The 115,343-nt window shown below is 62.9% G+C and carries 102 protein-coding genes, 1 tRNA gene and 2 pseudogenes; 47 read left to right on the top strand and 58 right to left on the bottom strand.

Translation table 11 applies throughout. From position 1 onward, the window contains the following. Window positions 1-78: 78 nt before the first annotated feature. From GSQ83_RS24830 to GSQ83_RS24820, 3 genes are all read left to right on the top strand, one after another. Window positions 79-2,049, top strand: a complete 1,971-nt coding sequence (locus tag GSQ83_RS24830; protein WP_158805532.1) for a primary-amine oxidase — start codon at window positions 79-81, stop codon at window positions 2,047-2,049. A 101-nt stretch (window positions 2,050-2,150) separates the two neighbouring features. Further along, window positions 2,151-2,402 carry a CBU_0592 family membrane protein gene (locus tag GSQ83_RS24825; RefSeq protein ID WP_158805531.1) on the top strand — a complete coding sequence of 84 codons (252 nt, stop codon included), beginning with the start codon at window positions 2,151-2,153 and terminating at the stop codon, window positions 2,400-2,402. A 409-nt stretch (window positions 2,403-2,811) separates the two neighbouring features. Further along, window positions 2,812-3,930 carry a matrixin family metalloprotease gene (locus GSQ83_RS24820; protein ID WP_158805530.1) on the top strand — a complete coding sequence of 373 codons (1,119 nt, stop codon included), beginning with the start codon at window positions 2,812-2,814 and terminating at the stop codon, window positions 3,928-3,930. Here GSQ83_RS24820 and glcF read toward each other — a convergent pair. From glcF to GSQ83_RS24800, 4 genes are all read right to left on the bottom strand, one after another. Then, window positions 3,903-5,252, bottom strand: a complete 1,350-nt coding sequence (gene glcF / locus GSQ83_RS24815) for a glycolate oxidase subunit GlcF (RefSeq protein ID WP_158805529.1) — start codon at window positions 5,250-5,252, stop codon at window positions 3,903-3,905. The two genes, GSQ83_RS24820 and glcF, sit on opposite strands and share 28 nt — an antisense overlap. 80 nt (window positions 5,253-5,332) lie before the next feature. Continuing rightward, entirely contained in the window at window positions 5,333-6,541 is a 1,209-nt protein-coding gene (glcE, locus tag GSQ83_RS24810) for a glycolate oxidase subunit GlcE (protein ID WP_254065889.1), read from the bottom strand. Further along, entirely contained in the window at window positions 6,538-7,959 is a 1,422-nt protein-coding gene (locus tag GSQ83_RS24805) for an FAD-linked oxidase C-terminal domain-containing protein (protein ID WP_158805528.1), read from the bottom strand. The genes glcE and GSQ83_RS24805 overlap by 4 nt, the downstream gene beginning before the upstream one ends. A 51-nt stretch (window positions 7,960-8,010) precedes the next feature. Continuing rightward, window positions 8,011-9,039, bottom strand: coding sequence for a hypothetical protein (locus tag GSQ83_RS24800; protein WP_158805527.1), 1,029 nt, complete (start codon window positions 9,037-9,039; stop codon window positions 8,011-8,013). A gap of 128 nt (window positions 9,040-9,167) precedes the next feature. Between GSQ83_RS24800 and GSQ83_RS24795 the strand changes: the two genes are divergently transcribed. Beyond that, the gene (locus GSQ83_RS24795; RefSeq protein ID WP_254065888.1) at window positions 9,168-10,361 is read left to right on the top strand and encodes a DNA topoisomerase IB; all 1,194 of its coding nucleotides are present in this window, start codon (window positions 9,168-9,170) and stop codon (window positions 10,359-10,361) included. Between the two features lie 10 nt (window positions 10,362-10,371). On the opposite strand, the gene GSQ83_RS24790 is transcribed toward GSQ83_RS24795, so the two are convergent. Next, window positions 10,372-10,551, bottom strand: a complete 180-nt coding sequence (locus tag GSQ83_RS24790) for a DUF3309 domain-containing protein (RefSeq protein WP_158805525.1) — start codon at window positions 10,549-10,551, stop codon at window positions 10,372-10,374. 107 nt (window positions 10,552-10,658) lie between these two features. Continuing rightward, on the bottom strand, window positions 10,659-11,369 hold the full coding sequence (locus tag GSQ83_RS24785; protein WP_158805524.1) for a class I SAM-dependent methyltransferase: 711 nt from the start codon (window positions 11,367-11,369) through the stop codon (window positions 10,659-10,661). Window positions 11,370-11,432: 63 nt separating this feature from the next. On the opposite strand from GSQ83_RS24785, the gene gloB reads away from it, so the two are divergent. From gloB to GSQ83_RS24755, 6 genes are all read left to right on the top strand, one after another. Further along, a complete protein-coding gene (gene gloB, locus GSQ83_RS24780) occupies window positions 11,433-12,173 on the top strand; it encodes a hydroxyacylglutathione hydrolase (RefSeq protein ID WP_371418073.1) in 741 nt (246 codons plus the stop codon). 44 nt (window positions 12,174-12,217) lie between these two features. Beyond that, complete coding sequence (locus GSQ83_RS24775) at window positions 12,218-12,817, top strand: glutathione S-transferase N-terminal domain-containing protein (RefSeq protein WP_158805523.1); 600 nt, start codon at window positions 12,218-12,220, stop codon at window positions 12,815-12,817. A gap of 372 nt (window positions 12,818-13,189) precedes the next feature. Next, the gene (locus GSQ83_RS24770) at window positions 13,190-13,639 is read left to right on the top strand and encodes a cupin domain-containing protein (protein ID WP_371418072.1); all 450 of its coding nucleotides are present in this window, start codon (window positions 13,190-13,192) and stop codon (window positions 13,637-13,639) included. Window positions 13,640-13,712: 73 nt separating this feature from the next. After that, the gene (locus GSQ83_RS24765) at window positions 13,713-14,897 is read left to right on the top strand and encodes a glycosyltransferase (protein WP_371418071.1); all 1,185 of its coding nucleotides are present in this window, start codon (window positions 13,713-13,715) and stop codon (window positions 14,895-14,897) included. A gap of 25 nt (window positions 14,898-14,922) precedes the next feature. Continuing rightward, on the top strand, window positions 14,923-16,398 hold the full coding sequence (locus GSQ83_RS24760) for a glycosyltransferase family 39 protein (RefSeq protein WP_158805522.1): 1,476 nt from the start codon (window positions 14,923-14,925) through the stop codon (window positions 16,396-16,398). A gap of 2 nt (window positions 16,399-16,400) precedes the next feature. Then, window positions 16,401-17,381, top strand: a complete 981-nt coding sequence (locus GSQ83_RS24755) for a threonine/serine dehydratase (RefSeq protein ID WP_158805677.1) — start codon at window positions 16,401-16,403, stop codon at window positions 17,379-17,381. Window positions 17,382-17,555: 174 nt separating this feature from the next. Here the strand turns inward: GSQ83_RS24755 and GSQ83_RS24750 are convergent, their stop codons facing one another. Both GSQ83_RS24750 and GSQ83_RS24745 read right to left on the bottom strand, forming a co-directional pair. Then, window positions 17,556-20,759 carry an efflux RND transporter permease subunit gene (locus GSQ83_RS24750; protein WP_158805521.1) on the bottom strand — a complete coding sequence of 1,068 codons (3,204 nt, stop codon included), beginning with the start codon at window positions 20,757-20,759 and terminating at the stop codon, window positions 17,556-17,558. Next, window positions 20,760-21,938 carry an efflux RND transporter periplasmic adaptor subunit gene (locus GSQ83_RS24745; RefSeq protein ID WP_158805520.1) on the bottom strand — a complete coding sequence of 393 codons (1,179 nt, stop codon included), beginning with the start codon at window positions 21,936-21,938 and terminating at the stop codon, window positions 20,760-20,762. A gap of 173 nt (window positions 21,939-22,111) precedes the next feature. On the opposite strand from GSQ83_RS24745, the gene trpS reads away from it, so the two are divergent. From trpS to GSQ83_RS24710, 6 genes and pseudogenes are all read left to right on the top strand, one after another. Continuing rightward, window positions 22,112-23,119 (top strand): tryptophan--tRNA ligase, encoded by a 1,008-nt coding sequence (gene trpS / locus GSQ83_RS24740; protein ID WP_158805519.1) that lies wholly within the window; start codon window positions 22,112-22,114, stop codon window positions 23,117-23,119. Window positions 23,120-23,236: 117 nt separating this feature from the next. Further along, window positions 23,237-23,854 carry an imidazoleglycerol-phosphate dehydratase HisB gene (hisB, locus tag GSQ83_RS24735; protein ID WP_158805676.1) on the top strand — a complete coding sequence of 206 codons (618 nt, stop codon included), beginning with the start codon at window positions 23,237-23,239 and terminating at the stop codon, window positions 23,852-23,854. Further along, window positions 23,851-24,486, top strand: a complete 636-nt coding sequence (hisH, locus tag GSQ83_RS24730; protein WP_158805518.1) for an imidazole glycerol phosphate synthase subunit HisH — start codon at window positions 23,851-23,853, stop codon at window positions 24,484-24,486. The genes hisB and hisH overlap by 4 nt, the downstream gene beginning before the upstream one ends. A 65-nt stretch (window positions 24,487-24,551) precedes the next feature. Further along, a pseudogene (gene hisA / locus GSQ83_RS31500) lies at window positions 24,552-25,857 on the top strand (1-(5-phosphoribosyl)-5-[(5-phosphoribosylamino)methylideneamino]imidazole-4-carboxamide isomerase). Between the two features lie 9 nt (window positions 25,858-25,866). Beyond that, window positions 25,867-27,189 (top strand): MATE family efflux transporter, encoded by a 1,323-nt coding sequence (locus tag GSQ83_RS24715; RefSeq protein ID WP_216850559.1) that lies wholly within the window; start codon window positions 25,867-25,869, stop codon window positions 27,187-27,189. 199 nt (window positions 27,190-27,388) lie between these two features. Beyond that, complete coding sequence (locus tag GSQ83_RS24710) at window positions 27,389-28,117, top strand: hypothetical protein (RefSeq protein ID WP_158805515.1); 729 nt, start codon at window positions 27,389-27,391, stop codon at window positions 28,115-28,117. Between the two features lie 83 nt (window positions 28,118-28,200). Here the strand turns inward: GSQ83_RS24710 and GSQ83_RS24705 are convergent, their stop codons facing one another. The 3 genes from GSQ83_RS24705 to GSQ83_RS24695 form a co-directional block, all read right to left on the bottom strand. Continuing rightward, window positions 28,201-29,718 (bottom strand): DNA polymerase Y family protein, encoded by a 1,518-nt coding sequence (locus GSQ83_RS24705; RefSeq protein WP_158805514.1) that lies wholly within the window; start codon window positions 29,716-29,718, stop codon window positions 28,201-28,203. Beyond that, the gene (locus tag GSQ83_RS24700) at window positions 29,636-30,406 is read right to left on the bottom strand and encodes an ImuA family protein (protein WP_158805513.1); all 771 of its coding nucleotides are present in this window, start codon (window positions 30,404-30,406) and stop codon (window positions 29,636-29,638) included. The genes GSQ83_RS24705 and GSQ83_RS24700 overlap by 83 nt, the downstream gene beginning before the upstream one ends. A 69-nt stretch (window positions 30,407-30,475) precedes the next feature. Then, window positions 30,476-31,054 (bottom strand): lipocalin family protein, encoded by a 579-nt coding sequence (locus tag GSQ83_RS24695; protein WP_216850558.1) that lies wholly within the window; start codon window positions 31,052-31,054, stop codon window positions 30,476-30,478. A gap of 53 nt (window positions 31,055-31,107) precedes the next feature. Between GSQ83_RS24695 and GSQ83_RS24690 the strand changes: the two genes are divergently transcribed. Further along, complete coding sequence (locus tag GSQ83_RS24690) at window positions 31,108-31,383, top strand: Lrp/AsnC ligand binding domain-containing protein (protein WP_158805512.1); 276 nt, start codon at window positions 31,108-31,110, stop codon at window positions 31,381-31,383. An 18-nt stretch (window positions 31,384-31,401) separates the two neighbouring features. On the opposite strand, the gene GSQ83_RS24685 is transcribed toward GSQ83_RS24690, so the two are convergent. Beyond that, complete coding sequence (locus GSQ83_RS24685; RefSeq protein WP_158805511.1) at window positions 31,402-31,695, bottom strand: hypothetical protein; 294 nt, start codon at window positions 31,693-31,695, stop codon at window positions 31,402-31,404. 202 nt (window positions 31,696-31,897) lie between these two features. On the opposite strand from GSQ83_RS24685, the gene GSQ83_RS24680 reads away from it, so the two are divergent. From GSQ83_RS24680 to GSQ83_RS24660, 5 genes are all read left to right on the top strand, one after another. Further along, window positions 31,898-32,854, top strand: a complete 957-nt coding sequence (locus tag GSQ83_RS24680; protein ID WP_158805510.1) for a metallophosphoesterase — start codon at window positions 31,898-31,900, stop codon at window positions 32,852-32,854. A 23-nt stretch (window positions 32,855-32,877) separates the two neighbouring features. Then, window positions 32,878-33,201, top strand: a complete 324-nt coding sequence (locus tag GSQ83_RS24675) for a cupredoxin family copper-binding protein (RefSeq protein WP_158805509.1) — start codon at window positions 32,878-32,880, stop codon at window positions 33,199-33,201. 137 nt (window positions 33,202-33,338) lie between these two features. Next, window positions 33,339-33,554 (top strand): hypothetical protein, encoded by a 216-nt coding sequence (locus GSQ83_RS24670; protein ID WP_158805508.1) that lies wholly within the window; start codon window positions 33,339-33,341, stop codon window positions 33,552-33,554. Window positions 33,555-33,954: 400 nt separating this feature from the next. Beyond that, window positions 33,955-34,659 (top strand): sigma-70 family RNA polymerase sigma factor, encoded by a 705-nt coding sequence (locus GSQ83_RS24665; protein ID WP_371418070.1) that lies wholly within the window; start codon window positions 33,955-33,957, stop codon window positions 34,657-34,659. Beyond that, window positions 34,656-35,441 carry an anti-sigma factor gene (locus tag GSQ83_RS24660; protein ID WP_158805506.1) on the top strand — a complete coding sequence of 262 codons (786 nt, stop codon included), beginning with the start codon at window positions 34,656-34,658 and terminating at the stop codon, window positions 35,439-35,441. Before GSQ83_RS24665 ends, GSQ83_RS24660 begins: the two co-directional genes overlap by 4 nt. A 43-nt stretch (window positions 35,442-35,484) precedes the next feature. Here the strand turns inward: GSQ83_RS24660 and GSQ83_RS24655 are convergent, their stop codons facing one another. The 3 genes from GSQ83_RS24655 to GSQ83_RS24645 all read right to left on the bottom strand — a co-directional run bounded on the left by GSQ83_RS24655 (window position 35,485) and on the right by GSQ83_RS24645 (window position 39,607). Next, a complete protein-coding gene (locus GSQ83_RS24655; protein ID WP_158805505.1) occupies window positions 35,485-35,823 on the bottom strand; it encodes a hypothetical protein in 339 nt (112 codons plus the stop codon). A gap of 5 nt (window positions 35,824-35,828) precedes the next feature. Next, window positions 35,829-36,548, bottom strand: coding sequence for a DUF4239 domain-containing protein (locus GSQ83_RS24650; protein ID WP_158805504.1), 720 nt, complete (start codon window positions 36,546-36,548; stop codon window positions 35,829-35,831). Between the two features lie 134 nt (window positions 36,549-36,682). After that, entirely contained in the window at window positions 36,683-39,607 is a 2,925-nt protein-coding gene (locus GSQ83_RS24645) for an S-layer family protein (protein ID WP_158805503.1), read from the bottom strand. A gap of 412 nt (window positions 39,608-40,019) precedes the next feature. Here GSQ83_RS24645 and GSQ83_RS24640 point away from each other — a divergent pair, with 412 nt between their 5' ends. Beyond that, window positions 40,020-40,958 carry a GGDEF domain-containing protein gene (locus tag GSQ83_RS24640; protein WP_158805502.1) on the top strand — a complete coding sequence of 313 codons (939 nt, stop codon included), beginning with the start codon at window positions 40,020-40,022 and terminating at the stop codon, window positions 40,956-40,958. A gap of 36 nt (window positions 40,959-40,994) precedes the next feature. On the opposite strand, the gene GSQ83_RS24635 is transcribed toward GSQ83_RS24640, so the two are convergent. From GSQ83_RS24635 to GSQ83_RS24620, 4 genes are all read right to left on the bottom strand, one after another. Further along, on the bottom strand, window positions 40,995-42,200 hold the full coding sequence (locus GSQ83_RS24635; protein ID WP_158805501.1) for a Xaa-Pro peptidase family protein: 1,206 nt from the start codon (window positions 42,198-42,200) through the stop codon (window positions 40,995-40,997). Between the two features lie 244 nt (window positions 42,201-42,444). After that, window positions 42,445-42,657 carry a hypothetical protein gene (locus tag GSQ83_RS24630; RefSeq protein WP_158805500.1) on the bottom strand — a complete coding sequence of 71 codons (213 nt, stop codon included), beginning with the start codon at window positions 42,655-42,657 and terminating at the stop codon, window positions 42,445-42,447. A 327-nt stretch (window positions 42,658-42,984) separates the two neighbouring features. After that, window positions 42,985-44,100: a calcium:proton antiporter gene (locus tag GSQ83_RS24625; RefSeq protein WP_158805499.1), complete on the bottom strand. Its 1,116-nt coding sequence runs from the start codon at window positions 44,098-44,100 to the stop codon at window positions 42,985-42,987. A gap of 18 nt (window positions 44,101-44,118) precedes the next feature. Beyond that, the gene (locus tag GSQ83_RS24620) at window positions 44,119-45,537 is read right to left on the bottom strand and encodes an APC family permease (RefSeq protein WP_158805498.1); all 1,419 of its coding nucleotides are present in this window, start codon (window positions 45,535-45,537) and stop codon (window positions 44,119-44,121) included. Window positions 45,538-45,754: 217 nt separating this feature from the next. On the opposite strand from GSQ83_RS24620, the gene GSQ83_RS24615 reads away from it, so the two are divergent. Then, complete coding sequence (locus GSQ83_RS24615; protein ID WP_158805497.1) at window positions 45,755-45,928, top strand: hypothetical protein; 174 nt, start codon at window positions 45,755-45,757, stop codon at window positions 45,926-45,928. A gap of 276 nt (window positions 45,929-46,204) precedes the next feature. Here GSQ83_RS24615 and GSQ83_RS24610 read toward each other — a convergent pair. The 3 genes from GSQ83_RS24610 to glmU form a co-directional block, all read right to left on the bottom strand. Further along, window positions 46,205-46,281 (bottom strand) — tRNA-Pro (locus tag GSQ83_RS24610). Window positions 46,282-46,367: 86 nt separating this feature from the next. After that, window positions 46,368-48,197 (bottom strand): glutamine--fructose-6-phosphate transaminase (isomerizing), encoded by a 1,830-nt coding sequence (gene glmS / locus GSQ83_RS24605; RefSeq protein WP_158805496.1) that lies wholly within the window; start codon window positions 48,195-48,197, stop codon window positions 46,368-46,370. Beyond that, window positions 48,197-49,537: a bifunctional UDP-N-acetylglucosamine diphosphorylase/glucosamine-1-phosphate N-acetyltransferase GlmU gene (glmU, locus tag GSQ83_RS24600; protein WP_158805495.1), complete on the bottom strand. Its 1,341-nt coding sequence runs from the start codon at window positions 49,535-49,537 to the stop codon at window positions 48,197-48,199. The genes glmS and glmU overlap by 1 nt, the downstream gene beginning before the upstream one ends. A gap of 75 nt (window positions 49,538-49,612) precedes the next feature. Between glmU and GSQ83_RS24595 the strand changes: the two genes are divergently transcribed. From GSQ83_RS24595 to GSQ83_RS24560, 8 genes are all read left to right on the top strand, one after another. After that, window positions 49,613-50,275 (top strand): HAD-IA family hydrolase, encoded by a 663-nt coding sequence (locus GSQ83_RS24595; RefSeq protein WP_158805494.1) that lies wholly within the window; start codon window positions 49,613-49,615, stop codon window positions 50,273-50,275. 71 nt (window positions 50,276-50,346) lie between these two features. Then, entirely contained in the window at window positions 50,347-51,732 is a 1,386-nt protein-coding gene (gene cysS, locus GSQ83_RS24590) for a cysteine--tRNA ligase (protein WP_158805493.1), read from the top strand. After that, the gene (locus GSQ83_RS24585; RefSeq protein WP_158805492.1) at window positions 51,729-52,526 is read left to right on the top strand and encodes an RNA methyltransferase; all 798 of its coding nucleotides are present in this window, start codon (window positions 51,729-51,731) and stop codon (window positions 52,524-52,526) included. The genes cysS and GSQ83_RS24585 overlap by 4 nt, the downstream gene beginning before the upstream one ends. Window positions 52,527-52,793: 267 nt before the next feature. Then, entirely contained in the window at window positions 52,794-53,762 is a 969-nt protein-coding gene (locus tag GSQ83_RS24580; RefSeq protein ID WP_216850557.1) for a Hint domain-containing protein, read from the top strand. Window positions 53,763-54,021: 259 nt separating this feature from the next. Beyond that, window positions 54,022-55,089, top strand: coding sequence for a type III polyketide synthase (locus GSQ83_RS24575; protein WP_158805491.1), 1,068 nt, complete (start codon window positions 54,022-54,024; stop codon window positions 55,087-55,089). 39 nt (window positions 55,090-55,128) lie between these two features. Continuing rightward, window positions 55,129-56,241, top strand: coding sequence for an NAD(P)/FAD-dependent oxidoreductase (locus GSQ83_RS24570; protein ID WP_158805490.1), 1,113 nt, complete (start codon window positions 55,129-55,131; stop codon window positions 56,239-56,241). A gap of 87 nt (window positions 56,242-56,328) precedes the next feature. Next, window positions 56,329-60,063 (top strand): PAS domain-containing protein, encoded by a 3,735-nt coding sequence (locus GSQ83_RS24565; RefSeq protein ID WP_216850556.1) that lies wholly within the window; start codon window positions 56,329-56,331, stop codon window positions 60,061-60,063. After that, complete coding sequence (locus GSQ83_RS24560; protein WP_254065885.1) at window positions 60,060-60,653, top strand: DUF1349 domain-containing protein; 594 nt, start codon at window positions 60,060-60,062, stop codon at window positions 60,651-60,653. The genes GSQ83_RS24565 and GSQ83_RS24560 overlap by 4 nt, the downstream gene beginning before the upstream one ends. On the opposite strand, the gene GSQ83_RS24555 is transcribed toward GSQ83_RS24560, so the two are convergent. From GSQ83_RS24555 to GSQ83_RS24525, 7 genes are all read right to left on the bottom strand, one after another. Beyond that, window positions 60,650-61,993: an NtaA/DmoA family FMN-dependent monooxygenase gene (locus tag GSQ83_RS24555; RefSeq protein ID WP_216850555.1), complete on the bottom strand. Its 1,344-nt coding sequence runs from the start codon at window positions 61,991-61,993 to the stop codon at window positions 60,650-60,652. The genes GSQ83_RS24560 and GSQ83_RS24555 overlap by 4 nt on opposite strands. A 4-nt stretch (window positions 61,994-61,997) precedes the next feature. Further along, entirely contained in the window at window positions 61,998-63,011 is a 1,014-nt protein-coding gene (locus GSQ83_RS24550; protein ID WP_158805489.1) for a 4-hydroxyproline epimerase, read from the bottom strand. Further along, window positions 63,011-66,694 carry a trifunctional transcriptional regulator/proline dehydrogenase/L-glutamate gamma-semialdehyde dehydrogenase gene (gene putA / locus GSQ83_RS24545; protein WP_158805488.1) on the bottom strand — a complete coding sequence of 1,228 codons (3,684 nt, stop codon included), beginning with the start codon at window positions 66,692-66,694 and terminating at the stop codon, window positions 63,011-63,013. The genes GSQ83_RS24550 and putA overlap by 1 nt, the downstream gene beginning before the upstream one ends. Before the next feature lie 12 nt (window positions 66,695-66,706). Then, window positions 66,707-67,036 (bottom strand): cupin domain-containing protein, encoded by a 330-nt coding sequence (locus GSQ83_RS24540; RefSeq protein WP_254065884.1) that lies wholly within the window; start codon window positions 67,034-67,036, stop codon window positions 66,707-66,709. 159 nt (window positions 67,037-67,195) lie between these two features. Continuing rightward, window positions 67,196-67,981, bottom strand: a complete 786-nt coding sequence (locus GSQ83_RS24535) for a sugar phosphate isomerase/epimerase (RefSeq protein WP_216850554.1) — start codon at window positions 67,979-67,981, stop codon at window positions 67,196-67,198. Window positions 67,982-68,073: 92 nt separating this feature from the next. Continuing rightward, entirely contained in the window at window positions 68,074-69,021 is a 948-nt protein-coding gene (locus GSQ83_RS24530; protein ID WP_158805487.1) for a fatty acid desaturase, read from the bottom strand. An 83-nt stretch (window positions 69,022-69,104) separates the two neighbouring features. Continuing rightward, window positions 69,105-70,100, bottom strand: a complete 996-nt coding sequence (locus tag GSQ83_RS24525) for a LysR family transcriptional regulator (RefSeq protein ID WP_254065883.1) — start codon at window positions 70,098-70,100, stop codon at window positions 69,105-69,107. 417 nt (window positions 70,101-70,517) lie between these two features. On the opposite strand from GSQ83_RS24525, the gene GSQ83_RS24520 reads away from it, so the two are divergent. Next, complete coding sequence (locus GSQ83_RS24520) at window positions 70,518-71,735, top strand: glycosyl hydrolase (protein WP_158805486.1); 1,218 nt, start codon at window positions 70,518-70,520, stop codon at window positions 71,733-71,735. 45 nt (window positions 71,736-71,780) lie between these two features. Here GSQ83_RS24520 and GSQ83_RS24515 read toward each other — a convergent pair whose 3' ends face one another. Further along, window positions 71,781-72,422 carry a hypothetical protein gene (locus GSQ83_RS24515; protein ID WP_158805485.1) on the bottom strand — a complete coding sequence of 214 codons (642 nt, stop codon included), beginning with the start codon at window positions 72,420-72,422 and terminating at the stop codon, window positions 71,781-71,783. Window positions 72,423-72,736: 314 nt separating this feature from the next. Here GSQ83_RS24515 and GSQ83_RS24510 point away from each other — a divergent pair, with 314 nt between their 5' ends. Together GSQ83_RS24510 and GSQ83_RS24505 are read left to right on the top strand one after the other, a co-directional pair. After that, entirely contained in the window at window positions 72,737-73,912 is a 1,176-nt protein-coding gene (locus tag GSQ83_RS24510; RefSeq protein ID WP_158805484.1) for an acyl-CoA dehydrogenase family protein, read from the top strand. A 47-nt stretch (window positions 73,913-73,959) separates the two neighbouring features. Continuing rightward, window positions 73,960-75,336: an MmgE/PrpD family protein gene (locus GSQ83_RS24505; protein WP_158805483.1), complete on the top strand. Its 1,377-nt coding sequence runs from the start codon at window positions 73,960-73,962 to the stop codon at window positions 75,334-75,336. A gap of 14 nt (window positions 75,337-75,350) precedes the next feature. Here the strand turns inward: GSQ83_RS24505 and GSQ83_RS24500 are convergent, their stop codons facing one another. Further along, on the bottom strand, window positions 75,351-76,220 hold the full coding sequence (locus tag GSQ83_RS24500) for a MaoC family dehydratase N-terminal domain-containing protein (protein WP_158805482.1): 870 nt from the start codon (window positions 76,218-76,220) through the stop codon (window positions 75,351-75,353). Window positions 76,221-76,345: 125 nt separating this feature from the next. Here GSQ83_RS24500 and GSQ83_RS24495 point away from each other — a divergent pair, with 125 nt between their 5' ends. Next, entirely contained in the window at window positions 76,346-77,410 is a 1,065-nt protein-coding gene (locus GSQ83_RS24495) for an SDR family oxidoreductase (RefSeq protein WP_158805481.1), read from the top strand. A 47-nt stretch (window positions 77,411-77,457) separates the two neighbouring features. Here the strand turns inward: GSQ83_RS24495 and GSQ83_RS24490 are convergent, their stop codons facing one another. Genes GSQ83_RS24490 through GSQ83_RS24460 form a run of 7 tightly spaced genes read right to left on the bottom strand, consistent with a single transcriptional unit; the run spans window position 77,458 to window position 85,032 of the window. Next, window positions 77,458-78,243 (bottom strand): SDR family NAD(P)-dependent oxidoreductase, encoded by a 786-nt coding sequence (locus tag GSQ83_RS24490; RefSeq protein WP_158805480.1) that lies wholly within the window; start codon window positions 78,241-78,243, stop codon window positions 77,458-77,460. 26 nt (window positions 78,244-78,269) lie between these two features. Next, window positions 78,270-79,253 (bottom strand): zinc-binding dehydrogenase, encoded by a 984-nt coding sequence (locus GSQ83_RS24485; RefSeq protein ID WP_254065882.1) that lies wholly within the window; start codon window positions 79,251-79,253, stop codon window positions 78,270-78,272. Next, on the bottom strand, window positions 79,250-80,296 hold the full coding sequence (locus tag GSQ83_RS24480; protein ID WP_158805479.1) for a Gfo/Idh/MocA family protein: 1,047 nt from the start codon (window positions 80,294-80,296) through the stop codon (window positions 79,250-79,252). The genes GSQ83_RS24485 and GSQ83_RS24480 overlap by 4 nt, the downstream gene beginning before the upstream one ends. A 49-nt stretch (window positions 80,297-80,345) precedes the next feature. Next, window positions 80,346-82,118 carry an extracellular solute-binding protein gene (locus GSQ83_RS24475; RefSeq protein WP_158805478.1) on the bottom strand — a complete coding sequence of 591 codons (1,773 nt, stop codon included), beginning with the start codon at window positions 82,116-82,118 and terminating at the stop codon, window positions 80,346-80,348. A gap of 6 nt (window positions 82,119-82,124) precedes the next feature. Beyond that, window positions 82,125-83,051, bottom strand: a complete 927-nt coding sequence (locus GSQ83_RS24470; RefSeq protein WP_158805477.1) for an NAD(P)-dependent oxidoreductase — start codon at window positions 83,049-83,051, stop codon at window positions 82,125-82,127. Beyond that, window positions 83,048-83,974 carry an intradiol ring-cleavage dioxygenase gene (locus GSQ83_RS24465; protein WP_158805476.1) on the bottom strand — a complete coding sequence of 309 codons (927 nt, stop codon included), beginning with the start codon at window positions 83,972-83,974 and terminating at the stop codon, window positions 83,048-83,050. Before GSQ83_RS24465 ends, GSQ83_RS24470 begins: the two co-directional genes overlap by 4 nt. After that, window positions 83,971-85,032 (bottom strand): maleylacetate reductase, encoded by a 1,062-nt coding sequence (locus GSQ83_RS24460; protein WP_254065881.1) that lies wholly within the window; start codon window positions 85,030-85,032, stop codon window positions 83,971-83,973. Before GSQ83_RS24460 ends, GSQ83_RS24465 begins: the two co-directional genes overlap by 4 nt. 234 nt (window positions 85,033-85,266) lie before the next feature. Here GSQ83_RS24460 and GSQ83_RS24455 point away from each other — a divergent pair, with 234 nt between their 5' ends. The 7 genes from GSQ83_RS24455 (at window position 85,267) to GSQ83_RS24425 (ending at window position 92,132) form a co-directional block, all read left to right on the top strand. Then, the gene (locus tag GSQ83_RS24455) at window positions 85,267-86,406 is read left to right on the top strand and encodes an ABC transporter substrate-binding protein (RefSeq protein WP_158805474.1); all 1,140 of its coding nucleotides are present in this window, start codon (window positions 85,267-85,269) and stop codon (window positions 86,404-86,406) included. A 17-nt stretch (window positions 86,407-86,423) separates the two neighbouring features. Then, window positions 86,424-87,926 carry a sugar ABC transporter ATP-binding protein gene (locus GSQ83_RS24450; protein ID WP_158805473.1) on the top strand — a complete coding sequence of 501 codons (1,503 nt, stop codon included), beginning with the start codon at window positions 86,424-86,426 and terminating at the stop codon, window positions 87,924-87,926. 10 nt (window positions 87,927-87,936) lie between these two features. After that, window positions 87,937-88,905 carry an ABC transporter permease gene (locus GSQ83_RS24445; RefSeq protein WP_216850553.1) on the top strand — a complete coding sequence of 323 codons (969 nt, stop codon included), beginning with the start codon at window positions 87,937-87,939 and terminating at the stop codon, window positions 88,903-88,905. Continuing rightward, entirely contained in the window at window positions 88,905-89,882 is a 978-nt protein-coding gene (locus tag GSQ83_RS24440) for an ABC transporter permease (protein WP_158805472.1), read from the top strand. Before GSQ83_RS24445 ends, GSQ83_RS24440 begins: the two co-directional genes overlap by 1 nt. A gap of 61 nt (window positions 89,883-89,943) precedes the next feature. Continuing rightward, window positions 89,944-90,708 (top strand): SDR family NAD(P)-dependent oxidoreductase, encoded by a 765-nt coding sequence (locus tag GSQ83_RS24435; protein ID WP_158805471.1) that lies wholly within the window; start codon window positions 89,944-89,946, stop codon window positions 90,706-90,708. A 23-nt stretch (window positions 90,709-90,731) separates the two neighbouring features. Next, window positions 90,732-91,019, top strand: coding sequence for a YciI family protein (locus GSQ83_RS24430; RefSeq protein ID WP_158805470.1), 288 nt, complete (start codon window positions 90,732-90,734; stop codon window positions 91,017-91,019). A gap of 48 nt (window positions 91,020-91,067) precedes the next feature. Next, window positions 91,068-92,132, top strand: coding sequence for a zinc-binding dehydrogenase (locus GSQ83_RS24425; protein WP_158805469.1), 1,065 nt, complete (start codon window positions 91,068-91,070; stop codon window positions 92,130-92,132). Between the two features lie 21 nt (window positions 92,133-92,153). Here GSQ83_RS24425 and GSQ83_RS24420 read toward each other — a convergent pair whose 3' ends face one another. From GSQ83_RS24420 to GSQ83_RS24360, 13 genes are all read right to left on the bottom strand, one after another. Then, the gene (locus GSQ83_RS24420) at window positions 92,154-93,089 is read right to left on the bottom strand and encodes an acyltransferase domain-containing protein (protein WP_158805468.1); all 936 of its coding nucleotides are present in this window, start codon (window positions 93,087-93,089) and stop codon (window positions 92,154-92,156) included. After that, window positions 93,089-93,937 carry a triphosphoribosyl-dephospho-CoA synthase MdcB gene (mdcB, locus tag GSQ83_RS24415; RefSeq protein ID WP_158805467.1) on the bottom strand — a complete coding sequence of 283 codons (849 nt, stop codon included), beginning with the start codon at window positions 93,935-93,937 and terminating at the stop codon, window positions 93,089-93,091. Before mdcB ends, GSQ83_RS24420 begins: the two co-directional genes overlap by 1 nt. Continuing rightward, window positions 93,934-94,578, bottom strand: a complete 645-nt coding sequence (gene mdcG, locus GSQ83_RS24410) for a malonate decarboxylase holo-[acyl-carrier-protein] synthase (protein WP_158805466.1) — start codon at window positions 94,576-94,578, stop codon at window positions 93,934-93,936. The genes mdcB and mdcG overlap by 4 nt, the downstream gene beginning before the upstream one ends. Before the next feature lie 3 nt (window positions 94,579-94,581). After that, window positions 94,582-96,213 (bottom strand): biotin-independent malonate decarboxylase subunit beta, encoded by a 1,632-nt coding sequence (locus tag GSQ83_RS24405; protein WP_158805465.1) that lies wholly within the window; start codon window positions 96,211-96,213, stop codon window positions 94,582-94,584. Beyond that, a complete protein-coding gene (gene mdcC / locus GSQ83_RS24400) occupies window positions 96,210-96,521 on the bottom strand; it encodes a malonate decarboxylase acyl carrier protein (RefSeq protein WP_158805464.1) in 312 nt (103 codons plus the stop codon). The genes GSQ83_RS24405 and mdcC overlap by 4 nt, the downstream gene beginning before the upstream one ends. Window positions 96,522-96,527: 6 nt before the next feature. After that, window positions 96,528-98,183, bottom strand: a complete 1,656-nt coding sequence (gene mdcA / locus GSQ83_RS24395; protein WP_158805463.1) for a malonate decarboxylase subunit alpha — start codon at window positions 98,181-98,183, stop codon at window positions 96,528-96,530. Beyond that, window positions 98,180-98,482: a YciI family protein gene (locus tag GSQ83_RS24390; RefSeq protein ID WP_158805462.1), complete on the bottom strand. Its 303-nt coding sequence runs from the start codon at window positions 98,480-98,482 to the stop codon at window positions 98,180-98,182. The genes mdcA and GSQ83_RS24390 overlap by 4 nt, the downstream gene beginning before the upstream one ends. A gap of 25 nt (window positions 98,483-98,507) precedes the next feature. After that, entirely contained in the window at window positions 98,508-99,275 is a 768-nt protein-coding gene (locus GSQ83_RS24385; RefSeq protein WP_158805461.1) for an SDR family NAD(P)-dependent oxidoreductase, read from the bottom strand. Window positions 99,276-99,317: 42 nt separating this feature from the next. Continuing rightward, complete coding sequence (locus GSQ83_RS24380) at window positions 99,318-100,292, bottom strand: ABC transporter permease (protein WP_158805460.1); 975 nt, start codon at window positions 100,290-100,292, stop codon at window positions 99,318-99,320. A gap of 18 nt (window positions 100,293-100,310) precedes the next feature. Then, window positions 100,311-101,834: a sugar ABC transporter ATP-binding protein gene (locus GSQ83_RS24375; protein WP_158805459.1), complete on the bottom strand. Its 1,524-nt coding sequence runs from the start codon at window positions 101,832-101,834 to the stop codon at window positions 100,311-100,313. Next, the gene (locus GSQ83_RS24370) at window positions 101,831-102,856 is read right to left on the bottom strand and encodes an ABC transporter permease (protein WP_158805458.1); all 1,026 of its coding nucleotides are present in this window, start codon (window positions 102,854-102,856) and stop codon (window positions 101,831-101,833) included. Before GSQ83_RS24370 ends, GSQ83_RS24375 begins: the two co-directional genes overlap by 4 nt. Before the next feature lie 33 nt (window positions 102,857-102,889). Further along, window positions 102,890-104,008 carry a sugar ABC transporter substrate-binding protein gene (locus tag GSQ83_RS24365; protein ID WP_216850552.1) on the bottom strand — a complete coding sequence of 373 codons (1,119 nt, stop codon included), beginning with the start codon at window positions 104,006-104,008 and terminating at the stop codon, window positions 102,890-102,892. Window positions 104,009-104,080: 72 nt separating this feature from the next. Continuing rightward, on the bottom strand, window positions 104,081-104,860 hold the full coding sequence (locus GSQ83_RS24360) for an SDR family NAD(P)-dependent oxidoreductase (RefSeq protein WP_158805457.1): 780 nt from the start codon (window positions 104,858-104,860) through the stop codon (window positions 104,081-104,083). A 253-nt stretch (window positions 104,861-105,113) separates the two neighbouring features. Here GSQ83_RS24360 and GSQ83_RS24355 point away from each other — a divergent pair, with 253 nt between their 5' ends. Next, window positions 105,114-106,007: a fumarylacetoacetate hydrolase family protein gene (locus tag GSQ83_RS24355; protein ID WP_158805456.1), complete on the top strand. Its 894-nt coding sequence runs from the start codon at window positions 105,114-105,116 to the stop codon at window positions 106,005-106,007. Window positions 106,008-106,021: 14 nt separating this feature from the next. Further along, the gene (locus GSQ83_RS24350; protein ID WP_216850551.1) at window positions 106,022-106,882 is read left to right on the top strand and encodes a dioxygenase; all 861 of its coding nucleotides are present in this window, start codon (window positions 106,022-106,024) and stop codon (window positions 106,880-106,882) included. A gap of 6 nt (window positions 106,883-106,888) precedes the next feature. On the opposite strand, the gene GSQ83_RS24345 is transcribed toward GSQ83_RS24350, so the two are convergent. From GSQ83_RS24345 to GSQ83_RS24325, 5 genes are all read right to left on the bottom strand, one after another. Next, window positions 106,889-107,599 (bottom strand): GntR family transcriptional regulator, encoded by a 711-nt coding sequence (locus tag GSQ83_RS24345; RefSeq protein WP_254065880.1) that lies wholly within the window; start codon window positions 107,597-107,599, stop codon window positions 106,889-106,891. A gap of 99 nt (window positions 107,600-107,698) precedes the next feature. Beyond that, on the bottom strand, window positions 107,699-107,995 hold the full coding sequence (locus GSQ83_RS24340) for a putative quinol monooxygenase (RefSeq protein ID WP_158805454.1): 297 nt from the start codon (window positions 107,993-107,995) through the stop codon (window positions 107,699-107,701). Window positions 107,996-108,105: 110 nt separating this feature from the next. After that, the gene (locus tag GSQ83_RS24335) at window positions 108,106-108,837 is read right to left on the bottom strand and encodes a DUF4239 domain-containing protein (protein ID WP_158805453.1); all 732 of its coding nucleotides are present in this window, start codon (window positions 108,835-108,837) and stop codon (window positions 108,106-108,108) included. 281 nt (window positions 108,838-109,118) lie between these two features. Further along, the gene (locus tag GSQ83_RS24330) at window positions 109,119-109,547 is read right to left on the bottom strand and encodes a GFA family protein (protein WP_158805452.1); all 429 of its coding nucleotides are present in this window, start codon (window positions 109,545-109,547) and stop codon (window positions 109,119-109,121) included. A 123-nt stretch (window positions 109,548-109,670) separates the two neighbouring features. Continuing rightward, window positions 109,671-110,276, bottom strand: a complete 606-nt coding sequence (locus tag GSQ83_RS24325; RefSeq protein WP_158805451.1) for a LysE family translocator — start codon at window positions 110,274-110,276, stop codon at window positions 109,671-109,673. 266 nt (window positions 110,277-110,542) lie between these two features. On the opposite strand from GSQ83_RS24325, the gene GSQ83_RS24320 reads away from it, so the two are divergent. Both GSQ83_RS24320 and GSQ83_RS24315 read left to right on the top strand, forming a co-directional pair. Then, a complete protein-coding gene (locus tag GSQ83_RS24320) occupies window positions 110,543-111,127 on the top strand; it encodes a peroxiredoxin (protein ID WP_158805450.1) in 585 nt (194 codons plus the stop codon). A gap of 524 nt (window positions 111,128-111,651) precedes the next feature. Next, the gene (locus GSQ83_RS24315; protein WP_158805449.1) at window positions 111,652-112,917 is read left to right on the top strand and encodes a hypothetical protein; all 1,266 of its coding nucleotides are present in this window, start codon (window positions 111,652-111,654) and stop codon (window positions 112,915-112,917) included. Window positions 112,918-113,517: 600 nt separating this feature from the next. Here the strand turns inward: GSQ83_RS24315 and istB are convergent. Further along, window positions 113,518-114,390 carry an IS21-like element helper ATPase IstB gene (gene istB, locus GSQ83_RS24310; protein WP_158805448.1) on the bottom strand — a complete coding sequence of 291 codons (873 nt, stop codon included), beginning with the start codon at window positions 114,388-114,390 and terminating at the stop codon, window positions 113,518-113,520. After that, window positions 114,387-115,343: pseudogene (locus GSQ83_RS24305) on the bottom strand (Mu transposase domain-containing protein); the annotation flags it as partial. The pseudogene GSQ83_RS24305 and the gene istB, both read right to left, overlap by 4 nt.

The raw sequence follows: 115,343 nt of genomic DNA, 5'->3' as shown, positions 1-115,343 counted from the left end.
TATTTAACGTTTGTTGACATACTCACAGACCTGCTAAAGTTGCGGTACGAGCAGGGTGATGCGGGCAAGGACATTCCTATGAACGATATCGATCAGACGGCATATCCCGAGGCTGGCTTCGCGGCGCCGCCGCCGCCTGCCTACCTGCAGGCCCTGGCGCCTTTGACAGCCGCGGAAATCGTCGCCGTGGTGGCCGTGGTCAAGGCCGATGCCGAACTTGGCGAAGGCGCGCTCTTCGAGACGATCGAGCTTCGCGAGCCGACACCCGAGATTTTCCGCGACCACATCGCCGGCAAAGCGATGGAACGCGTGGCCCGCGTTGGCGTCTCCCATCGTGACCGGCCGGGCGTTTGGAAGCTGACTGTCTCCCTCGCCGAGAAGCGCATTCTGACCAAGCAGAACTTTCCCGAAGCGCGGCCGATGGTGCAGGTCGAGCAGCTCATGTCGGTCGAGCGCGTGGTGAAGGCCGATGCGCGTTTCATCGAGGCCTGCCGCAAGCGCGGCATCACCGATATGACCGGCGTTTGCGTCGATGCCTGGACCGGCGGCAATTTCGGTTACAAGGAGGAAGAGGGTCGGCTCATCAGCCACACCTTCTCCTGGCTGCGTCTACGGGCCTTCGAGAATTTCTACGCGCATCCGATCGAGGGGTTGAACGCCGTCGTCGATATCAAGACGGGCGAGGTGTTGCGGGTGGATGACCATCCCGGCGCGCCGCCGATCCCCATGCAGGAGCTGAATTACGATCCCGAGTTCCTGCCCGCCGCTCGCGCGCCGCTGAAGCCGCTGAATGTGGTGCAGCCGGAGGGCGTGAGCTTCACGATGGACGGCCACGCGATCGCTTGGGACAAATGGACGCTGGCGATCGGCTTCAATCCACGCGACGGGCTTATCCTGCATGACATCCGCTGGGACGGACGTCCCATCGTGCGGCGCGCGGCACTCGCTGAATTGGTGGTGCCCTATGGCTCGCCGGAGCGTGGACATTACCGGCAAAACATTTTCGACATCGGCGAATATGGTTTCGGCAAATTTACCAATTCGCTGCGGCTGGGATGCGATTGTCTGGGCACGATCCACTACCTCGACGCGCATCTCAATGCGCTGGATGGCTCGCCCTTCACGATCGAGAAGGCGATCTGCATTCACGAGGAAGACGCCGGTGTTCTTTGGAAGCACTGGGATTTCCGTGCTGACCGCACCATTCTGCGGCGGGGCCGGAAATTGGTAATTTCCTGCATCTGCACAGTCGGGAACTATGAATACGCGCAGTATTGGAATTTCACTCAGGCCGGTGACATCGATTTCGAGATGAAAGCGACCGGCATCGTCAATACGAATGCCTGTGAGCCGGGACAGCCAGGCAAATATGCGTCGGAACTGGCACCAGGTTTGGTGGCCCCGATCCATCAGCATATTTTCTGCGCGCGGCTCGACATGGCCGTTGATGGCCCGAAGAATAGCGTGGTCGAGACCAATACCCATGCTGAGCCGGTGAGTCCGACAAATCCGCACGGCAACGCTTTCTATGGCGAGGAGACCGTGCTGAAGACGGAACTTGCCGCGGCACGGCGGGCAAATCTGGAAACGCATCGTTCCTGGAAGGTCATAAACCCCGAGAAGCTCAACCATGTCGGCAGGCCCGTCGCCTACAAGCTTCATACGCCGGATTGCGTGACGCCCTTCCTGGCGGAGGATGGGCCTTCAGGCATCCGCTCGAGCTTCACACGCAATCATCTTTGGGTGACGCCATTCCAGGAAGAGGAGCGCTATCCCGCCGGCGAGTTCGTCTGCAATTCGGATGGCCATGACAGTCTGGCGGAACTGGTGAAGCAGGACCGGCCGATCGAGAACACAGATATTGTGCTGTGGCATACCTTCGGATTGCACCATATCGTGCGGCCGGAGGATTTTCCTGTGCAGCCCAGCATCTCCTGCGGGTTTACCCTGTCGCCGGCTGGATTCTTCAGCATGAACCCGAGCAACGATGTGCCTGAGAGCGTGAACAAGGCCAGCACGCTGGCGGGCAAAGGCGATTGCTGCGGGTAGGTTGTCTATGGGAGTGCAGTTTGCGCCGCACTCCACAGAGATAGCGCTCGAAAATTGGGACCGCGATTCCTTCAACTGTTCGTCGTCGCGGTAAGGCTGTGATGTGGCCCGAGATCCTGACAGGAGCGGGCGCCTTTGGGGCCGCGCTGATTATCGGCGCCTTCTTCTCGACGCAGCAAAAGTGGGTGGACGCTACCGGGCGGCTTTATCTCACTGTCAACTTGTTCGGCGCGCTGTTGATCCTCGCATCGCTCGTCGCGGCGTGGAATTTGCCCTCGGCGATTATCGAGGGGTTCTGGGCGGCGATCAGTCTCTACGGCCTGCTGCGAAGCGTGAGTCGGAAATCCAACTGAGCCGTTGCTGAGGCGGCGCAAGTATTAAGTTGCTCTATATCAGTAGTCCTGAATAATCGTTTGGATGAGCGATAGCCCACGACCGAGCGCAACCGCGCGTCTCGCAGCCGCGGGCTCCGGCTACTTGTCCCCTCACCCACCTATCGAGAAATTGTAGGCTGTGGAAAACTTCAGCTGAGATCAGCGCTTCCGCAAGAAGCGCCTGTAGAGGCGTTCGGAATCGCCTGGTAGCAGAGATCCTCTCAAAAAGTTGATTACCTCAATTAGTTAATATTCAGTTACGAGAATCTTAAGGGCAGATTGACGGCGCGGATTTCGCGCTAGCTGATGCCTTGAAGTCACCCGGAAGTATTCTCGGAACCCGAATAAGAAAGGCGCGCGGCTGCGCAAGTAGTCTGCGCGACATAATTTGACATCACTCATTGATACTTCGTACGAGGGTGGCATTCAGCCGTCCTCGACGGTGAGCTGGAGTTTTGCCAATGCCGTAAGCGGCAGCGGTTTCAGCGATGCCATAACCGACCCGACCCAACAGGCACTAGTCGCCGCGGCTTTCGTGACCTGGAGTGCCGCGAGCGGCATTAATTTTGTAGAGGATGCGCCTGGGAGCACGAGCGATATCAGCATCGGGTTCGCGCAAAATCTAGCGTCGCGGGCGCTCGGCCTCACCTGCCTCAGCACCGATGACAGCGGTGCCATTACCTCCGGCACCACGGTCCATCTGCAAGATCCGGCGTACACGTCGCTCTATACAGGCTCGAACGGGCTCACCTATGAAGCCGCGGGCACGGATGACGACCTCAATCCGACCTTCGAGCAACTCACGTTGCACGAAATTGGACATACATTGGGGCTCGGCGAGTCGAGCGATGCGTATTCGATTATGAATCCCATTCTGCTGCCGCAGAACACGGTACTCGACGCGACGGACTATGCAAATGTCGAGGCGCTATATCCGGGCAACGTCTTTGCGACGACAGCTCCGGCCGCGGCGCTTGTCGTCATACCGCCAACCCTGACCGCAACGTCGCTGACGGGTGGTTTCACGGATTACACTTCCACCGCGTCCTCCCCGCAATTTCTCTACGGCGGCGACGACGCCCTTTCGGTGCTGGCCAGCGGAGCGAATGCCTCGGTGACGACAGGTTCCGGCAATGACAAGATCGCGGTGTCCTCCGGGAACAATGCGCTCAATGGCGGCAGCGGATCGAATTTGCTTATTGGCGGCACAGGAACCGATAGCTTTTCGTCGATCCTGACCGCGAGCAATGCCTGGACAACGACCGAGAACTTTCACGCCGGGGATTCGATGGTGCTCTGGGGCTTTATGGCCGGCGTGTCGACCGAGGCTTGGGCTGGGGTTTTTGGCAGTCCTGAACTACAGGGACAGACGCTGTCGGTGTCCTCGGGCTTCGGCAATACGGAGAATATCACCTTCGCCGGCGTCGGCTCCGTTGCCAATTTCGCGATGGCGGAGGGCCAGACGGCAGCGGGCGTGCCCTATCTTATTGTCGGCGAACTCGGCTGAGGCGCGGTTGCCGAGACGCTGTCGAGGATGGCGGGGCGCGGACCTCCCGCCATCCAATCCAGGAGTTCGATTGTATGCACCACGGGCAGGCCGCCGTTAGCGAGTTGCGTGATGCAGCCTATGTTGCCGGCGGCGACGAGATCGGGCTTGGTCGCGACCAGCGTCTCCAGCTTGCGAGTGCGCAGGCGGCCGGCGATTTCGGGCTGCACGATATTGTATGTGCCAGCGGAACCGCAGCAGAGATGAGCGTCACGCGGTTCCACGACGCGAAAGCCGGCGGTCTTGAGCAGCGACTTGGGTTCGCTCGTCACGCGCTGGCCGTGTTGCAGGCTGCAGGCTGAGTGGTAGGCAACGCTGAGATCTGGCGTTTCACGCGTCGGACGATAGCCGATGCGCATGAGGTATTCGCTGATATCGAGCGCGAGGGCGGAAACCGTTTCGGCGCGAGTGCGCCAAGGTTCGGCCTCGTTGCGAAACATGAAGCCGTAGTCTTTGACTGTCGTGCCGCAGCCGGAAGTGTTGATGAGGATAGCGTCCAGCCCCTGCCCTTCGAGTTCGGCACTCCATCCCGCGATCGCGGCGCGGGCTGTCGCCATAGCCTGATCGTGGCGGCCCATGTGGTGAGTAAGCGCGCCGCAACAGCCGACGCCCTTCGCGATAACAACCTCGATGCCGAGGCGCGTAAGGAGGCGGATGCTGGCCTCGTTGATGGCGGGCGCCAATACGGTTTGGGCGCAGCCGACGAGCAGCGCCACGCGGCCGCGCCGCTCTCCTTGGGCTCGATGGATTTGCGGAGCCTGGGCCGGGCTCGGCGGTGGGAGACGCGCGGGCGCGAGGGTAAGCATCGCGCGCATGCGCTGGGCGAGCATGCTCTGCCCTGGGATTAGTTGGCCGAGGGGCCGGCCGAGTTGGGCGGCCCCCAGGGCCGTGCGGAACAGGCGTGGGTTGGGCAATATGCGGGAAAGCACGGTCCGCAACAGGCGTTCGTGCCAAGGGCGGGTATAGGTTTCCTCGATGTAGTGCCGGGCGTGATCGACGAGGTGCATGTAGTTCACGCCGGATGGGCAGGTCGTCATGCAGGACAGGCAGGAGAGGCAGCGATCGACATGCCGCACGACTTCCTCTGTCGCGGGACGGCCGGATTCCAGCATGTTCTTGATGAGGTAAATTCGGCCGCGAGGGCTATCCAACTCGTCGCCGAGCAGCACGAAGGTTGGGCAGGTTGCCGTGCACATGCCGCAATGCACGCAGGTTCTCAGTACCTGGTTGGAGGATGCGGTATCGGGGTCGCGCAATTGTTCGGGCGTGAAGCTGGTTTGCATGTCGTTAGTCCAGATCGGCGGGTGATGACATGCGACACGCGCTGTCGCCGTCGAAGCAAGCGGCGTGTCGCAGCATCATGCTAGAGCCACGCATAGAGACGTCCGGGATTGAGGATGCCCTGCGGGTCCATGGCGGATTTCACGCGGCGGGTGATCGCGGCGAGCGCTGGCGCTTCGCTCGGCACCACATCCACGCTCGCGCGTAGGCTGTCGGGAGCCCGCATAAGCGTCCAGACGCCACCAGCGGCGGTAGCGGCGGCGGCTATCGCCTTGTGCGTCGCCTCGGTTGCGGGACCAGCGAGCCAGATCAGGCCGCCGCCCCAGTCGAGGAAGCCGCGCGCGCCCGCTGCTTGCGCCGTCGCCAAAGCCGCGGCGCCACGGGAGGGGCGGACCGAGACCCGCCACAGCGCCTCCTCGTCCGTGTGCCTCAGCACTGTGGCGTCCCGGACCGCGTGCCATGTCTGGCGGCTCGTTTCCGCGTCCAGGATGATCGCCTTACCGAAGCGTGCGAGATCCTGCTGGAGGCGACCGATGCGATAGACGACGGATCTGGCGAAATCCTCGATCCGGATCAGTGCGGCGGAGGCACCGGAGAGTGGCGCGAGACCATCCGTCATGCCAGATGGCAGCCAGGCGGCGGAGGATACGCCATAAGGCGAGCCAAGGGCCGCAGACATCGCGGCCACAGCTTGCTCCGCGCTTAGGCCAACGATGGCGAGCGAGCCCGTGTCCTGGGGCGCTGGTAGAACCTTCAGCGTGATTTCGGTCAGCACGCCGAGTGTTCCGTGGCTGCCGGTCAGGAGCTTGCAGAGATCGAGTCCGGTCACGTTCTTGAGTACGCGGCCACCTGAGCGGATGATCTCGCCTGAACCGTTTACCGCGCGAATGCCGATGACGTGATCGCGCATGGCGCCCCAGGCAACGCGGCGCGGGCCGCTGAGGTTTGTCGCCACCATGCCGCCGATGGTTTGCGGCGCGTCGCTGCCGAGCAGTGCGCCGAGTTCCGGTGGTTCCGCAATGAGGTGCTGGCCGTGTTCGGCGAGTGCCGCTTCGATTTCCGTGATCGGGGTTCCTGCACGGGCGGAGATCACCAGCTCGCGCGGAGCGTAGAGCGTGATGCCCGAGAGGTTGCGGGTGGAGAGCGTACGCGCCGCCTGGACAGGCCGCAGCATTCCGAGTTTCGAGCCGTTTCCCTGGATGAGTAGTGGCTCTCGTCGCGCGGCGGCGTCTGTCACGATGGCGGCGATCTCGGCCTCATCGGCGGGAGAAACGACAGCACTCATCATCATGCGGCCAGCGGGAAGACCTTGGCGGGGTTCAACAGCCAGTCGGGATCGAAAGCGGATTTGATTCGGCGCTGCTGGTCCAACTCGACATCATTGAACTGCACACCCATGAGGTCACGCTTCTCGATTCCCACACCATGCTCGCCGGTCAGACAGCCACCGACCTCGACACAGAGACGGAGGATGTCGGCACCGAATTTCTCGGCGCGCGCGAAACTGTCCGGATCATTGGCGTCGAACATGATGAGGGGATGCAGGTTGCCGTCTCCCGCATGGAAGATATTGGCGACTTTGAGGCCGCAGGCGTCGCTCATCTGCTGCATGCGGTGCAGCACCTCGGCGAGGCGGCTGGTCGGGATTGTGCCGTCCATGCAGAGGTAGTCGGGGCTGATGCGGCCGATGGCACCGAAAGCACCTTTGCGTCCCTTCCAGATCGCGGCGCTTTCTTCCGCCGATGTCGAGACATGCAGGCTGATGGGATCGAACTCGCTGCAGATCGCGCGGATGCGGTCGAGCAGATCGTCTTGTTCCTCGGTGCAGCCTTCGACTTCGATGATGAGCATGGCCTCGGCATCGAGCGGATAGCCGGCATGGGCGAAAGCCTCGCAGGCGTGGATGGCGGGGCGGTCCATGAATTCGAGCGCCACCGGGATGATGCCGGAGCCGATGATGCGATCGACGCAAGCGCCAGCGACTTCGTTGGACCGGAAGGCGGCGAGCATTGCGCGGGCGCCCTCGGCCGCGCGCAGGATCCGCACGGTGACTTCAGTGACCATGGCGAGCTGGCCTTCGCTGCCGGTCAGCAGGCCGAGCCAGTCGTAGCCAGCGGCGTCGAGGTGGTCGCCGCCGATGTCGAGGATTTCGCCTTCGATGGTGACGATCTTGAGGCCGAGGAGATTATTCGCGGTGACACCGTATTTCAGGCAATGCGCCCCGCCGGAATTCATCGCGACATTGCCGCCGATCATGCAGGCAAGCTGGCTGGAGGGGTCAGGCGCGTAGAAGAAGCCGTTATCCTGCATCGCGGCCGTAATGCCGAGATTGGTGACGCCAGCCTGAACAGTGGCGCAGCGGTCGGAATAATCGATGTCGAGGATCCGGTTCATCCGCATCATGCCAATGACCACGGCATCCGCGAGCGGCAGGGCGCCGCCGGAGAGGCTGGTGCCAGCACCGCGCGGAATGACGCGCACGCCGTTGCGATGGCAAAATGCGAGCACGGCGGCGACTTGCTCGGTCGTTTCCGGCAGCACCACGGCCATGGGTGGCTGTTTGTAGGCCGCGAGGCCGTCCGTCTCGTAGGGGCTGAGCCGTAGGGGCTCCGAGATGACGCCATTCTCTGGCAGGAGGGCACGCAGTCCGGCCACGATTTCAGGGGCGCGGTCGAGAACGTCCTGCTTTGGCGCTGGTAGACGGATCATAGCCCGGCCCTCCTCGGCCTCCGCACCAAACTTGCGCTGCGCGGAGGGGCGTTACAAGCGGGAGACGCGCACCGTGCCCGTAACAAGCTCTCGCGCGGCCTGTTCCGGCTGTGCCGCGATGGCTTGGTGGAGGCGGAGGGCGAAGGCGTTTTCCGATGGCTGATCGTCCCCGAAGAGCGTGGGCCCGAAGGCGCCCACGAAGAAGCCGGTCATGACTTGGGCGAGAGCGTCGGCGTCGCCATCGGCGCGCCAGTTGTCCAAAGCGGGATTAGGGGTCGGAGCAATCGTGATTTCCTCGAGCTTCAGGTCGGGGAGCAGGCCACTTCGGAAGGGTGCCTCGAAATCCGCGCGGCTGCGGGGGCGGACGGGGACGGTCATGGCCTGGTAGGCGGCTTTTGGCACGGCTCCATCCGCTACCATCCTTTGCAGCACTTCATTCGCGAAATCGAAGACGCCCTCGATACCGCATTGGCCCCCTTCGTCATTGGCGCCCGAGACGAGAACGAGTTGGCCGCCGGGGGCGAGTTCTTTTGCGCGGTGGGTGAGGAAGCTTTGCCAATCCTCCGCCGCTACGGCCGCGAAGGCGTCCCGCACCTCGGGCGGTCCGCGATCGAACCATAGGTGGTTGGGGGCAATGGCCGGTCTTCGGCTTAGCCAGTGCAGCGCAATCGACGACCAGCCGAAGGTCAGGCTGCCGGCGGGAAGCAAGGGGCCGTAGAACGTGCGGCCGATGGCATAGGCGAAGACATGGGGTTGATCGCGGAGGTAGCTGTCCGGGCTCTCCTGCAAGAGCGTGAAGAGCGAGGCGAAGTCGTTATGCGGTTGATCCGTGTGGATGACCGCGAAGTCCCGATCGGCGCCTCCGCGCGCGATCAGAGCGCTCAGTGCCCGTCCGATCGGCCGCAGGGAGTTGCGCCCCTGAGAGGAGCCGAAGTCGGCCAAAGTAATTGGCCCGGTGGCGGGAATGGCGAGTTCGCGCAGAGCGGTGTCGAGGATGGGATCGCTCGCCTGGGCCGAGCGCGCCTGCAGCTCGGAATGGGCATTGTAGTAGCCGTGGCCCTGCATCACGGATTCGGTCACGCGGGACCTCACGCTGTTGTTTGTGACAGTGGCGCTTGCGCGGCTGGGCCTGACGTCTGAGTTGCAGAACTATGGCAAAGAAAAAGACCGCGGCCCAGGCCCCTGTGCGCGGCTCCCAAGAGCAATCGTTGAAACAGCCGCGCCGAAGCTCGGCGCTTAAGCGTCTCATTGATCTCGATCAAAGTGTCGAGCGGGCGGCCGAGGCCGCGAACCTGCATTATGTCAACGACGGCACGCCCGGCATTAGCCGCACCACCACGGCACGTGGGAACATCTACAAGGGACCGTCCGGCAAGATCGTGCGTGATGCTGCGACACTCGATCGCATTCGCAAGCTGGCGATTCCGCCGGCCTATCGAGATGTCTGGATTTGCAGTGATCCGGACGGGCATCTTCAGGCGGTTGGCAAAGACGCACGTGGGCGGCGGCAATATCGCTATCACCTGCGATGGCGCGAGGTGCGGGACCAGGCGAAATACGGGCATATGATGGTCTTCGGCCAGGTGTTGCCGACCATCCGGGCGCGGGTGCAGAGCGATCTCGCGAGGTCAGGCTTGCCGAGGGAAAAGGTTCTTGCCTCGATCGTGCGGCTTCTGGAGGTCACGCTCATGCGCGTGGGCAATGAGGAATATGCCCAGAGCAATAAAAGCTTCGGGCTGACGACGCTGCGCAACCGGCATGTGAAGGTGCGCGGGCGAAGGCTTGTTCTCGATTTCCGGGGCAAGCACGGCATTACTCACCACATCGATCTGCAGGACGAGCGCCTCGCGCGGATTGTGCGCAAGTGCCAAGACTTGCCTGGGCAGGAGTTGTTCCAGTTCCTCGATGAAAACGGCGCGACGCATGCCGTCGGCTCGTCGGATGTTAACGAGTATCTTCGGGAGATCTCAGGCGAAGGGGTCACGGCAAAGGATTTTCGTACCTGGGCCGCGACTAATCTGGCGGCGCTGGCGCTGCAGGAATTGGCTTCGGCGGCGGAGGGTTTGCCGCCGAAGAAGAGCATGTTGCGGGCTGTGGAAGCGGTGGCGAAGTTGCTGGGCAATACGCCGGCCATTTGTCGGAAATGCTATATCCACCCAGCGATCTTCGACGGCTATCTGGATGGGAGCCTGCTCGGCGCGCTGAAGCAGCGGGCGCGAGAGGAGCTGACCCAGGGAGTTGGCAACTTGACGCCGGAGGAAGCCGCCGTGACGGGATTCCTCGCCCATCGCCTGATGCAGGTTCGTGGCGAACGCGTGCAGGAGATACGGCCGGCAAAGGTTCTGAAGAAGCGGTCGCCTCCGCGAAGAGCGGTGGCGACCGTGGCGGAGGCTAAGGCTTAGGCGATCGCGCTCAGTAGTAGCGGTGGTGGCCGAAGAGCAGGAACAGGATGAGGACGATGATGAGGAACAAGCCCAGGCCGCCGGTGCCGTAGCCGTAATGCGGGCGCTCGCGGTAGTAGCCGCGACGCCAGCCCATGCCGCCACCGCCCAGCACGATGACCAGCAGAATAATGATGATGAGCAGAAGCATCCGAACGTCTCCTCGCCCGGCATGCCCAGAACACGCCGTCCTCAGCCTTATGTCGAGGATTTCTCCAATCTGGCAAGGTGAATAGGTGGGCTGGCGTTCGGCTTGCCTCAGGGCACCTCGGCCAAGACGAAGCGGCGGCTGGCGTTCGGCTTTGTCGGGATCGCCGAATAGACGTCCTTGACTGCTTCTGTGATCGTGACGCCGGCGAATTGCGGGATCAGGCGATGGCCGAGCCCTTCCCATACGCGATTGCTGCGCAGGATGAGGCGCATCGCGGTGGGCGGCAGGAATAGCGCCGTCTCTCGATTCTCCACGCGGAACAGGCTGCCCGCCAGCAGCCGACCGACCTGGCCAGGCGAATAGGGTGTGCCGTGGCCGAAGGGTGTGCTCTCGGCATAGGCCCACATCCCGCGGCGGTTCGGCGCGACCACCATCAGGCGGCCGTCATCCTTCATCACCCGCCAGATCTCCCGCAGGAGGCGTCGGGTGTTCTCCGAAGCTTCAAGTCCATGCACGAGCAGCACGCGGTCGAAGCTCGGGCCAGCGAAGGGCAGCGCCTCCTCCTCCGCCATACAGGAAAGATTAGCGGCCGAGGCCGGCCAACGGGCGGCGCCGAGCTCCGCTGTCGTGACCGCGATGGTGACCTGCGCCGCCTCACGCCAGGCGCGCAGGTAAGGCGGCGCGTAGCCGAGGCCGAGGACCGCCATCCCCTCCATGCGCGGCCAGAGCTGTGCCAGCCTGTCGCGGACCAGCCGCGCCGCCACCGCCCCTTGGGCAGTGGCGTAGAAGTCGGCGGCGGTGTGTACGTCCAGTGCCATGGCTTTCAGCTTAGAGCATGGAGGCCCCAACGGGCCATTCCCGACCGCCGAGGGCGATGCTACATGGGGCGCATGACCCTGTCCGTATTCAGCGTTCCCATGCTTTCCGACAACTACGCCTGGATCCTGCGGGACGACAGCACAGGCAGCGTGGCCTTTGTCGATCCAGCCGATGGCGATGCCGCCATCCGCGCGATCGAGGAAATGGGCGGACGGCTCGACCTCATTCTGCTGACCCACCATCACGACGACCATGTCGCCGGCGTCGGCGCACTGCGGGCGCGCTTCGACTGCCCGGTGATCGGCGGCGCGGCTGACGCCCACCGGCTGCCGCCGCTCGACAGGCAGGTGGCGGAAGGCGACGAGGTTACCCTAGGGACGGCGCGCGGGCGGGTGATCGATACGCGCGGCCATACCTCGGGCCATATCTCCTACTTTTTCCCAGATGGTCCGATCCTGTTCTGCGGCGATACGCTGTTCAGCCTTGGCTGCGGCCGCATGGCGGAAAGCACGCCTGAGCAGTTCTTCACGAGCCTCCGCAAGATCGCCGCCCTGCCGCCGGACACGCTGATCTGCGCCGGGCATGAATACACTCAGTCGAATGCCCGCTTCGCGCTGAATGTCGATCCCGATAACGCGCTGCTGCGCGAGACGGCGGCAGCGGTGGACCGCAAGCGCGCGGCCCATGAGCAGACGCTGCCGGTGCGGCTACGGGACGAGCTGACAGTGAACCCCTTCCTGCTCGCCCGCGACGCGGCGTCCTTTGGACGGCTGCGGGCGGCGAAGGATGTCTTCAAGGGCTGAACGGCCCCCTCCCTCTCTTTGACCGAAGCCGCCGGGGATTCCGCATGAAGCTTTTCTACTCGGCCACGAGCCCTTTCGTTCGCAAGGTGGTGGCTTGTGCGATTACTCGCGGGCTGGATAGCCGGATCGAGCGTATGACGACCGATCCGCATTCCTCGCCGGGCGGGTTGCTCGCGGCTAATCCCCTGTCCAAGGTGCCGTGCCTGCTCACCGAGGATGGGGTCGCGCTGTACGACAGCCCGCTGATCTGCGAGTATCTCGACAGCGTAGGCGACGCGCCGCCGCTTTTCCCGGACCATGGCGCCGCCCGTTGGCAGGCGCTGCGAAACCAGGCGCTGGCCGACGGGATCATGGAGGCCGCGGTGCTGGCGCGCATGGAGTCTGCGCGCCCCGAGGAAGCGGCGCGCACGACCGCTATTGCGCGCCAGAAGGCGGCGGTTCAGCGCGGGATCGAGGCCCTGGAGGGTTCGCCGCCGCCTGTGGGAACGCCCGACATTGGCGGCATCACCGTTGCCTGCGCGCTGGGCTATCTCGACTTTCGGTTCGCGGGCGATAAGTGGCGGGACCATACGCCGCGCCTCGCCCATTGGTTCGAAACCTTCTCGCGGCTGGATGGCATTGCGCAGACGGCGCCGCCGGGATGACTGCTCACGTTGGTGCGCGGGCGGGAGCGGGAAATAAAGCCGGCTAGCCGCTCCGCCGCAGCAAGCTCACAGCATGCTTCCGCAAGAATAGATGGCTGCGGATACGAGTTTTTTACGAACCCTCGATATGTTTAGATCGTCAATCAAGGAACGCTCTCGTGTCGGTTACCATATCTCGATTTCGTTACCCGCTAGAAACTTCTTCTTCCTACGATCCTCTGGGAAACAATCAATTTCTACCCTAACGATGACTCACGGCCATGACAGCGTGCTTTCGAGTATAGCGCGGTTGATTGGATCGACTTGCCGGCCTCGACCGGCTGCGGGTCAGAAGGCGCCGGAGACCACTCCCATGCCCGCTCGCGAGGAGCCGTGATTTTCGGTGTTGCAAACATATCGGCGGAGGAGGTCGTCGCCTCGCTCCAGCTGATCCCCCACCCCGAGGGTGGCTTCTACCGGGAGACTTTCCGGGCGCCGTCGGAAACGGTCGGTGGACGCGGTGCCGTGACGGCCATCTATTTCCTGCTGCCGCGCGGTGTCGTTAGCCATTGGCATAAGGTCGATGCCGTCGAGATCTGGCTCTGGCATGCCGGGGCGCCGCTAATGCTGGAGGGCGCCCCGCTGAGCGGTCCCGTTGCGGCGGTGCGGCTCGGGCCAGGACTCGGGGCCGGCGAGGAGTTGCAGCACAGCATTCCTGCCGATGAATGGCAGCGGGCCTGGAGCCTAGGGGACTGGACGCTCGTGTCCTGCATCGTCGCACCGGCCTTCGATTTTGCGGGTTTCGAGATGGCGCCGCCCGGATGGCATCCCGAAAACGCCTAAATGCTGCCTGAAATCCAGAGGATACCGGCACCCGCCCTCAACGTCCCTGTTGCCGGCAGGAGGGTTCCGCAGGATGAACGACCTCGTCATGGACCGATCGATTTCTGAGCAGGGCGCCGCAGCAGCCTCAGCCCCTTGGGCGAGGCCCGAGGGCATGGCCCCCGCCATCTCGACGGTGGCGGAGTTGTCCATCGTTGTGCCCTGCTTCAAGGAGCGGCCGAACGTGGCGCCGATGGTCGAGAGGGTCGCGGCCGCCCTTCCCGGCGTCGCCTGGGAAATCATCTTCGTCGATGACGACAGCCCCGACGGCACGGCCGCCGCCGCGCGGGCCATTGCGGCGCAGGATCCGCGGGTACGCTGTATCCGCAGGATCGGTCGCCGAGGCCTCTCTTCTGCCGTGGTCGAAGGCGCCCTCTCCTCCTCAGCCGCGTTTGTCGCGGTGATGGATGGCGATTTGCAGCATGATCAGACGGCGCTGCCCACCATGCTGGCGCGGCTGCGGGCCGGCGGCTGCGACATCGCGATCGGCAGCCGTCATGCGCTGGGTGGGTCGAATGACGGCCTGTCCTCCGCCATGCGTCATCGGATCTCAAATGCCGGGATCAGCATCGCGCAGCGGGTGTTGCCGATGCAGGTGAGCGACCCGATGAGCGGCTTCTTCATGATGCCTCGGCCGCTTTTCGAGGAAATCGCGCCCCGCCTCTCCGCCCAGGGCTTCAAGATCCTGCTCGACGTGATTCTCTCCGCACCGCGTCGCCTCCAGCTGCTGGAGATCCCGTGTCAGTTCCACCGGCGGGAGGCTGGCGAGAGCAAGCTCGATACGCTGGTGATGATCCAGTTCGCGGCACTGCTGGTCGATAAGGGGTTGGGCGGCGTGGTGCCGCTGCGGTTCGTCGCGTTCGCGTTGGTGGGGGCGCTGGGCATGGTGGTGAACCTCGCCGTGATGCTTGCGGGACGCGCCAGCGGCCTCGACTTTCTGACGGCGGAGATTATCGCGATCGCGATCGCCATGCTCTTCAACTTCCAGCTCAACAATCGGCTGACCTATCGGACGCACCGGCTGCGCGGGGCACGGCTGTTGCGTGGTCTGGTGCTGTTCATGATTGTTTGTGGCCTTGGCGCGGTGGCGAATATCGGCATCGCAACGGCGCTTTATTCGGATGGGCATCGCGGTATCGCCGCAGCCGCGATTGGCGCCGCGATCGGCGTGGTGTGGAACTATGCGGTGTCCTCGACCCTGGTCTGGCGCACGACCTGAGCCTCGGGCATAGGCTGCGGCCAGCATGACTGGCCGCAGCCGCCCCTCCGACTATTCCCTTTTCCTTCTCGCCATTGGCGGCCTCACGGTGCTGCGGCTCGCAGTGGCGGCGGCGGTACCGGTGTCGCCCGACGAGGCTTATTACTGGATATGGTCGCGCGCGCTGGCGCCGGGGTTTCTCGACCATCCGCCGATGGTGGCGCTGTGGGTGAGGATTGGCACGGCGCTTTGCGGCGACGGGGGTTGCGGCATCCGGCTGCTGGCGCCGCTTTCGGCGGCGGCTGGTTCACTGATGATCCAGGATGCCGCACGGCGTTTGGGTGCGGGCCGAGGCTATGCCTCGGCGGCGCTGCTCAACGGGACGCTGTTGTTCGGCGCGGGTGGCGCCTTGATGACGCCCGATACGCCGCTGCTGTTGTTCTGGATCGCCACGCTTTGGGCGATGGCGCGCATTGTTTCCGGCGATTCGGGCTGGTGGTGGATTGCGGTCGGGGTCGCAGCGGGATTGGCGCTCGTCAGCAAATACACCGCGGCGCTGCTGCTGCCGGGGATTGGGCTTTGGTTGCTGCTGCTTCCGGCGGGACGGCGCTGGCTGCGGGATCCACGGCCCTGGGTTGGGCTGCTGCTGGCGCTGCTGTTGTTCTTGCCGGTCATCCTGTGGAATGCCGACCATCACTGGGCGAGTTTCCTCAAACAGGGAGGCCGCACAGGCTCCTGGCATCCGGCGCGCGCCATGCAGTTCCTTGGCGAGCTGATTGGCGGGCAGCTTGGTTTGGCGACGCCGCTCATCTTCGTGCTGTGCGTGATGGGTCTGTGGACGGCGACGCGCCGCGCCGTTTCGACGCGCGACCCGGCGGCGGGATTGCTCGTGGCGCTGGGCGTGCTGCCCGCCCTCGTCTTCGTGCAGCACGCGCTGGGTGACCGGGTGCAGGGGAATTGGCCGGAGATCGTCTATCCGGCCGCCGTCATCGCCGCGATCGCCGTGCCGCTGACAGCGCGGATCTTGCGGCCGGCGATCGGGCTTGGTTTCGCGTTAACCCTCCTCGTTTACGTGCAAGCGATAGGGAGCCCGCTGCCGCTCGGTGGAGTGAGCGATCCGACGATTCGCGTGCTTGGTGGCTGGGCGCCTTTCGCCGCCACCGTGGAGGATCGCGCAAAAGCGATGAAGGCGAGTTTCGTCGCTGTCGATGAATATGGCCTGGCGGGCGAACTCGCCTTGCGCTTGCCGGCGACATTGCCGCTGGTGGCCGAGGACCCGCGTTGGTTCCTGTTCCGCTTGCCGCGCGCCACCCTTGCGCCTGGGGCACTCGGCTTGCTCGTGCGGACCGATCGCCGCCGCACGGCGCCCGACGCGGCCCCCTGGTCGGCGATCGCGAAGACCGGCGATATCGGACGCGGACGCCATGGCCGGATTGGCGAGAGTTATACCCTCTATGCCATCACCGCGGGTCCGAACGCAGGCCAGTTGCTGACACGTTTGCCCTCAGGAGACGCGCCTTGACGATGATGCCGCCCAGTTATGATGACCTTATGGCCGCCCGCGCGCGGATCGGTGACCGGGTGCGGCATACGCCGCTGCTGCGGAGCGCGGTGCTCGATCGCGCCATCGGCGGCACCGTTCTGCTCAAGCCCGAGGCTTTGCAGCACACCGGCAGTTTCAAGCTGCGCGGAGCCATGAACGCGGTGCTGAGCCTCGCGGAAGCGGGCCATCGCGCGGGGGTTGTCGCCTTTTCCTCGGGCAATCATGCGCAGGCAGTCGCCTATGCGGCGGCGTCGGTGGGGATGCCGGCCACGATTTTCATGCCGGCCGATGCGCCAGCGATCAAAACCGCCGCGACGCGCGGCTGGGGCGCGACCGTCATTCCCTTCGACCGTCTGCGAGACGATCGCGAAGCGCTGGCCCGCGCGGAGGCAGAGCGGATCGGCGCGGCGGTCATCCCGCCCTTTGACCATCCGCATGTCATCGCCGGCCAGGCAACCGCCGCGCTGGAACTCGCCGAGGATGCGGCGGCTGGGGGGCTCGACATCGATGCGCTGCTGGTGCCGGTAAGCGGCGGGGGTCTTATCGCGGGCTGCACACTGGCGCTGGAGCATGATTTCTCGTCGGCTCGTGTCTATGCCCTGGAGCCGGAGGGGCGGGACGATCTGCGCCGTTCGCTGCTGTCGGGCCAGCGGGAGCAGAACGGCGATGGCGGTTCGGTTCTTTGCGATGGGCTGATGTCGGCGTCTCCGGGCGAACTCACCTTCGCGATCAACCGCGAGCGGCTGGCGGGCGGAGTGGTGGTGACCGATGACGCAGTGCTGCGGGCGATGGCTTTCGCGTTCCTGCACCTCAAACTCGTGCTGGAACCGAGTGGCGCGATTGGACTTGCCGCCTTGCTGTCCGGCGCCTTTGACGGACGGGATCGCACGACCGCCGTGGTTCTCAGCGGCGGCAATGTCGATCCGGTGATCTTCGAGCGAGCGCTGGCGACACTGGCCTAAAAAGGCGCCAAGCTAGGCCGCGTGGTGATCCAATTGAACCGCGACCCAAAGATCCGTCATGGCACGCGAAGGCGTGCCATCCACGCCTTGCTCGCTCCACGAAGGCGTGGATTCTCGGCCTTTGCAGAGCATGACGGGGTGAAATAGCACCGTCCGGATCAGAGACATTCTGCTCTAGTGGTGCTCGGGCCCCGGTAGAGGTTCGCTTGGAGGCGGAGCGTGCGGTGCTTCGTGGAATTCCATCGCCTTCATGCGGAAGATATGGACGCGGGCCCATTCGCGCATGGTCTGGAAGACCGTGTAGAGCATCGGGATCACGAAGATGCCCACGAAGCTCGCGGCGATCATGCCGAAGAACACCGGCGTGCCCACCGAGCGGCGGCTGATCTGCGCCGCGCCCGTCGCGATCACCAGCGGCACGAGGCCGAGGATGAAGGCGAAGGATGTCATCATCACCGCGCGGAATCGCAGCTTGGAACCCTCGACCGCCGCCTGACGGATCGGCTTGCCCATCTCGCGCTGCTCTTTGGCGAATTCCACGATTAGAATGCCGTTCTTGGCCGAGAGCGCGATCAGGGTGACGAGGCCGATCTGGGCATAGAGATTGAGAGCCAGACCGGTGACAGTCAGTCCGATGAAGGCGCCGACGGCGGCGACCACCACCGAGATCAGAACGGACATCGGGATGGTCCAGCTCTCATAGAGAGCGACGAGGAACAAATAGGCAAAGAGCACGGCGAGCGCGAGCACGATGCCGGTCTGTCCGCCCGCCTGGATCTCCTGATAGGCGGTGCCTGTCCACTCGTAGCCATAGCCGTTGGGCAGCACCTTGTCGGAAATCTGTTCCATCGCGGCGAGCGCCTGCGAGGAGGATTCGCCGGGTGCCGGCGAGCCGTCGATCGTGACCGAGCGGACGTTGTTGTAGCGCGTGATGACCTGTGGACCCGTGACGATGCTCATCGTCGCGAGGGAACGCAGGGGCACCATGTCGCCCTGGGCATTGCGAATGTAGATCTTCCACAAGGAGGCAAAGGCGTTGCGGTCCTTGCCCTCGCCCTCGACGTTGACCTGCCAGACGCGGCCGAACAGGTTGAAGTTGTTGATGTAGAAGCCGCCCATCGTCGCCTGGAGCGTAGTGAAGATGTCGTTGATATTGACGCCGAGCGCCTGCGCCTTGTCGCGGTCGATGTTGAGATAGACCGAGGGGTTGCTGGCCGAGAAGGTCGAGAAGACACGGCTGAGGCGCGGGTCGGTATTGGCCGCAACGAGCAGGCTGCCGAGGACCGAGGCCATGTCCTGCGGCTCCTGCCCGTTTAGCGCCTGCATCTGGTATTCGAAGCCGCCACCGGTTGAGAGGCCGATGATGGGCGGCAGATTGAACGGGAAGACGTTGGCCCCGAGGATCTGCTGAGACTCACCGAACATGCGGCCGATCAAGGCGTTGACCGTTTGCGCGGGATGGGTGCGATGGGAGAAGCCGGCCAGCCTCGCCACGACGAAGGCCGCGTTAGGCTCCGCCGCGCCGTCCAGGATCGAGTAGCCGACGATCGAGATAACGTGGGCGACGCCGTCTTCGGCCTTGATCATGCCGGCGACGCGATCGACGATCCCCTGTGTGCGGTTGATGGATGCGCCGTCCGGGAGCTGGACAGCCGTGAAGTAGGCGCCCTGATCTTCTTCAGGAAGGAAGCCGCCGGGTGTTCGCGCTGCCAGGAACAGAACCACTGCGGCAGCGATCGCGATGACGGGAACCACGAGCAGGGCGAAGCGCACGAGGCGCGCGACGACATTGCCGTAGCCGTCTCGCACATGGTCGATGCCGCGGCTGAGGCGCGAGAAGGGTCCCTTGCGGGTCTCTCGATTCTTCACCGGTCGCAGGAAGAGCGCGCAGAGGGCGGGCGAAAGCGTCAGCGCATTGGTGGCCGAGATCAACATGGTCACGCTGATGGTGACCGCAAATTGCTTGAAGAGCTGGCCCGACAGGCCGGGGATGAAGCCTACCGGTACGAACACCGACAGCAGCACCAGCGAGATCGCGATGATGGGGCCGAAGATCTGCCGCATCGCGAGCTTGGTGGCATCGGCCGGGGTTAAATCCGGTCTCTCCTCCATGACGCGTTCGACGTTTTCGACCACGACGATCGCGTCATCAACCACCACGCCGATCGCCACGACGAGCGCCAGCATCGAAATCGTATTGGCCGAGAAGCCGAGGGCGAGCAGGATCGCGAAGGCGCCGATGAGGCTTACAGGCACCGCGACAGCGGGAATGATGGTCGCCCGGATATTGCCGCCGAGGAATAGGAAGACGACGAGCACGACGAGGGCAAAGGCTTCCAGGATGGTCTTGACCACCTCGTGGATGGTGTCGTTCACGAAGTCGCTGGTGTCGTAGATGACCTGGGCTTTGAGGTCCGGCGGGAACCGCTTAGACAGATCGGCGATGACATCGCGCACCCGCTGCGAGGTCGCGACCGCATTGGCGCCCGGTTCCAGGTAGATACCGATGCCCAGCGCCGGCGCGCCGTCGAGCTGCGCCTGGGTGTCCTGGCTCTGCGCGCCGAGTTCTATTCGCGCGACATCCTTGATGCGCAGGATCGAGCCGTCCTGGTTGGCACGCAGTACGATATTGCCGAACTGTGTCGGCGTGACGAGGCGCCCCTGGGTCTGGATATTGACCTGGAACTGCTGCTCGGGACCGATTGGTTCGGCACCGATGGTGCCTACCGCCGCCTGCACGTTCTGGCTGTTGATCGCGTTGATGATGTCAAGCGGCGCCAGGTTGAGCTGGGTCAGCCGCGCCGTGTTCATCCAGATACGCATCGAGTAGTTCTGCGCGCCGAACAGGAAGGCCTGACCCACGCCCGGCGTGCGCGACAGCACGTCGAGCACGTTGATCGTAATGTAGTTGCTGATGAAGAGCGGTTTGAGCGTCTTCTTCGGGCTCGAGAAGATAACGAACTGCAAAATGGCGGAAGACTTCTGCCGCAGCTGGACGCCTTCGAGCTGGACCTGCTGCGGGAGCTGCGACAGCGCCTGGGTTACGCGGTTTTCGACGTTCACCACGTCGATGTTGGGATCGGTGCCGAGCGCGAAGCTGACGGTCAGGCTGTAGCTGCCGTCGTTGCCACTGTACGAGCGCATGTACAGCATCTTGTCAGCGCCGACGATCTGCGCCTCGAGCGGCTGCGCGACGGTCGCCTCCACCACGGCGGCCGAAGCGCCCGGATAGCTGGTGGTGACCGAGACCTGCGGCGGCACGATGTCGGGGAACTGCGCGACAGGGATGCGCAGCAGCGCCAGCAAGCCGGCGAGCGTGATCAGAACCGCGATGACGACGGCGAGCCGCGGCCGATCGATGAAGACGGAGGAAATCATCTAGTTGGCAGTTCCGCTCGTCCCAGCCGAGGCATCGTAATTGGGCGGCGTATAGGGCACCGGCTTGACGGAAGCGCCCGGCTTCACCCGCTGTACACCGTCGGCGACAACGGTCTCGCCGGGCTTGAGGCCGGAGGTGACGACGGCCAGGACATTCGCCGAATCAGCCAGCGTGACGTTGCGGCGCTGGGCCTTGGAATCGGCCCCAACGACGAAGACATAGTCGCCCTGCTGGTCGGCCAGGATCGCCGAGCGTGGCACGGTGATCTGCTGCTCGGGCGAGGCCGACTGCAGGTAGACGGTCACAAAGCCGCCATCCACGAGGGTGCGATTGCCCTCGGTTCCGTCAGGTGCGCCGCGGTTCGGATTGGCCACCACCGCGCGCAGTGTCACGGTGTCGGTGGAGGAGCTCACGGAGATGCCGGAGAAGTCGATCTTCGCCGTTTTGTCGTACATCTTGCCGTCAGGGAGCTGAAGTTTAACGGTCAGCGCCTGGAGGCCGCCTTTGCCGGAATATTCATCCTGAAGCTGGTTCAAGGCGAGCTCGGACACCGGAAAGAGCACGTATTCCGGATCCTGGCTCACGATCGTCGCGAGCGAGCCGCTGGTGGGCGAGACGACGTTGCCGGGGTCGGTTGAAAGGCCGATCCGGCCATCGACGGGGGCAGCGATGGTCGTATAGCCGAGATTGATTTCGGCCTGCAGGAGCTGCGCCTGCGCCGTCATGAGCTGCCCCTGATTGGACCCGGCTGTCGCGACGTCGGTATCCACGGTGGATTGCTGGCCGGCTGGCGTATTGAGCAGGGTGCGGGAACGGCCGAGGCTGATCGTCGCATTGCGAAGCTGGGCCTGAGCCTGGGCGACCGCGCCCTGGGCTTGGAGCACGGCTGCCTTATAGGGCGGCTGCTCGATCACGAAGAGAACTTGGTCCTTCTTGACGTCGCTGCCTTCCTTGAAATTCCGCTGCTCGAGGAAGCCAATGACACGGGCCTGGAGTGTTACGCGGTTGATCGCCTGGATGCGGCCGACATATTGGCTGGACTGGTAGATCGGCTTCAGCTCGGCCTTCACCACACCAACAGCAGGCGGTCCACCACCCATCTGGGCGCGGGCAGCCGTGCCACTGGCAGCGAGCGACCCGGCAAGGAGAAAAGCGGCGGCGGGGTAGCGGAGCCTCATTCGGGCCATCCTAACGCTCACTTACAGGCGACGGCGCAATCTTTAGAGACGAGCTGACCGATCGGTCAACTTGCATGGCGCGGCGCAGCATCGCGTCTGCCCGGTGGTTCGGCGATTGACGTTCCCGCCAGTTGCGCGGAAAAGCCGCCGCCGGCGACAGGAGATCAAGGTCCATGCAACGCGTATTCTCGGGGATCCAGCCTTCCGGAATCCCAACTCTTGGCAATTACCTTGGCGCCATCCGGAACTGGGTCGCCCTGCAATCCGACCACGAATGCTTGTATTGCGTCGTTGACCTCCATGCGCTCACGGTATGGCAGGAGCCGGAAGCGCTGAGGCGCCAGACGCGGGAAATGGCCGCGGTTATCGTTGCCTGTGGTGTCGATCCCGACCGTCATATCCTGTTTCATCAATCGGCCGTTCCGGCCCACGTCCGCCTCGCCTGGATTTTCAATTGCGTTGCACGGCTAGGCTGGCTGAACCGCATGACCCAATTCAAGGATAAGGCGGGTAAGGACCGTGAGGCGGCGTCGGCCGGTCTCTATGTTTACCCCAATCTCATGGCCGCTGACATCCTGGCATATCACGCTACCCGGGTACCAGTTGGGGATGACCAGAAGCAGCATTTGGAGCTGGCCAATGATATCGGCCAGAAATTCAACCACGACTATGGCGGCGAGTTCTTTCCCACAATCGAGCCATTGATCATCGGCGGAGCGACGCGTGTCATGTCGTTGCGCGACGGCACGAAGAAAATGTCGAAATCCGATCCCTCCGACCAGAGCCGGATCAACCTCAATGACGAGCCCGAGGTTATCGCCGCCAAGATCCGGCGCGCGCGCACTGACCCCGAGCCGCTGCCGAGCGAGCCAGCGGGCCTGGAAGGGCGGGCCGAGGCGCGCAATCTCATCGGCATCTATGCGGCTCTGGCCGAGACGACGGCGACGGCGGTGCTGGAACAGTTCGGCGGCCAAGGTTTCTCGGCATTCAAGGAGGCCCTGGCCGAACTCACGGTCACCAAGCTTGCCCCTATCGCGCGTGAGACGAAGAGGCTGCTCGCCGATCCGGACCACGTTGACTCCATCCTGTCGGCCGGTGCGGTGCGGGCGGCTTCGATCGCCGATCCGATTGTCGCTGAGGTCGAGGCCCGCGTGGGCTTGCTGCCGGCGCGGCGCGGCTGAGATGAGGTCTTCCCGGCCCCGGAAGGACCTTGGTGCGTGCTTGATCCGCTCGGGATCGTCATATGCCGGGCACCGTCCGGGCGCGACAGGCAACCTCTAATGGACTATGAACGCGCCATGGATGCGCCCGCCCCTCCGGCTGCCCGCTGCCATCACCTCACCCGCCGCACGTCGGAGACCGAGGTCACCCTTCGCCTCGATCTGGATGGCACCGGCGAGGTGCGCGCCGCAACCGGCATCGGCTTCTTCGACCATATGCTGACCGCCCTCGGCCGCCACGCGCTGTTCGATCTGGACATCCAGGCGCAGGGCGATCTTCACGTCGATTTCCACCATACCGTCGAGGATGTTGGCATCGTGCTCGGCCAGGCGATCCTGCAGGCGCTCGGTGAGAAGCGCGGCATCACGCGCTACGGCCATTCGGTGGTGCCGATGGATGAGGCACTGGTTGAGGCGGCGGTGGATCTCTCCGGCCGCGCCACGTTTGGCTGGCAGGTGCGCTTCACCCGGCCGAAGATCGGCGAGATGGATACTGAGCTGTTCGAGGAGTTCTTTCGGGCGCTCTCCGCCAACGGGCTTTTCGCGCTGCATCTGATCCAGAGGGCGGGGCGCAACGATCACCATATCGCCGAGGCCTGCTTCAAGGCCGCTGCGCGGGCGCTTCGCATGGCGGTCGAGCCGGATGCCCGGCAGCTCGATCGCGTGCCATCGACGAAGGGATCGCTCGCCGGATGAAGGTCGCGGTTATCGACTATGGCAGCGGCAACCTCGCTTCCGCGTCCCGGGCGCTTGCCACGGCGGCGGAGCGGGCTGGGATCGCCGCCGAGGTGGTGATCACCGCCGATCCCGAGATGGTGGCTAAGGCCGACCGCATCGTGCTGCCGGGCCAGGGCGCCTTCGCGGATTGCATGGGCGGTCTCGACGCGGTGGACGGGCTGCGGCCGGCGATCGAAAGCGCGGTCGCGGGCGGCGCGCCTTTCCTCGGCATCTGCGTCGGCATGCAGCTTATGGCGGAGCGCGGGTTGGAATTCGGCACGACACCTGGCCTCGGCTGGATTGGCGGCGAGATTTCGCGCATGGCCGCGCCCGGCCTTCGGCTGCCGCAAATGGGCTGGAACGAGCTCGACTTCGAGCCTGGCAGCCATCCTTTGCTCGATGGGTTGGAGCGCGGGGACCACGCCTATTTCGTCCATAGCTTCGCTCTGGCTGAAGGTGCTGCGGAGGAATGCCTGGCGACGACGGATTACGGTGGTCCGGTTGTGGCTATGGTGGCCTCGGGCAATCGGGCGGGGACGCAATTCCACCCGGAGAAGAGCCAGGCCACCGGTCTGCGCATTCTCGGCAATTTCCTAGGCTGGTCGCCATGAGCGCCATCGACGACGACACCGCATTTCAGTCCGCGGCGCTGCCCGCCGATCTCGAACCTCGGGCGATCGGACGCGAGCCGACGGCGAAGCTCTCGGTGGAGCGGATTTCGTCGTTCAACGAGGAGGACCTGCTCGCCCTCTGCGAGGCGACGGATGCCGCCATTATCGACGGCGGCGGTTTCGGCTGGATCACGCCACCGGGGCGGCAGGTGCTGGAGAGCTATTTCCGCGGCCTGCTCATGGTGCCGGAGCGCGAGGTCTATGTCGGGCGAGTGGACGGCATCGTCTGCGGCTCGACCCAGCTTGTCCGTCCGTCGCGGAATAACGAGGCGCAGGCGATGGCCGCGGTCATCACCCAGGCCTTTGTCGCGCCTTATGCCCGCCGTCTCGGCCTTGCCCGGATGCTTGCGTTGCGGGTGGAGGAACGGGCGCGCAGCCTGGGCTATCAGGTGCTGAACCTCGATGTGCGCGAGACACATGAGGGCGCCATCGCGCTCTATGAGGGTCTCGGCTACCAGCGCTGGGGCACCCATCCCGCCTATGCCCGCGTCGGCGGCCAGATCATCGCGGGCCATTACTTCTATAAGTTGCTGCAACGGAAGAGCTGAACGCGCCTTGCCCGCCCTGCCCCGTGATCAGCCCCTCACCGTCTACCCGGCCATCGACCTCAAGGGCGGCGCCTGCGTGCGGCTACGTCAGGGCGAAATGGACCAGGCGACCGTCTACGCTACCGATCCAGGCGCGCAGGCGGAGGCGTGGCAGGACGCCGGGGCGACGTGGTTGCATGTCGTCGATCTCGACGGGGCCTTCGCCGGGCGGTCGCGGAATGGCGACGCGGTGGCCACTATTCTGGGCGTCGCCAAGGTGCCGGTGCAGCTTGGCGGCGGCATTCGGGATATGGTGGGCATCGAGGCGTGGCTCGCCGCCGGCATTCGCCGGGTCATCCTCGGCAGCATCGCCGCGCGGGACCCCGAGCTGGTCCGTGCCGCTTGCCGCCGGTTTCCTGGCCGCATCGCGGTCGGCATCGACGCGAGGGACGGCATGGTGGCGACCGAGGGCTGGGCCGCGACCTCAACCATCACGACGATCGAGCTGGCGCTGCGCTTCGAGGATGCCGGGGCAGCGGCGGTGATCTTCACCGATATCGGGCGGGACGGAATGTTGTCCGGCCTCAACCTCGACCAGACGGCAGCACTGGCGCGCGCGGTGACAACGCCGGTGATCGCCTCGGGGGGTGTGGGCTCCGTCGCGGACCTGCGGGCGCTGCGCGCTGTCGCCTCCGAGACACCGGGCATCGAGGGGGTCATCATCGGCCGCGCGCTCTATGATGGCCGGCTGACGCTGGCCGAGGCCCAGGCCGCGATCGGCTGATCGGTGGGCGTGAGCGGAGCCTCTGGCATCGAGACGGAGATGCCGGGGCATCGCGCGGTACTGGCCATCGCCCTGCCGATGATGCTGGCCTATCTCAGCACGGCGCTGGTGGGCGTGGTTTCAACGGCGGCGGTGGGTCGGCTGGCCGACCCGGAACTCTCCGCCGGCATCGCCATCGCCGCGATACTCTTCGACCTCCTGCTGACGAGCCTGAGTTTTTTGCGCAGTGCAACGCTCGGCCTTGTGGCGCAGGCGATGGGCCGGGGGGATGTGGCGGAGATGCGCGCGGTGCAATTGCGCGCGCTCGTGCTGGCGATGCTGCTGGGTTCGGTGATCGTCGCGCTGAGCGGGCCGGAGACGCGGTTCGGGCTGCCGCTGCTAGGGGCGCATGGGCGGGTCTTTGCCGCGGCGCGTGATTATACGCTTATCCGTATCCTTTCGGCGCCAATGGCGCTGGGCAATTACGCGATCCTTGGCGTGCTGCTCGGGCGCGGGCGTGCCAGCTGGGGTCTCGCGCTGCAGATTCTCCTCAATGGCACCAATATGGCGGTCTGCGCCTGGACCGTGCTGGCGCTGGGCTGGGGCGTAAGGGGCGCGGCCATGGCCGCTTTCGCCGGCGAAACGGTGGCTTTCGCGGCGGGGCTGCTTTTGCTGTGGCGATGGAGCGGACTGTTCGCGGCGGGTGCGCGCATCGCGCTATCCGATCGCGACGGCTGGCGGCGCATGGGCGTGCTCAATCGCGACATTCTCATCCGCACGCTCGCGCTGCTCTTCGCTTTCGCTTTCTTCACGCGGCAGAGCGCGGCTTTCGGGGCGGTGGTGTTGGCGGCGAATGCCATTCACATGCAGTTCTTCGCGCTGGCGGCCAATTGTCTGGACGGGTTCGCGGCGGCGGCGGAGCAGCTTGCCGGGGTCATGATCGGCGCAAGCAACAGAGTTGGGTTCCGCCGCGCGGTGCGCCTTACATTCGGCTGGAGTCTCGCGAGCGGATTGGCGCTCACCTTGGCCTATTTCGCGATCGCGCGGCCATTCGTGGCAGTGCTGACCGGCGCGCCTTTGGTGCGGCAAGCGGCAATGGAGTCACTCGGCTGGGCGGCGTTAATGCCGCTGGCGGGTGCCGTGGCTTTCCAGATGGACGGCATCTTCATCGGCGCGAGCTGGTCTCGCGATATGCGCGACATGATGCTGCTGTCGCTCGCGATTTTCCTGCTGTGCTGGGCGGTATTGGCGCCGCTGCTGGGCAATAGCGGGTTGTGGATCGCTTTCCTGGTGTTTCTCGCGATACGAGGCTGCACGCTCGGCTGGCGGCTGCGGTTCAGGATGAGGGATTAATCCCGGCGCAACTCTTCCTGAATAGAGACTAAAATCAAATCCACGAAGGTTCAGCATGCACATTGCACCGGTTCGATCGGCTCCGACCTCAGCGCGGGCTTTCCATGCGGACAACGGTTCCAACATCCCATTTGCCGTCAACTCTCGAAGATCGGCGTGGCAAAAGTCCCATCCGACGCGAATGCTGGGAGGCGGCAGCTTGACCGTCGAAACCCGAGAGGACGAGGCCCCCGCCACGGCGAAGGAAGTCCAAACACTAAAGAAAATTGTCGAGAGCGAAAGAGTAAAGATTCAATCGGCGTGCGACGCTGTCGCGGGCCATTGGGACGAACGCACCCGGAGAATAGCGGCCGAGTGTTTTCTCCTTCCGCTGTCCGGTCCTTCGCCTGAGCAGGCCGCCACCATAAAACGCGCCCTATCGCGTATGCATATCGATACGCGTGGCGATGTCACCATCAAGCTGATGGGCGCTAAGGAAACGGCCGAGTTGAATGGCGCCCTTGGCTGTGTCATGATGACACCCACGCGGAAGCTTGCGGAAAAAGGCCATTCAACTGTCCGCAATATGTGGACCGGGAAGACACTGTTTCCTGGAACAGTAAGGATAAACCGCAAGTTCCTAAAAGATAGTCCAGGTTTGTGTGACTGGATCGCTGGCCATGAACTGAGCCATCGTGCTGCAGGTACTGTGGATTGTACCGATTCCGATATGTTTTCACACCAACATCCATCAGCGGGATACGTAGATGTCGACGAATATTTTCAGTCAGGAAAGATCCGCTTTAGAGGATTGCCGACAAATCCAGACGCGATGATTTGTAATGCGGACAGCTATATGGGTCTCATAACTAAACTACATGATACACGCGTGCCAGCATCCGGACCGCGGAGAAATGTGGAAACCCCGCGTCACCAGCTTTGGGCTTAAGGTTTCATCTTGATGTTCGGGACACGTCAGAAGCCTAAAGCGCCGGAGAGTAGATTGCATAAAATTGGAATCTCCCTCCCCGATCAAAACAGCCCGTGCAGGAACCAGGATAAATCGCCGGTGATACGTTCGATGCCGTCGCCTCGCCGGTAGAGCCAGAAGCGGCGGCCGTCGAGATCCTCGACAGCCCAGTAATCGCGGACCGCGCGCATTTCGGCATCGCGGCGCCACCATTCGCCGAAGATACGCTCGGGTCCGTCGGCGCGGTGGATGCGGTGGCGGTGGCGGCGCCAGACGAAGAAGGCAGGCGCCTGATCCGGCAAAATCGCCAGCGCCTCCACCCGCTGCGGCGGAGAGATCAGGCGCACGGGGCGTGGCAAGGTCGAAGGCCAGGCGAGGCCGGGCGCCGGATCGAGCGGCGCGCGACGTTCCGCCGAGCGTTCCGGCACATCGCTTTCCACCGGGGCCATGCGATAGACCCGCGCGGCGCCAAAGCGGTTGGAAAGGCGATCTACTAAAGGGCCGAGGTCGGTCGCCTGCGTTTCGCTAGGCAGAACACGAAGCTGCTCCCCGGCCAGCGGTTCGGCGAGCGGCACCCAGAGGGTCATCGCCTCGACACCCAAACCGGGATCTACCGTTTCCAGCCATTCGCAGAGGAGTTTGGCGAGATACGGCGGATCGCGCACGGGCCGGGCGGTGCCGATGGTGATGAGCTGCATACGGCCATCCACCCGCTCGAAGACAAGATCCAGGCGCCGCGCGCCCTCTCCCCGCCGCTCCAGGCCGGCGGCGACGGCGCGGGTGAGGCGGGCGATGATGTTGGGGAAGGCTTCGCCCGTCAGCAATGGCTCGGCAAAGGTCAGGCGCTGGCGAATGAGGGAGGTCGGCGGCACCGGCTCCAGCGGCTCGAAACTATGGCCGAGGGCATGATCCAGACGGCGCATGAGTCCCTCGCCGAACCGGCGGACAAGCGGGCCGCGCGGTGTGGCGGCGAGTTGACCTATCGTCTCAAGCCCCACGCGGTCGAGCGCGGCAGAGACATCGGTGGTCAGGCGAAGTGCCGTAACCGGCAGCGGTGCCAGGGCCGGCACCGTGCCGCCCGGCGGCACGATCGTCGCGGGCGTTGGGCCGTGGCGCGCCATGGCCCAGGAAGCGGCGGGCGTATCGGCCAGAGCCGCGCGGGCGGCCAGGCCGTTGCGGGCAAGACGCTGCAGCAGATCGGCCAGCATCGCCGCCTCGCCGCCATGGAGGTGATCGGCGCCTGTGCTGTCGATGCGGATGCCGTCCGGCGGATCGGCGGCGGTGAGCGGCGCATAGCGCTGGCACCAGATGGCGAGGTCACGCAACGCCGCCGCATCGGCGGCCGTATCGGCATCGATCACGGTGAGGCCGGGGCGCATGGCTTGTGCCTGGGCGAGCGGCATGCCGGCGCGCAGCCCCATCGCCTGCGCCGCCGCATCGGCGGAGGCGATGACCATGCGCCGGCCGTCATGCATGCGCGTGATGAGCGGGACGGATCTATCCGGCGCGTCGCTTCCCAACTGGCGGCGCCAGCGATCGGTCGGCCAGGTTGGTAGCCAGACGCAGGCGACCCTTCGCATCACAAGCCTCCACGATCCAGGATGCGGGCTCAGCGCCGCGGCATCGGACAAGGTCGATCCGCCAGCGCATCGGGCCGAGCCCCTGCACCTTCGGCGCGTAAGGCACTGGCGGCGCCGATGGCAGGCTGCCGATGCGCCAGCGGCTGACCGCGGCGAGCGGCGCCGCCAAAGCCGGATCCGCTGACTTCCGGCTACGGCGCAAAGCGAAGGCGACGACCCCCGAACCTTCCGCCGCGAGTTGCAGCCGGCGCGAGGCTGTCAGATCGAGCCGCCCCACCTCCCCCACCACGCCGGCAAGGCCGGGATGACGCAGCCCCTCCTCCATCGCGAGCAGCACACGGTTCCCAGCCGCGACATGCAGGATGCGGCCATGGCCGAGCCCGACGCCGGCAAGCGCCGGAGCGAAGAGGTCTCGCCGGTCGGCGGCCCAGATCACGGTGCCGGAGATGCGCGCGAGGATGCCGGCCACCATCAGGGCGGCGGCACTCGCATGCTCCTGTCCGGGCCCGGTATCGGCGACCTCGTGCAGACAGCCGAGGGCGAGGCCGCCTCCGGGCAGGTGGTTGTCGATTTCCTCCAGGCCAAAGGGCAGATTCCGGCGGTCGGCGGCCTGCGCGTTCTGCCGCTCCAACCGCGCGATGGTCTGACGCAGCTCCGCCAGCGAATGCGTCGTCGAGAGGGTATTCACATGCGATGTTCCTAGCCGAATGCGAACATAACGTGAACATGCGCAAGGCGGAAGGTGGGTCAGCTAAGCTCAGAGTTGGGGCGGGGTCCTGACCAGCGGGCCAAGGTCGAAGCCTTGGCCGGCCGCCGTCGCGGTGGCACGGACGAAAATGTCCTGCGGCAGGGTCGGCGTGCGGGATAGCACCCAGAGGTAGCGGCGATCAGGCGTGCCCACCACGGCCCAGCGGTAGTCGGGATCGAGGCCGATCACCCAATAATCGCCGAAGAAGGGCCAGAAGAAGGTCACGCGAAGCTTGGCGCCGGAAGGGTCCGCGACCTTCGCCCAACCCTCCGACATGCGGGTCTTGCCTTTGCCGAGATCCCGGCAGGCGTTCCGCACGGTGATCTTGCCATCCGGCCGCTGGATATAGGTCGCGGTGACATCGACGCAGCGCAGCTTGCCGCCATCCTCGAACCTGTTGGGGTAGCGCGCGACCTCATGCCAAAGCCCGGCATAACGCTGGAGATCGACCTGCGGCACGGTGCGCGGCGGTGCTTGACCCGTGGCACAGGCGGCCAAGCCGAGAAGGGCGAGATAGGCGACATTCCGCATGACGATCCCCCGGACCGCGACAAGATACCCCTCGCCGGTCCATAGAGAGATGGGCATCGCCTAGCAGGGCGGGAAGCCCGGGAGACCTCGGTGAGGCGATCGGAGGACAGATGACGGCGATCAAGGCGCGGACGATCTTCGTGCAGATCAAGTGCCACCTCGGCACATCCTATGAGGTAGCGGCGCGCATTCTCGACACTGTGGAGCCGGTGGCGGAGATCTTTTCGACATCCGGGCAATATGACTTGCTCGCCAAGTTCCGTCTGGCCGAAGGGCAGGATCCGGGGCTGTTCGTGACGACAGTGCTACAGAAAGTCGAAGGCGTCGCCGATACCTATACGATCATCGGCTTCAACGCCTTCACCCCGGAAAGCGATCCGGCTTAGCGCAAGGCTAACCCCAAATCAGGGCGCGGCATGGAACCCGGCGCTGTCAGCTTCGGCCTTGCAGGCATAAAAGCCATGCGCGCCACCCGACGATCCCGCCGAGAGGCTGTAGGTTAGCTCCGAACCGGAAGACCACACGATCGTATCACCGGGGCAATGCGCTGAAGCGGCGGCAGCCGTCGCGAAGCGATGGGATGTGCCAAGGCCAGAGGTTGCCCCTTGAGCCTCGCTCGCCGAGGAGGAGGTCGCTGTCTGTGCCATAGCGCCAGAGGCCGCACCGAGAACGATGGCAAGACTCAAAACGGGGAGCATGCCCCGTCTGCATAGATAAGACTTCATCGCCTTCTCGCTCCTTTTAGCTGAGTTGGTTGTTTCGGAGGTGGCCAGCACCCGGTTGATTGCAAGGGTTGCGTCAAAATCGGAAAAACTGCCTCACCGGAAAAAAAATCAAGCGACGGAGAATAAAGCGCGTCTCCCCTCGGTCTCTACCTCAGACACATGAGGAGACGTGACGATGAACGAGGTTTTTGACGCTTCAGAGACTAGCCGAAATGGCGGGAAGTCTCGCCGTGAGGCGCTGGAATGCATGGTTTGGGCCGGTGCCGGGGTATTATGGACGGTCACCGGCGGCGTGCCGCATTCCCGACTGATCGGAGCCGCAGAGGCAGCTACCGAATCTGACGCCACTTTCAGTTTCCTACAGATCAGCGATAGCCATATCGGCTTCAACCATCCGCCGAATACCGATACGCCCGGCACGCTGCAGGCGGCCATCGCATTGGTGAATGCTCAGAAGAGCAATGCTGGCCTAATGATTCACACGGGCGATGTCAGCCATTTGTCGAAGGCAAAGCAGTTCGACACAGCCGACCAGATCATCCGTGGCGCGAGGCTCGACACTCATTACGTGCCGGGGGAGCACGACGTGCTATTCGACGACGGCAAGGCTTTCTTCGCGCGCTTCGCACCAAAGGCTCCACGCGGCTGGTATTCTTTCGATCAAGCCGGCGTCCATTTCATTGCACTCAACAATGTGCAGAATTTCAAGGCCGGCGGGATGGGCAATCTTGGTGCCGATCAGCTCGATTGGCTCGCCAAGGATTTGGAGGGCCGTTCGGCAAGTCAGCCGATCGTTGTTTTCGCCCATGTTCCACTCTGGACTGTGAGCGAGGCATGGGGCTGGGGAACCGCCGATGCAGGGCAGGCTCTCACACTGCTGCGCCGCTTCGGCTCGGTCACCGTGCTTAACGGACATATCCATCAGATCATGCAGAAAGTCGAAGGCAATTGCGCCTTCCATACCGCGCGCTCGACGGCTTTCCCGCAGCCGGCGCCCGGAACCGCCGCGTCGCCAGGGCCGATGAAAAACGTCCCGCCGGGCCATCTGCGCGCCATGCTTGGGATTACGAAAGTCACGCGAGTCCGGACCGCGACACCGCTCGCCATCATCGACACGACGCTCGCTGCCTGACATCCGACTCAAGGAAAATTCTTATGACCAGAATTAAATACGCCGCGATCCTCACCTGCGCGCTGCTGCTGACTGCCCGAACCGCCTTCGCGGCGGATGCGCGGGTGACGATCGACAATTTCAAGTTCTCGCCTGCGCAACTCGTTGTCGATGCTGGAACCCGCGTGATCTGGACCAACCAGGACGACATGCCACATACCGTGGTGGAAGCGACCGCGGCGCCGACGATCTCGTCACCGGCGCTCGATACCGGCGATAGCTTCGCTCATGTATTCACCAAGGCTGGCACGTATCAATATTACTGTTCAGTGCATCCATACATGTTGGGCACAGTCGTCGTGCGGTAGGTTTTCCAAGCACATCTTTTGACGGACGCATTTCTTTACGCTCACGGCTATATAAAACGCAGAATAATTCGAATAGACGGAATAAATCGAGCCACGTTGTGGTCTCTTAGATACCAACACATACAAGGAACGACAAAATGAAAAGCATTCTGATGGCGGCTATCGCGGCGGTGACGCTCGGCATGACGGGGGTCGCGATGGCTGGTCAGCCGGTCTCGAGCCACAATTCGTACAAAGAGGCGCGGAACGAGACTGTCTTGCCGAATCAGCACCCCACTTACCTTGCCGGTAATAGCACTCAAGGTAGCAACAGCGTTGTTATGCCAAGTCAGAGACCGGATTATCTCGCCTAATATCTAGATCGGTCAATACATACAACCTTCTGGTTCTTCCGATCTCGAAGCCGGCGGCGATCCTCGCGTCACCGCCGCGCTTTGCCGAATTAGTTTCCTTACACAGAATTGGATCTGTCATGCGAAAACTATTGTCCGCTATTGCGGTATGCGTTGCACTCGCCGGATGCGCGGTGTCCGGACCGCCGCAGGTATCCGAACTTTCTTTGCCCGGCGAAGGCTCGGCCGCAACCGCCGGTGCAGGCGATGCCGCCGCTCAAACCGCCTTCTATACCCAGCAAACGTCAACCGAAGGCCACCGATATACAATGGGAGGTTGATCTGCTTTTGTTTGCAAATAGGGCGGGCTGGCCGGTAGCTGCGCAATGCCACCCGCTCGACACCGGCGACGGCTAAGTCTATGTTTGGGGCAGGTCGGGCATATTTCGGTATAGTGCTCGACATGCCCTTGGCTTCGGGGCGCCACGGGGTTGTAATGACTTTCCCGGCTCCGCGGCAACGGAGTCATAGAGGTGACGAGAGCTGTTCGATGAAGTGGCCTCTGCGACCGGCTACCGATCGGTTAAAGAGCCCTGCGGACAGCACGACATTTGAGCAAGTCGTATTGCCGCACCTCGATTCCGCAAACAATCTTGCGCGATGGCTCGTGCGGGATGCGAGCCTCGCCGAGGACGTGGTGCAGGAAGCCGTGCTTCGCGCTTTGAATTACTTTCCGTCGTTTCGCGGCGGCGATGCGCGCGCCTGGCTCATGCAAATCGTCCGCAATGCTGCTTACAGCACTCTTGCGGCCCGAAAGCAGACCGTCGAAACGCGGCATGCCGGGGCGTCGTCCTTCGCCGACGACGATGTTGTTCTGAATATTCCGGATCCGTCGGACGATCCTGAGGAGGCGCTGGCTCATCGCGAACGGCTCGACAGTCTCGAACGTGCCCTTTCCGCCTTGCCAGTGGAGTTGCGTGAATGTCTGGTTCTCCGGGAGTTGGAGGAACTTTCCTACAAGGAGATCGCTCAGGTCATTGGCCTACCGGTCGGCACCGTCATGTCGCGGCTTTGGCGGGCACGCCAGGCGATCCTCGGCACGCAGGTTGAAGGAGAAGTGGTTTGAGCGATAGCACCTGCGACGAGATGCAACTGCTCATCCAAGCCGATGTCGATGGCGAACTGCCGGTGGCCGATGCCGCGCGCGTGGGCGCCCATCTGGAGCGCTGCCCGGCCTGCGCGGAGACGCAAGCTCAGCTACTCGCACTGTCCCGCCGATTGCGGGAGGAGGCGCCCCGCTACACGGCGTCCCAGGCATTGCGCGACGCTATCGATGGCGCCATCAGGGCCGCCGCCCCCGCCCCAGTGCCGAGCGCGCGTCGCGCTAGGCGATCGCGTTGGCAGGTCCGGCTGCCTTTCGCATCCAGCGCCTCCTTCGGTGCAGGCTTCGCGGTCGCCGCTTCGTTAGGGCTGTTCCTCCTGCTTCCCAGCGGAGGAGTGGCCCTACAGGATGCTGTGGTTTCAGCCCATATCCGGGCACTTCAGCCAGGGCATCTCATGGATGTGGTTTCGACTGACCAGCACACGGTCAAGCCCTGGTTCGACGGCCGACTGCCGTTCGCGCCACCCGTAAAGGACCTGACGTCGAAAGGCTTCCCTTTGGTCGGCGGGCGGCTTGAATATCTCGACGGGCGCCTAGCGGCAGCGCTGATCTACAAGCATGGCAAGCATATCATCAACCTGTTCACCTGGCCCGACACGAATGCCGTCACACCCATCTCGTCATCCGGGAGCCGCGACGGCTATAATTTCCTGCATTGGAATCAGGACGGGGCCACTTATTGGCTGGTATCCGATGTAAACGCCCAGGATTTGGCGGAGTTCGTGCGGATCTGGAAAAGATTCTAAGCGCAGCGCTGAGAATGTGCGAGCCGCCCTACCGCTGCATCAACTATTCCCGCAATTTCTTCAGGCAAGTGGCCGCAGCCATTGCGGAGGGCCGCGCTATGGATAATTCGAGCTTGCCATCCATGACCAGCTGACGCGTGTGGGAGGTCACCACGTCCTTTATGTTGACCCCTTTGTGAATATCGGGCGCCGTCGCCTGGTAGATCATCTGCGATGGTGGCGAGAGTGTCGTGGCACAGGCATCGGCGCTTGCGGCGTCGGCGAAAGCCGGAAGCGGCCGAGCGGCCGCCAAGACGACGATCGTGATAAGCGACAAGGTTCCGAGTGCCGTGACGGCGAAATGCCGGTTTTCAAAAGAGATCAGCTTGCGGCTTTTATTCATGACACTCACTTGCCTAGAAGTTCGATTGCGTGGCGTATCGGGTCACTTGATATTCGGATCGGGGGAGCCGACAGCCGGATGCCACCCGCGAAAGGTGTGTCCATATCAAGGATCAGCTTGACCGCCGCCGCGACCGCGAATGCGCAGAGAAATATGGCGACGAGCGCTGTGACATTTCTGGGTGCGAACAGACCGTAGCTCGCGAATAGGACGGTTAGCCAAAGGATGACCGCGCCGAGGAATGGCAATGGAAAGGAACTCACCTCCTCCTGCACCAGTAACCATCGCGCAGCGCTGACATCGGCGGCGAGTTGGAGCGCTTGCGAGGCCAGCCATTGCTGGCGGCTGTCGCCGGACTTGAGATTCAGAATACGATCCTGAATTTGCTCCAACACTTTGTCCGTTGAAGCGTTTTCAACTGTCGTCTTCCTACCCTCTCTTCGTGCGAAAAGGTCGTGGTAGGTCATCGCGGCATATTGTTGCAGAGCCTGACGGGCGGGATCGGCTGCGGGTCCATAGCGGACGAGCAAACTGTTCATTCTGATGATATCGGTCGACAACTGTGCGACTTCCGCGTTGCGTGCCGAAAACGACGTATTGGCGCTCGAGATCAATAGACTGATGACCAAAGCCGACATGGTTCCCACGACCGCCATGGAGGTAGTGATAACAGCTTTTGTTTCGCTGCTGAGATGCTGTTCAGGCAGGCGACGCGCGATCAGCATGCCGACCAGCGCGCCGCCGAAGATGATAAGCAGGATGATCAGGGAGATGAGTGGTGGAAACAGAATCATCGGCGATTTCTCGATTTGGGTAGCAGTCGTTGAGAGATGATTGCCCGGTGCTACCGAGATCGGAGCTAGGTGAAGAGAGTGTGGTTGACCCCCGTCAGGTTGATCGTTGTTCCATCCGTCAGTTTGATCTGATCGCTGCCATCGACAACCGTTTCCGTCTGAATGGGGTTGGCCGTCCCACCCGCGGCATTTTCATAGCCACCGAAGGCGATTATGTCGCCATCCGCCAAGCCGAGGATCGTCGCTGTGCCTCCCGCATGACCCGACAGGAATGCGTAGGTGTCTGGCCCGGCGCCGCCCACGATTGTCGAGTTGCCGCTGCCCCCAACGACGGTGTCGGCCGCCGCGTTCAGCCCGATAAGGGCGGAGCCGCTGTTGCCGAGCGGGTTTGTGCTGACGAGCTCGTTTCCCGTGCCAGTCGTTCCGTTCAGCAGGGAACTGCCGGTTCCCGCGGTGAGCGTCGCCGGTCCGTTGCCGGATGCGAAGGCCGTGACGTTGTTGCCGCCGCCGATCGTCGATGCGCCTGTTCCCGAACCGCCCATTAGTGTGCTGTTGCCGGATCCGCCCGCGAGGAATGTCGCGCTGGATCCTGTGCTTCCGAAGAGCGTGGAATTCCCGGCGCCACCGATAACCGAAGCGGCACCACTGCCGCCCACGAAGGAAAGATTGTTCCCCGACGTATCGTCGACCGTGATGGAGCCGGATCCTCCGACAACGGAGTTGTTTCCGTTTGTGATAACGCTGCTGTTGCCCAAGCCGCCCGTGATCGTATCGGCACCGCCCGCGAAGATGGTGTCCGCCCCTGAGCCCGTGCTGAAGTCGGTGCCGATCGAAAGATCGCCCTGCAAATAGATGCTCAGATTGCCGCTGCCGGTGATGGTATCGTTGCCGACCTCATCATAGATGGCCGAATACCCACCCGGCACCGTGATATCGGAACCGCTTCCGTTGATGACGAGGGTGCCATTGCCAGATGTGGCTGGGTCGGGAAGCGGACCCGAGCCGGCGTAGAAGACCGATTGGTCGCCAAAGGAGGCGTTGGCGAAGGATTCAAGGCCGCCTCCGCCGCTGAAGACGAAGGGTTCCAAGGTGTTTCCGGCGAACACCAGATTGTTGGAGATGGTGTTGTTCGTGCTCGCGTTCGTAGCAATGGAATCGCCGGTGTTCGGGACGGGCTTTATGCCGTCGGAACCGAATCCGATGATGTCGTTAGTTATCTCGGTTGAGCTTGTGCTACTCGCCAGGGTGATGCCGTTGCCGACGTTACCGCTCACCACATCAGCAACGGGCTCGCCTCCGGGCGCGGTGCCGCCGATGATATTGCCCATTGCCGTATCGCCGACCAGGATGCCGCCCAGCTGATTGCCAAAGGATTGCGGCGACGTGCCATCCGGCACAGTGCCGAGAGCATCGACCCCAACCCAGGTATTGAGGACCTGATTGTCATGGGCCTGGTTCAGAATCGCGAGGCCATAGCCGTCATTGCCGGAGAAAAGATTTTCCGGGATGACGGAACCCAGATCACCACCGATGATGTTGTCGTGAGCCGTGCCATCGAGCACGACGCCGTTCCCTCTATTGGGAAGCAGCCCGGTTCCATCCGTCGTGAGGCCCACGATATCCGGATCAACCGTGACACCAGAAGCGTTCCCACCGATTTCGATGCCGTTATTGGCATTGCCGGAGAAAACATTTGTTCGGCTCAACTGGCCGCCGCCGGTCGAGGTGATGAGGAGCCCATCATTGCCGTTCGGCGCGGCGCCTTTGAACGCCAGCAAGCCACCGAAGGTGTTGAAGGTCGTGAAGCCGCTGGCGGTTCCCGCGACCTCTATGCCGTTCTGCCCATTGCCGGCCGAGACATTCCCCAAGGGAATGACGCCGCCGACCTGGGTGTTTTTAGAACTACCATCAACAAGGATGCCGTTCAGCGCATTTCCGATTACCGTGGTATTATTGGCGCCAATTCCGAAGAAATTGGCCTGAACTGTGACGTTGTCCGAGTTAGTGACGTGAAGACCGTTCCCACCGTTCGCGCTTAGGACATTGTAGTAGACGAACGGGTTGTTGACGAACTGGCAGCCAATCAGAGAATTGTTGTTGGCCCCGTTGATGGCGACGCCGTCCAACGCATTCCCGAGCGCTGAATCACCGTCGGCGGTGGTGCCGACAAAATTTCCGTTTAGTACATTGTTCTGAGAATTGTTGTCGATAAGGATGCCGTTCGCGCCATTGCCAGACACGAGATTCCCAAGTGGCGGCACGACGAAAACCGCGGGGACGGATCCCTTGTCGCCGGTCGGGTTATTGACCGCGCCGGTTGCGGTATCGGTAAAGGCTGTTCCGCCGATTGTGTTGCCGTGGGATGCGCCCGTCACCCAAACGCCGTTGCCGCCATTCGCGATTGCTTTGGTGCCGGTGGGGTCCGTTCCGATGTAGTTATTGACCAAGGTATTGCCGAAGGAACCATCGAGAACTATTCCGTTTCCGGCATTTCCGGAGACGACATTGGAAATTACGCCAGAGGCGGCGGTTGGATTCGAACCGATTATATCGTTGGCTGAAGTGGCGGAGACGTGGATACCGTCTCCGCCGTTGCCGAAAGCCGTTCCCTGGAGGTTCAGACCAATATAATTTCCCGCGAGTGTGATGGCGCTGGAATCTAAAGTGACGCCATTGCCCGAAGCATCGCCCAAGGCGACACCGAGAAGCTGCGAATTGTCCGAACCCGGCGCGAAAACAAGACCCGCATTGCCGTTGCAATTGAGTTCGACGCTGGGCGCTCCACCCGTTTGATGGCCCGGTGCGGTGGTCGCGTCGATGACGACACTGCGCGCGATCGGAGGAAGATCGCTCTGCAACGCAACGGTTCCGCTGACGGCAAAATCGATCGTTGACTGAGTTCCGATCGGGGCAGCGTTTGCAGCCACAATGGCGGCGCGCAGAGAGCCAGTGCCGGAGTCGTTCAAATTCGTTACGGTAAGTGCCGTCAAGACGAGGCTCCCCATTTATTTAATGACCGGTGCAGTGATGTATTTTTGGTCTCTTGCCGGCAACCTTCCCACGCTAACTAAGATTTGCCTATAGTTTTCTCGCTTCGATACCGGGGAAGGCGAGTCCGCTTGCTTGCAGTCATATCCGCGGATGTTGCGCTATACGAACGCTTCTCGATCACCAGATCTTCCGATTTTTTGATGATTGGTGGCTAGCGATTCCCAGTCGGCTAGAGATTTTGCTCGAATGACATCACTGGGCAGTCCGTGCTTTCAATAACTTCGCCAATGAATTCACAGTTGGTCCAAATTTTTATTTGGAACGCGTCTTTTGAAGTGAAACGTGGTTCGCTGGTCGCGCCGACCTGGGTTAAGGTGAGGGATTCGGTGATGGCTTTTTGGAACCCTGCGCATGTTGAATCTTCGCGGCAAGCTTATGGTGCTTGTGGGCATCGCGATGCTGCCGTTGTTCTGTCTGCTCGTGCTGGAGTCGGCTTCCCGCTACTCACTCGCCTTTCATACCACCGGCTTGGCGGGAGAAAGCGCGGTCCAGGACGCCAGGCACGAGATAGCCATCATTCTCGCCGTTGCCCTACTGGCATTCGGGATCGCTATCTCGGTCGTTGGCTGGCTGGCGGAGTTGCGGGTTCTGCAGCCGATGCGGCATCTGGCTGCTACCGCCTCTCGCCTGTCACGCGGGGAGCTGGATGCGCGCGTCGATCTCGATAAGATCCCAATGAAGGAGATGCATATCTTCGCGACAACCTTCAATGGGATGGCGAATTCGTTGCAGCAGTTGGCCCTGGTCGATGGCTTGACTGGCATTTCGAACCGACGTCAGTTCGACCGCTCCATCGGCAGCGAGGTCGTTCGCGCGAACCGCATGAATGGTGGCCTCGCCTTGCTCATGATCGATGTAGACTCGTTCAAGGCCTTCAACGATCACTATGGACACGACGCGGGCGACGGTTGTCTTCGACGGATCGCGGCAACGCTCCGTGCAACGCTGCAGAGGCCCACTGACCTGGCGGCGCGCTACGGCGGGGAGGAATTCGCGGTTCTTCTGCCGGATACGGATGAGCAGGGCGCACTTGTCGTCGCGAATGCGATCCGGGCAGCCGTGCGCGGCTCTGCCATTCCGCATGAAAACTCAGCGAGCGGCATCGTCACTGTCAGCATCGGCGTCGCGGCTCTCCCGTCGACGCCTTCAGCCGACGTCAAAACCTTGATCGAGCGGGCGGACCGAGCACTCTACGCTGCGAAAGAGAGTGGTCGGGACCGGATCGTCGTCTCTGACGAAGCAGCGAACGCGGAGGCATTCGGAGGAGCTCCGAAAAACGAGAACGCCTGACCAAAGCCGGCGGAGGCTTCCCCGCCATCCTAAGTGTTACTTCGCCGCCCCGCCGCGATTCCAGCCTCGGCCCCCGTCGCCGAAGCCAGTCCACCCGGTCTCGGTGACGGCGACGGTGTCCTCGAGCTTGATATAGCCCCGGGTGGGATGCAGCATCGTGGTCTCAATCGAAATCACCATACCGGTCTGAAGCGGGCGGTCCTCGTCGTACCCGGGATAGGGCACGAAGCCGTTGCTAGTAAGCCGAGGGGCTTCGTGGCTGATGATGCCCATGCCGTGGGCAGTGAAGTGGGTGTAGGCTTTGTGCAGCGAGCGATCGAGAATCGCGAGGGCGGGCGAAAACACATCCCCGCCGCGAGCCTTCGCCTTGATGGGCTGGCGAGCCGCCATTTGGATGGCATCAATCTCACCGAGCAGATCGATCAGTTCCGAATCGGGTTCGCCGAGAATGCCCATGCGACAGACATCGCCAATATAGCCCTTGTAGTTCCCGCCTGAATCGATCGACATGACTTCGCCCTGCTGCCAGATCTGATCGGAGGGCGCGCGGTTATGGCTCTGGCCGGCAGTAATCAGACAGTATTCGAAGGTCATTCCGCGGGCGACTTCCTCACGCTTGAGGGCTTCGACCATCTGCCGTTTCGAGCTGCCTGGCCCATGGGTGGAGATCACCGCCATCATCGAGTCCACGACCTTCTCCGAGGCTTCCCGCAGGAGCTTCAGCTCCCTCGGGCTCTTGACCGCACGGAGGCGTTCGAGCGGCAACAGAGCATCCGCGAACTTCGCGCCAGGCAGTCCATTCTGAAGGACTAGGAAGGCATCGGCGGGCAAGAACGCCATCTCCACGCCGATCCGCCTGGTCTCAAGACCCAGTTTCCGGATGTGATCGACGGCGAGTTCCGCAGAGGTCTGGCTGGTCCAGCTTTTGGTCTGAACGGAGGGCATCCAGAACTTGCCCAGATCCCGCTCATAGGACTCCATGGTATTGCCGATATAGCCGGAATCCTGCGCCCTCCCCTTGGCGTAGACGATGACGGGAAGATACCGGCTCACCCCGATGGCATCCATCGCATCGAAGAAGAAAAAGCGATAGCCGCCAAGCAGATACTGAACGTTGTGCTTGCTGTTTATGACCAGCACGTCAAGGCCGGCCTCATCCATCAGCCGATCGAGGTGATCGGTGTCGAAGGGAGGCCCCTCGCGGCTCGTGAACTGTTCCGCAGTTAGTTCTGCGATATCCATTTCCTGTACTCCCAGGTGCAGCATTTTCCGGATCTAGCCGAGGCGCGTCACAGATCGAACCGCTCCACGCGTTCGCCGGGTATTGGCTGCCTGGTTTCCGTGCTTGTCAACGTTGGCCGAGAGGAGCACGGGCTCGGCTGGGGCGGGACCAATAAGGAGTCCAGCCGAGGATCGCCTGAAGCTTCTTAGAAGCAGACGATACGCGCCATGTCTGTGCGGCGCGTATCTAAGCATTCTCAAGACTTCAGTGTGCTTCGATCTGCACCCCGAAGCGTTGGATCACGTTCTGCTGTTCAAGAGTGATCGGATCGCGCGTCGTGATGCGCCCCTTGAGACCCGCGTCGTCGAACTTCCTCGACATGATCCAGTCCATCGCACCCTCGAAGGTCTGCAATGTGCTGTGCTCCTCGGCTTGCTCGCCGTCGGATTGCCAAACCTCTACGTAGTAGCCGTCCATGCTCGCTCCACCTGACTCAGTGTCAGTCAAAGGCCGGTCGCTTCCGGCCGGTCCGGTTGCCATCTGAAGCCCTAAGAATTTAATCAGCGCCTTCGAAGCGCCGAGAGTGCCCGGAAAACGGGCCGTCGCCACGCGACTGGCGCGGTGCCGAAACGAGACTGTCAGCACCAGCGACCGACCGCAAGCGATTTTTGTGCAGTGCACAATGCCGCCAGGACATGCCTGGGCGGGAGCGGCCGCCCGAGAAGCACCAGGTGCCCGAATGTCTTTGGCTGGGAAATCGCCAGGTCCCAAACACCGACGAGGAAAGGGCGGGCGGCGCCTGCCTCAGTTCTGAACGAGGAGGAGCAGATATGCGGCGAACATGATCAGATGCACGGCGCCTTGGATGATGTTGCTGTGCCCGCTGGCAAAGGTGAGCGCGCTCACGAAGAGCGTCAGCAACAGCATCACGGTGTCCGTGTGCCCCAGACCGAGAAGCATGTCCCGGCCTGCTAGATGGCTGACGAGTAACATCGCGGGGATCGTCATGCCGATGGTCGATAGGACTGCCCCGAGCAGAATATTGATGGAACGTTGCACGTCATTGGCGAGCGCGCTGCGCACGGCGCCGAGAGCCTCGGGCGTGCATCCCAAGACAGCCACGATCACGCCGCCCAGCACTGTGGGAGCGTCCAGTGTCTCGATAATGTAATCGATCGGGTGCGCCAGTTTCTCGCTCAAGAATACGACCGGCACAAGATAGACAACCAGCAACACGACCCTCGGTAGGAGGCTGGACCGAGAGCCAGCCTCATCGCGCGACGGCTCGGGGATCATGGTGACGGACGCGAAATTGCCTCGCAGCTGGCCCATCTGCATCGCAAGGAACGTGCAGTAGAGCCCAACCGAAACCAGCACCAAAAACATCCGTTGCGGGAAGGAAAGCGTCGGCCCCAGCGTTGACTGCGTGAAATTCGGCAGTATCAGGCTGAGCACGACCAATGGAACGATTACACCGAGATAGGCATTGGCGCCCCGAAGATTGTATTGCTGTTCGCGATGCCGCCAGCCGCCGATCAGGAGCGACAGGCCCACCAACCCATTGAGGATTATCATCACGGTGGCGAACATCGTATCACGGGCAAGGGTCGGGTTGTTCTCCCCATGCATCATCACGGCCGTGATGCTGGTGACTTCGATGAACGTCATCGAGAGGGTCAGGATCAGCGTGCCATATGGTTCGCCGAGCCGAGCCGCAAGGTGGTCGGCCTGTCGGACGACAGACAGCGCCGTGCCGACCATGACGGCGAAGAGCCATATGAAAACAAGCGCGAGATAGGGCGGGCTCGACAGTCCAGCGAAAATCGAGCCCCTGAACAGGTAAAACGCTAGACAGGTTGCGGCGCTGACCGCGAGAAACCATTCATCGCGAAGGAACGACGAAATCGCACGGCTGGTCATGCCAAATGCTTTCCGGAGCTACTTTGCCGACATTTCTGAATTGCGGAACGAATAACCGAAATACAACAGCAGCGCCGCAACCACCCAGAGCACGAACAACAGATGCGTCTGCCTCGGCAGCTCGGTCACGAGATAGAGGCAGAAGCCCACGCTCGCCACCGGCACGAGCGGATAAAGCGGCACCCGGAATCCCCGCTTGAGGTCGGGCCGGGTGCGCCGCAAGATCATGACACCCAGCGAAACAACACCGAAAGCCACCAGCGTGCCCATGCTCGTCAGGTTGACGAGCACACCCAGCGGTACCACCGCGGCAAGCGCCGCGACGAAACCCGCGACGATCAGCGTGTTGTTTGTTGGCGACCGTGTCTTCGGATCGAGGGTTTGGAAAAGCTTCGGGAGCAGCCCGTCACGGCTCATGGTGAAGAGAATACGCGTCTGTCCATACATGGTCACCAACATCACGCTGAAGATCGAGATGATCGCCCCCACCGAGAATAGCAGCGACGGCCAAGCCGCTCCGGTGACGTTGCGCAAAATCACTGCCAAGCCGGCGTTCTGTCCGGCGAACTCGGTCCAGGGCTGCGCGCCCACCGCCGCGAAGGCGACAGCGAAGTAAATGCAGGTCACCAGGACCAGCGATATGATGATGCCCAGCGGCAAGGTGCGGCCAGGATCCTTCACCTCGTCACCGGCGGTCGATACGGCGTCGATGCCGATATAGGAAAAGAAAATTGTCGAGGCGGCGGTGCCCACGCCGACCCAGCCATGCGGCGTGAATGGCGTCAGATTGTGGGGCTTGAATGCCGTCAGCGCGATCACGACGAACAGCAAAAGCACGCCGAGTTTCACCAGCACCAGAACGGCGTTCACCGTGGCGGACTCACGCGCTCCTCGCAGCAGCAGCAGTGTACAGATCGCGACCAGCACGACGGCCGGCACATTGAACACACCACCTGCCCCGGGCGGCTGGCTGATCGACGCGGGCATCTGCAGGCCCGTCACGTCGCGCAGCAATTCATTCAGATATTGGCCCCACCCCACGGCGATCGCCGAGGCCGACACGGCGTATTCAAGCAGCAGGCAGGCGCCGACAATGAAGGCGAAAAATTCCCCGAGCGTGGCATAAGCATAAGAATACGAAGAGCCGGACACGGGAATGGTCGAGGCAAGCTCGGCGTAGCACAGCGCGGTCAACGCGGCGGTGACGCCCGCGATGACGAAAGAGATCATCACGCCGGGCCCTGATTCCGGCACCGCGGCCGTCAAGGCGACGAAGATACCAGTGCCGACAGTGGCGCCGACGCCCAGCATCACCAGCTGAAACAGCCCCATCGAGCGCGCCAGATGACCGCCGCGTCCTGCATCCGCCTCGTCGGCCAACGCACCCACGGGCTTGCAACGCAGCAGCGCCGCGCCGAACGACATGACGGAGCTCATTGCTGGCCAGATCCTTCTTCCGATTACGGACCAGCAATCACCGAGCCGCGCGCTGACGGTCTATGCTGTATCGGCAAGCCGGGAAGAGCTATCGGATCAGCACAATGACATTCAGCCTCAGACATCATGAGTTTGCAACAACAGACCTTCGAATGGCTCATTTTATTGTTCCGGAAAGCGTGTCATTGATTAGGCTCAAGTCATGCGGAAGAGACCGATGGCCGAGCTAATCCCAGCGGTCATGTTCTACGAGGATGCTGACCATAACTCCGAAGAGACCGCGAGGCTGAATTTCGAGTTGATGAACCGGCTCGGCACGCTGGTGCCGGGCTCGCCGGCCTATAACAGCGTGGTGGCGGAGGCTGTCGTCAATGTGCGCGAACCGCACTGAGCGCCACGGACGTTCGCGCCCCGGTTCCAGAAGCGAACGGAACGACTTCCCACCCAGTGTCAGGTCACCGGATGGTTGGCTGTGATGAGGTCAGCTTGAGACGGAGTATGGAGCGCGGTCGCAAGGGCTCCCGACGAGCATCTCGGGCGATACGCGATGCTCCGAACTTTTTTCAAGGCCGACTAGAAGCCTTCCCAGGTTGCCGGGTTGCACTTCCAGTTCTGCAAACCGTCCAAGAACTATGCGAACTGGACAGCCTGTAAGGCTTTGATTTTTTGGTCGGAGCGGCGGGATTCGAACCCACGACCCCCAGTCCCCCAGACTGATGCGCTACCAGGCTGCGCTACGCTCCGGCCGATGCGACGCCGCCGGGTCTCGCGCGGGTGCGGCGCTGCTTTAGCAGTGCGATCCGTGGGCTGCAACCACCGGCGGGGCAGTCCTACTCGACCGTTACGGACTTTGCGAGGTTGCGCGGCTGGTCGACATCGGTGCCCTTCAATACGGCGACCTGATAGGCCAGCATCTGCACCGGCACGGCATAAAGGATCGGTGCCCAGACTGGATCGCAGTCCGGCAGCACCACTGTCTCGGCGGCGATGCCCTTCAGTTTCTCCGCCCCGGCCACATCGCTGAAGACGATGACCTGGCCGCCGCGCGCCGCTGCCTCCTGCACGTTGGAGGCGGTTTTCTCGAAAAGCGGACCGGACGGGGCGATGGCGACCACCGGGACATGGCGGTCGATCAGCGCGATGGGGCCGTGCTTCATCTCGCCGGCGGCATAGCCCTCGGCGTGGATATAGCTGATCTCCTTGAGTTTCAGCGCGCCTTCGAGGGCGATCGGGAAGCAGGCGCCGCGGCCGAGATAGAGAACGTCGCGAGCCTCGGCCATGCGCTCGGCGACTCGGGCGATGGCGGCGGCGGTTTCGCCTTCCAGCACCTCGGCGGCGCGGCCGGGGATTTCGAGCAATGCCGCAACCAGGGCGGCTTCCCGCGCCGCGTCCATCGTGCCGCGCGCACGGGCGGTGGCCAGAGCCAGGACGGCCAGGACGGTTAGCTGCGCCGTGAAGGCCTTGGTGCTGGCGACGCCGATCTCGGGACCGGCGAGCGTCTCCAGCACGGCATCGCTTTCGCGCGCCATGCTGCTTTCGGGGACGTTGACGATGGAAAGGACGTGCTGCCCCTCGTCCTGCATGTAGCGCAGCGCCGCCAGGGTATCGGCGGTCTCGCCCGATTGGCTGACCAGCAGTCCCATGCCACCGGCGGCCAAGGGTGGCGCGCGGTAGCGGAACTCGCTGGCAACATCGCCGTCGGTGGGAAGGCGGGCGAGGCTCTCCAGCCAGACGCGGCCGACCAGGCCGGCGTAGAAAGCGGATCCGCAGGCACTGAGCGTGACGCGGGAGACGGAGGCGAGGTCGATACCGGGATCGGGCAGAGCGACACGGCGGGTCGCGGGGTCGATCATGCGGTTGAGGACATTGCCGATCACCACTGGGTGCTCGTGCAACTCCTTCTCCATGAAATGGCGATAGCCCCCCTTGCCGATGGCGGCGCCGGAGAGCCGGGTTTGGCGGGCGTCCCGCGTCACAGGGCGGTTGGCGCGGTCGAAGAAGCGAGCCTCGGCGCGGCTGATGGCGGCCCAGTCGCCGTCCTCAAGATAGACGATGCGACGAGTCAGCGGGGCGAGCGCCAGGGCGTCCGAACCTAGGAACATCTCGTCATCGCCCAGCCCTACCGCGAGCGGGGCGCCGTGACGGGCGCCGATGAGCAGATCGGGATGGCCCGCGAAGATGAGCGCCAGGGCATAGGCACCTTCCAGGCGGGGCAAGGCGGCGGCGGCGGCTTCCTCGGGCGTCATGCCACGCGCGAGGTAGAAGTCGAGGAGCTGGGCGACTGATTCCGTGTCGGTCTCGGTGGTGAATTCCTGGCCCTCGGCTTCCAACTCGGAGCGGAGAGCGGCGTGGTTCTCGATGATGCCGTTGTGGACGACGGAGACCCGAGCGGTGCCGTGCGGATGGGCATTGCCCTCGGTCGGCGCGCCGTGGGTGGCCCAGCGGGTATGGCCGATGCCCGTGGTGCCGTTGAGCGGCCGGCGATCGAGGACGGCGGCGAGGTTGCCCAGCTTGCCCTCGGCGCGGCGGCGGTCGATTGCCTCGCCATCCAGGGTCGCGATGCCGGCGCTGTCATAGCCGCGATATTCGAGACGGCCGAGGGCTTCGAGGATGAGCGGCGCGGCGGGGCGCGCGCCGAGAATGCCAACGATGCCGCACATCAGCGCGTCTCCTTCTCGGGTGGGGCGGGCCTGATCCAGGTCGCGCGAATGGCGGTGGCGCCGCCTTCATTGACCGACTGACGGGCGCGGCCGAAGGCGAGGCCATCGGCTGGAACGTCGCGGGTGATGGTGCTGCCGGCGGCGATGAAGCTGCCGGGACCGAGCGTCACCGGAGCGACGATGGTGCTGTTGGAGCCGACGAAACTGCGGGCGCCGATGACCGTGCGATGCTTGGCGAAGCCGTCGTAATTGCAGGTGATGGTGCCGGCACCGATATTGGAACCGGCTCCGATCTCGGCATCCCCGAGATAGGCGAGGTGGTTGGCCTTGGCGCCGGCCCCGAGTTTCGTGGCCTTGAGTTCGACGAAATTGCCGACATGAGCCCGCTCGCCGACCTCGGCGCCGGGGCGGAGCCGGGCATAAGGGCCGATGATGGCACCCTCGGCGACCAAGCATCCTTCGAGGTGGCTGAAGGCGCGGATTTCGGCGCCGGAGCGCACGGTCACGCCCGGACCGAAAACAACGTGGGGGCCGATTGTGACGTCGGGCTCCAACACTGTGTCGGCGGAGAGGAAGACGGTGTCGGGGGCGGTGAGTGTCGCGCCGCCCGCCATGGCGGCCTGGCGCAGGCGGGACTGCACGGCGGCTTCCGCCTGGGCGAGTTCGGCGCGGGAGTTCACGCCACGCAGTTCTCCGTAATCGGCTTCGACGGCGACGACGCGGCGGCCTTCGGCGACTGCTAGGGCGACGACATCGGTGAGGTAGTATTCGCCTTTTGCATTGGCGTTGCTGACGCCTGCCAGCCAGCGCGCGAGATCGGGGCCGGGGGCACAGAACACCCCGGCATTGCAGAGGGAAACAGCGCGTTCGGTTTCGCTCGCCTCCGCCCATTCGACGATCGCGGTGACATCACCGTTGGAGTCCTGAATGACGCGGCCATAGCGGCCAGGATCGGGCGGACGCATGGCGAGCAGCGCCAGGCCGGCGCCGCTGTCTGACCGCGATTCCTTCAGGCGACGCAGCGTCTCCGGCGTGATGAGCGGGTTGTCGGCATAGAGAATGGCGACCTCGCCGGTCCCGAACTGGGCCGCGGCGTGGAGTGCCGCATGGGCGGTGCCGAGGCGGTCCGACTGGATCACCACCTCATGCGGCGCCGCGGCGCGCGCCACGGCTTCCATCTCTGGCCCTGTCACGACCACGACCTTGTCGAAAACGGCGGTGACGGAGGCGAGCAGATGGGCGAGCATCGGGCGGCCCGCGATGGGGTGCATCGCTTTGGGCAGGGCGGATTTCATGCGGGTGCCAAGACCCGCGGCGAGGATGACGGCGGTGGCGCTCATGAGTCGAGCGGTAGCGGTCCCGGCCTCGTCATGTCAAAGGCTTGGCGAACAACTCTCGTTTCGGAGTGCAACACGATGACGGCCCTGCCCCCTCGCCTGCTGGTCCTCGATCTGGATGGGACGCTGAGCGATAGCCTGCCGGATCTGACCTCGGCGCTTAATCGCAGCTTGGCCCGGCATGGCGCGGCGCCGCTGACGCTTGAGCAGGCGCGCGGGATGGTGGGGGACGGGATCCCGCCCTTGTTCCAGCGCGGCTATGCGGCGCGGGGGCTGGTGCTGACCGAGACGGATCTCGCCGCCGGCGCCGCCGACTATGCGGCGAATGCGACAGCGGAGACGGCGCTCTATCCGGGGGCGCTCGCGGCGCTGAGGGAATTGCGGGCGGCAGGCTGGCGCCTCGCGGTCTGCACCAACAAGCCGGAGGCTCCGGCGCGGGTTTTGCTGACCCATCTGGGCGTGCTGCCCTTCCTGGCGGCGGTCGGCGGCGGCGACAGCTTCGCGGTGCGCAAGCCGGATCCGGGACATGTGCGGCTGACCGTGGCGGCGGCGGGGGGCGATATGGGCCGGTCGGTGATGATCGGCGACCACCATAACGACGTGGCGGCGGGCAAGGCGGCGGGACTGCCGACGATCTTCGCGAGCTGGGGTTACGGGCCGGAAGAGGTTGGGGCGGAGGCGGATGCGACGGTGCGGGGGTTCGGAGAGGTGGCGGAGGTGGCGGGGTGGTTGGTGGGGTAGGTTTGGGGCGTCGGAGCTGTGTGCGAGCGTCGCTTGCCCTCCCCGCCCGCTCCCGGCACAACGCCCGGACCATGCATGCCCTGACACTCCACAATAGCCTCACCCGCAGGCGCGAGGTCTTTGCGCCGATCAACCCGCAGCGCGTGGGGCTCTATGTCTGCGGGCCCACGGTCTATGACCGGGCGCATCTGGGGAATGCCCGGCCGGTTGTGGTGTTCGATGTGCTGGCGCGGCTGCTGCGGGTGCTGTTCCCGCATGTCGTCTATGTCCGGAACATCACGGACGTGGAGGATAAGATCAACGCGCGGGCGGCGGAGCTCGGGGTCTCCATTGGTGAGGTTACGGCCCGGACCACCGCCGAGTTTCATGCGGATATGGCCGCCCTCGGCGCCCTGCCGCCGAATGAGGAGCCGCGGGCGACCGATAATATCCCGCAGATGATCGCCATCATCGAGAAGCTCATCGCCAATGGGAACGCCTACGAGGCGGAGGGCCATGTGCTGTTCTCCGTCGAGAGCGATCCGCATTATGGCCGCCTGTCGGGCCGCTCGCCCGAGGAGATGCAGGCCGGGGCGCGCGTCGAGGTGGCACCGTTCAAGCGCGATCCGGGCGACTTCGTGCTGTGGAAGCCCTCGCCGGCCAATCCAGAGGGGCCGGAGCTGCCGGGTTGGGACAGCCCTTGGGGCCGGGGGAGGCCGGGCTGGCATATCGAATGCTCGGCGATGTCCTGGCGCTATCTCGGCGAGGATTTCGACCTGCATGGCGGCGGCAGCGACCTGCTGTTTCCGCACCACGAGAATGAGATGGCCCAGAGCTGCTGCGCCTTCCCCGGCAGCCGCTTCGCCCATACCTGGGTCCATAACGGCATGCTGTTGGTGGACGGCGAGAAGATGTCGAAGAGCCTCGGCAATTTCCGCACGGTGCGGGATGTGCTGGCGCTCGCGCCGGGCGAGGCGGTGCGGTTTTTGCTGCTGCGCGCCCATTACCGCGCCACGCTCGACTTCACCGAGGCGGCGCTGGCCGAGGCGCGGCGGGAGCTCGACCGGTTTTACCGCGCCCTCGCCCGCCACGCGCCGGCCTTCGCGGAGACGCCGGCCGAAGTGCCGAGGCCGCTGATGGCGGCGTTGTGCGACGACCTCAATACGCCGGCGGCCATCGCGGCGCTGCATGTGCTGGCGGACCAAGCCATGGCGGGGGATGCCGAGGCGGCGGCCGGGCTGCATGCCGCCGGGCGGGTGCTGGGCCTGCTGCAGGCCAGCCCAGAGGCGTGGTTCCATGGCGATGAGGAAGATGCCGGCGTCGCCGCGGCCATCGCCGAGCGGATCGCCGCCCGCAAGGCGCGGGATTTCGCGCGGGCGGATGCGATCCGCGCCGAGTTGCTCGCCCGCGGAATCGCGCTGGAGGATAATGCCTCCGGCACCAGCTGGCGGCGGGTGGAGAGCGGCGCCGCCTCATGACGGGACGCGATCGGGGCGCGGAGATCGGGCCGATCGGCAATAGCCCGGTCGTCATCCTCGTGCGGCCGCAGCTCGCGGATAATGTGGGCGCCGTCGCGCGGGCCATGGCCAATGGCGGGCTGTTTCACTTGCGGCTGGTGGCACCTCGGGATGGCTGGCCGCAGGAGAAGGCCTGGCGCATGGCCTCCGGCGCCGACCGCATTCTCGACGAGTTGACGCTGCATGAGACGGTAGCCGATGCGGTGGCCGACCTGCATCATGTGGCGGCGACCTGTCCTCGGCCGCGTCATATCGTCAAGCCGGTGCTGACGGCGCGGGGTGCCGCGGCCGAGCTGCGGACGGCAGCGGCGCTCGACTTGCGGTGCGGCATCCTGTTCGGGCCCGAGCGCGCCGGGCTCGATGTCGAGGATATGGCGATGGCGGATATGCTGGTGCGTTTCCCGCTGAACCCCGCCTTCATGTCGCTCAACCTCGCTCAGGCCGTCATGGTGATGGCTTATGAATGGTGGAGCGCGGTCGAGGAGACGCCGCCGCGCGTTTTGATGACGAATGAAACGAAGGTTGCGACGAAGGGGGAGCTGGAGAATTTCCTCGGCCACCTTATTCGCGAACTCGACGCCTGCGGCTTTCTGCGCAATGTGCCGAAGCGGCCGGGCATGGTGCGCAACCTACGGCACCTGTTCCAGCGCGGCGAGGTGACGGAGCAGGAATTGCGGACGCTGCATGGCGTGATCACTGAACTCGCGCATGGTCGCAATGCGCCTGGTGTTCGCGAGACTCCGCCCTCGAAATAGTTTGGCGATCCTTCGCGCCGCGTCTCTTCTACGAGATAGAGACGAGAGTTCTTGCGCACATGCGGGGTTTTTTCGCGATATTGCGGCGCATCGCAGAAGAACCCTGTTTTTGTAATCTAGCCTATTATTTTGGATCGTTGCTGATGCGTTTTTGGTCGACAGGCTAGGGCCTTTAGTGCTTCGTTAATTGCCTTCTCGCAACGGACTCCAGCCGCCCACCGGATCACTTCCGCCTCATCATCGTATAGCGAGCGACAGGATCAGCGCATGACAACATATTTCGAATACGATATAATTATCCAAAACGGCCAGTATATACTCGACAACCCCGTGCCCACGGCGAGTGGCGTCACGCTGACCGGTGATGGGGCCACGCCGAACATCCTTGGCGATCAGCTAAGAGAAGCCTTCGATGTTTCGCAAGGTTCGACGACGCTCTCGACGATGAACTACATCGGCGTCACCACATCCGCCCTGGTGCCGGAACTGCAGGGTTTGATCGGTGAGGATCAGCAGGGCAACTTGCACCTATTCCTGCCCAATAACGGCACGGACGGCTTTCTCGAAGGATTTCTAAGCTTCATCTCCACCGCGGTTAAGGACGACCCCAAGGACGGCCATACTCAGTGGAATATCCAGGACGGCACTCCCAACTGTTTCCTGGCCGGGACGCGGATCGCCACGCCTGATGGAGAAGTTCTGGTTGAGGCTCTGCTCCCCGGCGACCTGGTAAGCACGCAGAGCGGTGGGGTCGCACCCGTGCGCTGGCTTGGCAAGGCGTCCATCGCACGCGATTTCTCCGATCCGCTCAAAATCATGCCGATCCGTATCCGCGCTGGCGCGCTGGGCGAGGCGCTACCCTTGCGCGACCTGCTGCTGTCGCCCGACCACGCGGTGCTCGTGGACGATGTGCTGATCCAAGCCGGCGCGCTCGAAAACGGCGTCTCGATCGTGCGGGAGACGCGCATGCCGCTGTTCTTCGCGTATTATCACGTCGAGCTGGCGGATCACGCGCTCGTGCTTGCCGAGGGCGTGCCGTCGGAGACCTTCATCGACAATGTCGATCGCTTCGCCTTCGACAACTGGCAGGAGCATGAGGCTTCTCTGCCAGACGCGGCACCGATCGAGGAAATGCCCTATCCGCGTGCCCAGGCTCAGCGGCAGGTTCCGAGTGCCACACTACGCCGTCTCGCGGAACGAGCCGCTCGGCACTTCGGGGAGGCGCAAGCCGCCTAGGCCCTTTCGTTGCTGCGTTTCGGGATGAGGCGAGCGCTTTCCTCCCGAAACGCTGAGTCACTCCCAGGATTAAACACGCGACGGGTTCGATCTCTTCGATACAAACATCGCTGGCGTCGGCAGGGCAGACCCGCTTCCCGCCGCGCATCCACTTGTCCAGTATCCTGTGATAATGATGAGCATCCGGCGCGCAGGTCCCTGCGGGCTCGCGCCACGGATTGCTCGCTAGGCCTGCTCCACTGGACAAGTAGCCTCACCCATGGCGGTTGCCTACCTCAACGGTATCGGCACCAGCGTGCCGAGGAATGACGTTCACGACGCCTTCGTCTGCTTTGCCGATTCCCTACTCGATGATCCGCGCCGGGCGCGGCTGTTCCGCCGCATGGCTGAACGCTCAGGTATCTCCCATCGCTATTCCGTTCTCGCGCCAGCGAAGGATCCCGGGGGCGCCGCCGTCGATGATGGCGGTTTCTACACGCGCGGCGCCTTTCCTTCTTCGGCCACCCGTATGGCGCTCTACGAGCGCACGGCCCTGCCGCTTGCGCTCGGTGCCGTGGCAAGCTTGAAACGGACCAATGACCTTGGCGCCATCACTCACCTTATCGTGACCTCCTGCACCGGCTTCTATGCGCCGGGGCTCGACATGCAGCTTGCCGCAGCGTTGGGTTTGCGGCCGAATGTCGAGCGCACGATGGTCGGTTTCATGGGCTGCTATGCCGCATTCAACGCGCTCAAGCTCGCGCGGCACATCGTTCGGTCGGAGTCAGAATCGCGTGTGCTTCTGATCAATCTCGAACTTTGCACGCTGCATCTTCAGGAAACGCAGGATCTCGAACGCGTGCTGTCGTTCCTGGTCTTTGCCGATGGTTGCGCCGCGTCACTGGTGAGCGCGGAACCCGAAGGCTTGGCCCTCGACCACTTCCACGCCGCTTTAGTGCCTGAGAGCGAGGGGTTGATCACCTGGCGTATCGGCGACCTCGGTTTCGACATGCACCTGTCCGGGCAGGTGCCTTCGGCGCTCGCGGAGGGTTTGACGGCGGCGGCACCAATGATCCTCAACGGGGTTGGGCCAGAAGAGATGGGTTTGTGGGCCGTCCATCCGGGAGGCCGCTCGGTGTTGGATGCCGTCGGTGGCGCCCTCGCATTGCCGGCGGCGGCGCTTGACATTTCGCGGGGTGTGCTACGCGACTTTGGGAACATGTCCTCGGCCACTATCCTCTTCGTATTGGAGCGGATGATGCGATCCGTCGCGCCGGGACAGCGCGGCTGCGCCATGGCCTTCGGACCCGGCCTCATGGCCGAAACCATGCTGTTCCGCACCGTCTGAGCGATGGGCCACTCATTCCAGCCGGTGGGAGCGGAAATCGTGATCATCGGTGGCGGCCCGGCGGGCGCTGGGCTGGCCATCGAGCTGAGCCGCGCGGGCCGCGACGTATTGCTGATCGAGCGCGAAGCGGGGCCGCACGACAAGGTATGCGGCGAATTCCTTAGCCACGAGGCGCTGGTGTCGCTCGACGCCCTCGGTATCGACGCCGAGGCTCTCGGAGCGGTGCCGATCAGTAAGCTCTCGCTCGCGGCCGGCGAGCGGGAGGTCAACATCACCCTCCCCTTTCCGGCCCGCAGCCTCTCCCGCCGCGTGCTCGACGAGGCGCTGCTCGCCCACGCAGCGGCGGAGGGCACGCGGCTGCTGCGCGGCGAGGCTGTCGTGGAGACGAGACAGGAAGGTGATGGCTGGCGGCTGCGCCTGCGGGATGGGACCCAGGTTGCGGCGGCGAAGCTTGTCCTCGCTACTGGGAAGCACGATTTGCGTGGTGCGGGCCGGCCGCCGGGGAAGCAAGCCGACCTCATCGGCTTCAAAATGTATTTCCGGCTTGGCACGGTTCAGGCGGCCGCCATCGACCAGCACATTGTGCTAGCGCTGTTCGATGGCGGCTATGCCGGTCTCCAGCCAGTCGAGGATGATCGGGCCAATCTCTGCCTCGTCGTGCGGCGGTCGCGTTTCGCGGAACTCGGCCACGACTGGGTGAGGCTGCTCGTGGCCATCTCCCACGAGGTCCCGTCTTTCGGCGAGCGCCTTGCGGAGGCCGAGGCGGCTTGGCGACGGCCCCTGGCCATCGCCGGCATCCCCTACGGCTTTGTCGCGCAGCCCGACGAGGCGGAGACCTGGCGGCTCGGAGATCAGGCCGCCGTTATCCCCTCCTTCTCGGGAGACGGAATGTCGATCGCGTTGCATAGCGCCCGCCGCGCGGCGAGCGGGCTGCTGCAAGGAGGAACTCCTTCCTCCTACATCGAACGCCTTCGTCGGGATGTTGGTTCGCAGGTTTCCCGAGCGACTGTCGTTTCGCGGCTCTTCCTCAACCCGCATGCGCAAAACCTGCTTCTCGCGACGGCGGGGCTAGCGCCCACTCTCCTCAGCGTGGCCGCCCACGCGACCCGGGTGCCGAAACGGGCCCGTATGGCCGCGCTGGCCGGGGCCTGATCTCGGGGCAACCTTGGAGGGCTTTCGGTTCGTTTGTGAGCGTGTCACAAACCCGCCCATGGCGCACCGCCTTTGTCGCGAACCCCCTTGGATATCGGGTCCATCGCCGAGCCGCTACGCATGACGATTGGCGTGCCAGGCTTTGTTGCGGGCGGCGGTGAAATCGCCGCGCTGATGCGGGCGCGGGATTGGTCGACGAGCCCGCTCGGGCCGCTCGAAACTTGGCCGCAGAGCCTGAAGACCGTCATCCGCTTGGCGCTCTCCTCTCAGCACCCGATGTTCATCTGGTGGGGACCTCGTCTCGTCCAGTTCTATAACGACGCCTATCGCCAGACGATGGGGCCGGAGAAGCATCCGGCTGCGCTCGGCGGCAGCGGCCATGAGTGGTGGCCGGAATCTTGGGCCATTTTTGGTCCGCAGATCGACGGCGTTATGAATGGCGGGCCCAGCACCTGGCACGAGGATCAACAGATCCCCGTCCGGCGGCACGGGGCCCACGGTCCGTCCTTCTGGACCTACAGCTTTTCCGCGATCGATGACGAAGCCGTGCCGAATGGCGTGGGTGGCGTGCTCGCCGTTTGCCGCGACGTCACCGAGGAGCATCTGCTGCGGGAGACGCTGGCGGCCGAGCGGGAGGATGAGCATCGTCGTCGCCTCATTCTCGAGAGCGCCATCGATTTCGCGATCGTCGCCACGGATCAGGAAGGACAGGTCACCGACTGGAATACCGGTGCGGAGCGCATTTTCGGATGGTCGGCGGAGGAAATGAAGGGCGCGCCGGCCGATCGCTTTTTCACCCCGGAAGATCGGGCGATTGACCGGCTGGGTACCGAAATGCACCGCGCGCTGACAGTCGGGCGCGCCAGCGATGAACGCTGGCACCTCAAGAAGGATCAGTCGCGGTTCTGGGCGAGCGGCGAGCTCATGCCGCTGAAGAACGACGCCGGCGTGCATCTCGGCTTCATCAAAATCCTTCGGGACCTCACCGAGGACCGGCGCGTCGCGGAGAGGCATCGGGCGGATGCGGAATTCACCCGCAGCATCCTTGCCGCGTCCAATGATTGCATCAGCGTGCTCGACCTCGACGCCCGGCTCATCTTCATGAGCGATGGCGGCAGGCGTGTCATGGAGGTGAATGATTTCGGCAGCATTCATGGCTGTCCTTGGCCTGGCTTCTGGAAGGACACGGGCAACGAACAGGCGCTGGCCGCGGTGGAAGCCGCGCGACGAGGCTGCACGGGCCATTTTCAAAGCCAGGGCGACACGATGGCCGGAACGCCACGGTGGTGGGACGTGCAGGTCACCGCGATGCTCGATGCGGATGGGAAGCCGGAGAAGCTGCTCGCCGTTTCACGGGACATCACGGAGAACCGGCGCGCTGAGGAAGCTTTGCGCGAGGCGCAGGGTCTCAACGCGCTCATCCTTTCCTCGAGCCGCGATTGCATCGTGGTGCTCGACCTCGAGGGCCATACGCAATTCGTCAACGCCGGCGGCATCGAGAGCATGGAGATCGCCGATGTCGATGCCATTCTCGGACTGTCCTGGCTTCGTGTCTGGAAGGATGACGACCACGTAGCCGCCTGCGCCGCCGTGGCGGAAGCGCGTGCCGGCGGCACCGGTCGCTTCAGGGGTTTCTGCGCAACTCATAAAGGCACGCCGAAGTGGTGGGATGTCGTCGTCTCACCGCTGTTCGACGCCGACGGGCGGCCGGAGCGCCTGGTCACCGTCGGCCGCGATATTACCGAGAGCAGGCAGGCGGAGATCCGGCAAGTCGCCTTGCTGGAATTGGGCGACCGGTTGCGCGAGACGGCGGAGCCTGCAGCGATGGCGTTCGCGGCGGCCGAGATTCTGGGGCGCACGCTCGACATCAACCGCGCGGGGTACGGAGCGATCGATGCTGCCTGGGAGACGGTAACGATCGAGCGGGACTGGACGGCGCCTGGGATCGCCAGCATCGCCGGCATGCACCGCTTTCGTGACTTCGGTTCCTATATCGACGACCTGAAGCGGGGCGAAACCGTTGTCTTCCCGGATACGGAGCTTGATCGGCGCACCGCCGGAGGGGCTGGCGCTTTTGGGGCGATCGGTGTCCGCGCCGCTGTCAATGTGCCGATCTTCGAACGCGGTGTCTTTGTGGCCGTGTTTTATCTCGCCCATGGCGAGGCGCGCGCCTGGCTGCCTGAGGAGATCGATTTTCTTCGTAACCTCGCGGACCGTACCCGTGCCGCCATTGCCCGCAGGCGGGCGGAAATTGCGTTGCAGGAGATCAATGCGACGCTGGAGCGGCGTGTCGAGGATCGCACGCGCGAGCGTGACCAAGTGTGGCAGACGTCCCGGGACATGCTCTGCGTGGCGAATTTCGAGGGTTTCTTCCTCAGTCTGAATCCGGCCTGGACCGCAACGCTGGGTTGGACCGAAGATGAGATGAAGGCGGTGCCCTCCATCGACTTCGTGCATCCCGCCGACCGTCCCGCAACATTGAAGGCAGCAGCGGGGCTGAAAGTCGGAGAGGCGCAGCTCAGCTTCGAAAATCGCTACCGGCACAGGGACGGCAGCTACCGCAATTTTTCATGGAACGCGGTGCCGCGCGACGGGCTCGTCTATGCGAGCGTTCGCGATATCACCTCGAACAAGGAGCAGGCCGAAACACGGCGGCTGCTGGAAGAGCAGCTGCGTCAGAGTCAGAAAATGGAGGCGGTCGGCCAGCTTACAGGCGGTCTCGCGCATGACTTCAACAATCTGCTGACCGGCATCTCGGGTAGTCTGGAGCTTTTGCAGACGCGTGTCGCGCAAGGGCGCCTCGGCGAGGTCGATCGCTATGTTGCGGCGGCCCAGGGCGCGGCCAGCCGCGCCGCCGCCCTGACCCACCGGCTATTGGCTTTCTCCCGCCGCCAGACGCTCGATCCAAAGCCCACCCAGGCTAACCGGCTGGTGGCCGAGATGGAGGAACTGATCCGGCGCACGATGGGGCCGCAAATCAGTGTCGAGACAGTGTTGGCAGGTGAACTATGGCCGACGCTGTGCGATCCGAATCAGTTGGAGAACGCGCTCCTCAATCTTTGTATCAATGCGCGGGATGCGATGCCGGATGGGGGGCGACTGACGATCGAGACCGCCAATATTTCGCTGGTCGAGGCGGAAGCGCGGCAGCGCGACATGATTGCGGGGGAATATGTGGTGATCCGCGTCAGTGACAGCGGGATCGGGATGCCGCCTGACGTGGTGGCGAGAGCCTTCGACCCGTTCTTCACAACCAAGCCGCTTGGTCAGGGCACCGGGCTTGGCCTGTCGATGATCTACGGCTTCGCCAAGCAGTCCGGTGGTCAGGTGAGGATCACATCCGAAATAGGCGAAGGCGCGACAGTCGGGATTTATCTGCCTCGGCACCATGGCGAGGTCCAGGAGGACGCGGTGCCTCTCCACTTCGCTTCGCCGCCAAGGGCGGAGGCAGGCGAGACCGTGCTGGTCGTGGATGACGAACCGACGGTGCGGATGCTCGTCGCGGAAGTGCTTGAGGAGCTAGGCTATGGAGCGATCGAAGCGGCGGATGGCGCATCAGGCTTGGCGGTGTTGCAGTCGGACGCGCGGGTCGACCTGCTCATCACCGATGTCGGGTTGCCGGGTGGAATGAATGGCCGGCAGTTGGCCGACGCGGCACGCATCAGTCGCGCTGAGCTGAAGGTCTTGTTCATTACGGGCTATGCGGAGAACGCTATCGTCGGCAACAGCCAGTTGGAGCCGGGCATGCAGGTGATGATCAAGCCTTTCGGCATGGACATGCTGGCAACGCGGATCAAGGCGATCATCAATGCGAATTCGTGAAGGCTGAGCAAGGCATGTTCGAGGACTGTGCGTGGCTGAACGAGCCCCGGAACTGGAGCCTGGAGGATGGCGCCCTGCGCGTCATCACAGAGTCCGAGACGGATTTTTGGCGCGAGACGCACTATGGCTTCACGCGGGATAGCGGCCATTTCTTCGGCCGGTTGGTGAGCGGCGATTTCACCGCGCAGATCAAGGTTCAGGCGAGATACGAGGAACTCTATGATCAGGCGGGTCTCATGCTGCGCATCGATGAGACGCAATGGCTCAAGGCTGGGATCGAGATCTCCGACGGGGCGGCGATGCTCAGCAGCGTGCTGACCGATGGGAAGTCCGACTGGTCGATTGGTGCTTACGGCGGCGATGCGGCAAGCTTCTGGATCCGCGCGACGGTGGCGCAGGGTGTGTTGAGGTTGCAGGTATCGGCGGATGGCGAAACTTGGCCGCTATTTCGGCTGGCGCCATTTCCGAAGGCCGCGCGTTATCTCGTCGGGCCAATGTGCTGCACGCCTGAACGATCGGGGCTAGAGGTCGCGTTTTCGGATTTTCGCGTGAGCGCACCTCTCGGGAAGGATCTGCACGATCTGAGTTAGGTGTCCGCCAGGTTGTCCCGCAGCGTCCGTCCGGAATAGGCCGTGCGGAAGCGGCCGCGGCGCTGCAGCTCCGGGACCAGAAGATCAACAATGGCGATGAGGTCTTTCGGCATCGAGACGGTGTGGCCAAGCATAAAGCCACCACGGCTGCCGGTCGCCTCGAAGGCTTCCTCCAGATGATCGGCCATCTGCGCGGCGCTGCCCGCGACCGTCTTGTCATAGCTGGTCGCGGCACGGAGGCCGTGCTCGAAGAAGGTGTCGCGGGTGACTTCCGCGGTCTCGCCGAGTTGCATTTGCAGCTCGTGGACGAAGCCGATCGGCGAGGCGTTGGCGGCAATGATCTGCTGCTGGATCTCCTGCAGAGAGAAGCGCTCGGGCAAAGTCGAGAAGTCGTAACCGCTATTGTAGGAGAGATAGGCGCCGACTGCTTCAGGCGGGATGGCGGTCAGCAGACGATCGCGCTGCGTCTTTGCCTCGCGCTCCGTCTCCGCCACGACGATCGGCGTTTGCCACAGAATTCCGACGCCCTTGGATGCACGGCCTAGATCGGTCAGAGCGCTATCGAGGGCATGGCGGTGTTTGACCTGCTGCGCGAGCGTCGTGTCGGGGCCGAAAACAAGGTCGGCGACATAGGCGGAAGCGCGGATGCCGCGCGGCGAGCCGCCGGCTTGGATGAGAACCGGGCGGCCCTGCGGCGATGGCGGCGTGTTGAGCGGTCCCTCGACCTTGAAGAATCTGCCGACATGTTTCACGTTATGGACCTTGCCGGGGTCCGTTACGCGGCCGGTTTCGCGGTCCCACCGCATAGCGTCGGGTTCTGTGCTGTCCCAAAGGGCGCGGCAGACGTCGGTGAATTCCTCCATGCGCTCGTAGCGCGTGTTGTGCTCCATCAGCTCGTTGAAGCCGAAGTTGGCGGCGTCGGATTTGCGGGTGGAGGTGACGAGGTTCATCGCGATCCGCCCGTTCGTGATGTGATCGAGCGAGTTCATTAGCCGTGCGGTGTAGTATGGATGCATGAAGGTCGAGGAATAGGTCAGGCCGAAACCGATATGCTTGGTTACGCGGGACATGGCGACGGTCAGCGGATTGAGGTCCTGGCGCGGCCAGCTCACACCCCACTCGATCGCCGCGTCACGCGAGCCGCGCCAGGTATCCGGGACCCCGGTGCCATCTCCGGAAAACAGCAGGTCGAGGCAGCCACGTTCGGCGATCCGCGCCATTTCCTCGAACATCGCCACATCAGGGAAAGTGCGGCCGGGCCAGGAGCCGGGCATGCGCCATCGGCCGCCCATATGCGTATAGGAAAAGTCGAAACCTAGATGGATGCGCGGCTTTGGCACGGCGTTAGACGACCTGGAAACCATGCGCGAAAGGATCGCGCGGATCGACGAAGATCGTGTTGTAGCCATGCATGCGCGCCCATCCGGCGATGCTGGGGCGGATGCCCTTTACATTGCCGACGGAGGCGTCGCTTTCGACGCGGCCGTCGAACAGGCTGCCGATTATGCTTTCGTGGATGAAGTCATCGCCGACACTCAGCTTTCCCTTGGCTGCGAGCTGCGCCATGCGGGCCGAGGTTCCGGTGCCGCAAGGCGAGCGGTCGATCGCCTTGTCGCCATAGAAGACTGCGTTGCGGCCATGCGCGCGCTTGTCGCGCGGCGCGCCGGTCCATTGGACGTGGCTGATACCGCGGATCGTCAAATCCTCCGGATGCTCGGCGTTTGTCGCGGCGTTGACGAGCGTGCGGACGATTGGGCTGTAGTGCTGGACCTCGGCGGCGGAAAGGCTCTCCAATCCGCCGAAATTCTTTTGCGTGTCGATGATGGCGTAGAAATTGCCGCCATAGGCGACATCGACCGCGAGCTCGCCGAGACCCGGCACATCAATGAGGACCGCTTCCGCCGCGAGGTAGGATGGCACGTTGTGGATGCGCACGCTGTCGATGAAGCGTCCATGGCGGCGATATTCAGCCATAACCGGCCCAGCAGGAGCGTCGAGCATCAGCCGCCCCTCCTCCCGCGCTGTCGCCAGGCCGTTTTCCAGCGCCATCGTGACGGTGCCGATCATGCCGTGGCCGCACATCGGCAGGCAGCCGGAGACCTCGATGAAGAGAATACCGATGTCGCAGTCATCGCGCGTCGGCGGATAAAGGATGGAACCGCTCATCACGTCGTGGCCGCGTGGCTCGAACATGAGGGCACGGCGGATCCAGTCGTGATGCGTGATGAAGTCCTGCCGCTTCTCGCTCATTGTGGCGCCACGCAGCAGCGGGCCGCCGCCAGCGACCAGCCGAACGGGATTGCCGCAGGTATGTCCGTCAATGCAATGGAAGGTGTGGAGCGTCTCGGCCGGTGTCATCAGGTGATCGCCATAAGCGTCGCGTTGCCGCCCGCTGCAGCCGTGTTGGTACTGGTCGAGACTTCCTCGAGCAGCCAATCCAGGCAGTATCCCGTTTCGCCGACGGGCAGGTTCTGTACGGTGAGGATCGCGCCTGGGCGAGCGGCTACTTCAGCGTTCAGGTTCATCAGCGCGTCTCCGTCACCCTCAAACAATACACCACCGATGTCAGGAACGGACAGCCAGTCAGCGGCGACAACAACGTGGCGCGCAAGGTCCGGTGGCAAGCCTGTAAGCGCGGCGAGTGAGGGATGCCGGCGATCGACGAGAGCGGTATTTCCCGTGGCGAGGATCGCGCCAAGCTGGTCCAAGAGTCCTGCCTCCGTCTGTGACACCGCGGCGATGCAGCCTCTGGGATGAAGTTGATAGACGTTGCGCTCACCTGCCGGGCCCGGCAAGTCGGTCGACACGTTGAGCGGCGAGCGGTCGAGATAAGCCTTGCAGCGCTTGGCCGCCTCGTCGCGTCCTGTTTTTCGCAGCCACTCGGCGAAACTGTCTCCTGCCGCGCAGCCTAGGCCCCTTGTCATATGGCCAGGGCCTGGTGTCGTCATAAGTCGCCGCAAATACAGCGGACCGCCTGCCTTCGGTCCGGTGCCGGACAGACCCCCACCCCCGAAAGGCTGGGAGCCGACGACAGCGCCTATTATGTTGCGGTTGACATAGACATTGCCCGCCCGGACGCGCGCTGTGACTCGCGCGACTGTTTCGTCGATCCGGGTGTGCAGGCCGAAGGTCAGGCCATAGCCGGTCGCATTGACCTCGTCGATCAGCGCATCGAGCTTCTCGCGGTCGAAACGCAAGACATGCAGAATCGGGCCGAAGACTTCGCGCTCAACATCGGCGATGGCGCTTATCTCGATCAGTGTGGGGGCGACGAAGGTGCCGTGACGGGTTTCGTCGGGCAGCGGCAAGGCCTCAACCTTGTGGCCCCGCTCGCGCATTGTCTGGATATGGGCGTGGAGCGCGGCCTGGGCCTCTGCGCTGATGACGGGGCCGATATCGACGTCCAGGCTGTCGGGCCGGCCGATCGTTAGCTCCCGCATCGCGCCACGCAGCATGGCCAGGGTGCGGTCAGCGGTGTCGTCCTGGAGGCACAGGATGCGGAGAGCGGAGCAGCGCTGGCCGGCTGAATCGAAGGCCGAAGCGAGCACGTCGGCGACCACCTGCTCGGCCAGGGCGGAGCTATCGACGACGAGGGCGTTCTGGCCGCCGGTTTCCGCGATCAGCGGGATGGGAGTACCGTCGGTCGAAAGGCGGCCGGCGAGTTGCTTCTGGATTGCTCGCGCGACCGAGGTGGACCCGGTGAAGACCACGCCCTGTACTCGCGCATCGGCCACCAGGGCGGCACCGGTGGCACCAACGCCGGGAATGAGTTGCAGCACGTCCGGGGGAATGCCGGATTCATGAAAAATCCGCACCGCTTCAGTGGCGACGAGTGGCGTCTCCTCGGCGGGCTTGGCGAGTACTGGATTGCCCGCGGCGAGCGCTGCCGCCACCTGGCCAGTGAAGATGGCAAGCGGGAAATTCCACGGGCTGATGCAGGCCACGGGGCCGAGTGGCCGTCCCGAAACACCGGACTGACGGGCCGCCTCAACCCCGTAGTAGCGAAGGAAATCGGCAGCTTCCCGCACCTCTCCGATTGCATTTGGGAGCGTCTTGCCGGCCTCGCGGACCAGAAGTCCCAACAGCTCCGGGCGCCGCGCTTCCAGTTCGTCGGCGGCTCGGGCGAGGATCGCGGCTCGCTCGGCCGCCGCCGTTCCCGCCCAGGCAGATGCGGCCGCGGCGGCTCGTGAGAGCGCGCTCTCGAGCTCCGCGCCAGACGAATCCCATGCGGTGCCGACTTCATCGCGCCTATCCGCCGGATTGAGGATCGGCCTAGCGATGCCTTGCGGTAGAACACTCGGCGCTTGCGTGCGCCATGCGATGTTCCGGCTGTCAATCAACACAGTGGCTAGCAAGGCGAGAGTCTGTTCGTTGGACAGATCCAGCCCTGCGGAGTTTGCGCGATCCGGCCGGAAAAGGTCGCTCGGGAGAGCGATTGCCGGATGCGGCGTGTAGTTCGCGTGTTGGGCGCGCACGGTCGTTACGGGATCGGCGATGAGGTCGTCGATTGCGACTGCGGAATCTGCGATGCGATTGACGAAGGAGGAATTAGCGCCGTTTTCCAGCAACCGGCGCACGAGGTAGGCGAGCAAGGTCTCATGTGTGCCGACCGGGGCGTAGATGCGACAGGGGCGGCCGAGCTTGGCGGCCCCGACAACTTCCTCGTACAGCGGCTCGCCCATGCCGTGGAGGCATTGGAACTCGTATTGACCGGGCGAGAACGGCTCGCTTGCCATCGCGATGATCGCGGCGAGGGTCTGCGCGTTATGGGTGGCGAATTGGGGGAAGATGGCGTCCGGGGCATCGAGCAGCTTACGGGCGCAAGCAAGATATGAGACGTCCGTGTAGACCTTGCGGGTGAAGACCGGGAATCCATCCTGACCATCAACCTGAGCGCGCTTGATCTCGCTGTCCCAGTAAGCACCTTTCACAAGTCTTAGCATGATACGATGGCCCGTTCGCCGTGCGAGATCGATGACCCAGTCCAGCACGAAGAAGGCACGCTTCTGGTAAGCCTGCACGACGAAGCCGATGCCGCCCCAGCCGGCGAGTGCGGGCTCTTGGCATAGCGCCTCCAGCAAATCGAGCGACAGTTCGAGACGATCAGCTTCCTCGGCGTCGATGTTCAAGCCAATGTCGTAGCCGCGCGCCATCCGAGCCAGATGCAGGAGGCGCGGCAAGAGTTCGCGAATGACGCGATCCTGCTGGGCTCGGCTGTAGCGCGGATGCAGCGCCGAGAGCTTGATCGAAATTCCAGCGCCCTCAAGAATGCCGCGCCGCTTTGACGCCTTACCGATCGCGTGGATCGCCGCCTCGTATTCCGTGAGATAGCGTGCTGCGTCCTCTGCCGTCGCCGCCGCCTCGCCGAGCATGTCGTAGGAGTAGCGGAATCCCTTGGCTTCCATCCGGCGGCCGCGGGTGACCGCCTCGTCGATCGTCTGGCCGAGAACGAACTGCTCGCCCATCATGCGCATGGCCATATCGACGCCCCGCCGGATGAGTGGCTCACCACCCTTGCCGATCAGCCGGGTGAGCGCGGCGGACAGCGTCGTCTCGCTGTTGGTGGCGGTCAGGCGGCCGGTGACGACGAGACCCCAGGTGGCGGCATTCACGAACAAGGACGGGCTGCGGCCAAGATGAGCGCGCCAATCGCCGGGTGCGATCTTGTCGCGGATCAGAGCGTCCCGCGTGCCGACATCCGGGATCCGCAGCAGCGCCTCCGCCAGGCACATCAGCGCGACACCCTCCTGGCTCGACAGAGCGTATTCGTGAATGAGGCCATCCACGCCCCCGCTGCGCTTCTTCCGCCGCAAGGCTTCGACGAGTTGGCGGGCCAGTGCCTCAGCCTTCTGGGCGGCGGAGGGCGATAGGGTGGCTGCCGCGACCAGGGTTGGAAGGCAGTCGGGTTCAGATCTGCGATAGGCGGCGGTGATTGTGGATCGGAGCAGGGTCTGGGTCTGCACGCCTGCGGCGAAGGCGGCGAAAAGCTCGGCAGGGCCGGAGTCGGAAAGTGGGGAAATGGCAGGCTCGGAAATGGCCATTGCGGGGTTGCTTCAGGCGCCGGGGTTTGGCGCGATGTCGTAGGGCTGCTTGAGTTCGATCTCCACGAAGGCGATCGGGTAGTCCGAGCCGTTCATCACGTCATGCTTGATGCCGGCGACGCGCGTGTAGGACTGCCCCTGGGCCAGCGGCACCGCTGTCACCTTCGCTCCGTCGTGAACCAGCAGCGTTCCCGCCACCAGCATGACGACGACATAGGGCCAGCCGTGCTCGTGCCATCCGGTCGCGGATCCGGGTGCGAAGTCCCAGCGCGTGATCCGAACGGCATCGTCATCCTGTTGGACCGTGGGCCGTGCCGGAATCTCGCAGCGGAACGTCATCATGTCCTCCTTGCCAGGAAAATGACGTCTCATGACACCAAAGCCGCGCCTCGTGGCAAGCCAGCTTCGATCGATAATGCCCAACCCAGCCCCAGCCGGAGGTCACGATGTCACCCTCGGCCTAGAGCTCATCAGCGCTGCGGATTTCAAGTGAATTTCGAGTTAGGCGTGCTGTCGTGATGCGGCATCCTCTGCATCCAGCGCGGCCCAGATGCATCGAACGTGGTTCTTAAGGATCAGCGCCTCGTTCCAGCGATCTGACAGCTCGTATCCGTCCGGTCCGGTCATTGCGTATTCGTGTGGTCCGAGTTCGCAGAGAAAGTTCAGCGCGCCGTATTCGAGACGGCGTTCGCTGTGCCCGCGCCAGTGACGGAATCCCTTCTCCCACCACGCCAGGAACAGGTCGAGCCATTTGGCGTATTGCGGGAAGCCGAAAGGCACCTGGATCTGCTGGCGAGAGGCGACGCGCCCCTGGAACGAGCCGGCGCGGGCCAGGAGCCGCGCGATATGCGACTGGGTGCGTTCATCCGGCGGAGAGTCGAATTCGCGGCCCACCACGTAATGCGAGAGATCAGCCGAGATCACCAACTCCGGCACGGCGTCGAGCAGTTGCAGCATCGCGAACATGTCGTTGGTGATGCTGTTGCGATGCGTCTCGAAGTGCAGGGCGACGCCGGCGTTCTCGGCCATCTCCATCCAGCGGCGCGCCACCGGCACGGTCGCTTCGACACCAAGCGGCATCACCTGGCCGATGAGGTTGACGTGGCGCGCGTCCATCCGGCGAGCGAGATCAAGCACCGGCGCGAGGCCGCCCATGGTTTTAACGAACGCCGTGATGAGGCAGGCGAGCCCGTATCGCTCGAAAAGCGGCTCCAGGGCTGCGACCTGCTCGATGGGAGTCACGCCGAGGTCGATGCACATGCCGTCGAAGCCGGCCTCGGCCACCATGGCAAAGCTTTCCTCGACTGGCCGCTCGGGGACGCCCGGGCGGCGCTGCTCCATGGCCCAGAGGGATTGGAAGACCTCCAGCCGATGGGCGCTCACGCCACCGCTTCCATGCGGTCCCCGTCCCGCAGCAGCGTCGCCACGATTTCGACCTGGGCGCCGATATATCCCGCGCCGGGCAGCACTTCGCCGAGACGGGTCTGGATCTCATGGTTGAGCGCCGGCAAAGCGAAGAAGGGAATGCCAGGGAAGGTGTGGTGAGCGGTGTGGTAGGACATGTTCCAGACCAGCCATCGCACCAGGGGCGGACCGCGCAGGGTGCGGGTGTTGCGGAGCGTGTCCTGCTCATGGGTGAGGCAAGTGTGCTCGCCGGTGTTCTGCAGGTTGTGGACCCATTTGAACAGCATCATGGGCGCGAGCCAGAAGGTCAAAGCGGCCCAGTTCTGAAGACCCAGGGAAATCAGCAGGATTGCCGCGTAGCCGAGAAGGTGCCACCGCGCCTCGGCGATGACCTCATCCCGCTGGGCCGGTGACAGATAGGTCGCGTAGCTGGGCAGAAGTCCTCTAGCGATCCGGATGGTGCTGCGGGCGCGTCCATACCAGTAGGTGAAGCCCATGAGGTAGAGCGCATAGGACATTGGCGTGTACGCCCCACGGGCCTGTAGCTCGGGGTCGCGTTCCGGATCCTGGGTGTGGCGGTGATGGGCGAAATGGAAGTAGCGGTCCCAGCGCGCGGGATAGATCGAGAGGAAGCCAATGGCGGCGCCCACGCCGTCATTCAGCCAACGGGAGCGGAAGGCCGTGCGGTGGCTCATCTCATGCTGGCCCGCGTAGATACAGTTCAACAAGATGCCGAGCGCCGCGAAGGGCAAGACGACCCAAGCGCTGGAGGCCAGGATGACTACCAGGGCGATGGTCGCCGCGATGGCCGCGATTTGGCTGCCAAGTTGCAGCAGCCCGCGCAGATCGGACCGCGCGCTGAGCGACTTCAGTACGGTGGAAGGCACCACCCTCGCCCCTCGCGCCGAGACCCAATCCTGCATCGCTTCAACTCCAAGCAGCCCTAGCAGGCCGATTTATAGGATGGGGCGAGGCGGCGATGGTTGCGAAAGGCGCAAACTGAACTTCAGCCGGCCTGATCCGGCGCGAAATCCGTCGAAGTGCCCGCTTCGTCGGCAAAACCCGCGATCAGCATCGCTTTGAACGACTCCACCACCAATCCATGCGATGCCCCGCGCCGGGTCAGGGCATGGAAGACATTGGTGAGGAATAGCCGGTCTGGGATAAGCGCCTTCATCCGGCCTTGGTTGACCCAGGGCTCGGCATAGGCTGGCGGGAGGAAGCCGAGGAACTCGCCGCTCAGGAGCAGGATGGCGCGGGCATCGATGCTGCCGGCATGAGCGGAGAAATTGAGATGTTCGCGCCAGATCGGCCAGTGGGGTCCGGTCGCTCCGGCCGAGACTTCCACCGATCTGTATTGGCCGATGACCTCCGGCGTCAGACTTTGCGGATCGGCCAAAAAGAGCGGATGGCCCGCACCGGCGAAGAGATACAAAGTCTCGGTGAAGAGCGGCACCAGATCGAGCGCGGGGACCAGCCTGGGCAGGACCGAAACGCCGATCGCGGCCCGCCCTTCGAGGACGGCCTGCTCGACGTCACTGGCTGGGGCGGAGGCGAGCTGGATGAAGACCTCCGGATGGTCGCACGCGAATTTGCCCATGACGCGGACGAGCGGGCTATCGCTATAGGTGACGATATTGTCGGTCACATGGAGGGTCAGGGTGCCCGTCAAACGGCCGCGGGCCCGATTGACGCGATCGCGAAATCTATCGAAGTCGACCAGCAGGCGCTCGATCGCCTCGCGGACCTGAACTCCCTCGCTGGTGAGAGAGAAACCGCCCCGCCCGCGCTGGCAGAGCGTTACCCCGAGCCGGCTCTCCAGCGCCGAAATATCGGCGCTGATCGCCGATTTGCTCTTGCCCAGAGTCACCTCGGCAGCCGTAAATCCGCCTTTCTCCGCGACGGTATGGAAGACGCGAAGCAGCCGCAGATCGGTTTCGGCCAGTTGTGCCTGGAAAAACTTCGCCATGAACGGAAGGTAATATCCTGTTCTGACACCCACCGGACTCCGAAATGATGAGCTTTCGCAGAATCCGTGAGCTGTGCAATATCAGGACTATTGGCTTGAACCGATGGGATTTTCGCCTTCCTCGCCTTGTCCGATCGGCTGACTTGGTGCCCGGCCTGGCTCCGACGATGTTCCGCGGACGAAAGACGTGGCGCGGATGGGCTGGTGGATAGGCTCCCGTGAGTCTGCGGTCAGCGGCCGTGGCCTAAGATGCGTTACACTTGACCAGATCGGCGGTATTTGATGCGCATGTCTTCATACTACGTCGCGACAACTTGCATCTTGTCCGCGGCTTTTGTTCTGCCCAACCTCGTCGGCCGGCACAGCGTTCTGAACGTATTGCCGACGGCTGTGTCGAGCGCGTTTGGCGCGTCATCCCACAAACACTCGCGTCTCACCGGAGTTCTCGCAGTGAGCGCGGACCGTTTCCTGAGTTCCCTCGGGGTTAATACCCATGTCGATCAAGGCTATGACCCTAACTCCTATGTCGAACCCTTGAAATTTACTGGGATCCGCCAGGTCCGGGACGGGTCGCGCCACATCGACAGCGATGTGATGATCCATCAGAAGACCGGCGCGCACTTCACCATTAGCGATGGGGGGGAGCTGCATCTCGACAACCTCCTGAACGACGGAAGAACACTCGCGAAAGCGAACGCGCTTCTCGCGCTGGAGGGACCGAACGAGGTCAACAATTTTCCAATTCTCTACAACGGCCAGCGCGGCGGCGGACAGGGCAAGAGTTGGATTCCGGTGGCGTTGTACCAGAAGGACCTGTATGCCGCCGTGAAGAGTGATCTGGTTCTCAAGCGCTATGCGGTCTTCAGCCCCTCCGAAACCGGGGCGGAAACCGACAATGTCGGTTTGCAGTTCCTGACAATCCCCGTAGGCGCGGAGGCGATCTTTCCCGACAAAGCCCGCTTCGCCGACTATGTGAATCCGCACAACTATGTCAGCGGAAACGGCAACCAATATGGCGACAACCAAGCCTGGAACGCCGCCGATCCCACGCTCAACGGCCGTTGGGACGGGCTCTATGGAAATAACGGACTTACCTGGGCCCACCACTACAAAGGCTACAGCGACCAGCAATTGCCGCATGTGGCGCGCGTCACGACGGAAACGGGTTGGGATACGGCTGTCAACGCGGGTGGCGAGCACACCCAGGGCACCGTTCTGACGAATACCTATCTCGCGCAGTTCAAGCGTGGTTGGCAATATACTTTTATCTATGAGATGCGGGACGATGAGGGTGGCGCAGGCAATCAAGGCCTGTATCACAAGAGCGCTCCGAAGCTTGCCGCCACTTATATCCATAACCTGACGACGATCCTCGCCGATAGCGGGCAGCTCGCCCATCCGAGGCGCCTTACCTACTCAATTTCAAATCAACCGGAGACTGTTCACGACTTGCTTCTGCAGAAAAGCAGCGGAACCTTTGAACTGATCGTTTGGGACGAGCGCGTGAAGGGCAGCGACAATGTCACTGTCGCGCTAGGGGGAAAGCATCAGACCGTCAAAGTCTATGATGTGACGACCGGAACCGAACCTGTGCAGGTTTTGAAGAACGTCCGCTCCGTTTCTCTCGGCCTGAGCGATCACGCCATGATCATCGAGGTCGCGCGATAGCCGGCGCCTCGGCCTGCACGTACTTACGATGTGACCTTGACGTACTTACGATGTGACCTTGCGCCGGTCATTTGGCCGATAAGGCGAGTGACGCAGCAGGTGATCGGCGCGTCGTATCGCGGCAGCGATACGCAGAACCGGCGCGACGAGGGCCAGGCTGGCGAAAGGTAGATAGAGGGCGATATGCCATGCGCTGCCATGCAGAGGGCTATTGAGAAAATCGATGGCGAAGGCGTAGAGGATGTAATTCATCCCCAACACGCGCACCAACCACCATACGCCGGGTCCCATGGCCTTCCGGAGCCCGCCGAGCGATAGCAGCGCAATGGCATAGGCGCAGATCACGCCGATACCGAATAGAATGAAGGTAGAGCGCCCCGGCGCCTCCCCGATCAGGCAGAGCCATGTAACGAGGCTCAGATGCACCGTCAGAACGGAGATGAAAGCCAGGCCAAGCTCCCGGCCGTATCGCTTCAGTGGCAGGAAAGCCGGGCCGAACAGCGCGACCATGGAGCTGCCGGCGTAGGCAGGCAGGAAAAACATGAAACCCAGCCGTGCCGTGGCGGCCAGAGCGGCGGAAATTCCCTCCAGGCCCGTGCCAAAGGTCACGAGCATAGCCCCAGCGAGGCAGATCGCGGCCGAGAAGGCACCTGCCATCCAAAGAGAGGTTTTCGGCTGAGATTGCATCCGTTGACTTCCCTCTTAGGTGGGTCGCCTAGCCAGCCATGTTAAAAAGGCACAAGAGCCGCTTTTTTCGTTGCAGTCATTGGATACTTAATGAGGGAAGGACTTAGCGCTCATCATTTTAGGTCTGTCCCTTCGGGCGATCCTCGCCTCGCCTCGCTTCGCGCAACCGCGATCGGCGATGGGCGGGCATCGACCTCAGCCTGGGCCGCTTAACGATTTTTGATCCGAGGCGCCAGCCGTCATAGTCTTCGGGGCCCAACTGATGGGCAGTGAGGTGGGGCGCGCCCTGCCCTTCTCGTCGACGGAGAAATCGCTTGAACCCATCATCCGCCTCGCTCGATTCGGACCCGCATGCGGAGATCCGCGTCGAGGTGGCGCGCCTCTGCTCGCAATTCCCCGGCAGCTATTGGCGCGCCTTGGATCGAGACTCAGCCTATCCGGCGGAATTCGTTCGTGCTCTCGCTGAAGGCGGATGGCTCGCGGCGCTGATCCCGGAAGAGCATGGCGGCTCAGGGCTGACGCTGTCCGCGGCCGCCGCGATCCTCGAAGAGGTGCAACGCGCGGGATGCAATGGAGCCGCCTGTCACGCGCAGATGTATATCATGGGCACTTTGCTGCGGTATGGCAGCGAGACCCAGAAGGCGTTCTACCTGCCCAAAATCGCCAGCGGCGAGCTGCGTTTGCAGGCTTTCGGCGTGACTGAACCGACCTCAGGCTCAGACACCACCGCGCTCAAGACCACCGCAAAGCGCGACGGCGACGAATATGTCATCAACGGCCAGAAGATCTGGACCTCCCGCGCCGAACATTCCGATCTCATGCTACTGCTCGCACGGACCACGCCCCGCGAGGTGATTAAGAAGCGGACCGACGGGTTGTCGGTTTTCCTGCTCGACATGCGCGCCTTGAAGGAGAATGGCCTGACTATCCGGCCGATCCGCACGATGATGAACCACGCGACGACGGAAGTGTTTTTCGACAATGTTCGTATCCCGGCCAGCGCTTTGGTCGGCGAGGAGGGTCGCGGGTTTCGCTACATTCTGTCGGGCATGAATGCCGAGCGGATCCTGATCGCCGCGGAGTGTATCGGCGACGCCAAGTGGTTCATCGAGAAGACCACCGCCTACGCCAATGAGCGTGTCGTTTTCGGCCGGCCGATCGGCCAGAACCAGGGCGTGCAGTTTCCAATTGCGAAAGCCTATGCCCGGATGCGGGGGGCGGAACTCATGGTGCAGCGGGCGGCGGCGCTGTTCGAAGCTGGGCTGAATTGCGCCGCTGAAGCCAATATGGCGAAGCTGCTCGCCGCTGAGGCTTCCTGGGACGCGGCGGAAGCCTGCGTGCAAACCCATGGCGGCTTCGGCTTCGCCGAGGAATACGATGTCGAGCGCAAGTTCCGCGAGACCCGGCTGTATCAGGTGGCACCGATCTCGACCAACCTCATACTGAGCTATCTTTCGGAACATGTGCTCGGTCTACCGCGCTCATATTGACGGCGGATTTGCGTTCTATTGGAATGAGCGGAGGCGGAGCGACTGGCATGAATATCACCGAGCAGCTGGCTGCCTTCACCTCCGGACTTCAGCCGGGCGACCTCTCGGCTGAGCTGGCGGAGCGTGCCCGTTTCCTGCTCCTCGACCTGGTCGGCAACGCAGTTCGCGCGCGTCATGATTCCGAGAGCACGCCTTCCCTCCTGGCTGCCGTGCGAGCGATGGGGCTGGGCTTGGGTGAGGCGCGGGTTTTTGCTGATCCCGTAGGCTATGCGCCGGCGGGAGCGGTGCTGGTGAACGGAACGCTCGCCCATTCGCTCGACTTCGACGACACCCATGCGGCGGCCATTCTCCATCCCGGCGCGACGGTCATTCCGGCGGCCTTGGCAGCGGCGGAAATCAGCGGCGCTTCCGGTGCAGAACTTCTGGCGGCAATTGTGGCCGGGTACGAGGTGGCGCTGCGTCTGGCGCTCGCGCTGCCCGCAGGGGCGCATTACGATCGCGGCTTTCACCCCTCGGCGACGTGCGGCGCCTTCGGTGCTGCTGCCGCGGCTGCGCGCGCATTTCGGATGGATGCCGCCGCGACCGAGCATGCACTTGGCATTGTGCTTAGCCAGAGTGCGGGGAGCCTGCAATTTCTCGCCAATGGCGCCTGGACGAAGCGCTTCCAGGTCGGTTGGGCGAGCATGGCGGGCTTTGCGGCGGCAACCTTGGCTCGCGAGGGGTTTAAGGGAGCGGCGCAACCGATCGAGGGCAAGCACGGGTTCCTGCGATCCTACGCCCCAGCACCCGAGCCGGAGCGCGTGCTGCAGAATATCGGCGTGGAATGGGAACTGATGCGGACGGGGGTGAAGCCCTACCCGTCCTGCCGCTGGGGTCATGCCGGCATTGACGCGGCGATCGCCCTTCGCGCGGAACTTGGATTAACCGCCGAGACCATTGATGCGGTCACCCTCGGCATCTCCCGTGCCGGAATTCTGCTCATCGGTGAGCCAGTACAGAAAAAGCTGAACCCCGCGAATATCGTCGATGCCCAATTCAGCGGCCCCTTCGTTGTCGCGGTGGCGTTGCTGAACGGGAAGATGGAGTGGGATAGCTATCGGCAGCTAGGCGATCCCTCCGTCCGCACTCTGATGCAGCGGGTGAGTTGCGAGAATGATCCGGACATGGAAGCCGAGTTTCCCGTCAATATGTCGGGAAAACTGACCGTGAAGTCCGGAGACCAGGTTTTCGTTCGCAGCGTGATCGTGCCGAAAGGAGAACCCACGAACTTCCTGACCGAAATCGAGTTACGTGGAAAATTCTCCGGTCTCGTCGATAATGTGCTCGGCGTGGAAGCATCGGAGCGTTTGGCCGAAGCGGTTCTGGGAATTCATCGGCTCAACCACGGCGCTTCTATGATGCGGCATGGTGGAGTCGTTTTATAGTCGTGCGCGGCGGTTCACTCGGAAACCAACTCGGCCTCCGCCGTCATGCAGACGACGCCGTCTTCGTTCAACGTTCGCAGTTGGAAGCCGCCTTTCAGAGGCCATCCCTCTAGCGTCAACCGCTTGTCGGCAAATGCAGGCCGGCGTCCACGGAAGGAGAACCGGCCAAGGCGCTGACCCTCGGGCGTATGACGCCGCAGAAGATCCGCCATCCAGATCGCCTGCATTGGTCCGTGAACGACGAGGGCCGGATAGCCCTCTACGCCGGTCGCATAGGGGTGGTCGTAATGAATCCGATGGCCATTGCCGGTCAATGCCGACATGCGAAACAGGGTAACGGAATCAGGCCTCACTTCGCGACGCCAGGCGTCGGTAGGAGCTGGCGGCGCGGAAGCGTCCGCGCGCGCTGGAAGAGGAACCGCAGCGCGAAAGACGAGGTCCTGCTCCTCGATCGTGGCATCGCCCGCGTCGCCGCCGATGCGGTGCTCGACGGTTATCACAACCAAGCGCCCTGCCCCGCCCTCCGTCTCTTTCACCTCGCGGATAATGGAGCGGCGGGTGACTGCCTCACCCGGCCTAAGCCGCCGGAGAAACTGCAGCCGCCCGCCGGCAAACATCCGGCTGTCTAGCCCCTCTATCGCGGGCAGAAAGCCGCCTCGCCGCGGATGACCGTCATCTCCGATCGAAGCTGGCCGCACCCAGTCCTGGAACAGGCCCCAGTGCCACAGCGGCGGCAAACCCTCATCCAGACGCGCTTCGTCCGGAGAGAGATCGAGGAGGGCCGCGAAGCCGCGCAAGGTGACGGGGCCGACCACATCATGCCGCTCCTCGGACCGGCCGACGGCTTGCGAAAGAGATGCTGATGCGGCTTGGTCGTTTTTCATGGGCTTTCCTCCTCGGCAAAGCGAGACATGGCTGGCAGATGGATGTCGTCTAGCCCATTCACGGCACTTAGCGGTATCACTCTCCGAGCCTGATTGGCACTTGCTAGAATTTCCGGAGGTTTTCCATGACAACTCGATCAGCGCTGGTGGTCGGCGCGAGCGGCATCATCGGCAATACGCTTGCCGGGCGGCTTGCCGGGAACGGCTGGCAGGTCCACGGGCTCGCGCGCAGGCCGCTCACGGATCTCGAAGGCGTGCACCCCGTCGCCGCAGACCTTCTCGACACCGCTGCCCTCGGTCACGCCCTGCAAGACATTCGGCCGAGCCATGTGTTCATCACAACCTGGATGCGCCAGCCCACGGAAATCGAAAACTGCGAGATCAATGGGCGGCTAGTGCACAACCTGTTGAACGCGCTGCGGACCGCGCCGCTCGAGCACGTCGCACTTGTGACGGGGTTGAAGCACTACCTCGGGCCATTCGAGTCCTATGGCAAAGGCAATCTTCCCAGCACGCCTTTCCGTGAGGAGCAACCGCGGCTGCCGGGCGACAACTTCTACTATACGCAGGAGGACGAGGTTTACGCCGCTGCCGAAAAGCAAGGCTTTGGCTGGAGCATCCATCGGCCACATACCGTCATCGGCTATGCCATCGGCAATGCGATGAACATGGGCGTGACGCTCGCTGTCTACGCGACGATTTGCCGTGAGCTCGGGCGCCCGTTCCTGTTCCCCGGCTCCCCGGAACAGTGGAATAACCTAGTCGACATCACGGATTCGCGAATTCTCGCGGAACAGCTGGAATGGGCCGCGACCACGCCGGCGGCACGAAACGAAGCCTTCAACATCGTTAATGGCGATGTTTTCCGCTGGCGCTGGATGTGGTCCCAGATCGCCGCACAGTTCGGGATCGAGGCGGCGCCCTATCCTGGCCATCCCACACTGCTCGAAGAGCAGATGAAGGACGACACAGCGGCCTGGGCGGATATCGCCGCAAAGTATGGCTTGCGGGAGACGAAGCTCGATCGCCTGGTTTCACCGTGGCACACGGATGCGGATCTCGGCCGTCAGCTCGAATGCGTCACTGATATGTCGAAGAGCCGGAATGCCGGTTTCCTCGCCTATCAGGATAGCCGCAAGTCTCTCCTCGATCTTTTTGCTCGGCTGCGTCAGAGCAAGATCATTCCGTAATTTGGGGCCGGGTCCGGGAGCAACGTTGCGCCCGGACCCGCGCGTCTCTAAACGAGAACCATGCCGCCGTCACACATGATGATCTGGCCTGTCATGTAATCGGAATCCGACGAGGCGAGAAAAGCGGCGACACCATCGAGATCCTGCGGCTTTGCCGGCCGACCGATCAGGATTCCGGCAGAGAACGAGTTGATGAATTCCCCCCTCTCCTTGATGACGCCTTTGTCGATCATATCCTGCTCCAACCCGTCCCAAAGCGGGGTCACGACAACACCGGGCGCAATGCCATTGACCGTGATATGGTCCGGCGCCATGGCGCGAGCACCGGCTTGAGTGAGCGAGATGACGGCCGCCTTGCTGGCGCAATAGGGCGCGAATTCGGGATAACCCTGCCGCCCGGCGATCGAGGCGGTATTGATTATCTTGCCGCCCCTGCCCTGCTTGATCATGTATTTTCCGACTTCCTGCATGCCGATCAGCACCGCCAGCGCGTTGACCCGCATGATTGAGTTGAAGTTGTCCTCATCCGCATCGAAGAAGGGCAGTGGCTTGTTGAAGCCGGCATTGTTGAAGAGAACGTCGATGCCGCCGAAGGCCTCCGACGTTTGTGCGATCATCGCTTGCACCTGATTGCGTTCGGCAACATCGACAGCAACGCCGAGCGCTCTCGTTCCGTCGGCGCTCAGTTCAGCGGCGAGGCTCCGCGCCTTTTCGCCATTGCGATCGGCGATCACCACCCGCGCGCCATCCCGCAAAAGACGTCGCACGATACCTTCGCCGAGCCCCTGCGCGCCACCCGTTACGATAACGACGCGGTCATTCAGTCTTTCCATGACGATCTCACCGTGCTTCCAGGATTCTAGCTATTCAACAACGTAACCTTGATGCATTTATCCGCCTGCTTCCCGAGTTCGAAGGCCGAAACTGCCTCCTCCAACGGGAAGCTATGGGTGCGGATCGGCGACAAATCTAGGCCGGTGCGCTCCAGGAAGCGTATCGCGGCAGGCCAAACGCCGGGCGAACCGATGCAGCCCTTTACGGTGAGATTGCGCATCTGGATATTGCCGAGATGCGAGGATACCTCGCGCCCGATATTGATGCCGATCATCGCGACGCGGCCTTCTTCACGCACCAGATCAAAGACCTTGCCCAGCGACCGATCATGTCCCGCAGCCTCGATCACGAGATCCGCGCCACCACGCGTCATTTCCATGACGCGATCGACGGGGTTTTCGGCCAGAGGATCGATCACCGCATCCGCGCCAAGCTTGAGCGCGGCTTCTCGCCGGTGTGCAATCGGGTCGATGACAATCACCCGCGCGCCCATGCCGATGGCCGCTGCCGCCGAGACAAGGCCGATCGTGCCGCCGCCGGAAACGACGACCGTCTCGCTCGCATCGGTGCCGCCCAGCCTCTGCACACCGTAGAAGCCGCAGGTGAATGGCTCAATGAAGGAAGCCGCCAGATCGTCGATGCCGTCGGGCAATTTGTGCAGCCATTCCGGCCGCACGGTGAAGAACTCACGATCCGCGCCATCCAGCGAGAACCCGAAATGGTGGATGCGGTCTGGCAAACGCACCACGCATTCCCCAACGACCCGGTCGCCGACCGAGAAACCCTGAACGTTGCGCCCTAGTTCCACGATCTCGCCGCTCCATTCGTGACCCGGCGTTACCGGATAGGAGATCGGGATGATGTAGCGGCCACCGAGCAACTCGTAGTCCGAGTGGCAGATGCCGACGGCTTTCATGCGGACGAGGATCTCATCCGGCGTGATCCGTGGCATTTCGACGGTCCGCAATTCCGCCTGTTCGGGTGCGTTGAATGTCAGGGCTCGCATCATACGGCCTCCGCCAAAGCGCGTTGCAGTGTTAGATCGACCTTGTCGACCGGCTCGACCTTGCCGGAGCCCGAAGCGCGCACGATCGTCTCCAGCAATGTGATATTCGCGATCATCTCCTCACCGGTGATGGGATAGGGCGCGGCACCGGCCACAGCCCGCCCGAAGGCTTCGAGATTGGCGAACACTGCTTCCGAAGGCCCAACTTCCGATGTTGCGATCGGCCCGGTGGAGGAACCCTTGATCACAACCCAGCCAGCAGGCGCCTCGACATGGGCACGGTCACGGATTTCGACCCAGCCTTTCGTGCCGAAAACAGCGAAGCGAGAGACAAAGGGTGTGGCGAGGCTCGCCGAAACATAGGCGGTGCCGCCGCCGATGAAGCGGATATAGGCGCTCATCGTATCGCCGGACGGAAGTTTCGAGGCCAACTGCTCGCAGGTTACCGTCACCTCCGACGCTGCTCCCATCAGGTGGATGGCAAGATCGGTAAGGTGAATGCCGGTTGCGGTCATGCCCCCCGCCGGCGCCTGGTCGGGTTTTAGGCGCCAATTTGTCGGATCGAGCGTGAGGAATTTGTCGTGGCTGAAATTCGCCTCAATCTGCAGCAGGCGTCCGAGCCGCCCGGCCGCCGCGTCCCGCAGCAGTTCCGCCATCGGCGGCTCGAAACGGCGCTCATGACCCATGCCGAGGACGAGCCTGGCGTCTCGGCATAGTTTCACCGCGCGCGCCGCACCGGCGCCGGTGAGGGCCAGTGGCTTTTCGCAGAAGACGTGCTTGCCCGCCGCCACCGCCTGGGCGATTTGGGCTTCGTGCAGCGAGTGCGGTGTCGCTAGGATGACCGCATCGATCTCGGGATCGGCGAGCGCATCGGCAAAATCATTGCCAACCGGAAGCCCGCGAGCCGACGCGAAATCGCGAGCGGATTCGATCGCCGGATCCACGGCGCGGGTTATGCGGATAACGTCGCTCTTCGTTCCCAGCGTATCGACCATCTTGCGGCCCCACCAGCCGAGACCGATAAGCGCAACCTTGACGATTGCCATTGTTTCTTGCTCCCTCATTCCATCCGTTCGCTACGCCAAGCCGATCCTGTCAGGCGCCGACGCGAAATGCCGTCTGGTCATTCCGCGCCACTGCCGCTGGAGCCTCGGCATCGTCTTTCTTGCGACCACGAGAACTGCGCGCGGGGCGCGATACCTTGTAGAGCGCGTCGATCGCCGATTGCGCAGCGCTCAAGGCGGCGACATCGGTTTTGCGGCCCGTCAGCGCGTCGTGGATCTCTTCGCCGAGGATCCGTTCGATCGCCGGATATTCCGGAATGGGCGGCCGCTGCCAACTATCGAGTAAATTGCGCTGCGCGACACGTTCGACGAAATGCACGATCGACGAGCTCTGCTGCATCTCAGGGTCGGAGGCGAGGCTGAAGCGCGGTAGCACAGGAAAGCCGCTTTTGACATGGCTGCGAACCATATCCGGCGAATGCATCCAGGCGATGGCGTCCACCGCCCGTTGCACGCGACTTTCGGGAAGATTGGCGGGAACCGCGAGGACGAAGCCTCCGACAGGCGCAGTGCTGGCACCCTCGGGTCCGGCGGGATGTGGCAAGTAATCCACCTGCCGACGCACACGCGACCGAGTGTCGTATTCGAAACGCGTGGCCCGCATGCTCCAGCAATAGGTCATGGCGGCGTGACCATTGAGGAAGATGTCGAGGCTCGATTCCCAGTCCAGTTCGGCGACGCCAGGGGGCGAGATTTCGGTCAGGCGATGCATATAGTTGAGCACACGCAGGCTGGCCTCTAGAGGCAAATGCGGCCGGGCATCCGGCCCATCATCGCCGCGACTCACGATGAAAGCACCGCAGCATCCGAGTAAAAACAGAAAACTCGAGGCGATCGGCATGCCCCGTGCGGCATTCCATACGATGCCGTAGCGGCCATGCGCTGGTGCATGCAGCGCGCGGCCCGCCGTGATTACCTGGTCGAAAGTGCGCGGCTGCGTGAGGCCGGCGTCGTGGAACAGGTCGCGCCGAATAGCGAGGGTTTCGATTGTGCAGTAGATCGGCACGCCGAACTGCTGTCCTCGCCATTGCCCGCTCGGCCAGAAGCGATTGTGGAAGTCGTCGGGCTTGATGCCCGCTATGGCGAGTTCGCTGCTGATGGGCCGGATCAGGCCTCGGCTTGCGAATTCGCCAACCCAAGGAAAATTGACCGCGATCACGTCATATTCTGAAACTGGGCGCGAAGCATTAGCGGTCGCGAGGCGGTAGAGTTGGGGCAGGCCCGCGAGATCGAAGTCCCGCCGCGCGCCGAAGCTGGTGCGCAGATCCGCCCACATGTTTTGCAACGCGATGAAGTAGTTGTCCTCACCCATAAGGAAGCGCAGATCGGGCCGCCGGCTTGGTTGCTGCAGCAGGCGTGGCGGCGGTCCCATGACTTCGCCCGACGGCATGCCGCCGAAATAATAATTGTCTGCCTCTTCCGTTTTTTGCCGGTTCCCGAAGGTCTGCGCCAACAAGCCCTTGACCTGCCGCATGTAAGTCTCGAAGGATTCGTAGAGCACCGAACTTGGCTGCAGCGCGAAGGATTTTCCGGTTTTGCCGCGCGGGACCCTCTCGATCAGACCGGTGGCGATCAACTCCTCGACCTTGCGTTGGGCGGTCGTGTAGGGCGCGTAACCCGCCTGGGCGAGCGCCGAGATGGTCACCACTTCGCTTTTTAGATTGCTGCGGATGAGGTGGTTGACGATGCGCCACACAAGTTCGGGGTCGCCGTAAGGGAAAAGGGTTGCCCAGGGTGCGCGAAGATGCTCAAGGAACTCGAGGATCCGCAGGGTCTCCAGCGCGTTAGTGCAGGCTTTCCCCATCGCCGGTCAGACGGGAGCCGCCGTAGGCGCGGTCGCGGCAAAACCTGCCAGCGCTTCGTATTGTTCCATGAGCACGAAGAAGTCCTCGTCGCCGCGTCCCTGCGCATAGGCCGCTTCATATTGTTGGCGGATCAGCGCGATGAGATAGACCGGCACGTGTTCCGATCTTGCCGCGTCTAGCACCAGGTCGAAGTCCTTGATCATCTGAGTGACCGAGAAGGCGGGACTGAAGTCGCGTCGCGACAGCATGTCTCGCTTATAGGCTATCAGCGGAGACGCAACGGCGCTCTCGCCGATCACCTCCAGCATCTGCGCGACATCGAGATTGCCTTTGCGACCGAAGGTCAGCGCCTCTGCAAGCACGGCCGAGGTGGATCCCACCAGCATATTGATTGCAAGTTTCATGTAACGGGCTTCCTCGGCAGAGCCGAGGTAGAAGCAGCGAATAGCAAAAGCACCCAGGAGAGGTTCGACGCACCGATACGCGGCTTCAGGCCCTGACGCGAGCACGGTGAGTTTCGCGGAAGCCGCTGTGGCCGTGCTGCCGGAGATAGGGGCGCGCAGATAATCTACGCCCCCTGCGGTCAAGGCCTCAGCGACCTGCTGAGAAACGGTGGGCGAAACCGTGCTTGTCTCGATGATAATTTTCCCAGGCTTGAGGGCGGAAACGATGCCGTGCTCACCCAGAATCAGGCTACGCAGCGCGCCGTCGTTCGGTAGCGACACGAAAATGATCGCGGCACTTTCAGCAACCGCGCGAGCAGAGGCGGCAACAGTGGCGCCCTCTGCCTCAACCGCGGTCATCGCGCTGGTCAGCGTGTCAAAGACATCGACGGAATGGCCTGCCTTGAGCAGGTGCAAGCACATCGGCGCACCCATCTTGCCAAGGCCGATCCAGCCTAGACGGGGGGTGCCCGTCGCCACGTCCATCATGAAGTCTTTCCCTCTGCGAAGCCGGCGCGCGACCCGCGTATGTGGCCAACCTCCTCGTGCTGCAGCCGGATATCAATGTCGAGCGACTTGAACGGCGCCTGCGTCCCAAAGGCGGCGGCACGGTCGGAATCTTGGGAAATCTCGACCTCTCGAATAAGTGCATCTTTCACGCCAAACACCGCGTCGCTCTGCAAATAGGGATCATCGGCGAGAAAAACATGGGTCGCAAGAGAGTCGAAACCGGCGGCGGTGACGATGAAATGAATATGGGCCGGGCGCATGGGATGGCGCGCCAGAGCCTTCAGCATTCGTCCGACCGGCCCGTCATTTGGGATCGGGTAAGAAGCGGGCACGATGGTGCGAAACCAGAAGCGGCCGTCGCTGCCCGTGCGGAAGACGCCTCGGAGATTCATGTCGGGCTGGCGCGGATCTTGCGTGTCGTAGAAACCATCTTCCGAGGTTTGCCAGACATCCAGGACCGCGCCTTGGAGGGGCTCGCCGTTTTCATCCAGCACGCGGCCCGACACGAAAAGGGGCTCGCCGCGACCGTCCTTGGAAATGTTTTCTCCCATCGCCATGCGCGGCGCGCCATCAACATGGAAAGGACCAAGCACGGTGGAAGGCGTGACGTCCTGCGTTTTGCGGTTGTTGATCGCATCGACCAGCATGGAAACGCCGAGCGTGTCGGAGAGTAGAATAAACTCCTGCCGCCGATCGCTGCTGATCTGACCGGTCGCAGTCAGAAACTCAATCGCCGCCATCCATTCCGCCGAGGTCAGTTCAAGCTCTCGCACCACCGCATGCAGATGAGGCACCAAGACCTCCATGATCTGCTTGAGGCGGGGACTGGTGCAGGCGGCGTTGCGGCCGAGCACGATCTCCGTTGCGGTCTCTTCGTTGAAGTCGCGATCGACCACGCTCATGCGGCGGCTCCGTGGATGACGGAATTGGAAGATTTCGGACGAGCGCCGCGAAAAGCGTCTTCCAGCAAAGCGCGGATGGCGGTGCGCTCCAATGGGCGGGGATTCGGATATGGTTTCGCGGTCGCCAGATCGGCAGCACGGTCAAGATCGGATTCCTTCATCCCGAGCGCGGCAAGTGCTGTCGGCGCGTTCAGTTTGCGGGCAATGTCATGCAGACCGCCAGCGGCATCAGATGCGCCCAGCGCACGGGCGATGCGGCGCATTGCCTCCGGCGCCGCTGCGGCGTTATAGGCGACCGCGTGAGGCAGAACCACAGTATGGGTTTCCGCATGGGGCAAGCCAAAACTGCCGCCCAGCACGTGGCAAAGCTTGTGATGCAGCGCCATGCCGACGCTTCCCAGCGCAACACCGCAGAGCCATGCACCATATTGCGCGCGGGTACGCGCCTCGAGATCGCGCGGCTTTTCGATGATGACCGGCAATGCCGCCGCCAATGCGGCGATGGCGTCCTCGGCCATCAGGGAGATGATCGGATTGCCTTCCTCGGCATAGAGCGCCTCGACGGCATGGGCGATGGCATTCATGCCGCTGGTCGCGGTCAAACCAACGGGCAAGCTCAGCGTAAGCGAGACGTCGTAGATCGTCGTCTCTGGCAGAACCTTGAGGGTGCGCTGCGTGACCTTCTCGCCGTTATTCGTCTCGCCCAGAATTGGCGTCATCTCGGAGCCGGCATAGGTAGTCGGGATGACGATCTGCGGCAGATCCGTGCGGAGCGCGATGGCTTTGCCCAGCCCTGTCGTAGACCCGCCGCCCACGGAAACCACGCCATCCACGGCCTCGCGCCGGACGACTTCGAGCGCGAGTTCCGTGATATGGCTCGGCGTGTGCATGGTGGCCTGCGAGAAGACCCCGGCGCTTAGCGGTCCCAAAGTCGTGGCAATGTCCTGGGCCTGCGCGGCCTGTTCAGGCGTGGAGAGCACGAGAACGCGCTTCATCCCGAGCCTCTCAGCCTCGAAAGCGAGCTTCGCGACTGTGCCATTGCCGAAGAGCACGCGCATCGGTAGCGCTTCATATACGAAGGGGCTTAACATCGGCATTTCTCCCATGTCTTCGCAACTGCACAACGGCATCGCGACGGCTCTTGCGGCATCGCAAACTCTACCGCCGGAACTATCCTGACGAGCGTCAATTTATCCGCTTTGGACAAAATCGCAATTCTCAGAGGCCGAAGCTGTTCATAAGCTCAGCGCAAAGAACAGCTGGTTTCCCATAGGGACCGGTAGGGGGATACGATGCGGGACAGTTTGAAAACTATTTTCCTCGGGATGCTGGCTGTGGGGGCGATCACCGCGCCCGCGCTGGCGGACGGCTATCAGGGCGCGCCGCGCACCATGCTCTTCAATCCGGCATTGACCACCTGCCTGCGCAATACCGCGCAATACAAGAAGCCGCCGCCCTACACGATCGGCTTCTCGAATGCCGGTCTCGGTGATAGCTGGCGCGTCGTCATGCTCGACGAGATCAAGCAGGGCGCGGAAGATCACAAGGACGTGGTCAAGAAGCTCATCATTACCGATGCCGGGCATGACGACTCCAAACAGGTCTCGGATGTGCAGGATCTCGTCTCGCAAGGGGTCGATCTGCTGATCGTCAGCGCGAATACCGAGAAGGCGCTGGATCCCGTCGTGACACGCGCCATGAAGCAAGGCATCCCGGTCGTCATGCTCGACCGGCGCATCTCCTCCGATCATTTCGTGACCTATGTGAATGCCTCTGATCCGATGATGGGCCGTCTTTGGGCGCAGTGGATCGTCGAGAAGCTGCACGGCAAGGGCAATATTGTCCTGCTCGGCGGCCAGGCCGGATCGAGCCCGAACGAGAACCGCATGGGCCCCGCGAAGGAGATCTTCGCGCAGTATCCCGACATCCATATTCTCGATACCGTCTATTCGGATTGGAGCCCGGTGAAGGCCAAGCAGGTCATGCAGGCGGTCATCGCGAAATATGGCCATAAGATCGACGCCGTCTGGTCGGCGCATGGCTTGCAGGTTCCGGGCTCGATAGAGGCCTTTCTCGAAGCCGGATTCAAGCCGGGCGAGATCCCGATGCACACGACTGCCGATATCAATGGCGCGCTACAGGATGCGCTGAAGTATCACGTGCCCATGCTGGAGATTGGTGACCCGCCAGCTCAGGGCCGGCTTGCGATCGACGTGGCAATCAAGGTTCTGTCGGGGGCGACAGTTCCCTGCGTCGTGACGGTGAATTCCCAGATCGGTTTGACGGATGGTGATGAGACACCCTCGATCCCCCATCCCGACCGCGCGATCAAAGACATGGTTGTGCCGAATGGACCGCCGGATCTGCTGATCACCAACGATCTAGGGCCGACCTACAACCCCGCCACAGCGCATATTCAATATCCACACTGAACACGAGGCGCACCCCCGTGCTCTCCGTCTCCGGCATCAGCAAGTATTTCCCCGGCGTTCAGGCGCTTTCCGACATCAGCCTGGATGTCGCGGCCGGGGAAATTCATGCGCTTGTCGGAGAGAACGGAGCGGGAAAGTCGACTTTGACGAAGGTCATCGCGGGGGTCCAGCCCCCGGATGAAGGCGAGTTGCGGCTCGATGGCCGCGTCGTGAAGTGGCATGGACCGGCGGAGGCGAAGGCCGCCGGGATCCATGTGATCTACCAGGAATTCGTGCTTTTCCCCCACCTCACGGTGGCCGAGAACATTTTCGTCGGCCAGGCGCCACGGACACGGCTAGGGCTGCTCGACCGCAAAGGCGCGGTTACCGCCGCGCGCGAGGTATTGGCGCGGCTGGGCGTTGCGCTCGATCCGCAGCGATTGGTGGAGAGCCTTACCGTCGCCGACCAGCAGATGGTGGAGATCGCCAAGGCGCTGATCCATCGGCCCAAGGTTCTCATCCTGGACGAGCCGACCGCTGTCATCGCTGGGCAGGAGGTGGTTCTTCTGTTCGAGCGCATCAGGCGACTGCGGGACGAGGGCGTCGCAGTCATTTACATATCGCATCGATTGGAAGAAATCTTTCAGCTCTGTGATCAATTAACCGTCATCAAAGATGGCCGGGTGGTCGGTAGCCGGAAAGTGTCGGAGGTCAGCCGTGCCGACCTCATCACCATGATGGTCGGACGCGATCTTAGCCACCTCTTCCCGCCGAAGCCCGCTTTGACAGCCGCGCAACAGGAGCCGGCGGTGGTTCTGATAGCTGAGGGCATTGACCTTGGCCGCCGCGTTCGGGGCGCCGGGCTTTCGCTGCGTGCCGGGACCATCACGGGCCTCGCTGGGCTGGTCGGCGCCGGCCGGTCGGAACTCGCGATGGCGATATTTGGCGGTCTGCCTATGGACTCGGGTTCGGTCACCTGCGACGGCAAGACCATCCGCCATATGACGCCTGCGATGGCTATCTCGCTCGGGATCGGCTTCGTGACCGAAGACCGCAAGGGCCAGGGTCTCGCCATGCTGCTGGACGTGGCGGCGAATATCACCGCGGCCTCCCTTGGCACCGTGCAGAGCGGGCCTTTCCTGGATCGCGGAAAGGAGCAAGAGGTCGCAGAATCTGGCATTGCGAATTACCGCGTCGTTTGTCGTGGCCCGTCCAATCCGGTCGCTACCATGTCGGGCGGCAACCAGCAGAAGCTGCTCATCGCGCGCTGGGCTCGAACATGCCGCCGCGTGCTGATCCTGGATGAGCCGACGCGCGGCGTGGATGTTGGGGCGCGCACCGAAATTTATCGCATCATGCGAGACCTTGCGGCGCAGGGCATCGCCATCCTCATGATCAGCTCGGAGCTTCCGGAAGTCATCGGCATGTCCGACAGCGTCTATGTGATGCGGGAAGGCGTGATCGCCGGGTTCCTGGAGGGCGACGCGATTACCGAAGAGGCGGTGATGGAACTCGCGACCCATCACGCTCAGGCGGCCTGAGGAGAATGGTTTGAGCATCTCATCACCGGCGAAGAGTCCGACCTTCCGGCCATCGCCCCATGTTATCCGGCTGGGACTGGTCGTGCTTTTCATCGCCGTGCTCATTGTTATCGGCTCGGTGTTGACCGACCGCTTTGCCCGCAGCACAAATTTCCTCAACATCTATGAGCAGTCGACCGATCTTGCCTTGGTCTCGCTCGGTCAGACGCTGACGATCCTGACGGGAGGCATCGACCTTTCGGTCGGCTCGCAAATCAGCCTGCTTTCCGTGTTGACCTCCGGCTTGATCAATGGCGATGGCTCGCTGGTTCTGCCGGTCTGCGCGGGGGTCATCGCGCTCGGCGTGCTGATCGGTGTCGTCAACGGGCTGGGCGTGGTTTTCCTTCGTATCCATCCGCTGATCGTAACGCTCGGGATGGGTGCGGTGTTGCAGGGTGTCGCGTTGCTCTACGCCCTGGGCCCGGCAGGAAGCACGCCTGACGGGTTCGACGCGCTGGCTTATTCGCGGGTCGGAGGCCTGTCCGTAAGCGCGACGATCACGGTTCTGCTGTATCTCCTCGTCGCCTTCCTGATGCGGCGAACGGCGACGGGGCGCGCGATTTATGCGACCGGCGACGAGCCCGCGGCTGCGGTGCTGCTTGGTTTGCCGGTTCGGCGAGTCACCGTTCTCGTCTACGCGCTCTGCGGATTTTTCTGTGCGCTCACGGCGATTTATCTCGTCTCGCGCTTCGGCACCGGACAGCCTTACGCGGGCACCTACTACACGCTGGAATCCGTCACGCCCGTGGTGGTCGGTGGGACAATGCTCAGCGGAGGGCGCGGCGGCGTCATCGGCACGTTGCTGGGTGCCTATCTTTTGTCCGTCTTGAACAATCTGCTGAACTTCATGCATGTTTCGACGCAGATCCAACTGATCGCCCAAGGGTTGATCATCATGGTTGCGGTCTCGGCCTATGTCGAGCGGAAGAAGGTCGCGTGATGAGCGAGCAAGCGCTGCCCGCCGGCGTCAAAACCGCCGGCATCCGCCGCCATAGCGGAGAGCTTCGGGCCCTCGCCGCGCGATGGGGCATCTACGTCTTCCTCGTGCTATTCATCGTCGTTTCCGGCATTGTCGCGCCGTCCTTTCTCCATGCGCGAAACCTCTCTAACCTCGTCATACAGCTTGTGCCGCTCGCCTTGGTGGCTCTCGGACAATGCCTGGTCATCATGGCGCGGGGGCTGGATCTGTCGGTCGCCTCCGTCATGGCGACCGCCGCCGTGGTCGGGACCAGCTTCTCGGGGGACAATCACGCGGTTCTGCCGATCATCGTTGTCGCCGTGCTGATCGGCGCCGCCACGGGCCTAGTGAACGGTCTTTTGGTGACCAAACGCCAAGTCTCGCCCTTCCTCGCGACGCTTGCGAGCATGATCGTCCTTCAGGGGCTGCGCTTCGCCTGGACACATGGCGCGCCGACCGGGGCGATGCCGCCCTTCTTCCGGGCACTGGGCACCCAGAGCTGGCATCAGGTGCCGCTCAGCCTATTCGTTCTCGTGCCCATCGCAGCTGTGGTCGGGATTGTGGTTCATCGCACGATTCTCGGCCGCAAGATCTACATCATCGGCGGCAATCCGGTGGCGGCGGGGCTGCTGGGCTATCCGGTGGCGGTCATCACCATCGGAGCCTATGTCGCGTCGGGCTGCCTTGCCGCGATCGCGGGACTCATTCTGGGCGGCTATGCCGAGATCGTCGATAACTCGGTGGGTAGCGGCTTCGAACTCGACAGCATCGTGGCGGCGGTCATAGGCGGCTTTGCGCTGTCCGGAGGCCGTGGCACGATACCGGGCGCGCTCGCGGGCGCGGCCGTTCTGGTGCTGGTATCCAACATCGTGCTGCTTGTCGGATTGCCCGTGCAGTTCCAGATCATTCTCAAGGGTCTCGTGATCGTATTGGCGGCAGCCTGCTACCGCACCAGGTAAGCCACGCACAGAGACTGAAATGCCCGCGGTAAGCCGGGCGAGCCGACTAGAGGAGGAAGCAATGTCCGGATTATCCGTCTACGGCCTGCAGGGCCGCGTCGCTGTGGTCACGGGTGCCGCCCGCGGCATCGGCGCGACGATTTCCCGCCACCTAGCGGCTTTGGGCGCGACAGTGGTGCTGGCGGACCGCAACGCGACCGTGGAGGAGACCGCGCGCGAACTCGGATCGCCGGCGAGCGCACTGGTGTTCGACGTAACCGATTCCAAAGCCGTCGATGCCGCCGCCAAGCAGGTGCTCGACAAGCATGGCCGGGTGGATATCCTCGTCGCCAATGCGGGCATCGCGTATGAAAAATCCGCGGTCGATCATACGGACGAGGATTGGCGCCGGGTCATGGCCGTCAATCTCGACGGGGTGTTCTATACGGCGCGCGCCTTTGCTCCGGCGATGATCGCCAAGAAAACAGGCGCGATGGTGCTGATCTCCTCGATCGCCGGCGTGAAGGCGGTGCGGCCCGAACTGCATGTCGGCTACGATGTCGCCAAAGCTGGCGTCGCGCATATGGCGCGCATCCTCGCCATCGAATGGGCGCCCTTCGGCATCCGCGTCAACGCGGTTGGGCCGGGCTATGTCGATACGGAACTATTGGCCGAGGTGGGACGCACCCAGCCGGAGGTCATGAAAATCTGGATCGAGGACATGCCGATCGGCCGGCTACTGCGGCAGGAGGAAATTGCCGGCACGGTCGGGTTCCTGGTTTCCGATGCCGCAACCGGCGTGAACGGCCATCTACTCATGACTGACGGCGGCTACTCCGTCAGCTGACGATCAACGAAAGCGAAACGCGCATGCATTTCATCATTCATTGTCTGGATCACCCTGATGCGGTCCAGACGCGGCTTGCGCACTACGAGGCGCACAAGACCTATCTCTCCAAGTCCCCGGTGCGCATCGTGATCTCGGGTCCGCTCCTTGCGGCGGACAACGAGACGATGATCGGCAGTCTGTTCCTGGTCGAAGCAGCAACACAAGCTGAGGTTCAGTCGTTCCACGACAACGACCCCTTCAAGGCAGCGAATGTTTGGAAGACGGTGTCGATCCACCCCTTCCTCAAACGCATGGATAACCGCGACTGATTTACGGCGGCCAAGCGACAGCGGGCGGCGATTTAAAGGAAGTGCGTCATGCGGGCAGTTCGGTTCTACGACAAGCGTGATATCCGGGTGGAAGAGATCGCGGAGCCTAGCGAGGTTCTCGACCACCAGGTGCTGATCGAGCCGAAGCTCTGCGGCATCTGCGGCACCGATCTGCACGAGTATATCGCGGGTCCGATCGTGACCCCGGCGACACCGAACAGCCTGACAGGCGCTGTGCTGCCGCAGATCCTGGGCCATGAGTTTTCCGCGAAGATTCTGGCGACCGGCAAGGCCGTGACGAACCTCAAGCCGGGCGATCGTGTTTCCATCCAGCCTTTGATGGCGCCAGAGGATGATTATTTCGCCCGGCGCGGGCTGGTGCATCTCAGCGATCGGCTGGGTGTTGTGGGGCTGTCCTGGGCCTGGGGCGGTTTCGGGCAGAAGGCCGTGGTTGATGCGATCAACGCGATTCCGGTGCCGGATTCGCTGAGCGATGCACAAGCCGCACTGATTGAGCCGGCGGCTGTCGCGGTTTATGCTGTGGACCGCGGGCGGGTCACGTCAGGTTCTTCAGTGCTGGTTTCGGGTGCTGGACCCATCGGCGCGCTGACATTGCTTGCCGCGCGCGCGGCGGGTGCCAGCATCCTGTTCGTGGCCGAGACTAACCCGCATCGTCTGCGGAAGGCGCAGGAAATTGTGCCCGGCGTGATCGCGATCAATCCGCGGGAGCAAAATGTCGCCGAGGTGGTGCGCAGCCATACGGAAGAAGGCATCGGCGTCGATACGGCGATCGAATGCGTCGGCAACGAAGCCTCGCTCAACGCCTGTGTCGATTCCGTGCGGCGCCAGGGTGTCGTTGTTCAGGCTGGGCTGCATATCAAGCCCGCGACCGTGACGCCGATGACCTGGGCACTGAAGGACATCAGCATCGAAGCAACATGGTGTTATCCGGTGCAGAGCTGGTCACGCATTGCCCGCATGATCGCGGCTGGGATTTTCCCGGTGGAACGCGTCGTCACCGCGACGATTGATGCGAAGGATGTAGTGGCCGAAGGGTTCGAGGCGCTGCTCGACCCACAGGGGCAGCACCTCAAGATCCTCGTTCGTCCTTAGGTCTTGGCCTGCTCGCGGCGGTCACTCAGCCTCCAACCACGCAGAGACGCCGTCGAGGGTGCGGAAATCATCGAAGCTGCGAATACGTGCCTCGGGTATTGCCTCGCGTGCCATGGTCGCCAAGGCGCGGCCGGGTCCGAGCTCCAGAATCGTCGTCGCCCCTGCCTCGCCGCAAGCGTCGAGACACGCGGCCCAGTCGATGGTGTGCGAGATGGCGGCTGCAAGCTTGGCTTGCCCGGGTGCCGTCTTGAAGACGCTTTCGCCATCGAGGCCGGAAAGCAGTCGGACAGTATTTGGAACGATCTCCGGCATGCTGACCGCTGCCAATCGCTGATGGAAGGCAGGGGTCGCTGGTTGCAGCAGCGAGGTGTGCGAGGCGACAGAGACTGGCAATGGGCGGACCACAGCGGCTCGTGCCTGCTCCAGCGCCTCCACGAGGGAGGCAAGCAAGTCCGATCGGCAGCCGAGGACGAAGTGATCCTCTCCGTTGATGATGGCGACTTCCGCCTTGTGCTCCCGGCAAACTTCGTCGATCGCGCTGCGCCTTAGACCTAAGACGGCGATCAGGCCGCCGGGTGACTGACGCCCGACATCATCCATCGCCTCCGCTCGCGCGGCCGCCAATTGCAACAATGTCGGCGCGTTGAGTAGGCCGGCGCAATGCCATGTCGCCAGGTCGCCAAGGCTGTAGCCCGCAAGAGTGTATGGCTGCGTAATCCTCGGCGATAAGATCGCCCAGCTTGCGGCGATAGCAGTGCAACATAGAATTTGTGCCGGGCGGTTTTGTTGTAGGTCGGCGGCAGGCGCGCGCACCAGATCGCGGGGATCTGTTCCCCCGAGAAGCGCTGAGGCCGCGGCGAAGACTGGCTCGGCCTCAGGTTGGTTCTGAAGCGCGTCGAACATGCCGGCATGCTGCGCTCCTTGGCCGGCGAGCAAGAAGGCAAGCGCCTCCGCCATCAGACTTCGAGCAGATCGATGAAGAGGGCAGCGGCGAGCAAGTCAGCACAGCCACCGGGGCTTAATCCGCGTCGCACGAACTCCGCATGGATGACGGAAGCCGCATCGCGCCATTTGGGTCGCGCAACGCCGCCACCTTCGAGAAAGCGCCGGGCCGCTTCTCGCGCAAATACCAGCCCCTCCGCACCACCACGATACAAGAGGTTGGTGTCCTCGACAGCGGCCAGAAGCGCGAAGAAACATTGGACGCGCGGTGGCTCGTCGTCCTCCGCATGATGGCGGCGCGCCCACCTTAGTGCGGGCAGTCCGATCCTGTAGACGGTGTCGAAGCCATTTGCCGCCTCGCTTCTCGCGCCACCGGCGCCGTGTTGCGCTCTGACCTTCGCGCCATGGCTGGATGATCCGACCGCCACCATGATGGCCTCGCCCCATCGAGTCCTGACGCATCGACCCAGGCTGCCCTCCACCGAGACCCCGCCGCGACGGCCAAGGAAGCCGGCGGCGGCACAGAGCAGCCCAAGCGCGAAAATCGCGCCGCGATGTGTGTTGACGCCCCCAGTTCGTGCCAGCATGTCGCGCTCCGCCGCCAAACCGAGTTGGCGCAAGCGCGGCATGGTGGCGCCCTCTGTACCTGCCGCGACGAGAGCCGCGAAATGCGAACGCAAGGTCGCGGCACTGGCGCGCAGCATCGTGGCATCCATATCGGCATGGCTGCCGCTATCAATGTGGCTGACCAGCCCCGGTTTCGGCCACGTCTCCAACTCAAGGCGGAGGCATCGCACGGCGATCTCGGCCAGCGCTGCGGCTTGGTCACTTCGAGAGGCGAACGCTTCAATAGTGGCGTTCATGAAGTGCGCGGACTGGGCCGAAGAGATGCTTTCGATCGTAGCTCAACACCGGTGAGCGTTTTCACCAGGACATCCGGCAATCCTGTGTCGAGAATTTCCCGCCAGTGGCACCCCCCGCCATCCGGTAAGACGATCTCTCCATCGATCCGAACGGGACTACGCTGTTCAAGATCCGCGATGGCGGTGGCGAGCGGGAACGGATCGTCAGGGCAGAACCATAGAAGATCGAGATCCGATTTCTCCGTCATGTAAGAAAAACCCGTGATGCTCTCCCAAAGCAGACTTCCGAAGACCCGCGCGCCGTCCTCCGCGCCTGGGGCCTGACCGGCAGCAATGAGAGTTTCGCGCCAGGACGATGGTGCCGCCGCGATCACCTCCTCCGCGCGCAGCGGCTGCCGGACGGCAATGATGGCGGCGGCCGGTAGAAGAATTGCAACATGCCGCCTGCCTTGCGAGGGCGGGAGAGGAATACCCGTCGGCACGAGGTTAGGTGTTTCACCCGGCAAAGCACGCCGCAGGATAACCGGGAAGCCTCGCATCGCCCATTCGTCCAGCAACGAAATTGCCGCGAATTCCGGCTTGTCGCGCAGCATCGACGACCAGTAGGCGGGATCGACTGTCAGTAGGTCGTGACGCCGCACCGCTTACTCGCGCGAGGCTTCGGCTTGCACGCGGCGCGCCAGATCAGCACCCGGCAATGCGACATTCGCTACCAGCTTGCCGGGTGTCGCAAAAATCTCGCCCAGGCGCGTTGCCAGATTGATGTCCGGACCGATGATTTCGCTGATCGCTCCCAAGCGCAGCATTGGGCCGAGGCCCGGGGCGAAAACCGGCGTTGTCTGCGACATCGATTCCAAGTGCGCGAGTGGCAGCTTGGTCACGCGGGCGATCGCTGCGAGATTCATGACGGCGGGATCGGCTTTTGGTAGCGCAAGCGCGGTCTCCGCCACCAGCCCGAGCGCGATAAAGGCCGCCGCCACCGCCTTGCCGTACAGAAGTGCAATAACGCGGTGCCCAGAAAGACGCGCCAGGACAATGGTTTTCGCCAGATGAGCAATCGCTTGGCTGAGGCCGAGCAGCTCCTCCCCGCGACTCATCGTCTGGCCCTCAGTATCGACGAGAACAAGGATCGGCTGGCTGGGGGCGGATTGCATCACGGACTGCACAGCAGCGGAAAGTCTGAGCGCCGCCGCAGCACCGAGTGGCAGGCCTTTCGCGAGGCCGACGATCGCCATCGGCACACCGGATGGCGGATGAGCGTTCCCAAGGATGACACCATCCGTATCGATCGTGACCTGATGTCGCCAATCGAAAGCGACGCCAAGCATTTCCGAGAGGACAACGGGCTGCGATGCGACAGCCAGGGCCGCCGGCCCGTCCGGTGGGGCTTGCAATCCGGCGACCATTTTCTCGAATGCGGCGTCGGACACGTCCTGCACTGCGGTGAGCAGATGCAGGAGCTGCCAGATCTCGGGAGCGTCGCGACAATCGCCGAAGATGGCGAGGCGTTGCGCCAGCGTCTCGTGTTCCGCCAGAAGCACCGGCAGGTCTAAGGGCGGCGCATCCGCGAGCAGACGATTGGCGGCGGTACGGAACGCGTCGATGGTGTCTTCCACATAGGCATCCGCGATACCCAGCAGTCGACGAGTCCGGCCGCCGGTGATGCGCCAGACCAATGGCCTGTCGCGCGCATCGAATTCCTCGACGCCGCGATTTGTTTCAATAACCTCTGGTCCGCTGACGCCGAGACGCCCTTGCTCCGAAATCACGACGGCACTGCAGGATCCCGCGATAAGCCCACCACCGCCAAAGCAGCCCGCGCGGCCGCCGATCAGCGCGAGGACGGGCACGCCCGCAGCGCGCGCTTCCAATAACGCCACGATCGCCTGCCCGACGGCTATTTCCCCGGCATTCGCCTCCTGTAGTCGCACGCCACCCGTGTCGAGTAGCAGCAGCACCGCCGATACGCCTGAAGAGCCGGCGGCTGCCCGCAACAAGCCAATCATTTTAGCGCCATGGACCTCGCCGAAAGTCCCGCCTAGGAAACTGCTCTCCTGAGCGGCGACGAGCACGCGGTTCCCCTCGAGCCGCCCGCTGCCGATGACGATGCCGTCGTCGAAAGCCGAGGGAAGATCGAAGCCGGCAAGATGCGGGCTGATACAGCGTTCGGTGGGCGGAATAATTTCAGTGAAACTGCCGGGGTCGAGCAATTCAGCGAGACGCTCGCGGGCGCTGGATTCATACCAGCTCGTTGCGACGAGGGCGTCCGGCCTCATGGCGCATCCTCCATCAGCCGGGCGCCCTGAAGGAGCCGCAACGAAACGGTATCCGGTCGCGCGCCGCAATCATTGATCGAGATGCGCAGGCCACCAGGAGCGGCGCGCGTCACAAAATCCTCGACGACGGCGCGCCACACGGTGGCAAAGCCCGGAACGCTGGTTTCGATGTGGACGTAGCAACGATCGCCTTCCTCACGCTCAAGCAAAACCTCGAGGTTGCCGGAAGCGACAACACCCACCAAGGCCCAAGGCTTTCTACCCGGCAACGGTTTGAGGCCCGAATGGCAGATATCGATCGTTTCCATCACGAATCACCAATTGCGGAACTTGCCGGGCGGCTGATAGAGGCCTTCGGACCAGCGCACGAGATCCTTGATCGACCGCGCGGCAAGCAGGTGCCGCTGCGCCTCCAGAACGTCGATGCCTAAATCCTCAGGATAGAGGATCGCCCGTCTTTCGCGCAGGCGCGCGACCATCGCTTTGTCGCGTCCACGGCCGACATCCGTATAGCCTGCGACGCCGCGGATCGCCTGTTCACGCTCCCCGGCTGTTCGGCAAAGGAGCAAATTGGCGATACCTTCCGCGGTGACTATGTGGGTCACATCGTCGCCTCGGATCATGATCGGCACAAGATCGAGCTTCAATTCGTCGGCGAGTGCCACACAATCGAGTTCCTCGACGAAAACTGGCGCCATCTTGTCTCCGAAGCTTTCGACCATCTGCACCACGAGCTTGCGGCCTTGGGCCATACCTTGTTCCGAAGCCCCTTCCCGTCCCGCCTTCAACCAAGGCTCGGACGGATGGCGGCGCCCATGCGGATCGGAGCCCATATTGGGCGCGCCGCCAAAACCCGCGATGCGGTCGCGCAGCACCGTCGAACTATTGCCCGCGAGATCGATCTGAAGCGTCGAACCGATAAAGAGGTCGCAGGCATAGAGACCCGCAACCTGGCAAAGCGCACGGTTGGAGCGCAGCGAACCATCGCGGCCCGTGAAAAAGATGTCTGGCCGCGCGGCAATGTAATCCTGCATGCCGACTTCCGAGCCGAAACAGTGGATCTGCTCTACCCAGCCGCTCTCGATCGCGGGGATCAATGTCGGGTGCGGATTGAGCGCCCAGTGCGTCGCAATTTTCCCCTTCAGCCCGAGTTGTTCGCCATAGGTCGGCAGCAAAAGCTCGATCGCGGCAGTGGAAAAGCCGATGCCATGGTTGAGGCGACGGATGCCATATTCTGCATAGATACCACGAATCGCGAGCATCGCCATCAGGACGTGCAGTTCGGTCAGGCTCGCCGGATCGCGCGTAAAAAGCGGCTCGACATAGAATGGCCGTGGCGCGACGATGACGAAATCGACCTGGTCAGCGGGGATGTCCACGCGCGGGACGCGATCGACCAGCGTGTTCACCTGCGCCACCACGATGCCGTTCTTGAAAGCTGTCGCCTCCACGATGGTAGGCGTGTCCTCGGTATTGGCGCCGGTATAGAGATTCCCTTCGCGATCGGCCGAAACCGCCGCGATCAGCGCGACATTCGGCGTGAGATCCACGAAGTAGCGGGCAAACAGCTCCAGATAGGTGTGGATGGCGCCGAGTTCGATGGTGCCCGCCCTCAGCGCGCGAGCAATGGCGGTGCTCTGCGGACCGGAATAGGAAAAATCGAGCTTCTTCGCGATGCCGCGCCGAAACAGGTCGATATGCTCGGGAAGCACGACGCCCGACTGTACGATATGCAAGTCGTACAGTTTTGCCGGATCGGCCGCTGCAAGCGCGGCTGCAAGGTGATCCGCCTGTTTCTGATTGTCGCCTTCGACGCACAACCGGTCACCCGGACAAATGACTGACTCCAGCAACGCTGTCGTATTCGCCGCCGGCACCAGCTTGCCATCGGCGAAAGCCGCGCCCGCCGCGCGTCGTGCATTGCGATCCTGCCGCGCGGCGTCCCAGACTTTGCGTGTGGCTGTGGTCACGAGGCCGGTAAATCGGACCGGTTGTCCGTCCTCTTGTCGAAGCGCTTGATAATGACCTCGCCCCAGATCCCGTGCTTGGTGAAGGGATCGTCGGCATTGAAAGCCTCCGCCGCTTCGCGCGATGGCGCATCGACGATGAAGAGGCTGCCGAGCATGGCAGTTCCGTCATCCGAGACAAGCGGACCCGCGACGATGAGGTGAACCCGCCCCTCGGCGAGATATGCGCGGTGCTCAGCGTGGCGCGCCAGGCGTTGATCGAGGGCGCCAGGCTTGTCGAGGCAGTGGATCGCGAACAGCATTGGGCCGCCCTCTTGTTCGGTAAGATTATTGCGCGGTATAGCCGCCGTCGCAAACCAAGCTGGCGCCGGTCACGAACCGCGCCTCATCCGAGGCGAGGAACAGCACGCAATTCGCGACATCCACCGGTTCGCCCAAGGTCAGCGGATGCTTGGCGCTCATCATCTCGATATAGTGGTCGAAGCCGCCCGGATAAGTTTCGCCGGCCTTCAGGAACAGCGGCGTCTTGGTGGAACCGGGATGCACGCAGTTCACGCGGATGCCATAGGGCGCGTAGCAGATAGCATCCGTCTTGGTCATCATCAGCACGGCGCCCTTGGTGGCGTGGTAGGGCGGCAGATCGTCATTGCCGATCAGCCCGTAGATCGAAGAGAAGTTGACGATGGAGCCACGCTTCGCCGCCATCATATGCGGCAGAACATGCTTGCTGCACAGGAAAGGGCCGCGCGCATTCACCGCGAAAACAAGATCCCATTCCTCGACAGTCGCCTCATGGGTGAATTTGTTTGCGCCCGGAATGCCGGCGTTGTTGACCAGAATGTCGATCTTGCCCCAGCGATCGATCACCTGCCGCACACCCTCGGTGATGGTGTCTTCCTTGGTGACATCGACACGGATGGCGAAGGCTTCATAGCCACCGCCGCGAAGGCGTTCCGCCGTTTTCTCGGCCGAGGCGAGATCGACATCGAAGATCGCGACCCGGGCACCTTCCTGGGCAAAGCGCTCGCAGGTTGCTTCGCCGATGCCGGTGCCACCACCGGTGATGATCGCGACCTTGTCTTCCAGACGTGGCATTCCCTCAGTCCTTCCAGTTTCCAGCGCTTATTTCCGCGCCAGTTATTTGATGACGCCGATCTTGCCACGATCCGTGGTCAGGCCGACGGCGATGAGCGCCATGATACCGAAGACAATATATTGGGCCGTCGGAGCGACGCCGATCAACACTGTGGCGACGCGCAGCCATGCCGTGATCAAACCGCCGATCACGCCGGCCCACAAGCCCCCCACGCCACCCGAAATCGCAGTGCCGCCTAGCACCACACCGACGATGGAAAGCAAAAGCAGGTTACCCGCCAGCGTCGGCGAGCTGAACTCCGTGACCGAGACGAGTGCCAGACCCGCGAGCGCCGCGCAGCCCGCCGAGGACGCGAAGGCGAAGCTGCGCACTCGGATCGTGCGCACGCCGGACATGACGGCGGTCCGCTCCCCCGCTCCCAAGGCGAAAAGGTCGCGGCCGATCCGGCTGTAGCGCATGAGCAGGGCCAGCAGCGCCACCACCACGATCACGGCGTAGCCGGTGTTTGGAATGCCGAAGGTGGTGTTGCTGAGCAGCGTGATGAAGGGATCGCTGTCCGGCAGCGGCTGCGCCGTCGCATTCGACAGCAGCAGCGACAGCCCGGACAGCATGCTCAGGGTGCCCAGCGTGGTGATGAAGGACGGAATCTGCAGCCAGGCATGCGCGAAACCCTGAAGCGCACCGAAAGCAATCGCGATCAGCAGCACCACGAGGCAGGTCCAGGGACCGAAGATCGGCGCAAGCTGCACGACGAGCACACCAGTTAATGAGGCAATGCCGGCGACCGAGAGGTCGATGCTGCCAGTCAGGATCGGCATGGTGCTGCCAATGACCAGGATCAACAACGGCGCCGCATCCGAGACGAAGCCGGTGAGCGCGGAGAAGGACAGGGTGCCGGGTGCCACGATGGCGCTGGCGCCGAGCAGCAGGACCAAAACGCTGATTGGCACGAAACGCCGCAGAGCCACGGCGAGGTCGAAGCCTTCGGCGCGGCCTGTGCCTCTGAATGCGGACATGGCGGTTCTACCTCTGGCTCAGACCATCGCGCGGACGAGGTCTTCCTCGCTTGGCGCATCTCCGCGGTTCAGATCATATTGCGCGCTTATGGCGCCGTCCCGCATGACGACAATGCGATCCGAGAAATCCAATACCTCGCCGATGGTGTCGGCAACGAAGATCACAGCGAGACCTTTCGCGACTTCGTCACGCACCGCGTCGAACAGATCGTCTCGCGCGCCAGGGTCGAGGCCTCGCGTTGGATGATCTAGCAACAGAAGCTGCAGGCGCCGCGACATCAGCCATTTGCCGAGCACGACCTTCTGCTGGTTGCCGCCACTCAGCTCGTCGATTCTGGCATCGCTCGAGCGTGTTTTGACCTTGAGGCGCTCGATCCAGGTTGTCGCGGCTTTTCGCTCTGCGGCGCGATTGATGACGATGCCGCCATGCCCGTAATCGAGGCCGGAGGTCAGCACCATATTCTCGACCAGCGTGCGGCCCTTCAGCAACCCTTCGAGGTGACGATTGGCCGGAAGGTAGCCGATGCCTTGACGAACGGCGGAGGCCGGAGAGGCAACATCGGTCTCGCGTCCGTTCAAGCGAATGACGCCGGTCATTTCATCCTCGGCGCCGAATATGGCGCGGCAAAGCTCCTCCGCGCCTGAACTCTGGACACCTAGCATGCCGAGAATTTCACCGGGTGCCACGCTTAGGCCCACCCCACGCACATGGTTCGCTGAGGAAAGGTTCTCCACTTCAAGCCGAGGCTTTTCTGTGGACGCCGGACTGCCGCTTACGCTCACCCGTGGCCCATGAGTCGCTCGCTGGCGGCCGACCATGAGGCGGTACAGGCTGTCGCGATCAATATCGGCGGTCGGGTGCTCCGCAACCTTGCGGCCGTCCGTCATAACCACGGCACGATCGCAAATGGAGAGGATTTCGTCGAGACGATGGGACACGAAGACTATGGCGGCCGTTTGCCGCAGCCGGTCGATCTGGCGGAAAAGTTGCACGATCTCGCCTTGGGTCAGGACGGAGGTCGGCTCGTCGAACAGAATGATCGGCGGGTGATCGACCAGATCCTCGATGGCGAGAACCTTAGCGAGTTCTACTTGCTGGCGCTCGGCAAAGCGCAGATCCTCGACGATCGCGCGTGGATCGATATCGACTTCGATCTTCTTGAGTTGCCGCTCCGCCGCCTCGAACAAACGGCGCCAACGATAGAGGCCGTGGCGTTTGGCGGCGTTCGGCTTGTCCAGGAAGATATTCTCGGCGACCGTGAGGTTCGGCACGAGCGACTGTTCCTGATGCACCATGCCGATGCCATGCATGGTGGCCTCGGCAGGACTATTTAGGCGGACGAGCTTGTCCCGCAGAAGCATCTCGCCCTGCCCCGGCTGCACCAGGCCGGCCATGATCTTGAGCAGCGTTGATTTGCCCGAGCCATTTTGGCCAACCAGCCCCAGCACCTCGCCCTGGCGAAGGCTGAGATCGATCGGCTCGAGTGCGACAACGCGGCCGAAGGTTTTGCCGACGCTGCGGACTTCCAGAAGATTCGTCATTTGACGATCCTCAGTTTGCGGCGGAGATGCAGGCCGCTGATCGCGACGACCGTCACGATGACCGCACCGCTGATGATGTTGCGCACATAGGGTCCGGCGCCGATCTGGATCAGACCGTTATTGAGCACTTCCAGGATCACCGCGCCGATCGCGGATTGGATCGCGCCGCCCCGTCCGCCGCTCAGCAATGTGCCGCCGAGCACGCAGGCGCTGACAGCTGGAAACAGCAAGCCATTGCCGATATCCGCATTGCCGTCGCCTAGTTGCGCCGACAGCAGCAGGCCCGCCAAGGCCGCGAGAAAGCCGGAAATCATGAAGGCGGCGAGCTTGAATAGCGGCACGCGCAGGCCGGTGGCGACCAGCGTCGCCTCCCCGCCGCCGACCGCGTAGATCATGCGGCCGAGATGAGTGTAGTTCAGGACAAGGTGGAAAATCGCCAGCACCGCGACGGCGATAAAGACGATGAGGCTAAGGCCGGCAAATTGCGTCGAGGCGAGACCGAGCACGATGGGATCGCGGATGCCAGGCACCTGGCTCGGAAACAGCACGCTCGCGATACCGAGGCCAATGAACCAAGAACCGAGCGTCACGATCAGCGAAGGCATTCGGAAGTAGGTATTCAGAACGCCGTTGAAGGCCCCGAAGACGACGCCGACACCGAGCGCCGCGACGATGGCCCAGATGCCCCAGTGATGCCCGTTGACATTATTAGCCGCGAGCAACGCGACAGTCATGCTCGATGTCGCCATCACGCCTTCGAGCGACAGGTCGATGGCGCCAAGGAGAATGACGAAGCTCAGGCCGGTCGCCAGGATGACGGGAACAGCTACCGCCTCAGCAATAGCCGCGAGGTTTCCAGGCGAGAGGAAGTTGTGGCTCGCAAGTTGAAAAGCGAGAGCAAGGACGACTAGAACAGCTACCGGACCGATGCTTTGCAGCCAACGGCCCGGCCTGGCCGGGAAACGCAGCGAACGGGAAGCGGGCTGGCCGGGCACCTCCCCGGCCTTGGCGACGAGCTTCATGATCCGGCCGCGCCTCCCGCTCCTCGAGATAGCCTATTTATTGGCACCGACCGGGATCTGGCCAGCAGAGTCTTTCCAGAAATTGGCCTTCATCTGGTCGTAGGTGTATTTCGGTGCATTGGCCTTGAGCGCGAGATACTGGTCAACGTTGCTCTTATCGACCACTTCCTGCTTTAGGTAGAAGTCACGTTGCGCGTGGGTCAGCTTCTCGGGATCGATGTCCCCGACCGCTGCGGCATGGGCAAGCGAGATGGAAACGGCGCCCTGTAGAACGGGATCATTCCACACGGTCACGAGCATGTCACCGCTCTTCACCATATCGAGCGCGACTTTCGAACCATCCGAACCGGTCACGAAAACCTTGCCGTTCAAGTTTTTCTCGCGCAAAGCGGCCACTGCACCACGAGCCATCGCGTCATTCGAGGCGAAAACGCCGTTCAGCTTGTCGCCATAGCGCGCAATCCAGGTACGCACGATGTTTTGAGACTTGGTTTCCTGCCAGTCTCCGACCTGGGTATCGAGAAGCTTCACGCCAGGGCATTCAGCCAGCGCTTTGTGCAGGCCCTGGATGCGCTGATAGGCGGGCGGCGTGGAAGGCACCCCCTCGACTGCCGCGATCTGACCCTTGCCGCCGAGTGCCTTGCAAAGCGCCGTCATCTGGTAATAGCCGGACATCACACCATCGAAGGAGGTGTGAGCCACCCAGTATTTCGGGTCGGTATCCCACGGATGGATATTTTCTGGGCGGTTCCAGATGGTGACGATCGGCACTTGCGCGACCGCCGAACGATGGACCACCGCCTTGACGAATGCGTTGGACGACGGGTCCGTCGCCAGCGCGCATTTGCTGCAGCCGGTGGCATAGATCGCGCCAAGCTGCGCGAGCAACTGCGCACCCTGGTAATTGCTTGTGATGACCGTGAGCTTCGTGCCGATCGAGTCGGCGATATCCTGGGCGCCCTGGGTATATTCGGCCCAGTATTCCGATGCTGTTTCATCGATGCCGATGATCAGGCTGCCTTTCTCCGCCGCGCGGGCCGGCGAGACATAGGCCGTCGCCATGGACGTTACCGCGGCAACGGCGAAGCTGGCCGCGAACAGGCTACGGCGGAACATTCCGCCTCTGCAGGACTGGCTCTTTGGCGTTTTCATGGATGTCTCCTCCGTTAATGCTTTTGCTTTTGTCGGCTTCTTTGGCCGCGACGCTGAGACCGAAGTTTCTGGCTACCCGGCGACACTTCCGCCATCGACGAAAAGGATCTGACCCGTGATGAAGCTGGCTGCTGGGGAGGCCAGGAAGATCGCGGTGCCACTCAATTCCTCCGGCTCGGCCGCACGATTGAAAGGAATGCGAGACATGAAGAGATCCCGCACTTCCGGGGTCTTCAGGATGAAGTCGGCGAGAGGTGTTTTGAGCACGCTCGGTGCAATGCAGTTCACGTTGATGCTATGCTTCGCCCATTCGGTTGCAAGCTGACGTGTCAGCAGATGAACCGCGCCCTTGCTCACACCATAGGCGACGTAGCCAAGCGGATGGCCGACAAGACCACGCACCGAGCCGATGGTGATGATGCGCCCGCCGCCTTGCGCGATCATATGACGGCCAACGGATTGCGCGCAGAACAGCGTGCCCTTAACGTTGACGTCCATTACAAAGTCGAATTCTTCGGGCGGCAATTCCTCAGCGGCCTTGCGCCGCGCGATCCCTGCGGCCGTCACCAGGATGTCGAGGCGCTTGAAATGCGCGTGGGCGGAAGAGACAGCTTCCTCGACGGCAGCAGCCTTAGTGACATCGACGGCGACCGGGAATACATCGCCCAGAGCGCCAAGCTCCTCCGCAGCGCTCTGAAGCTCGCCCTCCTTCAAGTCAGCGAGGACCACCTTAGCCCCCGCCTGGAGATAGGCCGCGGCAATAGCGCGGCCGAGCCCTCCCGCAGCGCCAGTCACCATCGCGACTTTTCCGGAAAGGCTAAAAAAATTTTCGAGTATGCGCGTCTCGGTCATCAACGCTCCCCACGGCGGCTCTACGGCGGCCCTATCTCACCGACCCCGATGAGAAGCCCATCTTGCGGCATATGTTTTCAAGTGTAAACATGGAATATCGATTTTATTATGCTGCAATGCACATTGCGCGGTAATATGATCCGTTCGCGGTGTCGTCGTCAGAACTTACCATTCCAAGCGAAATATCGATTTTCCTTGTCGGACCTGTTCGCCGATGCTAGATCCTTGGGAAGGGTGGGAAAACGAGGGAACAATGCGTCTGCTATCGTTCTTGAAGAACGGCCGACCCGCGGTCGGCATCGCGCAAGAGGGGGGTATCCTCGATCTTACCGGGTTGGATGAGGGATTTCCCAGCGAACTCGTCGAATTCATCACCGGCGGAGCCGTCTTACGCGACAAAGCTCTAGCGGCGGTTGGGGCCGGCCACTCGCTTCTCAATCCCGAAAGCATAACCTTCCGACCCCTGATCCCGTCGGCCGGCAAGATGCTCTGCCTCGGGCTGAACTATACGGAGCATGCGGCGGAGGGAGGCTATCAGCGCCCTTCCTGGCCCACCATCTTCCTGCGTTGCCCTCGGAGCCTGACGGCGCATGGCGCCCCTATCATCCGCCCGATCGTCTCCGAGCAGCTTGATTACGAGGCAGAGCTCGCCCTGGTGATTGGCTCACCCATCCGCCACGCCACGCCTGAACAGGCGGTCGATGCAGTCTACGGGTATTCCTGCTTCAACGATGCCTCCGTGCGCGACTATCAGCGCAAGACGATTCAGTGGACGATGGGCAAGAATTTCGAACAATCCGGCGGCTTCGGTCCTTACCTGGTGACCGCTGACGAATTGCCACGCGGGGCCAGCGGCCTCAGCATCACCTGCCGGCTGAACGGCCAAGTGGTGCAGAATGCGAATACGCGGGAGATGATCTTCCCAGTGGCGGAAACCCTCGCGCTGTTGTCGGAATGCATTACCTTGGAGCCAGGCGATGTCGTTGTGATGGGAACACCCTCCGGCGTCGGCCATGCGCGCAAGCCGCCCTTGTGGATGCGACATGGAGATGTCGCGGAGGTCGAGATCGAAGGAATTGGCGTTCTGCGCAATGTCATCCAGGATGAGGTGGCGCAACGAGCCGCTTCGCCACTCGTCGCCGCGTGACAGGGAAAACCCTCATGGATCGCCAAAGTCAGACTCCCGCCTATGATATCAGCCCGGCGAATGTCACCGAGAAGGTCATCGCCTCCTTCGTCATGAAGACGCCACGACAACAGCAGTTGCTGAACAGCCTCGTAGGACATCTGCACAGCTTCGCGCGGGAAAACCAGCTTACCCATGCCGAATGGGCCGAGGCGATTGGCTTTCTGTTTCGCTGCGGCGAGATCAGCTCGGATAAGCGCGACGAGTTCATGTTGCTGTCGGATGTGCTGGGGCTGAGTTCACTCGTCGATATGACGGACGCACCGCAGGGCGCGACAGAAGGCAGCGTGCTCGGACCGTTTTACGCGTCGGATAGCCCGCAGGTTCCGCTTGGCGGAGATCTGAGGCCGACCGCTGATGGAACCGGACAGCTGGTGCTCGGTCGCGTCGTCGATGTTGATGGGGCACCCGTACCCGGCGCGGCGATCGACATGTGGCAGACGGCGGAGAACGGTCTCTACGCTACTCAAGACGACGCAGTTCCGGACAATGCCTTCCGCTGCAAGATGCGTTGCGCGGATGATGGCACCTTTAGTTTCACCACAGTATTGCCGGGACCTTATATGGTTCCGGACGACGGCCCCGTTGGCGAATTGCTGCGTGCCGGTGGCCGAACCGCATGGCGACCGGCACATTTTCATTTCCTTGTGATGGCGCCCGGTCACCGTTCCGTCACTACCGAGATTTTCGTAGCGGGTGACCGCTATCTCGGCAGCGACGCGGTTTTCGGGGTGCGCAAATCGTTGATCGTGGCTGCCGAGCAGAAGGATGGGCGGCCAGTCATCGATCTTACATTCCGGCTTGCCAGGAACGACGTTCCTCTTGCCGCGGAGTAAGCTCGGCTATCCCGCGGCGGATGCAACGACAACTGCCGCATCGGGCTGTTGAACGAGGCCACTGGCGCATAGCTCGCTGGTGAGGATGTAGTGATGCATCAGGGCGTCCACCGCGGCGTCTATATTGCCCTCGATCACTTTTGACGCGATGTCGTTGTGTTCCGTGAGTTCGTTTCGCGGCGCGCCGACCCCCTCACGCGCTACCTGCCGATAGCGATAGGCGCGATCCGCAAGCTGTTCGCAAAAACCTATCAGCGGTTGTGAGCGGCATCCCGCGATGAGGGCGCGATGAAAGGCGCGGTGCCGCGCCTCCCATTCCGGGTTATAGGCGCCGGTGTTCGCCATCCGCCTCGGCACGCGTGACAAACGGTGGAGCGAGAGCACGATTGTCTCCTCCCATTCCGTCGTCCGGTGGAGCATGCTCTCGCGTAGGGCGCGCTCCTCCAGCCAGCATCTCGTTCTCGTCAGCTCCTCGAGTTCTTCGAGAGTGATTGGTGTCACGAAGAAGCCGCGCTGGTCCCGCCGATCGAGCAACCCCTCCGACGCCAACCTGTTCAGCGCCTCCCTTACGGGCGAGGCGCCCGCGCCATATCGCGCGACCGCCCATTCCACGCGGAGTTTACTGTTCGGCTGGATACGACAATGCAGCAGCTCGTCTCGCAGCTGGGTGTAAACGGACGACGCCATCGTCTCGCGCGTTCCGCTTTCCTCCGACAAACTCAATCTCCCAGCGCGCGAGGACATGTTTAGGCTGCGATACTCACCTGGACAGCCGACGAGCCACTAGGCTCCCAAGCTGTCACCTCCGAGCAGGGACTACTCAAACTCTGTTAGGGTCCGAATGTCTGGAGCACCATCGAGCAGACCGTCGAGCTTCTCGATCAGGGCACTGAAGTGAGGGGTCTGCATGTGTTTGTCGAGGTCGTCCTGGCTCCGCCAATGCTCAACGAACACGACCCGTTGGTCGTCTTCCTTGTCCCAATGCGGAACGTAAAAAAGACAGCCAGGCTCCGCGCGGCTGGGCTGCAGGCAGCCACGAATGGCCGCTGCCACCGCGTCCTTTTTGCCGGCTTTGAACTTGAGTATCGCCACGACTCGAATATCTGTTGGCATCACCGCTCCTGACTTAAACGTGGGCTTTTCTAGCCCTCATCACCACAATAGACGGCAAGCTCACGCAAGGCGAGAGTTTGCGAGACTATTAGGACATGGAGGGCCATTTCTTATTGCAACGAGTGCTCGAGCGCCGTGATTTTCTGCAACGTTGTGACAAAATGATCAGGCTGCATGGCGAGCGCTCCTTCGAACGGATAGTCGAGCAGGTGAATCAGGACGAGGATCGCGGCGACTGTCGCAGCGAACGTCATCGAGAAGCTTGCAAGCGCGCGACCGCTTTCAACTCCTGCCATGGTCACGAATGCAGCTAGGATCGCGCCCAAGCCTATCAAAAGCGCCCAGAGAAAAATGGGAATACCGCTCGCCAGCTGGAAGATCCTCATGGTTCGCTGGCTATGTGCCTGCTCCAGGTAAATCAACAGTTGCTGTCGTGTCCCTAGATCCGCCGGGCTGGTCGGCCGCAGCCGCACGACGTTTTGGATCAGACTTGTGAGCTTCCGGTCCGCGCCGTTGTTCGGTGCGCGATTCGCGAACATCTCGGGCCATTCGTCTTTCACGACGGAAGCAACATAGGCAGCTTCGGCCGCGAGAAGCGGCCGCGCCTGATCTGCAGGCATCGCGCTCATGAGCGTCGCCGCATCCTCGAGAGAACCACACTCGAATTCAATCGCGCTCGCGGCCGCGTTATACTGGCTCCAGACCTCGCTGAAGACGAATGCTAACAAAACAGCGAAGATCACCCCGAGTTGAAGAAAGACAGCGGTCCCAACCTCGCTATGGCGCCGCCGGACATCCAGGTGGACCTTCCGATGCACGGCGATGCTCGCGAAGGCGGCCATAAGCGTCGAGAACAAGATGACGATCAACGCGATAGTGAGGGACATTTTTCGAAGCTAGCATACCCGCCGGCCGATTTCACGGGCCGCAACAAGCAAAAAGGAGGGCGGAAACCACCCTCCGAAGCGCCGTCCACAGGCCCATTCTGGCCTAGGTCGCCTGGGAGCCGGTCCAGCCGGCGGATTGACGATTGTCCGCATCGCGAATGTCGCAGGCTGTTAAAGCAGCCTGCGACCGCTTTACGATATCTCCGGCCGGGTGAGACTAAAGCCCCGCAATCGACCTATTCCGCAACGAGTTCGCCGGAGCCACCAAATTCGGCCGGAAAGTCCTTCAACTTTGGCAGCCCGTCTCGCATCGGCAAAACGGTGTTGGCGTAGTTAACATGCACCTGGGGCACGAAGGTTAGCCCTGGTATCGTTGCCGCATAGACGTCAATCATATTCAGAGGAGGATGCGCGGTCATCACGTGGCCGCCACAAAGCTGGCAGAATTGGCGCTGGCTCATATCTGTCTTTTGAAATGTCGCGATGTTCTCCGCGCCTTTTGTCACCTCCACGGCCTCTGGCGACCAAAGTGTGAAAGCATTGACGGGGCCAGCCGACCACGAACGACATGATTCACAATGGCAATAGCCCATTGCATTCGGCTCGCCGGTCACTTTGATCTCGACAGCACCGCAAAAGCATGTCCCGGATTGTGTACCACTCATAGCCGCCCTCCAGTTTCTTGTGATATTGACTGGAAGTGTCAACAAATTCTGTTCCGGAGCAAGTAAATTCTGAACACCCAATAGTGGTAGATGTCGCATGACGCCAGAAAAGCATCTTGGCAACTACCTATCCCAGATCACCGGTATGACCGAGGCGGCCAAAAGCACCCCCATGAGCAAATTGAAGAAGCGTAAGCGTGCCGGAGATTCGAGAAGCCGGCTGACGCCTAGTCCAAGAATCGCCCACATTCCAACGCATGGCACGGAAATAAGAACGAAAATCAGCGCCAGCGAGCAAACTTGGGCATAAAGGTTGTGGCCCGGCACCGTGTAGATCGCGGTCGTGGCCAACGCCAGGATCCAGGCCTTTGGGTTGACCCACTGGAACGCGCTTCCGCCCCAAAACCCCATAGGGGCGCGCGATGCCGCCTTGGTGGGCAAGGATTTACTCCCTGCCCGCGCGATTTTCCAGGCGAGAAACAACAGCCAAGCGGCGCCCAGCAAGCGCAGCGCGGTGTAGAGCGGGGGATAGCGCGTGAGCGGACCCGCGAGGCCGCTGCCGACCACGGCAACCAGAACCCCGAAGCCCAACGCAATTCCAAGGATGAGTGGGATCGTGGCCCGAAGGCCGTGCGTGGCGGCAGCCGAGAATACCATGAGGTTGTTCGGACCCGGCGTCGCGGAGGCCACGATGGCGAAGGCCAAAAAGGGTAGCAGCGACACGAGCATGCCCCAGGCTGCCAGCTATCGCCTCACCGCGAAAGGGCGGGGTATTTCGCGGCGGGGGAAGTCGCCATCAGCACGGTCGGCCTGGGCGGCACTACGCGGACCAGCGCGTCTTCTCCGGAATGAGACAATCCACATCCCTTGCCGGGGAGACCCCACAAAACTCGGCGTGCGCTCGATCCGTATCAGAGTTAAAATCGTCGGGTATCACCATCGGCCAGGCGACGGCTTGCAGGCAATCACGTCGCTTGGCAGCAGGGAGATGTCTGATGGCGGAAACCTTCGTTGATACGCCGGATTGGACGAGCATTCCGGCTCCTCAGGACGACGGAGCGATCAAGCATTTAATGGGCGCCAAGCTACCCTCGGTCCCGCTGGCCGCGACGGATGGTCGCACTGTGGACCTCGCGGCGCTTCCGGGGTGCTCCGTGGTTTATGCTTATCCTCGGACTGGTCGGCCCGGCATCCCCAATCCTGAGGGTTGGGACATGATCCCGGGGGCGCGCGGTTGCTCCCCTCAATCCTGTGCTTTCCGGGATCACTTCGCGGAGCTCCAGGCCCTCGGGGCCAGCCATGTTTTCGGCCTATCGACACAGGACACTAACTTTCAGGCCGAGGCGGCGGAACGTCTGCACCTTCCGTTTCCACTACTGTCCGATGAAGCTGAGGCGCTGACCAAGGCGCTGGCTTTGCCGACCTTCGAAGCGAGCGGCATGACACTGTTAAAGCGATTCACGCTCATCATCGATGATGGAACCATAACCCACGTCTTCTATCCCGTATTCCCGCCGGACCGGAACGCCGCGGATGTTGTTGCATGGCTCTCACAAGAGAGCAGCTTGCGCGGCGTTTAGCTCTGGCTCGTAAGGCGGAAGGGCCCCCTTTGCCCGCCTTCTGACCAGCTCTGAGCGAGCTGTTTTGGAGCCGTTTCCGCCACCGTCAAGCAGGTGCGGCCGAAAGCGGAAATAAAGTTGTCGAAGACCTGATCCATCCGGCGGCCCACCACGGTTCGGATGGCGAGAGGCAATGCCCAGGACAAATCACCGCAACAACACCATTGCTGTCTCGACCACGCCAGTGCAGGTTCAGCCACGATTTGACGGCCTGCCCGCCGCCAACGCGCCGCGACTCGTCGTGCCCGCAGTCTAACCGCGGGACGTCACGCACACGGTCGTCATCGGTTCCGTTCTCCAGTCCTGCTAAGGTCTTGGCTGGGTCCATCAAAGCCCTAACACGGTATGCGCTCGCACCCATTTGCGCTAGCCTGGGTCTCTTCTGCGAATGCCGAACTTGAAGGCAAATGGTGAACCAATAGGCCGCCATCCCTTCAAGCGAGGCAGCAAAGGCTAAACCGCTCTCATGTGAGCGGGATATTCCATTGGTCGAGGGTGCGGTGGCTCAATTGATGTCTCCAGAGCGGCGAGAGTGGCTCGCTCTCATAGATACTTTCTTAAAGTCCAAACTCCGTCACTCACGCGATTTGCCTGACGATCAAAAGAGGGCCGTGCGAAAAGGCGTGCTCCTTAGAGGCGTCATTGCCGGCGAGGTTGACAAGTATTGGCTCATCGCGGAAGCGACAGTTGATGATCGAGCGGTCGAGCCACACATCAATCTCGTGCATAAAGATCAGTGGAAATTGCTGGAACCGGATGTAGATGCAACTCTACGCTCGTCAGCAGATGATGCAACCGGTCGGGAGGATCCGACACAGCCACGGAATTTGGTGGATGTCGTAATTTGCGCCTATGGCAAACCATACCAAACTGCCATAACTCTAGCATCACTCCTCCAGCATTGCAGTCAGCATATCGACAAGATATACTTTCAGGAAGAGAGGCAGCAACCCTTCGACGACGAAGTAGTGTCAGTTGTCGAATGCTTCCGCCACAAGAGCATCGTGCATTTCAAACCGCAGCATCACATTGGGGTCGCCTTCACGGACAAGCAGCGCCTCAAGCAAGATGATTATCGACGTTCCATACGCTATCAGTATGGTTGGGAGGAAAGCGACAAGCCCTTTTTGTTCCTTACCCACAACGATTGTCTCTACGAGACCGATATCATCGGAGGCATGCTTCGGAGATTGGAAGGTCAAGAATACGCGGGCGTCGGACGGGTTGGGCAGTGCTGGAATTGCCCCGCCCACAGTGCCGGCTTCTGTGACGGCAACACCTACGCAAATTACAAGCCTGACTATGCAGAGGCCGCCGCGATCGTTCAAAATCACCCCTCGCCGCGCACCTTTATCGAGGGCATCGACCGCGAAAGCCCAATGCCTTTCCCGGAATGCCGCCTCAATGAGTTTGGGTGCTTGGTCAATCTTCAGATGGTGCGAAATCTCGTTTCCCCGATCGGAGAGATCGAACCGTTCGGCACACTGAGTCTCGACATCGGAACTGACTGGTTCAGAAAACTCAGCCTAAAGGGATACAGGTTCTTAAACTGGTATGAAGGCATGATCCATGCTTGGTGTGCCGAAGATGCTAGTGGTTTGTCGGCTGACAATGATTTCGCGACATATTGCCGAAACGAGACGAAAGCAAAGGTGTATTTAAGTAAATATCATGGAGCAGTGTTTAATGAGCTTGCTGGGAGACGCTATGCATCCTCGCTGCGCCGCCTGTCGCCGCTTTCCACTCCGTAATCAAGAGCGCTCTGAACGGAGGGGCACGATCCTTTGGTGGCGGGACTATCGTCCGAAGCGTCCTGCAGCACTCTCGAGGTGATTGCGGGCTCAGCCGCGCCAGACGAGCCGTCGACACACGCCAGCATTGATATTTTGGAGGGGCGCGGCTGCCGGCCGCGAAAACGTCGCGTTCCTCGATCGCTCATGGGATCTCGTCTGCATGCCGGGGGGAGCGATCTGGATGCTATCTCGTTGATCCGCCGTCTTGGGGCCTTGGAGGCCAATGCGACTGGCGCTGTTCTACAAAAGGCCTCCGTCTGGATGCCACTCGGAATGTCACCTTCAGAAGAGGCAGATCTTGGCGCATGCAAAGCACCAAGCCCTCGCCAGACATTGGCAGTCGTCTCGTGGGGTGAGCGAGGGGCGTGAGGACGATGTCGCAGTCATTGGATCGCCGGATTGCCGTGCTGGAGGCCCGAGCTTGCCCCGAGGGGGCGTGCGGGCGACCGAGATGCTTGCCGACTTCCGTTGGTCATCGGAGCGGCCTTAGAAGTCCAATGTCAATGCCGCGTGAATTATCCGCAGCTCCGCCGAAGTAAGATTCCTCACTTTCGCCGGTTAGGGGCCAGGGTGTGCATGGTCATTTTTGGGTGGCCGACCGCGCCGGCGCGTCGCTAATGTTGACGTTGGTGGGGTGATGATCGCCTTCGAGCGGACGTGCTCGGGCATGAGTTCGGCATGTTGGCGTAGGCGATAGCTGGAGCCTTCAATCTGCACGACGACAGCATGGTGGAGCAAGCGGTCGAGCAGCGCCGTGGCGACGACTGGGTCGCCGAAGACATCGTCCCATTCGGCAAAGCCACGATTGGAGGTCAAGATCATAGCGCCGCGTTCGTAACGTGCAGCGACGAGTTGGAAGAACAAATTGCCACCGCCGGGTACGACCGGCAGGTAGCCGATCTCGTCGACGATTAGCAGCCCCGCCCGGGCAAAGAACCGGATGCGTTCGTGCAATCGACCTTCGCGCTCGGCGCGGGCGAGTTGGCCGAGCAGATCGGCCAATGTGCAGAAGTAGACACTGCGGCCCGCTTTCACCGCCTCGACACCGAGGGCCGTCGCCAAGTGGCTTTTTCCCGTGCCTGGCGGTCCGAGGAAGTGGACGACCTCGTGGCGCGCGACGAACCCGAGTTGGGCCAGCGTTAGGATCCGATCACGGTCGAGCGAGGGCTGGAAGGAGAAGTCGAACCCGGCAAGCGTCTTGATGGTGGCGAGGCGGCCCATGCGCAGCGCGGTCTTGATGCGGCTGTTCTCGCGTAGCGTCAGTTCCTCGGAGAGCAGGATGTCGATTGCCTCCAAGGCGCTGATCTCGGCGCGCTCCAAGCGGCGGACGATCTGGTCCAGGGCTTCCAGCGCCCGCGGCATTTTTAGCCCGACCAGGTCGTGGCGGATGCGGTCGAACATGGAAGGCGTGAGCTCGGCGAGCGCGTTCATGGGCGGTTCTCCCGCGCCAGTCGGCGGCCGACGGCGTCGTAGAACTCCAACGGCCGTGGCGTCACCATGTCGCCGGTGCGGCCGAGCCGAGTTATCGCTTCGTCCCTGCGCCTGCGCGTCTCGGCACCGATCTTTCGGTGGCCCGGTGCAACGCGCCGCTGGTGGCGGCCTTCCAGGACGGGATGAGCGGCGATCAGGGCGCCGTCTTCGAAGATGTGGACCTCCTCGGCCAGCGTGTGCACCTCCACCATGCGGCGGCGGGTGGCATCCGGCACGCTGTAGAGATTGCCGCCGACGCTCACCATGCCGTCGCGAGAGATGCGACGTTCAAGTCGCAGGACTGCCCGGAACGGTGCCAGCGGCAAAGGACGCAGATGCAGCTTCTCCTCGGCAAAGGCTTCGTTGACGACCCGGCGTGTGGTGGCGTGCACCCGCGGATTGGCGACGGTATTGTAAACGATGCCATCGCGTTCGCCTTCGCCGGTCACCGCGGTCTTCATGCGATCATAGAGGATCTCCCGTGGCGCGCCGCCAAACGCCTCGAAGGCGGCAACGTGGCAACGCAGCACCGTCGCGAGGTCCTGGTGCACCACGTATCTCGCCCAGATTAGGCGGCTGTAGCCGAGCACCATGGAGAACAGCCAAACAATCCGCGGCGTCGTGGGCTCGTCGGTGAACACGACCTGGAACCGTGCAAAGTCTGCCTGAGCCTGCTCCCCGGGGCGGTCTCGAAGCGCGCCTCGAACTTGGTGTCGGCGCTTGGCCGCACGTCGCGCAGGAAGTCGGTGACGGCCGTGTAGCTGCCCGCGTATCCCAACTCCTTCAGCTCTCGGAGAAGCCGCGAGCCGGTCAACCCGGGATAGGTCTTCACCCGCTCACGGAGGTAGCTGGTGAACGGGTCCAGAAGCGTCGGTCTCGGCTGCCGCGGCCCATAGGCCGGCGGTTCCAGCCCA

This window comes from Acidisoma sp. L85 (assembly GCF_009765865.1).
Taxonomy (GTDB): domain Bacteria; phylum Pseudomonadota; class Alphaproteobacteria; order Acetobacterales; family Acetobacteraceae; genus Acidisoma.
The sequence above is the reverse complement of the archived record's forward strand: the minus strand, read 5'-3'. Positions and strand labels throughout refer to the sequence as shown.

Coding starts and splice junctions, on each gene's coding strand:
- GSQ83_RS24830 (WP_158805532.1), top strand. CDS start 79: ATGAACGATATCGATCAGACGGCATATCCCGAGGCTGGCTTCGCGGCG.
- GSQ83_RS24825 (WP_158805531.1), top strand. CDS start 2,151: ATGTGGCCCGAGATCCTGACAGGAGCGGGCGCCTTTGGGGCCGCGCTG.
- glcF (WP_158805529.1), bottom strand. CDS start 5,252: ATGCAAACCAGCTTCACGCCCGAACAATTGCGCGACCCCGATACCGCA.
- glcE (WP_254065889.1), bottom strand. CDS start 6,541: ATGATGATGAGTGCTGTCGTTTCTCCCGCCGATGAGGCCGAGATCGCC.
- GSQ83_RS24805 (WP_158805528.1), bottom strand. CDS start 7,959: ATGATCCGTCTACCAGCGCCAAAGCAGGACGTTCTCGACCGCGCCCCT.
- GSQ83_RS24790 (WP_158805525.1), bottom strand. CDS start 10,551: ATGCTTCTGCTCATCATCATTATTCTGCTGGTCATCGTGCTGGGCGGT.
- GSQ83_RS24785 (WP_158805524.1), bottom strand. CDS start 11,369: ATGGCACTGGACGTACACACCGCCGCCGACTTCTACGCCACTGCCCAA.
- gloB (WP_371418073.1), top strand. CDS start 11,433: ATGGGGCGCATGACCCTGTCCGTATTCAGCGTTCCCATGCTTTCCGAC.
- GSQ83_RS24775 (WP_158805523.1), top strand. CDS start 12,218: ATGAAGCTTTTCTACTCGGCCACGAGCCCTTTCGTTCGCAAGGTGGTG.
- GSQ83_RS24765 (WP_371418071.1), top strand. CDS start 13,713: ATGAACGACCTCGTCATGGACCGATCGATTTCTGAGCAGGGCGCCGCA.
- GSQ83_RS24760 (WP_158805522.1), top strand. CDS start 14,923: ATGACTGGCCGCAGCCGCCCCTCCGACTATTCCCTTTTCCTTCTCGCC.
- GSQ83_RS24755 (WP_158805677.1), top strand. CDS start 16,401: ATGATGCCGCCCAGTTATGATGACCTTATGGCCGCCCGCGCGCGGATC.
- GSQ83_RS24750 (WP_158805521.1), bottom strand. CDS start 20,759: ATGATTTCCTCCGTCTTCATCGATCGGCCGCGGCTCGCCGTCGTCATC.
- GSQ83_RS24745 (WP_158805520.1), bottom strand. CDS start 21,938: ATGAGGCTCCGCTACCCCGCCGCCGCTTTTCTCCTTGCCGGGTCGCTC.
- trpS (WP_158805519.1), top strand. CDS start 22,112: ATGCAACGCGTATTCTCGGGGATCCAGCCTTCCGGAATCCCAACTCTT.
- hisB (WP_158805676.1), top strand. CDS start 23,237: ATGGATGCGCCCGCCCCTCCGGCTGCCCGCTGCCATCACCTCACCCGC.
- hisH (WP_158805518.1), top strand. CDS start 23,851: ATGAAGGTCGCGGTTATCGACTATGGCAGCGGCAACCTCGCTTCCGCG.
- GSQ83_RS24705 (WP_158805514.1), bottom strand. CDS start 29,718: ATGCGAAGGGTCGCCTGCGTCTGGCTACCAACCTGGCCGACCGATCGC.
- GSQ83_RS24695 (WP_216850558.1), bottom strand. CDS start 31,054: ATGCCCATCTCTCTATGGACCGGCGAGGGGTATCTTGTCGCGGTCCGG.
- GSQ83_RS24690 (WP_158805512.1), top strand. CDS start 31,108: ATGACGGCGATCAAGGCGCGGACGATCTTCGTGCAGATCAAGTGCCAC.
- GSQ83_RS24685 (WP_158805511.1), bottom strand. CDS start 31,695: ATGCTCCCCGTTTTGAGTCTTGCCATCGTTCTCGGTGCGGCCTCTGGC.
- GSQ83_RS24680 (WP_158805510.1), top strand. CDS start 31,898: ATGAACGAGGTTTTTGACGCTTCAGAGACTAGCCGAAATGGCGGGAAG.
- GSQ83_RS24675 (WP_158805509.1), top strand. CDS start 32,878: ATGACCAGAATTAAATACGCCGCGATCCTCACCTGCGCGCTGCTGCTG.
- GSQ83_RS24670 (WP_158805508.1), top strand. CDS start 33,339: ATGAAAAGCATTCTGATGGCGGCTATCGCGGCGGTGACGCTCGGCATG.
- GSQ83_RS24665 (WP_371418070.1), top strand. CDS start 33,955: ATGTTTGGGGCAGGTCGGGCATATTTCGGTATAGTGCTCGACATGCCC.
- GSQ83_RS24655 (WP_158805505.1), bottom strand. CDS start 35,823: ATGAATAAAAGCCGCAAGCTGATCTCTTTTGAAAACCGGCATTTCGCC.
- GSQ83_RS24650 (WP_158805504.1), bottom strand. CDS start 36,548: ATGCTGATCGCGCGTCGCCTGCCTGAACAGCATCTCAGCAGCGAAACA.
- GSQ83_RS24640 (WP_158805502.1), top strand. CDS start 40,020: ATGTTGAATCTTCGCGGCAAGCTTATGGTGCTTGTGGGCATCGCGATG.
- GSQ83_RS24635 (WP_158805501.1), bottom strand. CDS start 42,200: ATGGATATCGCAGAACTAACTGCGGAACAGTTCACGAGCCGCGAGGGG.
- GSQ83_RS24630 (WP_158805500.1), bottom strand. CDS start 42,657: ATGGACGGCTACTACGTAGAGGTTTGGCAATCCGACGGCGAGCAAGCC.
- GSQ83_RS24625 (WP_158805499.1), bottom strand. CDS start 44,100: ATGACCAGCCGTGCGATTTCGTCGTTCCTTCGCGATGAATGGTTTCTC.
- GSQ83_RS24620 (WP_158805498.1), bottom strand. CDS start 45,537: ATGAGCTCCGTCATGTCGTTCGGCGCGGCGCTGCTGCGTTGCAAGCCC.
- GSQ83_RS24615 (WP_158805497.1), top strand. CDS start 45,755: ATGGCCGAGCTAATCCCAGCGGTCATGTTCTACGAGGATGCTGACCAT.
- glmS (WP_158805496.1), bottom strand. CDS start 48,197: ATGTGCGGCATCGTTGGCATTCTCGGCGCGCGCCCCGCCGCGCCGCTC.
- glmU (WP_158805495.1), bottom strand. CDS start 49,537: ATGAGCGCCACCGCCGTCATCCTCGCCGCGGGTCTTGGCACCCGCATG.
- GSQ83_RS24595 (WP_158805494.1), top strand. CDS start 49,613: ATGACGGCCCTGCCCCCTCGCCTGCTGGTCCTCGATCTGGATGGGACG.
- cysS (WP_158805493.1), top strand. CDS start 50,347: ATGCATGCCCTGACACTCCACAATAGCCTCACCCGCAGGCGCGAGGTC.
- GSQ83_RS24585 (WP_158805492.1), top strand. CDS start 51,729: ATGACGGGACGCGATCGGGGCGCGGAGATCGGGCCGATCGGCAATAGC.
- GSQ83_RS24580 (WP_216850557.1), top strand. CDS start 52,794: ATGACAACATATTTCGAATACGATATAATTATCCAAAACGGCCAGTAT.
- GSQ83_RS24575 (WP_158805491.1), top strand. CDS start 54,022: ATGGCGGTTGCCTACCTCAACGGTATCGGCACCAGCGTGCCGAGGAAT.
- GSQ83_RS24550 (WP_158805489.1), bottom strand. CDS start 63,011: ATGACACCGGCCGAGACGCTCCACACCTTCCATTGCATTGACGGACAT.
- putA (WP_158805488.1), bottom strand. CDS start 66,694: ATGGCCATTTCCGAGCCTGCCATTTCCCCACTTTCCGACTCCGGCCCT.
- GSQ83_RS24540 (WP_254065884.1), bottom strand. CDS start 67,036: ATGATGACGTTCCGCTGCGAGATTCCGGCACGGCCCACGGTCCAACAG.
- GSQ83_RS24535 (WP_216850554.1), bottom strand. CDS start 67,981: ATGGTGGCCGAGGCCGGCTTCGACGGCATGTGCATCGACCTCGGCGTG.
- GSQ83_RS24530 (WP_158805487.1), bottom strand. CDS start 69,021: ATGCAGGATTGGGTCTCGGCGCGAGGGGCGAGGGTGGTGCCTTCCACC.
- GSQ83_RS24515 (WP_158805485.1), bottom strand. CDS start 72,422: ATGCAATCTCAGCCGAAAACCTCTCTTTGGATGGCAGGTGCCTTCTCG.
- GSQ83_RS24505 (WP_158805483.1), top strand. CDS start 73,960: ATGAATATCACCGAGCAGCTGGCTGCCTTCACCTCCGGACTTCAGCCG.
- GSQ83_RS24500 (WP_158805482.1), bottom strand. CDS start 76,220: ATGAAAAACGACCAAGCCGCATCAGCATCTCTTTCGCAAGCCGTCGGC.
- GSQ83_RS24495 (WP_158805481.1), top strand. CDS start 76,346: ATGACAACTCGATCAGCGCTGGTGGTCGGCGCGAGCGGCATCATCGGC.
- GSQ83_RS24490 (WP_158805480.1), bottom strand. CDS start 78,243: ATGGAAAGACTGAATGACCGCGTCGTTATCGTAACGGGTGGCGCGCAG.
- GSQ83_RS24485 (WP_254065882.1), bottom strand. CDS start 79,253: ATGATGCGAGCCCTGACATTCAACGCACCCGAACAGGCGGAATTGCGG.
- GSQ83_RS24480 (WP_158805479.1), bottom strand. CDS start 80,296: ATGGCAATCGTCAAGGTTGCGCTTATCGGTCTCGGCTGGTGGGGCCGC.
- GSQ83_RS24475 (WP_158805478.1), bottom strand. CDS start 82,118: ATGGGGAAAGCCTGCACTAACGCGCTGGAGACCCTGCGGATCCTCGAG.
- GSQ83_RS24470 (WP_158805477.1), bottom strand. CDS start 83,051: ATGATGGACGTGGCGACGGGCACCCCCCGTCTAGGCTGGATCGGCCTT.
- GSQ83_RS24465 (WP_158805476.1), bottom strand. CDS start 83,974: ATGAGCGTGGTCGATCGCGACTTCAACGAAGAGACCGCAACGGAGATC.
- GSQ83_RS24460 (WP_254065881.1), bottom strand. CDS start 85,032: ATGCGCGTGCTCTTCGGCAATGGCACAGTCGCGAAGCTCGCTTTCGAG.
- GSQ83_RS24455 (WP_158805474.1), top strand. CDS start 85,267: ATGCGGGACAGTTTGAAAACTATTTTCCTCGGGATGCTGGCTGTGGGG.
- GSQ83_RS24440 (WP_158805472.1), top strand. CDS start 88,905: ATGAGCGAGCAAGCGCTGCCCGCCGGCGTCAAAACCGCCGGCATCCGC.
- GSQ83_RS24435 (WP_158805471.1), top strand. CDS start 89,944: ATGTCCGGATTATCCGTCTACGGCCTGCAGGGCCGCGTCGCTGTGGTC.
- GSQ83_RS24430 (WP_158805470.1), top strand. CDS start 90,732: ATGCATTTCATCATTCATTGTCTGGATCACCCTGATGCGGTCCAGACG.
- GSQ83_RS24425 (WP_158805469.1), top strand. CDS start 91,068: ATGCGGGCAGTTCGGTTCTACGACAAGCGTGATATCCGGGTGGAAGAG.
- GSQ83_RS24420 (WP_158805468.1), bottom strand. CDS start 93,089: ATGGCGGAGGCGCTTGCCTTCTTGCTCGCCGGCCAAGGAGCGCAGCAT.
- mdcB (WP_158805467.1), bottom strand. CDS start 93,937: ATGAACGCCACTATTGAAGCGTTCGCCTCTCGAAGTGACCAAGCCGCA.
- GSQ83_RS24405 (WP_158805465.1), bottom strand. CDS start 96,213: ATGAGGCCGGACGCCCTCGTCGCAACGAGCTGGTATGAATCCAGCGCC.
- mdcC (WP_158805464.1), bottom strand. CDS start 96,521: ATGGAAACGATCGATATCTGCCATTCGGGCCTCAAACCGTTGCCGGGT.
- GSQ83_RS24390 (WP_158805462.1), bottom strand. CDS start 98,482: ATGCTGTTCGCGATCCACTGCCTCGACAAGCCTGGCGCCCTCGATCAA.
- GSQ83_RS24385 (WP_158805461.1), bottom strand. CDS start 99,275: ATGCCACGTCTGGAAGACAAGGTCGCGATCATCACCGGTGGTGGCACC.
- GSQ83_RS24380 (WP_158805460.1), bottom strand. CDS start 100,292: ATGTCCGCATTCAGAGGCACAGGCCGCGCCGAAGGCTTCGACCTCGCC.
- GSQ83_RS24375 (WP_158805459.1), bottom strand. CDS start 101,834: ATGACGAATCTTCTGGAAGTCCGCAGCGTCGGCAAAACCTTCGGCCGC.
- GSQ83_RS24370 (WP_158805458.1), bottom strand. CDS start 102,856: ATGAAGCTCGTCGCCAAGGCCGGGGAGGTGCCCGGCCAGCCCGCTTCC.
- GSQ83_RS24365 (WP_216850552.1), bottom strand. CDS start 104,008: ATGAAAACGCCAAAGAGCCAGTCCTGCAGAGGCGGAATGTTCCGCCGT.
- GSQ83_RS24360 (WP_158805457.1), bottom strand. CDS start 104,860: ATGACCGAGACGCGCATACTCGAAAATTTTTTTAGCCTTTCCGGAAAA.
- GSQ83_RS24355 (WP_158805456.1), top strand. CDS start 105,114: ATGCGTCTGCTATCGTTCTTGAAGAACGGCCGACCCGCGGTCGGCATC.
- GSQ83_RS24350 (WP_216850551.1), top strand. CDS start 106,022: ATGGATCGCCAAAGTCAGACTCCCGCCTATGATATCAGCCCGGCGAAT.
- GSQ83_RS24340 (WP_158805454.1), bottom strand. CDS start 107,995: ATGCCAACAGATATTCGAGTCGTGGCGATACTCAAGTTCAAAGCCGGC.
- GSQ83_RS24335 (WP_158805453.1), bottom strand. CDS start 108,837: ATGGCCGCCTTCGCGAGCATCGCCGTGCATCGGAAGGTCCACCTGGAT.
- GSQ83_RS24330 (WP_158805452.1), bottom strand. CDS start 109,547: ATGAGTGGTACACAATCCGGGACATGCTTTTGCGGTGCTGTCGAGATC.
- GSQ83_RS24325 (WP_158805451.1), bottom strand. CDS start 110,276: ATGCTCGTGTCGCTGCTACCCTTTTTGGCCTTCGCCATCGTGGCCTCC.
- GSQ83_RS24320 (WP_158805450.1), top strand. CDS start 110,543: ATGGCGGAAACCTTCGTTGATACGCCGGATTGGACGAGCATTCCGGCT.
- istB (WP_158805448.1), bottom strand. CDS start 114,390: ATGAACGCGCTCGCCGAGCTCACGCCTTCCATGTTCGACCGCATCCGC.